This is a genomic window from uncultured Pontibacter sp., from assembly GCF_947502515.1.
Lineage (GTDB): Bacteria > Bacteroidota > Bacteroidia > Cytophagales > Hymenobacteraceae > Pontibacter.
Map to the genome: position 1 here is coordinate 344,224 of NZ_CANNAI010000003.1, position 115,343 is coordinate 459,566.

At 49.9% G+C, this 115,343-nt stretch carries 104 protein-coding genes, 1 other RNA gene and 1 pseudogene (2 of these 106 only partly in view); 51 read left to right on the forward strand and 55 right to left on the reverse strand.

Translation table 11 applies throughout. The features are described 5' to 3' along the window. From Q1A54_RS10600 to Q1A54_RS10735, 28 genes are all read right to left on the reverse strand, one after another. On the reverse strand, positions 1-369 hold the beginning of the coding sequence (locus tag Q1A54_RS10600; RefSeq protein ID WP_299987523.1) for a rod shape-determining protein. Its footprint begins 654 nt before the window's first position; the window shows 369 of its 1,023 coding nt (coding positions 1-369); it begins with the start codon at positions 367-369; its stop codon lies off the left edge, out of view. 49 nt (positions 370-418) lie between these two features. After that, positions 419-823, reverse strand: coding sequence for a nucleoside diphosphate kinase regulator (gene rnk, locus Q1A54_RS10605; RefSeq protein ID WP_196117282.1), 405 nt, complete (start codon positions 821-823; stop codon positions 419-421). Between the two features lie 12 nt (positions 824-835). Next, entirely contained in the window at positions 836-976 is a 141-nt protein-coding gene (locus Q1A54_RS10610) for a hypothetical protein (protein WP_299987528.1), read from the reverse strand. 356 nt (positions 977-1,332) lie between these two features. Continuing rightward, positions 1,333-2,556 carry a porin gene (locus Q1A54_RS10615; protein ID WP_299987531.1) on the reverse strand — a complete coding sequence of 408 codons (1,224 nt, stop codon included), beginning with the start codon at positions 2,554-2,556 and terminating at the stop codon, positions 1,333-1,335. 96 nt (positions 2,557-2,652) lie between these two features. Continuing rightward, positions 2,653-2,784, reverse strand: coding sequence for a hypothetical protein (locus tag Q1A54_RS10620; RefSeq protein WP_299987534.1), 132 nt, complete (start codon positions 2,782-2,784; stop codon positions 2,653-2,655). An 18-nt stretch (positions 2,785-2,802) separates the two neighbouring features. Next, on the reverse strand, positions 2,803-5,235 hold the full coding sequence (locus Q1A54_RS10625; protein ID WP_299987537.1) for a TonB-dependent receptor: 2,433 nt from the start codon (positions 5,233-5,235) through the stop codon (positions 2,803-2,805). 35 nt (positions 5,236-5,270) lie between these two features. Then, positions 5,271-5,825 carry a GNAT family N-acetyltransferase gene (locus tag Q1A54_RS10630; RefSeq protein ID WP_299987539.1) on the reverse strand — a complete coding sequence of 185 codons (555 nt, stop codon included), beginning with the start codon at positions 5,823-5,825 and terminating at the stop codon, positions 5,271-5,273. Further along, on the reverse strand, positions 5,822-6,619 hold the full coding sequence (locus Q1A54_RS10635) for an ABC transporter ATP-binding protein (RefSeq protein WP_299987542.1): 798 nt from the start codon (positions 6,617-6,619) through the stop codon (positions 5,822-5,824). Before Q1A54_RS10635 ends, Q1A54_RS10630 begins: the two co-directional genes overlap by 4 nt. Further along, entirely contained in the window at positions 6,616-7,623 is a 1,008-nt protein-coding gene (locus Q1A54_RS10640; protein ID WP_299987545.1) for an iron ABC transporter permease, read from the reverse strand. The genes Q1A54_RS10635 and Q1A54_RS10640 overlap by 4 nt, the downstream gene beginning before the upstream one ends. After that, complete coding sequence (locus Q1A54_RS10645) at positions 7,620-8,657, reverse strand: ABC transporter substrate-binding protein (RefSeq protein ID WP_299987548.1); 1,038 nt, start codon at positions 8,655-8,657, stop codon at positions 7,620-7,622. The genes Q1A54_RS10640 and Q1A54_RS10645 overlap by 4 nt, the downstream gene beginning before the upstream one ends. 187 nt (positions 8,658-8,844) lie before the next feature. Continuing rightward, a complete protein-coding gene (locus Q1A54_RS10650) occupies positions 8,845-9,330 on the reverse strand; it encodes an urease accessory protein UreE (protein WP_299987551.1) in 486 nt (161 codons plus the stop codon). Positions 9,331-9,336: 6 nt separating this feature from the next. Beyond that, a complete protein-coding gene (gene hypB / locus Q1A54_RS10655) occupies positions 9,337-10,056 on the reverse strand; it encodes a hydrogenase nickel incorporation protein HypB (RefSeq protein WP_196117266.1) in 720 nt (239 codons plus the stop codon). A 5-nt stretch (positions 10,057-10,061) separates the two neighbouring features. Continuing rightward, entirely contained in the window at positions 10,062-10,427 is a 366-nt protein-coding gene (locus tag Q1A54_RS10660) for a hydrogenase maturation nickel metallochaperone HypA (protein WP_299987556.1), read from the reverse strand. Positions 10,428-10,436: 9 nt separating this feature from the next. Further along, entirely contained in the window at positions 10,437-11,426 is a 990-nt protein-coding gene (locus Q1A54_RS10665) for an urease accessory protein UreD (protein ID WP_299987559.1), read from the reverse strand. Next, positions 11,419-12,045, reverse strand: a complete 627-nt coding sequence (ureG, locus tag Q1A54_RS10670) for an urease accessory protein UreG (RefSeq protein WP_196117261.1) — start codon at positions 12,043-12,045, stop codon at positions 11,419-11,421. Before ureG ends, Q1A54_RS10665 begins: the two co-directional genes overlap by 8 nt. A gap of 28 nt (positions 12,046-12,073) precedes the next feature. Beyond that, entirely contained in the window at positions 12,074-12,760 is a 687-nt protein-coding gene (locus Q1A54_RS10675) for an urease accessory protein UreF (protein ID WP_299987563.1), read from the reverse strand. Positions 12,761-12,770: 10 nt separating this feature from the next. Beyond that, complete coding sequence (locus tag Q1A54_RS10680; RefSeq protein ID WP_299987566.1) at positions 12,771-13,250, reverse strand: urease accessory protein UreE; 480 nt, start codon at positions 13,248-13,250, stop codon at positions 12,771-12,773. 60 nt (positions 13,251-13,310) lie between these two features. Continuing rightward, on the reverse strand, positions 13,311-15,146 hold the full coding sequence (ureC, locus tag Q1A54_RS10685; RefSeq protein ID WP_299987569.1) for an urease subunit alpha: 1,836 nt from the start codon (positions 15,144-15,146) through the stop codon (positions 13,311-13,313). Positions 15,147-15,166: 20 nt separating this feature from the next. After that, positions 15,167-15,571: an urease subunit beta gene (gene ureB / locus Q1A54_RS10690; RefSeq protein ID WP_299987571.1), complete on the reverse strand. Its 405-nt coding sequence runs from the start codon at positions 15,569-15,571 to the stop codon at positions 15,167-15,169. Between the two features lie 32 nt (positions 15,572-15,603). After that, positions 15,604-15,909 (reverse strand): urease subunit gamma, encoded by a 306-nt coding sequence (ureA, locus tag Q1A54_RS10695; protein ID WP_299987574.1) that lies wholly within the window; start codon positions 15,907-15,909, stop codon positions 15,604-15,606. A gap of 24 nt (positions 15,910-15,933) precedes the next feature. Further along, positions 15,934-16,248, reverse strand: a complete 315-nt coding sequence (locus Q1A54_RS10700) for a hypothetical protein (protein WP_299987576.1) — start codon at positions 16,246-16,248, stop codon at positions 15,934-15,936. A 356-nt stretch (positions 16,249-16,604) separates the two neighbouring features. Further along, positions 16,605-17,957, reverse strand: coding sequence for a HAMP domain-containing sensor histidine kinase (locus Q1A54_RS10705; protein WP_299987581.1), 1,353 nt, complete (start codon positions 17,955-17,957; stop codon positions 16,605-16,607). A 43-nt stretch (positions 17,958-18,000) separates the two neighbouring features. Beyond that, the gene (locus Q1A54_RS10710) at positions 18,001-18,678 is read right to left on the reverse strand and encodes a response regulator transcription factor (protein ID WP_299987584.1); all 678 of its coding nucleotides are present in this window, start codon (positions 18,676-18,678) and stop codon (positions 18,001-18,003) included. A gap of 438 nt (positions 18,679-19,116) precedes the next feature. Beyond that, positions 19,117-19,486: a transfer-messenger RNA gene (ssrA, locus tag Q1A54_RS10715) on the reverse strand. Positions 19,487-19,628: 142 nt separating this feature from the next. Continuing rightward, entirely contained in the window at positions 19,629-20,765 is a 1,137-nt protein-coding gene (locus Q1A54_RS10720) for a transglutaminase-like domain-containing protein (protein ID WP_299987587.1), read from the reverse strand. Between the two features lie 494 nt (positions 20,766-21,259). Further along, positions 21,260-22,672 carry a DUF4932 domain-containing protein gene (locus Q1A54_RS10725; RefSeq protein ID WP_299987590.1) on the reverse strand — a complete coding sequence of 471 codons (1,413 nt, stop codon included), beginning with the start codon at positions 22,670-22,672 and terminating at the stop codon, positions 21,260-21,262. Positions 22,673-22,697: 25 nt separating this feature from the next. Then, entirely contained in the window at positions 22,698-24,083 is a 1,386-nt protein-coding gene (locus tag Q1A54_RS10730) for a S41 family peptidase (RefSeq protein WP_299987593.1), read from the reverse strand. Positions 24,084-24,124: 41 nt separating this feature from the next. Further along, positions 24,125-26,482 (reverse strand): ABC transporter permease, encoded by a 2,358-nt coding sequence (locus Q1A54_RS10735; RefSeq protein WP_299987595.1) that lies wholly within the window; start codon positions 26,480-26,482, stop codon positions 24,125-24,127. A gap of 288 nt (positions 26,483-26,770) precedes the next feature. On the opposite strand from Q1A54_RS10735, the gene Q1A54_RS10740 reads away from it, so the two are divergent. From Q1A54_RS10740 to cfa, 3 genes are all read left to right on the forward strand, one after another. After that, on the forward strand, positions 26,771-28,147 hold the full coding sequence (locus Q1A54_RS10740) for a sigma-54 dependent transcriptional regulator (RefSeq protein ID WP_299987598.1): 1,377 nt from the start codon (positions 26,771-26,773) through the stop codon (positions 28,145-28,147). Continuing rightward, entirely contained in the window at positions 28,137-29,495 is a 1,359-nt protein-coding gene (locus Q1A54_RS10745; RefSeq protein WP_299987600.1) for an ATP-binding protein, read from the forward strand. Before Q1A54_RS10740 ends, Q1A54_RS10745 begins: the two co-directional genes overlap by 11 nt. A gap of 85 nt (positions 29,496-29,580) precedes the next feature. Next, the gene (gene cfa, locus Q1A54_RS10750) at positions 29,581-30,702 is read left to right on the forward strand and encodes a cyclopropane fatty acyl phospholipid synthase (RefSeq protein ID WP_299987603.1); all 1,122 of its coding nucleotides are present in this window, start codon (positions 29,581-29,583) and stop codon (positions 30,700-30,702) included. 179 nt (positions 30,703-30,881) lie between these two features. On the opposite strand, the gene Q1A54_RS10755 is transcribed toward cfa, so the two are convergent. After that, positions 30,882-34,004 (reverse strand): T9SS-dependent M36 family metallopeptidase, encoded by a 3,123-nt coding sequence (locus Q1A54_RS10755; protein ID WP_299987606.1) that lies wholly within the window; start codon positions 34,002-34,004, stop codon positions 30,882-30,884. 433 nt (positions 34,005-34,437) lie between these two features. Here Q1A54_RS10755 and Q1A54_RS10760 point away from each other — a divergent pair, with 433 nt between their 5' ends. Both Q1A54_RS10760 and Q1A54_RS10765 read left to right on the forward strand, forming a co-directional pair. Then, positions 34,438-36,339, forward strand: a complete 1,902-nt coding sequence (locus Q1A54_RS10760) for a DNA polymerase III subunit gamma/tau (RefSeq protein WP_299987609.1) — start codon at positions 34,438-34,440, stop codon at positions 36,337-36,339. Positions 36,340-36,473: 134 nt separating this feature from the next. Beyond that, complete coding sequence (locus Q1A54_RS10765; RefSeq protein WP_299987612.1) at positions 36,474-39,440, forward strand: M16 family metallopeptidase; 2,967 nt, start codon at positions 36,474-36,476, stop codon at positions 39,438-39,440. Between the two features lie 85 nt (positions 39,441-39,525). Here Q1A54_RS10765 and Q1A54_RS10770 read toward each other — a convergent pair whose 3' ends face one another. The 3 genes from Q1A54_RS10770 to Q1A54_RS10780 all read right to left on the reverse strand — a co-directional run bounded on the left by Q1A54_RS10770 (position 39,526) and on the right by Q1A54_RS10780 (position 45,852). Next, a complete protein-coding gene (locus Q1A54_RS10770; RefSeq protein ID WP_299987648.1) occupies positions 39,526-40,431 on the reverse strand; it encodes an aromatic alcohol reductase in 906 nt (301 codons plus the stop codon). A 131-nt stretch (positions 40,432-40,562) separates the two neighbouring features. Then, a complete protein-coding gene (locus tag Q1A54_RS10775; RefSeq protein ID WP_299987651.1) occupies positions 40,563-43,493 on the reverse strand; it encodes a DEAD/DEAH box helicase in 2,931 nt (976 codons plus the stop codon). Between the two features lie 130 nt (positions 43,494-43,623). After that, complete coding sequence (locus Q1A54_RS10780; protein ID WP_299987654.1) at positions 43,624-45,852, reverse strand: NADP-dependent isocitrate dehydrogenase; 2,229 nt, start codon at positions 45,850-45,852, stop codon at positions 43,624-43,626. 423 nt (positions 45,853-46,275) lie between these two features. Between Q1A54_RS10780 and Q1A54_RS10785 the strand changes: the two genes are divergently transcribed. Then, positions 46,276-47,016 carry an SGNH/GDSL hydrolase family protein gene (locus Q1A54_RS10785; RefSeq protein ID WP_299987657.1) on the forward strand — a complete coding sequence of 247 codons (741 nt, stop codon included), beginning with the start codon at positions 46,276-46,278 and terminating at the stop codon, positions 47,014-47,016. Positions 47,017-47,103: 87 nt separating this feature from the next. Continuing rightward, the gene (locus tag Q1A54_RS10790) at positions 47,104-48,432 is read left to right on the forward strand and encodes an SGNH/GDSL hydrolase family protein (RefSeq protein WP_299987660.1); all 1,329 of its coding nucleotides are present in this window, start codon (positions 47,104-47,106) and stop codon (positions 48,430-48,432) included. A gap of 15 nt (positions 48,433-48,447) precedes the next feature. Here the strand turns inward: Q1A54_RS10790 and Q1A54_RS10795 are convergent, their stop codons facing one another. Together Q1A54_RS10795 and Q1A54_RS10800 are read right to left on the reverse strand one after the other, a co-directional pair. Then, on the reverse strand, positions 48,448-49,077 hold the full coding sequence (locus Q1A54_RS10795; RefSeq protein ID WP_299987663.1) for a phosphoribosyltransferase family protein: 630 nt from the start codon (positions 49,075-49,077) through the stop codon (positions 48,448-48,450). A 167-nt stretch (positions 49,078-49,244) separates the two neighbouring features. Beyond that, positions 49,245-49,919 carry a dienelactone hydrolase family protein gene (locus tag Q1A54_RS10800; RefSeq protein WP_299987666.1) on the reverse strand — a complete coding sequence of 225 codons (675 nt, stop codon included), beginning with the start codon at positions 49,917-49,919 and terminating at the stop codon, positions 49,245-49,247. 143 nt (positions 49,920-50,062) lie between these two features. Between Q1A54_RS10800 and Q1A54_RS10805 the strand changes: the two genes are divergently transcribed. The 6 genes from Q1A54_RS10805 (at position 50,063) to Q1A54_RS10830 (ending at position 56,114) form a co-directional block, all read left to right on the forward strand. Further along, positions 50,063-50,752 carry a hypothetical protein gene (locus tag Q1A54_RS10805; protein WP_299987669.1) on the forward strand — a complete coding sequence of 230 codons (690 nt, stop codon included), beginning with the start codon at positions 50,063-50,065 and terminating at the stop codon, positions 50,750-50,752. A 181-nt stretch (positions 50,753-50,933) separates the two neighbouring features. Next, complete coding sequence (gene nfi, locus Q1A54_RS10810) at positions 50,934-51,611, forward strand: deoxyribonuclease V (RefSeq protein ID WP_299987672.1); 678 nt, start codon at positions 50,934-50,936, stop codon at positions 51,609-51,611. Positions 51,612-51,697: 86 nt separating this feature from the next. Further along, on the forward strand, positions 51,698-52,078 hold the full coding sequence (locus Q1A54_RS10815) for a GxxExxY protein (RefSeq protein WP_299987675.1): 381 nt from the start codon (positions 51,698-51,700) through the stop codon (positions 52,076-52,078). A gap of 456 nt (positions 52,079-52,534) precedes the next feature. Next, positions 52,535-55,150, forward strand: coding sequence for an ATP-dependent chaperone ClpB (gene clpB / locus Q1A54_RS10820; protein WP_299987678.1), 2,616 nt, complete (start codon positions 52,535-52,537; stop codon positions 55,148-55,150). Between the two features lie 126 nt (positions 55,151-55,276). After that, positions 55,277-55,633 (forward strand): hypothetical protein, encoded by a 357-nt coding sequence (locus Q1A54_RS10825; RefSeq protein WP_299987681.1) that lies wholly within the window; start codon positions 55,277-55,279, stop codon positions 55,631-55,633. Positions 55,634-55,676: 43 nt separating this feature from the next. Continuing rightward, a complete protein-coding gene (locus Q1A54_RS10830; protein WP_076422887.1) occupies positions 55,677-56,114 on the forward strand; it encodes a nucleoside deaminase in 438 nt (145 codons plus the stop codon). Here Q1A54_RS10830 and Q1A54_RS10835 read toward each other — a convergent pair. Next, complete coding sequence (locus Q1A54_RS10835) at positions 56,098-56,481, reverse strand: STAS/SEC14 domain-containing protein (protein WP_299987685.1); 384 nt, start codon at positions 56,479-56,481, stop codon at positions 56,098-56,100. The genes Q1A54_RS10830 and Q1A54_RS10835 overlap by 17 nt on opposite strands. A 156-nt stretch (positions 56,482-56,637) precedes the next feature. Here Q1A54_RS10835 and Q1A54_RS10840 point away from each other — a divergent pair, with 156 nt between their 5' ends. From Q1A54_RS10840 to Q1A54_RS10850, 3 genes are all read left to right on the forward strand, one after another. Continuing rightward, complete coding sequence (locus Q1A54_RS10840) at positions 56,638-57,495, forward strand: alpha/beta hydrolase family protein (RefSeq protein WP_299987687.1); 858 nt, start codon at positions 56,638-56,640, stop codon at positions 57,493-57,495. 186 nt (positions 57,496-57,681) lie between these two features. Then, positions 57,682-58,275 (forward strand): HupE/UreJ family protein, encoded by a 594-nt coding sequence (locus Q1A54_RS10845; protein WP_007653545.1) that lies wholly within the window; start codon positions 57,682-57,684, stop codon positions 58,273-58,275. Positions 58,276-58,338: 63 nt separating this feature from the next. Beyond that, a complete protein-coding gene (locus Q1A54_RS10850) occupies positions 58,339-60,678 on the forward strand; it encodes a M1 family metallopeptidase (protein ID WP_299987690.1) in 2,340 nt (779 codons plus the stop codon). Positions 60,679-60,801: 123 nt separating this feature from the next. Here Q1A54_RS10850 and Q1A54_RS10855 read toward each other — a convergent pair whose 3' ends face one another. Then, on the reverse strand, positions 60,802-62,148 hold the full coding sequence (locus Q1A54_RS10855; RefSeq protein WP_299987693.1) for an NAD(P)/FAD-dependent oxidoreductase: 1,347 nt from the start codon (positions 62,146-62,148) through the stop codon (positions 60,802-60,804). Positions 62,149-62,361: 213 nt separating this feature from the next. After that, complete coding sequence (locus Q1A54_RS10860) at positions 62,362-63,036, reverse strand: carboxypeptidase-like regulatory domain-containing protein (RefSeq protein WP_299987696.1); 675 nt, start codon at positions 63,034-63,036, stop codon at positions 62,362-62,364. A 73-nt stretch (positions 63,037-63,109) separates the two neighbouring features. On the opposite strand from Q1A54_RS10860, the gene Q1A54_RS10865 reads away from it, so the two are divergent. The 14 genes and pseudogenes from Q1A54_RS10865 (at position 63,110) to Q1A54_RS10930 (ending at position 75,085) form a co-directional block, all read left to right on the forward strand. After that, positions 63,110-63,496, forward strand: coding sequence for a metalloregulator ArsR/SmtB family transcription factor (locus Q1A54_RS10865; protein WP_299987699.1), 387 nt, complete (start codon positions 63,110-63,112; stop codon positions 63,494-63,496). Between the two features lie 137 nt (positions 63,497-63,633). Beyond that, the gene (locus Q1A54_RS10870) at positions 63,634-64,335 is read left to right on the forward strand and encodes a YjjG family noncanonical pyrimidine nucleotidase (RefSeq protein WP_299987702.1); all 702 of its coding nucleotides are present in this window, start codon (positions 63,634-63,636) and stop codon (positions 64,333-64,335) included. A gap of 118 nt (positions 64,336-64,453) precedes the next feature. Continuing rightward, entirely contained in the window at positions 64,454-66,088 is a 1,635-nt protein-coding gene (gene pruA / locus Q1A54_RS10875; protein WP_299987705.1) for an L-glutamate gamma-semialdehyde dehydrogenase, read from the forward strand. A gap of 158 nt (positions 66,089-66,246) precedes the next feature. Next, the gene (locus tag Q1A54_RS10880; RefSeq protein ID WP_299987709.1) at positions 66,247-66,777 is read left to right on the forward strand and encodes a transposase; all 531 of its coding nucleotides are present in this window, start codon (positions 66,247-66,249) and stop codon (positions 66,775-66,777) included. Positions 66,778-67,087: 310 nt separating this feature from the next. Further along, on the forward strand, positions 67,088-67,462 hold the full coding sequence (locus Q1A54_RS10885) for an NADH-quinone oxidoreductase subunit A (protein ID WP_196117186.1): 375 nt from the start codon (positions 67,088-67,090) through the stop codon (positions 67,460-67,462). 80 nt (positions 67,463-67,542) lie between these two features. Then, on the forward strand, positions 67,543-68,097 hold the full coding sequence (locus Q1A54_RS10890) for an NADH-quinone oxidoreductase subunit B (protein ID WP_007655226.1): 555 nt from the start codon (positions 67,543-67,545) through the stop codon (positions 68,095-68,097). Between the two features lie 5 nt (positions 68,098-68,102). Further along, positions 68,103-68,609, forward strand: coding sequence for an NADH-quinone oxidoreductase subunit C (locus tag Q1A54_RS10895; protein ID WP_299987712.1), 507 nt, complete (start codon positions 68,103-68,105; stop codon positions 68,607-68,609). A 15-nt stretch (positions 68,610-68,624) separates the two neighbouring features. Beyond that, positions 68,625-69,875, forward strand: coding sequence for an NADH dehydrogenase (quinone) subunit D (nuoD, locus tag Q1A54_RS10900; protein WP_007655230.1), 1,251 nt, complete (start codon positions 68,625-68,627; stop codon positions 69,873-69,875). Between the two features lie 55 nt (positions 69,876-69,930). After that, positions 69,931-70,464, forward strand: coding sequence for an NADH-quinone oxidoreductase subunit NuoE (gene nuoE, locus Q1A54_RS10905; RefSeq protein WP_196117180.1), 534 nt, complete (start codon positions 69,931-69,933; stop codon positions 70,462-70,464). A gap of 63 nt (positions 70,465-70,527) precedes the next feature. After that, positions 70,528-71,874, forward strand: coding sequence for an NADH-quinone oxidoreductase subunit NuoF (gene nuoF, locus Q1A54_RS10910; RefSeq protein ID WP_299987718.1), 1,347 nt, complete (start codon positions 70,528-70,530; stop codon positions 71,872-71,874). A gap of 59 nt (positions 71,875-71,933) precedes the next feature. Then, positions 71,934-72,839, forward strand: a pseudogene (locus Q1A54_RS10915) (2Fe-2S iron-sulfur cluster-binding protein); the annotation flags it as partial. Positions 72,840-72,917: 78 nt separating this feature from the next. After that, positions 72,918-73,979 (forward strand): NADH-quinone oxidoreductase subunit NuoH, encoded by a 1,062-nt coding sequence (gene nuoH, locus Q1A54_RS10920; protein WP_196117174.1) that lies wholly within the window; start codon positions 72,918-72,920, stop codon positions 73,977-73,979. A gap of 73 nt (positions 73,980-74,052) precedes the next feature. Beyond that, positions 74,053-74,562: an NADH-quinone oxidoreductase subunit I gene (locus Q1A54_RS10925; RefSeq protein WP_196117172.1), complete on the forward strand. Its 510-nt coding sequence runs from the start codon at positions 74,053-74,055 to the stop codon at positions 74,560-74,562. 4 nt (positions 74,563-74,566) lie between these two features. Further along, on the forward strand, positions 74,567-75,085 hold the full coding sequence (locus Q1A54_RS10930) for an NADH-quinone oxidoreductase subunit J (protein ID WP_299987722.1): 519 nt from the start codon (positions 74,567-74,569) through the stop codon (positions 75,083-75,085). Between the two features lie 53 nt (positions 75,086-75,138). Here Q1A54_RS10930 and Q1A54_RS10935 read toward each other — a convergent pair whose 3' ends face one another. Further along, positions 75,139-76,191, reverse strand: a complete 1,053-nt coding sequence (locus tag Q1A54_RS10935; RefSeq protein WP_299987725.1) for a hypothetical protein — start codon at positions 76,189-76,191, stop codon at positions 75,139-75,141. A 323-nt stretch (positions 76,192-76,514) separates the two neighbouring features. Here Q1A54_RS10935 and nuoK point away from each other — a divergent pair, with 323 nt between their 5' ends. The 4 genes from nuoK to Q1A54_RS10955 are packed head-to-tail and all read left to right on the forward strand — an operon-like array spanning position 76,515 to position 81,745. Further along, entirely contained in the window at positions 76,515-76,844 is a 330-nt protein-coding gene (gene nuoK, locus Q1A54_RS10940; protein ID WP_196117166.1) for an NADH-quinone oxidoreductase subunit NuoK, read from the forward strand. Positions 76,845-76,890: 46 nt separating this feature from the next. Continuing rightward, on the forward strand, positions 76,891-78,852 hold the full coding sequence (nuoL, locus tag Q1A54_RS10945; RefSeq protein WP_299987730.1) for an NADH-quinone oxidoreductase subunit L: 1,962 nt from the start codon (positions 76,891-76,893) through the stop codon (positions 78,850-78,852). 12 nt (positions 78,853-78,864) lie between these two features. Next, positions 78,865-80,325: an NADH-quinone oxidoreductase subunit M gene (locus tag Q1A54_RS10950; protein WP_299987733.1), complete on the forward strand. Its 1,461-nt coding sequence runs from the start codon at positions 78,865-78,867 to the stop codon at positions 80,323-80,325. Positions 80,326-80,353: 28 nt separating this feature from the next. Continuing rightward, entirely contained in the window at positions 80,354-81,745 is a 1,392-nt protein-coding gene (locus Q1A54_RS10955) for an NADH-quinone oxidoreductase subunit N (protein WP_299987736.1), read from the forward strand. Between the two features lie 645 nt (positions 81,746-82,390). Here Q1A54_RS10955 and aspS read toward each other — a convergent pair. The 3 genes from aspS to Q1A54_RS10970 form a co-directional block, all read right to left on the reverse strand. Continuing rightward, the gene (gene aspS / locus Q1A54_RS10960) at positions 82,391-84,148 is read right to left on the reverse strand and encodes an aspartate--tRNA ligase (RefSeq protein WP_299987738.1); all 1,758 of its coding nucleotides are present in this window, start codon (positions 84,146-84,148) and stop codon (positions 82,391-82,393) included. A gap of 87 nt (positions 84,149-84,235) precedes the next feature. Then, a complete protein-coding gene (locus Q1A54_RS10965) occupies positions 84,236-84,409 on the reverse strand; it encodes a hypothetical protein (protein ID WP_299987742.1) in 174 nt (57 codons plus the stop codon). Beyond that, positions 84,402-85,307: a glycerophosphodiester phosphodiesterase family protein gene (locus Q1A54_RS10970; protein ID WP_299987745.1), complete on the reverse strand. Its 906-nt coding sequence runs from the start codon at positions 85,305-85,307 to the stop codon at positions 84,402-84,404. Before Q1A54_RS10970 ends, Q1A54_RS10965 begins: the two co-directional genes overlap by 8 nt. Positions 85,308-85,393: 86 nt before the next feature. Between Q1A54_RS10970 and Q1A54_RS10975 the strand changes: the two genes are divergently transcribed. Further along, positions 85,394-87,016: a glycosyltransferase family 39 protein gene (locus Q1A54_RS10975; protein ID WP_299987748.1), complete on the forward strand. Its 1,623-nt coding sequence runs from the start codon at positions 85,394-85,396 to the stop codon at positions 87,014-87,016. Here the strand turns inward: Q1A54_RS10975 and Q1A54_RS10980 are convergent. Beyond that, on the reverse strand, positions 87,013-87,429 hold the full coding sequence (locus tag Q1A54_RS10980) for a GtrA family protein (protein WP_299987751.1): 417 nt from the start codon (positions 87,427-87,429) through the stop codon (positions 87,013-87,015). The genes Q1A54_RS10975 and Q1A54_RS10980 overlap by 4 nt on opposite strands. A 565-nt stretch (positions 87,430-87,994) precedes the next feature. Further along, entirely contained in the window at positions 87,995-88,426 is a 432-nt protein-coding gene (locus tag Q1A54_RS10985; RefSeq protein ID WP_299987754.1) for a hypothetical protein, read from the reverse strand. 206 nt (positions 88,427-88,632) lie between these two features. Between Q1A54_RS10985 and Q1A54_RS10990 the strand changes: the two genes are divergently transcribed. The 3 genes from Q1A54_RS10990 (at position 88,633) to Q1A54_RS11000 (ending at position 90,436) form a co-directional block, all read left to right on the forward strand. Continuing rightward, positions 88,633-89,190, forward strand: coding sequence for a hypothetical protein (locus Q1A54_RS10990; RefSeq protein ID WP_299987757.1), 558 nt, complete (start codon positions 88,633-88,635; stop codon positions 89,188-89,190). A 98-nt stretch (positions 89,191-89,288) separates the two neighbouring features. Next, entirely contained in the window at positions 89,289-89,738 is a 450-nt protein-coding gene (locus tag Q1A54_RS10995) for a nucleoside deaminase (RefSeq protein ID WP_262502671.1), read from the forward strand. A gap of 89 nt (positions 89,739-89,827) precedes the next feature. Continuing rightward, positions 89,828-90,436 (forward strand): superoxide dismutase, encoded by a 609-nt coding sequence (locus Q1A54_RS11000; RefSeq protein WP_196117152.1) that lies wholly within the window; start codon positions 89,828-89,830, stop codon positions 90,434-90,436. A 153-nt stretch (positions 90,437-90,589) separates the two neighbouring features. On the opposite strand, the gene Q1A54_RS11005 is transcribed toward Q1A54_RS11000, so the two are convergent. After that, on the reverse strand, positions 90,590-92,830 hold the full coding sequence (locus tag Q1A54_RS11005; protein ID WP_299987766.1) for a thioredoxin family protein: 2,241 nt from the start codon (positions 92,828-92,830) through the stop codon (positions 90,590-90,592). Positions 92,831-93,233: 403 nt separating this feature from the next. Between Q1A54_RS11005 and Q1A54_RS11010 the strand changes: the two genes are divergently transcribed. Then, complete coding sequence (locus Q1A54_RS11010) at positions 93,234-93,545, forward strand: hypothetical protein (RefSeq protein ID WP_196117147.1); 312 nt, start codon at positions 93,234-93,236, stop codon at positions 93,543-93,545. A 189-nt stretch (positions 93,546-93,734) separates the two neighbouring features. Continuing rightward, a complete protein-coding gene (locus Q1A54_RS11015; protein ID WP_299987771.1) occupies positions 93,735-95,072 on the forward strand; it encodes a hemolysin family protein in 1,338 nt (445 codons plus the stop codon). 43 nt (positions 95,073-95,115) lie between these two features. Here the strand turns inward: Q1A54_RS11015 and Q1A54_RS11020 are convergent, their stop codons facing one another. Both Q1A54_RS11020 and Q1A54_RS11025 read right to left on the reverse strand, forming a co-directional pair. After that, entirely contained in the window at positions 95,116-95,637 is a 522-nt protein-coding gene (locus tag Q1A54_RS11020; protein ID WP_196117143.1) for a gamma carbonic anhydrase family protein, read from the reverse strand. A 9-nt stretch (positions 95,638-95,646) separates the two neighbouring features. Continuing rightward, positions 95,647-96,630, reverse strand: a complete 984-nt coding sequence (locus Q1A54_RS11025; protein WP_299987776.1) for a radical SAM protein — start codon at positions 96,628-96,630, stop codon at positions 95,647-95,649. Between the two features lie 405 nt (positions 96,631-97,035). Between Q1A54_RS11025 and Q1A54_RS11030 the strand changes: the two genes are divergently transcribed. Continuing rightward, positions 97,036-97,428, forward strand: coding sequence for a RidA family protein (locus tag Q1A54_RS11030; RefSeq protein WP_299987779.1), 393 nt, complete (start codon positions 97,036-97,038; stop codon positions 97,426-97,428). Between the two features lie 209 nt (positions 97,429-97,637). Then, on the forward strand, positions 97,638-98,240 hold the full coding sequence (locus Q1A54_RS11035; RefSeq protein ID WP_076422917.1) for a porin family protein: 603 nt from the start codon (positions 97,638-97,640) through the stop codon (positions 98,238-98,240). Between the two features lie 95 nt (positions 98,241-98,335). On the opposite strand, the gene Q1A54_RS11040 is transcribed toward Q1A54_RS11035, so the two are convergent. After that, positions 98,336-99,868: an AbgT family transporter gene (locus Q1A54_RS11040; RefSeq protein ID WP_196117134.1), complete on the reverse strand. Its 1,533-nt coding sequence runs from the start codon at positions 99,866-99,868 to the stop codon at positions 98,336-98,338. 166 nt (positions 99,869-100,034) lie between these two features. Between Q1A54_RS11040 and Q1A54_RS11045 the strand changes: the two genes are divergently transcribed. From Q1A54_RS11045 to Q1A54_RS11060, 4 genes are all read left to right on the forward strand, one after another. After that, a complete protein-coding gene (locus Q1A54_RS11045) occupies positions 100,035-100,925 on the forward strand; it encodes an LD-carboxypeptidase (RefSeq protein WP_299987782.1) in 891 nt (296 codons plus the stop codon). Positions 100,926-100,937: 12 nt separating this feature from the next. Then, positions 100,938-101,429, forward strand: coding sequence for a hypothetical protein (locus Q1A54_RS11050; protein ID WP_299987785.1), 492 nt, complete (start codon positions 100,938-100,940; stop codon positions 101,427-101,429). Between the two features lie 9 nt (positions 101,430-101,438). After that, positions 101,439-101,693, forward strand: coding sequence for a hypothetical protein (locus Q1A54_RS11055; protein WP_299987787.1), 255 nt, complete (start codon positions 101,439-101,441; stop codon positions 101,691-101,693). A 91-nt stretch (positions 101,694-101,784) separates the two neighbouring features. After that, positions 101,785-102,171, forward strand: a complete 387-nt coding sequence (locus tag Q1A54_RS11060; protein ID WP_299987790.1) for a GNAT family N-acetyltransferase — start codon at positions 101,785-101,787, stop codon at positions 102,169-102,171. Between the two features lie 139 nt (positions 102,172-102,310). Here the strand turns inward: Q1A54_RS11060 and nth are convergent, their stop codons facing one another. Continuing rightward, positions 102,311-103,018, reverse strand: coding sequence for an endonuclease III (gene nth / locus Q1A54_RS11065; RefSeq protein ID WP_299987793.1), 708 nt, complete (start codon positions 103,016-103,018; stop codon positions 102,311-102,313). Between the two features lie 190 nt (positions 103,019-103,208). On the opposite strand from nth, the gene Q1A54_RS11070 reads away from it, so the two are divergent. Together Q1A54_RS11070 and Q1A54_RS11075 are read left to right on the forward strand one after the other, a co-directional pair. Further along, entirely contained in the window at positions 103,209-103,901 is a 693-nt protein-coding gene (locus Q1A54_RS11070; protein ID WP_299987796.1) for an MBL fold metallo-hydrolase, read from the forward strand. An 89-nt stretch (positions 103,902-103,990) separates the two neighbouring features. Further along, positions 103,991-104,653 (forward strand): DUF2238 domain-containing protein, encoded by a 663-nt coding sequence (locus tag Q1A54_RS11075; protein ID WP_299987799.1) that lies wholly within the window; start codon positions 103,991-103,993, stop codon positions 104,651-104,653. Between the two features lie 65 nt (positions 104,654-104,718). Here the strand turns inward: Q1A54_RS11075 and Q1A54_RS11080 are convergent, their stop codons facing one another. The 4 genes from Q1A54_RS11080 to Q1A54_RS11095 form a co-directional block, all read right to left on the reverse strand. Continuing rightward, positions 104,719-105,384, reverse strand: coding sequence for an OmpA family protein (locus Q1A54_RS11080; RefSeq protein ID WP_076422921.1), 666 nt, complete (start codon positions 105,382-105,384; stop codon positions 104,719-104,721). 318 nt (positions 105,385-105,702) lie between these two features. Then, on the reverse strand, positions 105,703-106,464 hold the full coding sequence (locus Q1A54_RS11085; protein ID WP_299987805.1) for an OmpA family protein: 762 nt from the start codon (positions 106,462-106,464) through the stop codon (positions 105,703-105,705). 252 nt (positions 106,465-106,716) lie between these two features. Next, a complete protein-coding gene (accD, locus tag Q1A54_RS11090; protein WP_299987916.1) occupies positions 106,717-107,616 on the reverse strand; it encodes an acetyl-CoA carboxylase, carboxyltransferase subunit beta in 900 nt (299 codons plus the stop codon). 172 nt (positions 107,617-107,788) lie between these two features. Next, a complete protein-coding gene (locus tag Q1A54_RS11095; RefSeq protein WP_299987808.1) occupies positions 107,789-108,847 on the reverse strand; it encodes a class I fructose-bisphosphate aldolase in 1,059 nt (352 codons plus the stop codon). 293 nt (positions 108,848-109,140) lie between these two features. Here Q1A54_RS11095 and Q1A54_RS11100 point away from each other — a divergent pair, with 293 nt between their 5' ends. Next, the gene (locus Q1A54_RS11100) at positions 109,141-109,806 is read left to right on the forward strand and encodes a hypothetical protein (RefSeq protein WP_299987811.1); all 666 of its coding nucleotides are present in this window, start codon (positions 109,141-109,143) and stop codon (positions 109,804-109,806) included. 45 nt (positions 109,807-109,851) lie between these two features. Here Q1A54_RS11100 and Q1A54_RS11105 read toward each other — a convergent pair whose 3' ends face one another. From Q1A54_RS11105 to Q1A54_RS11115, 3 genes are all read right to left on the reverse strand, one after another. Beyond that, positions 109,852-110,865 (reverse strand): M28 family peptidase, encoded by a 1,014-nt coding sequence (locus tag Q1A54_RS11105; RefSeq protein WP_299987814.1) that lies wholly within the window; start codon positions 110,863-110,865, stop codon positions 109,852-109,854. Further along, positions 110,855-112,345 (reverse strand): cysteine--tRNA ligase, encoded by a 1,491-nt coding sequence (gene cysS, locus Q1A54_RS11110; RefSeq protein ID WP_299987816.1) that lies wholly within the window; start codon positions 112,343-112,345, stop codon positions 110,855-110,857. The genes Q1A54_RS11105 and cysS overlap by 11 nt, the downstream gene beginning before the upstream one ends. Positions 112,346-112,460: 115 nt before the next feature. Then, positions 112,461-113,591 (reverse strand): endonuclease/exonuclease/phosphatase family protein, encoded by a 1,131-nt coding sequence (locus Q1A54_RS11115; RefSeq protein WP_299987819.1) that lies wholly within the window; start codon positions 113,589-113,591, stop codon positions 112,461-112,463. Between the two features lie 309 nt (positions 113,592-113,900). Here Q1A54_RS11115 and rimP point away from each other — a divergent pair, with 309 nt between their 5' ends. Together rimP and nusA are read left to right on the forward strand one after the other, a co-directional pair. Continuing rightward, complete coding sequence (gene rimP / locus Q1A54_RS11120) at positions 113,901-114,374, forward strand: ribosome maturation factor RimP (RefSeq protein ID WP_299987822.1); 474 nt, start codon at positions 113,901-113,903, stop codon at positions 114,372-114,374. Positions 114,375-114,381: 7 nt separating this feature from the next. Then, a protein-coding gene (gene nusA, locus Q1A54_RS11125; protein ID WP_076422926.1) for a transcription termination factor NusA crosses the window boundary here: on the forward strand, positions 114,382-115,343 show its 5' portion. 292 nt of this gene lie beyond the right edge of the window; 962 of the gene's 1,254 nt are visible here — the first part of the coding sequence; the start codon lies at positions 114,382-114,384; the stop codon falls past the right edge of the window.

Here is a 115,343-nt window from a genome sequence, read left to right on the forward strand (position 1 = left end):
CGAGTCGCGTATTGCGCGTTTCTCTACCTCGGTTATACCGGAGGGCACACAAACCACCATCCGGAACGAAGCGCCCATTTTCCTTTTCCCTCCGTTAATGAGCTGCAGCATACCCTTCATCATGTGCTCTGCGGCATGAAAGTCAGCGATCACACCATCCTTCATCGGCCGCACAATACGGATGTCCTCGTGCGCCTTTCCCTCCATCTGCATCGCCTTACGGCCAATGGCCAGCACTTTACCTGATGAGCGGCTGTAGGCTACAATGGCAGGCTCGTCCACCACCACCTTGTCGCCCTGCATCACCAGAAAATTGGCTGTGCCCAGATCGATGGCAATATCCTCTCTGAAAAAATCTAAAAAACCCATTCTCTATGGTAAAAATATTCTCCTACAAAAGACCAATCCGGCCAGTAAATTAAAGGGCCAGATCGCCTGCTGCTTCGGGTTGATACAAAATCTCCAGCACCTCGTACACCACCGTGCCTTTAGGTCCCGGCCGCTCCACCTTGTCACCCACTTTGCAGCCCAGAATGGCCGTACCCACTGGTGCCAGTACTGAGATTTTGAAATTCGGCAAGTCAGCGTCCTTGGGGTATACCACAGTCAGCTCCATCTCGGCACCGCTTTTCAGTTCCTTCAGCTTCACCAGCGAGTTCATGGTCACCACATTCTCCGGAATCTCCTCGGAGGCTACCACTTTCGCTCGCTTCAGTTCCCTGCTGAGGGCCTCTACGGAATGGGCACCGCTTACCTGGCGCTGCACCTGTACCAGGTTGTGCAGGCGTTGTAAATCCTTTTCTGTTACATAAATCGGGTTCATATCATTGGTATTTTAAAGCTTTGAAAAATCTTGCAGGTATAGCGCCTTGCCATGCCCCAAAGGCAGGCGCAAAACCTCCAGCGCATGCAGCACGGAGGTTTTAAAAAAAGTAAACACACAAAAACTCCCTTGCTTGCGGCTATTGCGCTGCATAAAGGTGTTTTGCGAAACGGTAAATGCTAGAATATTGAACAGGGATAACCTGTAGCAAGGTATGGTGGCTTGCGCCCGGGGCCGGAGGTTTCCGGCTTACTTAATGAAGGCCTTAGGGGCTGTATAAAAGAAAAGACAATAGCCATTCAGCACATCACTTTGAGATACGTGATGCGATGCCGCAACAAAGCCTGTAAGCGGCTCTGAAAAGAGATGAATTTTTCTGTTAGGTGGCAGCACAGTTCTGATAGTATTCTTTCAAAGTAACGGATAAAGCCCCATAAAAGCAAGGAAACAACCACTTTAACGGCTATACTTGCCCTTACAGCCGCTACAGTTACTGCACAATGCCTTAGCTAAAGGGCATTCACAAAGTAAAGCACACCGACCGAGAACAAGTGTAGCTTCTGATTCGGGTTACTTACCCCTACTACATTATTATACCGTGACGTGTTGTAGTAATAGTAACTAAACAACCGCATTTCCTGGCTGGCAACAGGCTTGTATTCCAGGCCTGCCAAAAGGCCGGTATGCTCTCTGAAATTGTCTCCGATCTCGCTGTCTTTTCGGTGGCTGGCCGTTTCGTAAAAGCCTTTGGCAGTTATAAACCACTTGGGTATAAACTCATAATCTACGCGAAGCACGGCTGTTTTGTAATTGATGTCTTGCAGAAAAACCGGAGTAAATCCCGGAGTAGGAGCCATAAATGTATTGACCGCCGGCGACCCAATGTTAGGATAGTCTACGGACATGTTGGTGCTCTGCAAGTCGAGGTAAGCTTTAAACCTGTCGAGCACAACCTGGTTGCCGATGGATACGGCATGATCTGTCTTACCCCTGGCGAACTGCGAAATATTATAACTGTAGAAAGTCTGCCATTTTTCATCCAATAAATTACCCAGCCACGCTACGTACAAGCCAAAAGGTGTTTTTGACGGCCTTAGTCCGTCTGTGTTGTAGCCTGTCGCATTGTAGACCGTGTTGAAATTATTGTTAGAGGTATTGTGCAGTTGCAACTGGAAGGTATGGTTTTCAGTGACATCATAACCGAGTTTCATGGCGAGTAAAAACAGGTTCAGCTGCCTGTTCACGTATTCGGTATATTGGTATTCAAAAGTGGGGTTCTTGTCAAATTCCCAACTCCCCACACTCGCGGATTGCTTTCCGGCTGTCAAATGCCATTTCTTCGCGGTGCCAAACCGATAGGTGACATTCGCGTGATCTAATGAGCCCGGAGCATTGTCTAAACTGTTCGGAGCAGCGCTTCTGTTAAGCCGATACCGTACGCGAAAACTCAGATCCGGCGTGATATCTCCCCGCAGCTCCATCCGTGCTTCGTTCAAATTAACAGATGCCTGATTGGAAGCACCACTCGGGAAATCGACTGAGCTTCGAAGCAGAAAATTCACATCTATCCTTTCGCTCAAACCCGATAAGCTGTCATCTGAGAGTCCTTGAATTGAAGGCGTTTTATTGGTGCTTGTGCTATCCGTGCTACTCTTCTCGAGGCCAGTATTCTGAGCAAGTACAGTCTGAATTGCAAATAGTTGGGCGATAAAAGAAAGGAAATATTTGTTCATTGATATGATTTTTGATAGACGTTTTTGAAAGCCGTGTTAATGCCCTGTCCCGTAGCAGTAAAGTTGCAGTCCGCCACTATTTCTGAGTAGCGTAACTTAGCTCAGCGGTAGGCCTGTCGGTGTGTTGGCAGTCTGCACTTGCAAACTATCAGGCAGCTTTTGCCGTGCCGGAACCTGTGCCAAAAGCGGCGAGTCAGGTGATGTAATGGTGAGTAAGCTTCTTCTCATGATGCTGGTATATTAGTTTTAAAAGGTATAGCCGACCGAGAGGATAAAGTGGCGGGGAGCGCCAGGGAATGCCCGCTGATAGTCGTAGCCGCCTACGTAGTAGAATTTATCGAGCAGGTTGTTCACGTTCAGGCTCAGCCGAAACTTATTGGCACGGTAAAAGGCCGCTGCGTTCAGTACCGCATACTCAGGCCAGTAGCCCCATACCCAATCCCCTGTCTGGGTGTCCTGCACCTGGCGCTCCATTTTGCGCTCGCCTACATAGTTGCCGCCTACGGCTAACCCAAAGCCCTCCAGACCAGCACCCGAAAAGGTATACTTGGCCCACAAACCTGTCGAGTGCTTTGGTGCGTTTGGCGTCATGGTGCCCCGCTCAGCTTCCATCTCAGTGCTTACTACCTCGGTGTGGTTAAAAGCATAGTTCACACTCAGATTAATGGCTGGGCTGATGCTGCCGTTCGCCTCCAACTCCACTCCTTGCGACTTAATGCGCCCGTTCTGGCGATAAATGGGGTTGCCCGTATCTGTCACCTGACCCGTGTTTATCAGTGTGTTGCGCTTTTCGATGTGGAAGGCCGACACTGAGGCAAACAGGCGCTTATTCAGGAACTCGCCCTTGAGCCCTGACTCTGCCTGAAAGCTGGTTTCGCTGTCGAAAGGCGCGTCGCTGCCGTAGTTCTCGGGGTTTCGCACAAAGGCGGGATCAATGGGTTTGAAGCCCTGGCTGTAGCTGGCAAAGTAGTTCAGGTTGTCGAGCAACCTGTAGGTGAGCCCCGCCCTCGGGAGAAGCACATTCTGATGCACTTTTTCTTCGCCGTTGTCATACACCCGTTGGTCACGAAAGAACTCCTGCCGCAGGCCCAGCAAGAGGCGCAGGCGGTCGGTTACGGTGATCTGGTCTTGCAGGTATAGCCCGGTGGTGCTGTAGCTGGTATTGAGGTAATCAACAAAGAACGGCGACAGCGGCAGACGGATGTACTTGCTCGGGTCACGGAGTTCGTATGTCGGGTTGTTAAGGTCGAACGTGAGGGGAACGACCTGCCCGTCCACTTCCATCTGGCGGGCCTCCCACTGGTGCCCGCGCCTATCGGCCTCGTATTTGATGTAGTCCATACCTGCCATCACATCGTGGCGCAGCCAGCCCGTGTTGCCGCTGAGGGAGAAGTAAGCGGAGAGGTTATCGGTATAGTCGTTTATCTTCTTCTCCAGATAGCGCATGTTCATGATGGTGTTGGCAGGCGCATCAGCAAAGGTATTGAGGGTGCGGTGCTCACTCAGCTCTTCGTGGTACACAAACTTCATGTAGGCGGCGTTAAAGGACAGCCAATCGGTGAGGCGGTGATTGAGTGAGCCGTTGAAGGAGATATCGTTCACGCGGTAATAATCGCTGGGCTGGCTCAGGGTAAAGGGCCTCGGCAGTGCGTACAGGTCGCCGCCTCGTATACCCATGCCGCGGTCGAGGTAGCCATCGAACTGGCTGTACACGAGCTCGGCGTTAACGGTCGTGTTTGCTGTCGGGCGGAAGGTAACGGTGGGCGCAATCATCAGGGAGCTGCGGTCGTTCACATCCCGAAAGGTTTTGGTGTCTTCGTAGCCGATGTTGAGGCGGTAGAGCAAGGACTTGTCTTCGTTGAGCGGCCCCGTCAGGTCGAGGGTGGTGCGCATGGTCTGGAAGCTGCCTACCGAGAAACTTACCGCTTTACGGCTTTCGTCCAGCGGCTTTTTGGTAACCAGATTGACTGTGCCCCCAGGGTTGATGTCGCCGAAAAGGGCGGCACCAGGGCCTTTGAGCACCTCTACGCTTTCGAGGTTCACCGTGAGCGGCACACGGAAGAAACTTGTGCCAAATCCATAGCCCGAGCGTAGCCCGTTCACCAGTCTATACCCTGTATCGAAGCCGTTGCGGAAGCCACGGATGGTCAGGTCGTCGTAGGCCGAGTACTGCGTTACACCCGCCAGGTTCTGCACCACATCTGTCACCAGAAAAGCCTGTTGGTCCTCGATCAGCTCTTTGGTAACCGAGGAAATGGTCTGCGGCACATCTACTACCCTACTCTGCAGTTTGGTGCCCACAAAGCTGTAATCGTTCACGTAGTTGGTTTCTTTTCGGCCCGTTACCAGCACTTCCTGCATCACATGCGTCTGGCGGTTCAGCACCACGTCCAGCCATACGTGCGCCGACTGCTCGGTCAGGGCAAAAGGTACTGTTTTATCAACCATGCCCAGCCCTTTCACCAGCAAGGTATAGCGGCCATAAGGCAGTCCGTCAATTTTAAACGTGCCATCCAGGGCGGTTACATTTCCAACTTCGGCATCTTTTATACCTACCGAAACACCGACCAAGGCCTCTCCTTTCTCGTCCTTCACGCTACCGCCCACACTGCCTGTTGGCTGGGCAAAAGCAGGTATAGCAAACAGGTATAGCAACAATGCGCACAGGACACTTTTCATATAATTCGCAGCCATCCTTCGGGTCAAGTCTAGTATCATACCTGAACAGGCTCCTGTCCTTTGTCAAAAATAATTTTACCGAGACGCTCAAATTTTGGCAACTGCAGTTCCATGTGTATGGTTCTGTAAACAGGCGTTTCATCCTGACAAATCAGTTCGAAACCCTGTTTTGCCCAGAACTCCTGTGCGCCCGCCAGGAAGGGGTGCGTGTGCAGGTATAGCGTTTCGATGCCTTTGTGCGCAGCTTCTTCTTTCAGGGCGCTAAAAAGGCAGGTACCCAAGCCAACTTTTCGGAGGGAGGGCTCCACATACAGCTTCTGTACTTCGGTTGTCAGCCGGCCCTCGTAGTTCAGGTGCTTAAAGCGGTGGTCGTAGGTGCGCATGCCAATGGTGCCAACGATGGTATCTGACAAGTCGGTCGCAATCAGAAAGGCAGCATTTTCATCTTCCACATAAGCGGCTTCGAAGTGCGCCAGGTCGCGGGGCAGCTTGCTGTGATCTATCATCGGGAACAGCTCTTTGCGGAACCCCATCACATAGCGAACCAGCTCTGGAATCCGCTCTCTTACGATTGGTTTGATCTGTATCATCTTGTCGGTTCTATCAGCTTGTCAATTTTTCGTTCAGGTACCACCATGATTTTGTCGTTCACCAGCACAGTTGTAAAAGTCACGTCATACACATATTCCAGAAAGTCACTGGCATGGTAATCAAACTCGCTGGCTGGAGTAACCACGGTGCGGTCTTTCATGAAATAGCAGTGGTCGGCGTACAGAAAAGCCATGTTCGGGTCGTGCATGATGGCGATGACCGTTAGGTCATTTTCAGTCAGTTTTTTGAGTTTCTCCAGCACGTAAGTCTGGTAGTACACATCGAGGTGGTTGGTGGGCTCGTCGAGCAAAATGATGCTCGGGTTTTGCACCAGCACCCGCGCAATCATGACCAGTTGCTGTTCCCCACCAGACAGCTCAGTATAGGGCCTGTCGGCGAGGTGACTGATGCCCAGTTCTTCAATGGCCTGACCCACTTTCTCCATATCACTCTTTTTCGGACTGAAAGCCGAGAAGGCCGCTCTGCCTGTTAAAACCACATCCTTTACCTGAAATGGGAACACTGACTTATGAAACTGCGGCAGGAAACCCAGCACGCGGGCGCAGTCCGAAAAAGACATTTTGCTTCGCTCCTTGCCCATCAGTTTCACGGAGCCATGCTGGTACTTTTGCAGGCCCGCCATGATGTTGAAAAGCGTGGACTTGCCGCTGCCGTTGCGCCCGAGCAGCACCGAAAAATGGTTGGTCGGAAAGGTCACGTTCACGCTCTCCAGTATCGGCGCTTTGCCATACTCGAAACTGAGGTTTTCTACTTCTATCGCCGCGTCTGTCATACCCAGTTGATTTTATTTTTCTTCATTAAAAAGAGAAAGAATGGCGCCCCCAGCAGCATCGTGAAAATGCCGATCGGAATCTCGAAGTCCATTAGCGAGCGCGAGAAATTGTCGATGATGACCAGGAAAGAACCTCCGAAGAAGATATTGGCTGGCATGGCTTTGCGGTTGTCGGGCCCCACCATCATGCGGGTAAGGTGCGGAATAAACAGGCCATACATGCTGATAACACCCGCCGCCGCCACCGAAGTAGAGGTGGTGAGCGTAGCCAGCGCTACCAAGGTGGCTTTGTCGGCAGTCGGGTTTACGCCCACCGCCTTTGCCTCCTGCTCGCCCAGCGCCAACAGGTTAAGCCGCCAGCGCATCAGGTACATGCCCACTATACCTATCCCTACAGGCAAGGCAGCAGTGTTTATTTTGTCCCAGGAGGCATGGTGCAGGTTGCCCATGGTCCACTGCACAATGGCCTGCAGCTTGTAAGGGTCGCTCATGTACTGCACCACCGTAAGCGATGCCGTGAATATACCTGACACAATCATACCCGAAAGAATGACGGCCACGATGGACGACTTGTTGTTGCTGAAAGCAAATGAATAGGTCATGACCACAGAGGCCACTCCCAGCACGAAGGCCATTAAGTTGATGTGCAAAAGCGGAAAAGCAATGGCCAGCGCCGCCCCAAAAGCCGAGCCTGAGGAAATGCCCAGCACATAGGGGTCCACGAGCGGATTGCGGAAAATCCCCTGCAAAGCCCCCCCCGATGCAGCCAGGCCCGCCCCAATAATAAAGGTGAGCAAAACCCGTGGCAGGCGCACATTCTCGATGATGTTGTTGAGCATGTATACCTTGGTCGAGCTCTCGTGAATGTTGCCGCCCAGCACCGCCCCGCCCCATTCCCAATAGTCAGAGAACACCAGTCCCTGCGACGGGCCTACCGTCAGGGAATACAGCAGCAGCGGTATAGGCAGGCCGTAAATAAGGAAGCCAGTCAGTACTTTTCTCATTCAAGTAAGGCAGTGGCTTTGGCACCATACAGATTCGTCATGATGTCCCTTCGGTTCTCGTCGAGGTCGAAGTGCTCGTTTGCGCCATAGGCGACGTTGTGCAGCTCGATGGCGGCATACATAATTTTGAGGGTATGCGGGTCGTAGAAAAAGGGTGGCTCCAGCACATGCACGTTTTTGTTCTTCACTGCCGTGAGCACCGCCAGCTCTTTTTTATCATACAGCACCTTTGGGTCTGTGCTCCAGAGCAAAATCAGGTCGGGGTCCCAGGCAATCAGCGTTTCGGGGTTGATGTTAGGCTGGTCCACTTCAAAAGTGCAGGCATTGTTTACGCCTGCCAGCTCGAAGCACTCGCTCATGCGGCTATTCTGCCCCGAGGTAGAGTAAATCCGCCCGCCCGACCAAGCATAGTACACCGATTTTTTCTGTTCAATATGATCTGTCGATTCCGCAATCTCGTCGAGCTTGTGGCGGGTATAGGCCAGCAGTTCCAAAGCCCGCTCGTGCGTACCTGTCAGCTTGCCAATGCTTTCGATTTCTTCAAACAGTTGCTCATTGTTCTGGGGCGATACGGCGTATACCTGTATACCTAAACTTTCGAGCAGGCGAATGGCATCGGTCTGCCCAGAGGCAATAATGACCAGATCTGGCTTGAGCGCCAGCACGCTTTCGATGTTGGTGGATGTTTCCCAGTTGCCAGGAGCGGGCAGCTCTTTTCTGGCAATGCGCGGATCCAGTTTGCTGAAATACTTAAACGTCTCAGGGTTGGTGTAGATGTTGTTCTGTATACCTACCACGGTATGCTCCGCGTTCAGCATGTACATCCCATCCAACGCTCCCTGGTACAGCACGATCACCCGCTGGGCTGGTTCGCTCAGGCGTACTTCCTTGCCCCGTATATCTTTCACTACAATCGCATCAGCCGCCGCTGCTTTCATTTCGCCGGTCTCGCTCTGGCAGGCGCTCAGCAAGAACAAACCAGCACACACCGCCATCACCAAACGAACGGCCATCCTTTCTCTCCAGTACTTCATGCTTTCTTCACAAAATCGCAGGGTGCTTTTTCTTGAAACCATCTTATTCACCAGTCATTTATGCCTTGATTTTCATATACCAAAAGACAGACTGTTCCGCTCTCTTCGGCTAAAACAGTCTGCTTTTTATTTTATGTTATACCTGTCAGAACTCTCTCAAAGTGCCAGGGTATAGCGCTGTTGCTTATTACTGCTTTCGCTTGTTGCCATAGGCCTTGACCATCTGCGCGGGGTGCAGCACCCGCTCTTCTATCCCGATCACAAAGTCACCGCTGAGCAGCAACTGGTAAAGCGGGGCATCATAGGCCACACACACCTCGTTCTCGTCGGTGATGAAAATCGGCACATGCTTGTTGCCGATCTCGAAACAGATTGTGCCTACTTCCTGCAGACTCCGCGGGTATAGCACCACACAGTCGCAGGGCTTTATCTTCAGCAGGATCGCCCGCTCTTCCGACAGGTATAGCAGGTCCCCGTCTTCCAATGCCTCTCTATTCGATTTTTCAACCAGCACCTCTACCCCGCCCTGCGTCTTCTTTTTCATGCGCGACTTGGAGGTCTCGTACCACTCAATCTCAAAAAAGTCGATGGCGCGGCCGCTCAGGTTGTGCTCTTTTGCAAGCGCCTGCGTCACGACTAGCGGCTCCGTCAGCATAGACAAATCGATCGCCATGCGGTATTAAGCTGTTGCCAGTTTGGCTTTTTTCTTTTCCTCTACTTTTGCCAGCAGCCAGTTGCACCAATCGTCCATACCGTCGCCTTTCAAACTACTGATGCTCATTACCTCGATGGTTGGGTTTACTTCTCTGGCATCCTGCGTAGCAGCCTCTACCGAGAAGGGCACGTAAGGCAACAGGTCTGCTTTGGACACCACCATTAGCTCGCTCGTCAGGAACATGCGTGGGTATTTTTTCGGCTTGTCATCACCTTCGGTAGCGGCCAGCACGGTTACCCGAATGTCCTCGCCCAGGTCAAAGGCAGCAGGGCAAACCAGGTTGCCCACGTTCTCGATGAAGAGGAGGTCCACGCCAGTCAGGTCGATGTGGTCGAGCGCCTGCAGAATCATCTGAGCTTCGATGTGGCACATGCCGCCTGTCACGATTTGCAAGGCGTTAATGCCTACTTCCTTCATGCGTACCGCATCGCGGTCAGTCTCAGGGTCGCCTACCAGCACGGCCATGTTCAGTTTGTCGCTCAGGCGCTTGCCTGTCTCCTGCATCAGGGTGGTTTTGCCGCTGCCTGGCGAGGAACATACGTTAATCACCAGCACATCAGGTAAGCGGTCACGGATGGCTTTCGCCACAAAATCGTTCGCTTTTAACAGGTTGAGGGTGGTGTTGTCGCACTGCACAGAGCCTACTGGCATTCTGTTGCTTTTGGGCATGGATGATGTACTCATATCTATTACGCTTTTATATCTTGTGGTTCGTTCTCTAAAAATTCAATGCGGCTGATCTGCAGCTCCTCTCCCTGCACAATGTTTTTGGAGGGGGTGCCGCAGTCGCAAACAAACTTGTGACGCTTCACTTCAAAGTCTTTGTCGCAGGTAGCACAGTGAGCGATAATGGGCAGCAACAGCACTTCCAGCTCGACCTCAGCCAGCTTCGGTTCTTCCATGATCAGCGCCTCAAAGGCGTTCTGGATCAGGATAGGCTGTATGTTGCTCAAAAGCCCCGCTTCTATCTGCACCTTGGTTATTCGCTCAAACTTGTCAGGATAAGTTTCCTGCAGCGTTTCAAAGACGTTCCGTACGATCGAAATTTCGTGCATGGCTTCTCATTATTTTTCTATCACCGCCTCGGCAAGCACTTCTTCTAACTCAATTTCAGCTGCTGCCTCAGGTATAGCCTTTGCTTTTTTGGCCCTCCCTTTTGCGGTCACTTCTTTCTTCGCTCGCTTGGTCTGTTTTTTGGCAGCAGGCTCCGCTTTTTCGGCTTTCGGTTCAGCTGCTTGTTCCGCTTCCAATTCAGCTTGCTCTTCTTCCTGCTTGTGCACCGTAAACTCCCAGCACAACTGCCCCATGGCGCTTAGCCAGTCATATAGCATCACGCCTTCGTCACCCATTGCCCTGATCATAATGGCATTAGGCCCGCACTGTGTAAAACCGAAAGTGAACTCATCGTACTGGCTCGTCAAGATCTCGTCGAGTTCAGTCTTCAATTCAGCGGCATAAGGCGACACATAGATGAGCGTTGCCTGATGCGTATAGCGCTCATAAAACAGGATAGAGTCGAAAGGTTGGCTACCTGGCTCAAGCAACTGGTTATCAAATAGCACAAGCTTCTTGCCTCTGTATACCTTCGTGATGCTGTGCAGGCGCGTAAATTGGAACGACTCTCCCGAGTGCACTCGCCCCGACGCAATAATGTCGCCCCAGATCAGATTGGCATTTTCATCCAGGTGGATCTCGTTTACCGTTCTGAAGATGGAATTGGCAAAAGGCGTGATCGGGTGTGGGATGAATTTGTAGATGCCGCCTTTCTTTACCTGTACGTTCGTGCGCTGCACAGCCCCTTTTTCCATAGGGTGCAACTTGCTGAACGACTGTGTAAAGAGTTTCAATCGGGCGTGCTCATGCACGTTTACCTCAATGTCAATCTCATCGCCATCCATGATGCCTGGAGAAGAGCTCATCATGATCAGCTCCAGATGCTCATGCAGATGTCGGGAGCCGTAGTGGATCACTTTGTAAGGCGCATTGTGGCAACTCTCTTTCAGTAGCGTTAGCGCCCCTTCCCTCTCCGCGTTAATCTTGATGGTACTAAGCATGCGCCTCCGTTTTTTCTAGTAAAGCATAAGTCTTGATCCAGTTAATCACCTCATCGAGGCCTTCCAGTTTCATCAGGTTTGTGAAGATGAAAGGTCGTTCGCCGCGCATTCTCTTCGAGTCGCGGTCCATCATATCCAGGTCGGCGTGCACGTAGGGGGCAAGGTCCGTTTTGTTGATGATCAGCAAATCGGACTTGGTAATGCCAGGGCCTCCCTTGCGCGGCATTTTATCGCCCTCGGCCACGTCGATCACGAAGATGTTTACATCGGCCAGATCGGGGCTGAAGGTGGCAGACAGATTATCACCGCCGCTCTCTATAAACACGATTTCTGTGTCGGGGTGGCGTTCCACCAGTTCTTCCACAGCCTCAATGTTCATAGAAGCGTCTTCACGTATGGCGGTATGCGGACAGCCGCCCGTTTCCACCCCGATAATTCGGTCGGCGGGGAGTTTCGAGTTCTTTATCATAAAATCAGCATCTTCGCGGGTGTACACGTCGTTTGTCACAACACAGATGCTGTACTCTTCACTCATCTTGCGGGTCAGCCTTTCGATCAAAGCCGTCTTTCCTGATCCTACAGGACCAGCTACCCCTATTCTCACATGTTTTTTTGACATAAAGTATCTGGTTAGGTGATGATTTGCTTTATGATATGTATAGTCTTGAGTATTGTTTTTCGTGCTGCATGCACCGTATTTCCTGTCCGATACAGCATAGCCCGACCATCTCCTCCTCCATGTTTTCCTGCTGGTCCACCAGTTCTTTAATAGTAGCCTGCAAGTCGAAAAGGATCTTCTGCGCATCGCCCTGCCCAATGGGCACCAGTTTGGCGCAGTTGGTCACAATGCCGTTGAGCGTGTTATAGTAAAAAGCCAGCAAGGCGTCTTTTAAGGTAATGCCGCTTGCATGCGCATACATGGCAAAGGCCACGGCATAGTGCCCGTGCAGTTGACCCTCCTGAATTTTGGCCAGGTAGTTACTGCATCTTTTAACGGGGTGCAGCTCCTGCGTCAGCTTCAGAAAACGGATCGCCAGTTTTTTGCTGGCATCACGTATCTCGGCAGGTGCCTTCAGGGCTGTAATCATTTCGTCCAGCTTCTGAAACTCCCGCACCGACTTCTTCGCTTCCAGCAAAGCCCAGGCTTTTTGCAAAAAGGCGGCGTCGTTGTAGTAGATGCTGTGACGCAGCATGTTGTTGGCATATACCTTGGCCGATGGCGTGTCTTTCACAATGCCTTGACTCACATAAGACTCCAAGCCGTAGGAATGCGTGAAGCTTCCGATCGGAAACATGGAGTCGTTGATCTGCAGGAGGGTTAAGAGTGGCTGCATAGCTGTCCCTTTATTTAATGGTTATTTTTCTGGTAAAATTATTCCCATGCCGCCGCACGCGTAGCGCATGTGTTTTCAGGAGCTTGCGCACTTCCCGCCGCGGCTCGTAGCCAGAGAGTTCCAAAAGTCTGTACAGCGGGTTCTCAAACTCCACCAGTACCTCGGCCGCTTCGTTGATAAAAATGGGAATGTGCTTGTTCCCAATCTCGAAGCAAATGGTGCCCATGTCCTTAAAGCTGTCGGGCTTGAACACGATGCACTCGCAGGGAAGTATGTTGATGGCGATGGCCCGCTCCCCGTCCATATGCAGGATGTCACCGTCCTCCAGTGGCGTCGAGTCTTTGCGTATACCTATCTCCTGCCCCGCCCTTGTTCGCTTTCGCAAAGTGGTTTTGCCAGTATCAAACCAATCCAGGTCCAGAAAATCAATCGAAAGGTTACCTGTATTGGTATCTGATAAATTGCCGATTACCTTCTCTACTAACAGCATAGGGTGTTAAGGTGCTGCCGGCAAGGTATAGCCCGACCGGCAGCACGTTTAATTAGAAATCTAGAACAGGAAGTAGCGCTGTGCCATTGGCACAACTTTCAATGGCTCACAAGTGAGCACCTCGCCATTTGCCGTTACCACGTATGTTTCCGGATTAACCTCGATCTTTGGCATGGCATTGTTGTGCACCATGTCTTTCTTCGTGACTTTGCGGCAGCCTCTTACAGGTAGAAATCCTTTGCCCAGCCCCAATTTGTTTATGCTGCCGTTGTCAAGGGAAATCTGCGATACGAAGTTGAATCCGCTCGTCTGGATGGACTTACCGTAGTACCCCCACATTGGCCGGTAGATAACAGGTTGTGGCAATGAAATAGAGCCATTCGGGTCACCCATACGAGCTCCCACAGCAATACCGTTTTTGAAGATAATCTCAGGTTTTACACCGAACATACCTGGGTCCCATAACACCAGGTCGGCGTATTTACCTACCTCTATCGAGCCTACATAGTCAGCCACGCCGTGTGCCTTAGCCGGGTTGATCGTGTATTTAGAGATGTAGCGCTTCACACGCAGGTTATCAGCCCCGGAGGCCTTATCTTCCTGTAATGGACCACGCTGCACTTTCATTTTATGGGCTGTCTGCCAGGTGCGCAGTATTGTTTCACCGATACGTCCCATGGCCTGGCTGTCAGACGACATCATACTGAACACGCCCATGTCCTGCAGAATATCCTCGGCAGCAATGGTAGTTGGCCGGATGCGGGAGTCGGCGAAGGCTACGTCTTCCGGAATGCTCTTATCCAGGTGGTGTACCGACATCAGCATGTCCAGGTGCTCATCCACGGTATTGATGGTATAAGGCTTGGTTGGGTTGGTAGAAGATGGAAGCACGTTAGGGTACATGGCAATCTTGATGATGTCCGGTGCGTGTCCGCCGCCTGCACCCTCTGTGTGGTAAGTATGAATCACTCTCCCGTTGATGGCCCTCACAGAGTCTTCCAGAAAGCCTGCTTCGTTCAACGTATCGGAGTGGATAGCTACCTGCACGTCATATTTGTCTGCCACTTGCAAAGCAATATCGATGGTGGATGGCGTCGTGCCCCAGTCTTCGTGCAGTTTCAGACCCAGTGCACCGGCTTCCACGGGCTGTGCCGCTGTTTTGAAGGTAGAGGTATTGCCCTTGCCCAGGAAACCAAAGTTCATAGGGGTTGATTCTGAAGCTTCGAACATGCGTTCCATCCAGAACTTGCCTGGCGTCACGGTGGTGGCGAGTGTACCGTCAGAAGGACCTGTACCACCACCGATCATGGTCGTGACGCCACTAAAAAGCGCTACCTCGATTTGCTGCGGCGCAATAAAGTGGATGTGGGTATCTATGGCACCTGCCGTTACAATCTTACCAGCACAGGACTGTACCTCCGTTGCTGCCCCGATGATCATACCCTTGGTTACCCCCTGCTGCGTGTCCGGGTTACCGGCCTTCCCTATACCTACTATTTTACCGCCCTTTATGCCGATATCAGCCTTCACGATTCCCCAGTGGTCAATGATAATGGCATTCAGGAGCACCAGGTCGAGCACCTCGTCCTGTCCCGCTGAAGTAGACTGGCCCATGCCGTCGCGCACGGTTTTACCACCCCCGAACTTGTTTTCGTCGCCGTATACGTTAAAGTCTTTTTCTATCTGTATAAAAAGCTCTGTGTCCGCCAGGCGCACTTTGTCACCCGTGGTAGGCCCAAAGAGTGCAGCGTAGCGGTCGCGCGGTATGTATAGTTCGCCGTCTACATATTTTACTGAAGAAGAATCGCTTCCCAATGCATTGAAGCCAAGCATTGAAAGCCCGGCGGTAGACAGCCCTACCACCTTTATCCATTCGCGTCTATTCCAATTTGACATGGTTTCCTGGTTAAATGATGTTATTTTTTATTTCTTCTGTTAGGAGCCGTGGCACCTCCTGCCCCTTTGAATCCTTGCTTCTGCGCTTTCTGGATAGCGGCATCCCGCACGTTCTTCTTCGTTACATCTCCTTCCGTCAGGTTGTTGAAACCACTTATGATTTTGTTGCCGCCAAACTCTACTAAAATGACTGCTTTTTTCTCACCCGGCTCAAAGCGCACGGCAGTACTCGCCGGAATGTTGAGGCGCATACCGAAGGCAGCTGCCCGATCAAAATCAAGCGCCTTGTTGGCCTCGAAAAAATGGTAATGCGAGCCAACCTGAATTGGTCGGTCTCCGGTGTTGGCCACGGTGACACGCACTGTCCTGCGCTTGTCATTCGCCTTTATCTCACCCTTCTGTAGTATATATTCACCCGGTTTCATAGTATAAATGTTTTAATTGTTCTTAGTCTGTTTTAGCGTATAGGGTGGTCGACCGTGATCAGCTTTACACCATCCGGGAATGTTGCCTCGATCTGCACATAGTGCAGCATATCAGGCACACCTTCCATCACTTGGTTTTTATTCAGGAGTTTGGTCCCCTCCTCCATCAGTTGCGCCACCGTCTTTTTCCCGTCACGCGCCTCTTCCATCAAAACGCCACAGATGTAGGCAACGGACTCCGGGTAATTTAGCTTCACGCCTCGCTTAAGCCTTTTGGCAGCAAGTTCGCCTGCAAGGTGAAGCAACAGCTTTTCATGTTCTACTGGATTTAAGTGCATATGACTTATTGTTAATATGAATGATTACAGAAACGTTTGAAACTGAACAATGTACTCATCCCGCCGCCCGCCGATCCTTTCGGTGGCTGTGTAGTTGGGCTTTAGTAAGTACTGGAAACTTATTTTGGCATTGTGCTGCTGCGTAAAGGGGATATTCTCTGTTGCAAGGGCGCTGATTATGGAGCACCGGAGCATGAACCGGGCATAGTAACCTTCCAATTCGCTGCTATTTGGTCTGGGGCCTCCGTCATAACCGGATGCATTTTGTGCATGGAGAGGTGCGACCGCTAAAACGCATGTTGCAATAAAAAAACCGAATGCTCCTAAACGTTTTTGCATTTTTATTATTATATCCACATGTTCCTGCACTGAAATAAGTTTACTTACCTTAGCGCCAAAAGGTTATAAGGGTAATTAGCTTATACTGAGGCACCAAGTTAGGCATGGCCTGTTAAGCTGATTTAAGAGGGAGATTAGAATGAAATTAGAAAGAAGGATTTTGCAGCCCTTTACATGGTGTGGGCGCCTGTTTCATTGTTTACCAGATCGTGCAGGGCGTTGCGATGACCAGACAGATAGACAGGAAATAAAACCAAAATAAAAGCCCTACGCTTGGTAGGGCTTCGGGTAGATGATCCGGAAAAAAATGCAAAAAAATGATTTAACACGCTTTCGACAGGCCGCAGGCAGTCGGGCTATACTTGCATAGAAGCGTGCTGGGCAGCATACGCCGCAGGCAGTACTACCTCCATGATAGTACCTTTCCCAACCTTCGAACTTACCTGAATCGTACCTTTGTGCGTTTCAATGATTTTCATGGCCAGCGGCAGCCCGATGCCAAAACCTTCGTAATTAGCCGTGTTAGAACCCCTGAAGTAAGGATTGAAAATTTTACTCTGATCTGAAGCAGGTATACCAATGCCTGAGTCTGTTATCTGCAAGCTTATCTTCTGCCCTGTTGAGGTTAGCTTCAGGTATACGGCCTGGTTATCGGAGTACTTAAACCCGTTCAGAATGATGTTACAGATGGCTAGAATCAGCAACTGCTCATTACAATTTACACACAGCATCGCCTCGTTTTCCGGAAATTCGCTGTAGTCCATCTTAAGCTTATACCGTTCATCCATCTTGCTTACCACCTCCTGCACCGACTCCAGTATTTCATCCATCCTGCGCACACTCCAGCCCTGGTCCTGCCCATTTCCCTCGGCTTTTGCCAATTCCAGTAAGGTATTGATGATGTGCTTGAGCTTTTCGGTTTCCTGCATAATCATCTGCAGCGAGTAAGTAGCCGGGTGCCCTTGCTCCAGGCGCGAAAGGGCTATCTCAGCTTCCCCGGCTATAACAGTGAGCGGCGTGCGGAGCGAATGTGAGATGTTGCTGACATAGGCTTGTTGTGCTTTAAAAGCTGTTTCTATCCGCTGCAGCATATCATTCAGCGTATCCTGCAGTTCACTGATTTCGTCCAGACTATGCTCTTTCTCAAGCCTGTCGTTCAGGTTGAAGGCATTGATACTGTTCACTTTCTTCATGATCTTGACCATGGGGCCAAACAGCCTTTTAGAGAAGAACACGGTGGTGAGCGTCATCACAAACACAGCCGCCAGAAAGGCGATGGCCAGCGTCGTTTTCAGGCGTTTACGGTAAGCATCGCCCTCCATATCCCGAGCCGAAGACACCACCAGTATGTCCTCTTCTCCGGTTACATTTTCTCTAAACAGCCCGACATAATGCACTCCGTTTTCATAATGCCGGGCTCTTCCGTTACGGATAGTCTCCCAGTAAAATGACTCATCGAGCGGCAGTGAGGCAGGAAAATGAATTTGTTCGCTTTCTTTATTAATACGCAGGATGTATTCCTCTTCATCTGCCAAATGCTGCAGCATACTGTTCTTGACGGCATAGTAATCTTCCGCCTTTTCTTGCTGCAGCACGGCGCTAGCCACAACAGTGGAGCTGTTTTCCAGACTCAGGAAGAAATTATGCTGCCTGTAGCCAGACGACATGGAATACATCACCAGATTTATACCTAGTAATATCAAAGCCATCAGGCCGGTAAATAAAACGATCAGCGAATACTGTAATCTCATACTACTGCGTCCTCATCACATAGCCTACGCCTACCACCGTGTGGATCAGGCGCGGGCTAAAGTCTTTGTCTATCTTCTTGCGGAGGTAGTTGATATACACATCCACCACATTGGTGCCCATATCGAAGTCAGCCCCCCATACATGCTCCAGAATGTCCAGCCGTGGCAGCACCTTGCGTTTGTTCTTGATCAGGTACTCCAGCAGTTTGAACTCCCGCACAGTAAGCGCAATGACCTTATTGCTGCGGGTCACCTCCATTGTGTCGAGGTTAACGCTTAAGTCCGCTATGGTCATCACATTCTGCTGCACCATACTTCTGCCCGATCTTCTCACGAGGCTCTGCATGCGTGCCCGAAGCTCAGCCAGGTTGAAAGGCTTCACCATGTAGTCATCAGCCAAATTGTTAAAGCCAGCCACTATATCCTGTGTAGAACCCAAGGCAGATAAAATGAGAATTGGCGTATCGGGGTCTGCATCCCGGATGCTTTTACAAACCTCCAGTCCGCTCATGCCGGGCACCATTACATCGAGTATGATCAGGTCGTATTGGTTCAGCCCGGCCATCTTTACAGCCGTAAAGCCATCCATCGCCACCGCAAATTCAATTCCCTCACCCTCAAGCCCTCTTTTAACAAGAGAGACTACTTTGGGCTCGTCTTCTAAGAACAATACTTTCATAAATCAAAAACCGGTTAATGCAATTTCCCATTACGCGGAACGCAGATCAGCTCTAATCAAAGCATCCTGTGCCTATACCAATCAGACGAGCCTTCTCTTGTATCGTTTAGGCTAATATCATGGGAGATGGTCATATATTCGTATCATGAACAGCAGCACCAAAATAACAGGTTCCAACGAACATTTGGGGATCTGCTCCATAAAAGACCATGCCAGAAGGTTTATGGGCGTCCAGGGCGTGCTTCTATACCTGCGCTTTAGTTACAAGCGATCCTATCCGGTGCAGTCCCGGTTTACATTGATCCTGAGCAACAACAGAGCTAAAAAGGCATATGCCTATTGGTATAGAAAGACACCTAACAAGGCTGGAGATGCCCTGTACAGAGGAAACAAAAAAAGCCCCGCTGGTTATAAACCAGCGGGGCTTTCTGCTTAGGATTGTGGAGATGCAGGGATTCGAACCCTGGTCCAGACAAGGAAATCGACGGGCCTTCTACATGCTTAGACTTATTCGAATTGTCGGGAGCTTGCAAGTATAAGTCAAACTTATGCGCACTCCTTAGATGCTTTATTTCGCCTGTGCACCGCACCCTTACACAGACTAGTAAATCGAGTCGAAGCCTCGTATGTGCAAGCAGATTCACGAAACCTGCACGAGACTATGGCTAGTGCTTAATACCTAGATTAAGCAGCCATGGCGTAGTTATATTCGCCAGTTATTGTTCGAACGGATTTTTAACAGGTGGTACGTTCATCACCCGACATGCTTACACGCAATCTGCACAAGCTGTCAATTCCAGTCATCCCCATAAGTTAAAGAACGTCGTATTCCTACGATGTATACTTCAAGAAGTATGCCACAAATGTAAGTAATTTGCGGCATACTTCTATCTGTTTTCTGTGTATAGAACACAATTAACTGGTTCTAGGTTTCATGAGTGCGCAGCCTTTTACTTTACTGTCAGCATCTCTTGCTTTGTCATTTTAGGCGCTCCGTACAGGTCAATCAGGGAGTGCGTGTACTTAAGGTATTCCATCGGGTACTTCACCTGGAACACCTTCGGGATGTTAGCACTGGCAGGTACCAGCATCAGTGAAGATTTTCCGTCAATCTTTTCACGCTGCAGGGCTATACCTTCGCGGTTGTCGAACTTCACGTCAAAGTAGTACAGGTAAGGGTATACCCAGCTCACATACTTGCTCTTAGAAGTGCCTGAAAGGCTTCTGATTTCCAGCGCTTCGTAATTGGTGGCAATGGCCTGCTGAAACTCTACTGCGTTAAGTGGCACGTTGTTGAGCACCGGCATTACATCAAACTGCCCGTCGAGCATCACCCATTTTTTCAGGTCCGGCAAGTACACCTCCAGCACCACGTGACCGGCTCCATACTCAATGGTTTCAACTTCCTTCATTTTCAAACCCATGGTGCGGGCTGGCAGGCCAATCGCGTTTAGGGCCGCAGTTGTTACAATACCATATTCCACGCAGCGAAAGTTCTTGCCTTCTTTCACCTCAGCCAGAATGGTCAGGGCGTCCGGGCTGCTTGGTTCGTTCATGCCATCATGCTTCCACTGGCGGTGTACCCAATTCACAATGCGCAGCGCCTTGTCCGTGTCGTTTTTAGCACCAGCTACAATCGCATCCAACTGGTACTGCTTGCGTAGCGTCTGCAGAAACTCGTTATTCTGATTTTGCTCGTACAGGAAGGTATAGCCCGACACCTCCTGCGCCTTGTTGAATTTCAGGGCTTCGTGGCCGTAGCCTTTAAACTCTGTCAGGGCGTAGTCTTTTTCGTTGAGCTGCACATAGAACTGGTACGATTTGCCCGGCTTCACCTGGAAAGAAATAGAGTCCAGATCGGTGCGGAACATCACATAGGTTTTCTTGTTGTGCACCGGCACCAGCAGCACATCAGGCGAAAGCTCCGGCATAATGCTCCAGGTGCCTCTTGTCCACTCCTTGCCAATCTTATAGTCGGCTTTGGCGGTGTTGGCTTTGATTACAGGCAGGCCTTTGTACTTCTGCTGCGCTAGGGCAGGTATGGCCAACACGAACAACAAAAACAGGATTGATGATAACTTTTTCATAGGTTTATTTTGCACTTTATAATGTGTTATAGATGATTTTTTATTTCGCTTTTAATTGATGTTGTTTCTTTCTCTCACCTGCTAGCCTGGTCTCAACTTAATATCTGCCAGCCTGTTGAAAGCGTATAAGAAAGATCAATGCCAAAAAGTTAATTAGCTGAAAATCAATGTATTAAGCAGAACCCATTTTTATACCTGTTCGCTTTCGATACACATGCACCTGATACATCTGTGCGCTTATGAGACAGCCTGTTTCCTGCAAATTCATCGTTTGGACGCTGCTATCAACAGTTGCAATTCACATAAAAAAAGCCCTGCAAGCTGGTTGCTTGCAGGGCTGGTTACTGGCTTTGATCATCGTATACCTAGAAACAAGATGTGATTGGGACTATTACAGTTGCTTTACCGGGAACTACACATGCGGGTATCATTGCCATAGCCTACCATAAAGCAAACAATGGTGTTTTCCATTATGGATGAATCAGTTTACCTCGTTAAAGTTTTGCTTGCACGTCTTTGCTCCAGTCCAGCAGGTTAGTGTATAGTTCGTCTATGCTTATCTGTGGATTTTCCTTGTAGAGCGAGATCAGTTTTTGGTTAAAGTCTCCAAAGCGGATAAAGCCTCTCTTCTGCTCCATCTGGTGTTCCATTATAGGTATAAAAGTGGCGTTGTCTTCAGCAGAGAACTTGTCCAGGCAATAAAGAGAATAGATGCCCCAGGTCATGTACTCATTGAACACGTTATAAGGCGAGCCATAGGCGCTGGTACCATTACTTTCCACTACCCACTTTGCTCTGTCTGCAAAAATCTCGTTTATCTGCTTCGTATACTTATCTGATGTCGGGTTCACGAAGTTGTGGTCTATCTCGGTGAACACTACACGCGTGTTTCGCATCTCGTTTACCTTTTCGTTATACTTCGGATTAAGGTCTGCCCTCTTCACAAACATGACCGTCTGGTTAAAGCCATTATCTTCAAAACCCATAGTGGAATGAGCGCCACCTACCAACGGCGAGAAAGTAACCCGGTAATTGCCATACTTAAACCCAAACATTTTTTCCAGCCACTCCTGCTGCTGCACGATCGGGTTTTGGGTGCGGTACGTTTGCATAAGCTCGTTGTAGTATGGCTGATGCTGTTTGTAAAACTCCCGGAAGTTCGATTTTTTGGCGAAGTCTTCTATCAAAGCCCGGTTAACCAGTATTGGATCATCCTGATTACTAAAGCCCATTTTCTGGATGATCCCTTCATTTTTGATGCTTCCTTTCTTATCGAATACATAGGCGCAGGCGTTCATTTTCATAGCATAGTAGTACCAGTAGCTCTCATTGTCAAACACTTTGGTGATATGCCGGTTCACCACATCCATGATCGGGTGGTTCTTGTAGGGTGCAAAATGCGCCATCACTTCCTTGTGGTAAGGTGTAGTCATATCCACCATGTTGGAGTCCTGCTGCCCTATGCTAGAGATTGCCACCAGGATGTTCGCCAGTTCATGCACTTCCGGCACTTCAACGCTAAACTTGCCCTGGTGCTCACGAATGTACTTCTTCGTAAAGTTCACATTCTTCGGAACACCCACAATCTCGGTCAGCGCTTTTTCCTTTCCTTTTTGCAGCACATAAAACTGTATGGTGTCGCCAACTTTTACATTAAAAGTGATCGAATCCACATCTGTAACGAAGGCTACTTTAGTCACTTTTTGATTGCACTCTACGGACAGTCGATCTGGCTTCTGCTCCGGTGATATTTTCCAGTCAGCGTGCCTTTCGGTACCATTCAGCACATAGGTGATGGTTTCTACATTCGATTTTATACCTGGTAGCTCTTTTACTTGCTGAGCATAACACGCGGATGTACCTGCAGCCAGCATCAGGGCCAGCGCGTACTTTGGTAAGCTTTTCATTAAGTTTTATTTTGGGATTTAGGGTTTACTTAGCGGCTAATTTTTGACTTTTCAGGTGCTTCAGGGCACGCTCCAGCACTGGATCCTTCTTCTGGATGTAATCCTGCAGCGTCCTTTTTACTTCTATGTCGGGTTTTACGCCATAGCCTACAAACTCACGGCCGTCAGGATATGTGTCTTTCTTCGTACAGATCCTGGCACCTCCTCCCCCAGGCAGCTCGAACATAAAAGGTTGGCCTGTGCTTCCAAAGGAGTTCTCACCAATTTTGGTCATGTGCTTCTGGTTATCGGCGTAGATGAGAAAATCTTCGGCGGCAGAGGCTGTATTATGCCCGATGAGTATAGCGGTGGGCACAATTACCTTCTCGCTCTGTTTTACTTTATTCTGGGCCGGACTATAGTCAAACTCATGCATCAACCTGTCCTGGAAAGCGTTCAACGATTTAGCAGCCCAGGCATTATTAACTGTATCTTTTGGAGCTGTAAATGCACCCCATGCCTTAAAGCTGGCCAGGTGCTGGCGTGTGGAGTTTTTCGAACCGAACAGCAGCGTATCGGGGCTCAGGTAATCGAGAATCTCACGGCCTATGGATGTAGAACCACCACCGTTAGAGCGCAGGTCTATTATCAGGGCTTTCGCTTTGCGCAGCTCAGGCAGCTTCTCCAGGAACAGCTCATTTATCTTCGGATCATGGAAGCCATTCAGGGCCAGGTAAGCAGTCTGGTCCGGGTACCACTTCAGGGTCAGCAGTTCCCGCTTTTCAACGGAAGGGAATACTTCCTTCTCGGCAGTTTTGGCATGCGTGAGTGTCAACGCCTTCACCTTCCCTTTCGGGGTTCTGTAGGTGATGTCATACTTTTCCCCTTTCAGGCCTTTCAGCATATTACTAACAGCCCAATCCATTAGCACATAATCCGTAGACGAGGAAATATAAGGCAACACGTGCTGCTTCAGATAATCCGCTGTCGGTTGTCCGTTTACCTCAATTATCTCACTGCCCACCGGCACCTCATCTTTTATGCTGAGGTTGGTCCGCGTCACAATGGCTTTGTTATCGATGTTGCTCAGGAAGATCCTGTACTTGCCAAACATGTCGTTGTATAGCAGGGTATCTACACTTTTCGGGAAATAGATGTTGGTGTGACCGTCGTTGAGCAGAGCACAGAACTTCTGCAACTCACGGTAGTACTCGTAATCGTTACTGGTGTTTTGTACTTTGGTAATCGCTTCGCGGTAGGCATTGTCCCACTTGGTCCGATCTACCTTATCCAGGTATACGAAGTTATAGTTTGCTTCCTGCCAGAACTTCGACAGCCCGTATACTTTATCAGTAGCAGACAGCGTGTTAGGAACCTGAGCTTTCGCGACAAAACTTGTCAGCAACACCAGCAATAGGAGGTACTTTTTCATAGAGTTATTTTATACTTTTGGCTTGATTTTACTTTAATGACCTACTCCGTCCGCAGCGAACCGATCGGGTCGGCCATGGCTGTTTTGATGGCGTGGAAACTGAGTGTGAGCATGGCGATGATGATGGTGGCAGCAAAGGCTGATGCGAAGATCCACCAGCTTAGTTCGGTACGGTGGGCATAATCGCTGAGCCAGGAGTTCATCATGTACCAAGTCAAAGGCAGCGCAATAACATTGGCGATGAGCACCAGTTTCAGGAAGTCTTTGCTAAGCATGAACACGATACCCGACACTGACGCACCCAGCACCTTGCGCACACCGATCTCTTTTTTGCGCTGCTCAGCTGTAAACAGCGCCAGTCCAAAAAGACCGAGGCAGGAAATGACGATGGCTATACCTGCAAAATAATTGGTCAGCTTTGCGATGATGACCTCACTCTTGTATATGCGTTCAAAAACATCATCCAGGAAGTGATATTCAAAAGGGAAAGCCGGATTATACTTTTGCAACACTCCTTCGATGCCGGCAAGCGCACTTGATGTGTTTCCGGGCTCTACCCTGGCATACAGGTAGCTGACGTTATCCGGATCAAGCTTGATGATAAGAGGAGCAGCACCAACCTGCATTCTCCTGGATTGGAAATTCTCGATCACGCCAATAATGCGTCCTTCCACACCCCACAACTTAAGCCACTGGCCCACTGGCTCACTCATCTGCATCAGCCGGACCGCCTCTTCGTTTATGACATAGTTGGCAGTGTCTGCGCCAAAGTCCTTTGAGAAGGTTCTTCCTTCCTTTAGTCTCATACCCATGGCCTCAATTAAGCCGTAGTCCACGTGCATAAAATCTATCAGCACATCTGCTCCGGGCTCCTTCCCCTTCCACTCCACATCGCCCGTGTTAGAGCCCATCCACAGTGGGTTTTGGTCTGATGCCGCTACTGCCGAAACACCATTTATTTTCAGCATGTCTTGTTTTATAATTTCGAGGCGGTCTCTTATCTGTCCTTCTATAGGTATGAGCACCACGTTTTCGCGCTGTAAACCGATGTCTTTGGTGCGAATGAAATGCAGTTGCAGGTATACGACCAGCGTACACACGATCAGCAATGCCGACAGCATGAACTGAAACACCACCAGCCCTTTGCGGAAGAGGGTAACACGATCGTTGAGCTTCACCGTGCCTTTGAGCACCACTACCGGATCGAAGGAGGATAGGAAGAAGGCCGGATAGCTGCCCGACACAATGCCAGTGAACAAAGCAACTCCTATGAGCAGGAGGATAATTTCAGGGTCGGTCAGATCAAAAACTACAGCCTTTCCTGTGATTTCATTAAAAGCCGGCACCAGCATGCCTGTCAGGTTGGCGGCTATAAAGAGTGCCAGAAAAGCGATCAGCACTGATTCGATCATAAACTGCCGCACCAGTGAGCCTTTGCTGGCGCCTATGGCTTTGCGAACGCCTACCTCCTTTGCCCGCTTGGCAGACCGTGCCGTGGCCAGGTTCATAAAATTGATGCAGGCGATCAGCAGCAGGAAAACAGCCACTACCGAAAAGAGCCTGACATACATGATCACCCCGCTCTCTGTTTTCCCTTTCCGAAAGTCGGAGTACAGGCGAATATCTTTTACAGGCTGTGCAAACAAGTCTGTATCACGGGTACCTTTATCGCCCTGTTTTAGGAAGAGCTTGATCTTGTCGTTGAAAGCTTCGACATCAACCCCAGGCTGTAGCTGCACATAGGTCCGTATGGAGTAGTTGCCCCATTCATTGATCCAACTATGTTGCGCTTCGTAATCCACAAAAGGCATGATATAGTCAAACTGAAGGGAAGAGTTTTTCGGCACTGCGTGCATCACGCCCGATACGGTATAGCTTTCGACATTATTCAGCTTCACCATGTTGCCTACCACCTCGGTGGTTCCGAATAATTTTCGGGCCAGGCTATCGCTGATGACTACTGACTTGGGTTGCATGAGTACTTGTGCTGCGTCGCCGTGCAGCAGCGGGAAAGAGAATACCTGAAAGAAGGTGGAGTCGGCATAGTAGCCTTTTCCCTTTATTGCCTTCTCTTCATAGCTGAACAGATTTTCCTGATCCCAGGTCACACGAACGGCATGCTGCACCTCCGGAAGTTCCTGTTGCATGGCCAGCCCCAACCTGCCCGGTCCGGACTCTGTCGTCAGGTCATCGGAGCCAGGGTAATGCTGCCTGCCCATCACCCGGTATAGCTGATCCACATTGGTATGAAAACGGTCAAAACTTAACTCATCCTTCACCCACAGCAGAATCAGGATGCTACAGGTCATACCCAGGGCAAGTCCTGAGACATTGATCAGGGAGAAACCTTTGTGCCGCAGCAGGTTGCGGTAAGCCATTTTGAGATAGTTCTTCAGCATAGTTTTTCCTATTATCTCGTCAAGTTCTTTCTTCAGAATACCAAGCAGCATATATTTCCGTGGAGTATCTCTGAATAAGTAAGAAATAAAAATGCCATAATCACAAACTATTGATTTTAAGCCAAATACACGGAAACATCAGCAACAGGGTGTCCGCTTCTGATACACTTTCCGACGATACACCTGTGCGCTTTCGCAACACATCATGAAGGACACAAAAAATTGATTTTACCTAAGGTAAAATTGCGAAATACTAATTATCTTCGAATTGAAATTTAACTTTTGCATATGGCTGCAGTTAAAAACGGACGGGTATTGGTAGTCGACGATGAGGCAGATGTGCTCTTCGCCATGAAAATGCTTTTGAAGACCGAAGTGAAGGAAGTGGTGACCGAGAAGAACCCGGAGAACCTGGTGAAGCTGCTGGATAAAGAGCGTTTTGACGTCATCTTCCTGGACATGAACTTCAAAAGCGCCTTGCATACCGGTAACGAGGGCATCTACTGGCTGCGCCAGATATTGCAGCAAGACCCGAATGCGACTGTGATTCTGATCACGGCCTATGGCGATGTAGAACTGGCGGTGCGCTCCCTCAAAGAAGGCGCCTATGATTTTATTGTAAAGCCCTGGCATAACGATAAACTGCTCGAGACACTGCACCACGCTCTGGAGTCCAAGCAGTTGAAACAGAAAGGCCAGCCTTCGAAGCGTAAAACAGATAGCACCACCCCTATACTAGGCGAATCGGACGCCATACGGGAGGTACTGTATAAGATCGACAAGATAGCGCCTACAGAAGCCAATGTATTGATACTGGGCGAAAACGGTACCGGCAAAGAGCTGGTAGCACAGGCCCTGCACCAGAAGTCCTTTCGGGCCGACAAGCCTTTTGTGAGTGTAGATGTAGGTGCCCTAACCGATTCACTGTTTGAGAGTGAGCTGTTCGGGTATAAGAAAGGAGCCTTTACCGACGCCAAAGAAGACCGCATTGGTCGCTTTGAAGCGGCCAACGGCGGTACGCTGTTTCTGGATGAGATCGGTAATATTTCGCTGCCCATGCAGGCCAAGCTGCTCACGGTGCTGCAAAACCGGCAGGTAACACCCTTGGGTTCTAACCAGCCTATACCTGTCGATATCCGACTGATCACAGCGACCAATGCGCCCATTTACCAGTTGGCGGCCCAGAACCAGTTTCGCAAAGACTTGATCTACCGCATTAACACGGTCGAGATCCTACTGCCACCACTGCGTGAACGCGGCGCCGATGTGGAACTGCTGGCGCAGCACTTTGCTGCTTACTATGCACCTAAAAATCATAAGGCTATACCTTCGTTTGATCCTGCCACGCTCAAGAAACTACGACAGCACGCCTGGCCAGGCAACATCCGTGAGCTGCAACACGCCGTGGAGCGGGCCATCATCATGGCCGAGGGCAATGTGCTGCAACCGCAGGACTTCAGCTTCTCGGCCATGGAGTTTGATACACCACAAACCATACCTGCCGGTGCACTGGTGTTTGATCAGCAGTTGCCGCTCAGCGAGATCGAGCGGGAAACGATCCGCCGTGTGATCGAGAAGAACAAAGGCAATATCTCTAAATCAGCCAAGGAACTCGGCCTTACCCGCACTGCGCTATACCGCCGCCTGAACAAGCATGAAATTTAAGCGCCTCGAATTTGGCCTCCTGATCCGGTTCACCCTGCTGCTGGGCATGATGCTGCTGACCTCGCTATACCTGGTGCAGTTCACCTGGCTGCAGGTTGGTTCCGGCATTCTGGTGATGCTGGCGCAGGTATGGGAACTAGCCAACTATGTGACCCGAAGCAATTATGAAATGGCTAAGTTTCTGCAGGCAGTCAGGCAGCGGGACTTTACGCAGCAGTTTAACGAGAACCCTTCCAATCACTCGCTACGGCCGCTTCACCAGGCCTTCAATCAGATCAGCCATACCTTTAAGCAGCTGGAAATCGAGAAGGAGGCGCAGTTTCAGTACATGCAGACCATCCTGCAGCTCATCGACACCGGCATCATGGCTTATGATGAAGAGGGCCAGGTGGAGTGGGTGAACGATGCTTTCAAGAACATTCTGGGTATACCCCACCTCAAAAGCCTCGATAACCTGGAGCGTCGCTACCCGCAGCTACTGGAGGCGATCCTGGAGCTGCAGCCCGGCGAGAACAAACTGCTGAAGCAAAAGCTGCCACAGGGCAGCACCCAGCTTCTCCTCTCCGCCACAGCTTTTACCTTGCAAAGGCACCCCCTTACACTCGTCGCGATCAAAAACGTGAGTTCTGCCGTGGACGAAACTGAAACCGAAGCTTGGCAGAAACTGCTTCGTGTGATGACGCACGAGATCATGAACTCGGTGGCGCCCATTGCTTCCCTGGCCGACTCGCTGGGCAAGCACCTGCAGGCGGAGCGCGAAGAGCAGGAAGCACAGGGACAGCTTCTGCCAAACCATGAGCTGCTGCAGGATACGGAAGAAGGCATCTCCATCATCAAGAAGCGAAGCGAAGGCCTGCTACGCTTTGCCCACTTCTACCGCAACCTCAACAAGTCGCAGCAGATCCTGCTGACCACTGTTTATGTGAAGGAGTTGCTCAATAGCATTGATGCGCTTATGCGTCCGCGTCTGGATGAACAAGGTATAGCCCTCAGCTGCCAGGTGTCCTCGCCTGACCTGACCCTGAACGGCGATGTGAATTTGCTGGAGCAGGTGCTGATCAACCTCATCCTGAATGCGGCACGCGCTGTAAAAGAGGTGCCGGAACCACAGGTATGGCTTACTGCCGGTGAGTTGGAAAATGGCAAGGTGTACATCAAAGTGCGGGATAATGGAACAGGTATACCCGAAGAGCTGATGGAAAGCATTTTCATTCCGTTCTTCACGTCTCACAAAGATGGCTCAGGTATAGGCCTCAGCCTGGCCAAGCACATCATGCTGCTGCACAAAGGCTCCATTCAAGTCGAGTCGCAGGAAGGCGCAGGTTCCGTCTTCACCCTTACTTTCTAGCACAGCACACTCATTATTAACCATTTACTTTCTCTTTCGTTCATAGGCAAACGAGTATATACAGCACTCCAAATACTCCTGCCTTATGAAAAGCTCCTCTTTACAGCAGCAGGTGACTGCTATGCTGGCTACAGCCAATATCAAGGTCAATGGTCCTGATCCCTGGGACCTCCAGGTGCATGATGATCGCTTCTACAAACGGGTGCTTAGCCAGGGCTCCCTGGGCCTGGGTGAGGCCTACATGGACAGCTGGTGGGACTGCGCTCGGATAGACGAATTTGTGAACAAAGTAATGCGGGCCGACCTATACAAGAGAGCTCGCTTTGGGTGGAGGACTGTGCTGGAAGTGCTGCTGGCAAAGGCGCTGAACCTGCAGGCCAGAGGAAGAGCGGCACGTAATGCCCAACGCCACTACGACATCGGCAACGGTCTGTACCAGCGCATGCTTGACAAGCGCCTGGTCTACAGCTGTGCTTACTGGAAAGAGGCTGACAATCTGGACCAGGCACAGGAACATAAACTCGACCTCGTCTGCCGCAAACTACGGCTGCAGCCAGGACAGCGGGTGCTTGACATTGGCTGTGGCTGGGGAAGCTTCGCCAGGTATGCGGCTGAACGCTATGGTGTGGAAGTAGTGGGAGTTACCGTGTCGCGGGAGCAAGCTGCGCTGGCACGGGAACTTTGCAAAGGACTGCCCATCGAGATCCGGCTACAGGACTACCGCGATGTGCGGGAGCAGTTTGACCATGTGGTATCCATAGGTATGGCTGAGCATGTGGGCCTCCGTAACCACCGTACCTATATGCAAACGGCTGCCCGTTGCCTTAAGGATGATGGTCTGTTCCTGCTGCATACCATCGGCGTCAACTTTTCCAAGACCTCCCCCGACCCGTTCATCGACAAGTACATTTTCCTGAACTGCCTGATCCCATCGCTGCAGCAGCTCACTAGTGCTATGGAACACATCTTTGTGGTGGAAGACAAACACAACTTCGGCCCTGACTATGACCGAACCCTCATGGCATGGCACCACAACTTCAACCAGCACTGGCCAGAGTTGCAGGGAGAGTATGGCGAACGGTTCTACCGCATGTGGACTTACTACCTGCTCTCTAGCGCAGGCTCTTTTCGTGCACGAAACAACCAGTTGTGGCAGATGGTGCTATCCAAGAAAGGTATACCTGGCGGTTACGAAGCAGTGCGGTAGGTATAGGGATCAGGTATAGCAAGTCAAGATCTGATTTGATAAATCCCTACTAAGATCAAAGGGCGGTTTGAGCCGCTGGAGGAGGTGCTACAGTGGAGCCTCTTACAATCTATACCTAAAAAGCAAAGGCCGGCGAAATGAATCACCGGCCCCGCCTCGTTAGGATAGTTAAACACGCATTATTTTTGCATCACAATTCGGATAAAGGACACACCTTCATCTGTCACCAGTCTGGCGATGTACATACCACCTGCCAGCTTGCCTTTCTCGAACTGGTAAGTTTTATGCTCACCCGCTCTGCCAGTGCTCTGTGCCAGTACTGCTACTACAGCACCTCGCATATCCAGCACTTCCAGCTTATAGCTGCCGTCTTGCGTCAGCGTGAAGCCGATGTCAGTTTTGGCACCGAACGGGTTAGGTACAGCACGCAGGGACATTCTCTCTGCGCTAACTGTTTCACCTGTGATGGCAGCAGTACTTGTAACAGCCATACCGCAATCTCCCAGGTTGTCACCGTGCTGTAGGTGAGCTGCTACAGCAGCATGTGCCACCACAGTGGCTTTACCGTTATGACAAATGATTACCTTCGTATTTCTACTGTTGCCAGGCGTTTCACGTACTTCAATTACGTTGATGGTAACTGAGGCTGTGCGTGTACATCCGTTATCGTTTACAGCAGTAACCGTGAAGGTATAAGTACCTGCCTCTGTTGGAGTGAATACAGGGTTTGCAATGTTCGGATCGCTAAGACCGTCAGCAGGGCTCCAGGTATAGCTGAACGAAAGATCACCGTTTGCCTGCAGCATCACACTCTGTGCACCATAACCCAGGAAGATAGTGTTTGCATCGCCACCTGTGTATACATTGCTAGACTTCTGCACTGTGATAGTCGGTGCATCACATGCGTATACCGGAGGCAGGTCAAAGGCTTCCACTTGGTCAAATCTGTTTGTGTTTAAGCCCTGGCTTGCACTGTAACCCAAACCTCTCTTAGCAAAAGCTCTCCAGATCAGTTCCTGATTGGCACCACTATTGTTTAACTGGTCAGCCAACAGAATCGCATCGCGACCATCTACGAAGCCAGGACGGCAAGGCTGCATTTTCAGACCATCGATCACTAGTTGCATCGCCATGTTGTTACCTCCTGTACCATGGTAGATGTCCTCGTCAAAGCCATACTTGTCGATCAGCGCCCAAGTCATGTCCCAGAGCATTGTTGACCACACAAAGCCTATACCGTGTGGCTGGCTGATGGCCGCATTGTTGGTAGACTCATAGGTATGCGGGTTGATGCCGAAATCTGTGGAATATGGTGCAGGTCGTATACCATTTCCGTCAGTTGCCTGCCCCTGTGCATAGGTACCAATACCACGCTTCTTAGGGCCTGTGTCTCCTGGTCTCATGGTCATCATCAGGCCAAACCAGTCGCTCCAGCCTTCGCCCATTTGTTCTGCATTGTTCAGGCAGTTTGCTACCAAACGTCCACCTGTCAATCGGTTAGAGATACCGTGGCCATACTCGTGTACAATAATGCCGTTGTCAAAGTCACCGTCCAGTTCTGGGCGTCCATCGTCTTTAAGCGTTACCGTTACTTCCTGGTTTGCATCTAAGCGTGCTCTTATGGCTGCACCTGTCACGTCGCTAACCATAACAGAAGGAATGTTGATTGGCTCGGTTGGGTCACCTCCCATAATGATCGGAGCACCCGGTGCGTTGTTGATCACAATAACTGCAATGGCACCGGCAGCCTGCGCGAACTGCACTTTGTTTACAAAACTGCAGGTTCCTCTGTATACCACAGCGATATTACCGGCAATAGCGGCAGCGTTTGTGGCAGGGGCACAACCTTCGGCAGGTATAGCACTGCCATCGTTGTAAAGCACTAGTCTGCCCGTAAGAGGAGTGCTGTTAAGTCTCGGACCAAAGGCAGCTTGTATAGCAGGGTAAGAGCCGGCAATATCGCCAGGTGCTGTTACCCGGAACATATCGGCATCCGGCGGGCTAGACCAAAGGTACATCTGCATGCGTGGGGCAAACCCATCGGCGCCGGTTGCAAAGTTGGCATTGTTACGCGAAGTACCATTACGATTGTCCTGCGCTTCGGCTAACACTGGGTCGCTTTGAGCGCCTCCTCTGCCAAAGTTGTCGTACTGGAAGTTACCACTTTCTTCGTCGAAGCCATACTGGTACCACACATCGTGAATGATGTTGTTCCAATAAAACAGGTTGGTGATGGCGGCATCGCGATAAGTTACAGGAGCCTGGTTAAAATCGATCGGGAAGTCGAAGTTGAGTTCAGGTCCGCCGTCAGGGCTATAGTTTGTAGTGTAGTTGTTGTTGTTATTCGGGTCTTCATAAGCAAACACGTTGTTACCGCGTGTTCTGGTATCTAAACCCGGAGCCACAGGCAGGTAATGCCAGCCATTAGGAGAAGCCACCTGATCAGCTACTGATGTGCTTACAAATTCTCGCGGACCGTGAGAAGGGCTCTCAATTGGCATTGGGAACACATTATAGCCACTAGCTGCTTTTGCTGCCGGTGCAGCCACATAAGGCGACATCAGAGCGTGGCTATGCTCGTCGTGCATAAACTTACCACCCGGGCCATCGTTCTCAAACTGGCAGTGCACCACCATGTTGTCTTTATCTAAGACTTCACCTGTGTTGGCATCCATTCTAATGTTCCACCAGTTTTGAGCATCCAGTTCATAAATCGACACTTCCCAGGCTAGTCTCAGGCTGCCATCTTCCATAGGCTGGTATACTAACTTGGCAGGTATAGACTCTAATGAAATTCCGCCATTTGAAAACAGAACTTCTTTGTTATCCCCCTCCCCTCTTTCGATTACAGTTAACGAACCTCTGAGCGGAGTTTTCAGGTAGCCAGCCGCAGCAGCTACCGCTTGCTCTGCACTCATAGGTGATTGCATCGTTTTGGCTCGCATGGCTTGTTTAGCCAATCCCTTTTTAAAGCCTTTGCCGACTGCTACCACATTTTCATTTTGATCAAGACTAATGGTAGAGATCGCTCCGGATATTTCTATACCCTGGTGCAGCTGTTTTACATAGTAGTGCTTCAAGCCTTTCTTTTTGCTATCCGACACACTGCTTACCTCTAGCTCGGCTATATCAGCGTCTTCCAACTCCAGCTTCTGCTTGTTCTTCTTGATGTGCTCCAACGCAGCTGCTGGCAGTGGTTTCTTTTCAGGTTTTCCTTTGCCCTGCCCGTAGGATAGTGTAGCGCCTAGAAGCATGACCATAATCATGGCGAGCCTCATACTTTTCTGTAAAGTTTTCTTCATAATAGTGTTTCATTAAAGTTTAGAGATAGATTTAGATATGTAAAATACACCTACGAATACTATAACAAATGTTATATATTATTTAATATATTTTATATCAAAATATTAACTTATTAAAAGTAAAGCATTTATACACAATAAAACAGGAATCATTGCCACTTAAAGTAACTATGAATATATTTATATTATATTATACTTAATTTACATTAAACTTTCAAACACTATTATGAGGGCATTCTGAAAAGAATAAAGTAGGAGAAAAGTAAACATATAAAATTTTTTATATTATAAATAAATAAACTAAGTCGCTATATGATATCACATTGTAGAATTGCAGGCGCGCCACCAATACAAACTTTGTGGATAACCCCTTGGAAAACTACTGGATAAAAAGCTCTCCCATCTGAGCTTCAGATTGATTATCTTTGTAGTAATGGAAAATTTTGTAGTATCAGCGCGTAAATACCGTCCGTCCACGTTCGATAGCGTGGTAGGGCAGCACCATATCACTAACACACTCAAGAATGCGATTAGCAGCCATCATCTGGCGCAGGCATTTTTGTTCTGTGGGCCGCGTGGTGTGGGTAAAACAACCTGTGCCCGTATCCTGGCAAAGACCATTAACTGCCAGAACATCACCCCGGAGGTGGAAGCCTGCAACGAGTGCGAATCGTGCCGCAGCTTTAACAGCAACAGTTCGTTCAACATACACGAACTCGATGCTGCCTCTAACAACTCTGTGGAGGACATCCGAAACCTGGTGGAGCAGGTGCGCTACGCTCCTCAAACCGGCAAGTACAAAATCTACATCATAGATGAGGTGCACATGCTCTCGAACCAGGCTTTCAATGCTTTTTTGAAGACGCTGGAGGAGCCGCCTGCCTATGCCATTTTTATACTGGCGACCACGGAACGCCACAAGATCATTCCGACCATTCTGTCGCGCTGCCAGATCTTCGACTTCAACCGGATCCGGATCGAGGACATGGTGCGCCACCTGGGTAATATCGCTCAAAAGGAAAGTATACAGGCAGAACCCGATGCATTGCACCTGATCTCGCAGAAAGCCGACGGTGCACTGCGCGATGCTTTGTCGATCTTCGACCAGATGGTAACCTTCTCGGGCAGCAACGTGACTTACAAGGCAACGGTCGAGAACCTGCACATCCTGGATTACGATTACTACTTCCGACTCACCGACCACCTGCTGGAGCAGAACCTTTCGGGTTCGCTGCTGTTGTTCGATGAGATTCTGAAGAACGGTTTCGACTCGCACAATTTCCTGATCGGTATAGGCGAGCATTTCCGCAGCCTGCTGGTTTGCAAAGACCCGCAGACGGTACAATTGCTGGAGGTGTCGGATAATATCAAAGCGAAATATGCCGAACAATCGCAGAAGTCGTCCGTGTCGTTCCTGCTTTCAGGGCTGAACCTGGTGAGCACCTGCGACACCAATTACAAGAGCAGCAAGAATCAGCGTCTGCATGTGGAGCTGTGCCTGATGAAGATGGCGCATTTGAACGCGGCCTTTAGTTTTGCACAGGAAGGAGCTGAGTTAAAAAAAGCTAAGGTAGCAGCCCCGGCACCAGCCGCTACCAAGCCAGCAGGTGCCCCGGCTATACCTTCGGCGGCGATGCAGCAGCCAGCTACCGGCACGGTGCCATCGGCGGCCATGCAAGGCAGTGGCGGTATACCTTCCGTTGGCTTGCAGCAGCCGCACCAGCAGGGCCACGTGCCTTCGCAGGATTTGCAGCAGCCACCTAAGCCGCAGCAGGTCACACCAGACGCCCACCTGACACCGCCTCAGGCACAGGCAGCTCCGGAGCCAGTCGCAAAGCGTCCGTCTATACCTGTACCACCTCAAAAGAAACTGGGCAAACTGCCTAGCCTGAAGGACCTGCAGAATCCACCTGCAGCAGTGGCCGATGTGGCTGTAGCGGAAGAAGAGGAAGAAGTAGGCTACGGGGTCGCCACACCACTTGATCAAGCCCGGTTGAACACTGTATGGCATGCGATCCTCCGCCGCAAGAAGGCGGAAAACATGATGGAGTATACCTTGCTTAACCGCCAGTTTCACATCGGGGAAGATAACGAGATCGTCCTGCACCTGGAGAATCATGTGATGATGGACCAGTTCACCAGCCTACGCCCGGAGATACTCCGCGAACTGAAAGCACAGACTGGTAACCGCAGCATCAAGCTGAGAGCTGAAGTAATAGAGGTACAGGACGAAAGAAAACTTTACACTTCACAGGACAAATTCAACTACCTGGCCGAGAAATATCCGGTGCTCGTCGATTTGAAGCAGCGCTTCGGTCTTGATACTGACTTCTAATTCAGGAAAAATTTTATATTTGTAAAGTTCTAATTAAAACACAAGGTGGGTCATGAGGTTTTCTTCTTGGAAACTTCGTGACTTAGCCTTTTTTGTGTTACTGTACCCTATAACTGTATCCTAACTGAAAACCCATGAAAAAAGGATTATCGCTGTTTCTGGTTGCGTCGGCGCTCTCGCTCACACAATGCAAGAACGAAACGTATCAAACCCAGTCAGCCGGCGAAACCACAGCTACTGCTGCGAGCAAAGATGCGCTGACAGATTATACCTACGAAACCGTTCCAAACGACCCGCTCAACGCCCGCGTCTATACCTTGCGTAATGGCCTGAAGGTATACCTGACGGATTATGAAGATGCGCCGCGTGTGCAGACTTTTATAGCGGTACGCGCCGGCAGCAAGAACGACCCAGCCGATGCAACCGGCCTGGCCCACTACCTCGAGCACATGGTATTCAAAGGCACCAGCCAGCTTGGCACACAGGATTGGCAAAAAGAAAAAGCAGAACTGGACAAAATCGAGGCGCTGTATGAGCAACATCGCAATACCACCGACCCTGCGCAGCGCAAAAAAATCTACCACCAGATCGACTCCATCTCGGGTGTGGCAGCCACTTACGCCGTGGCCAACGAGTATGACAAGATCCTGGGTGCAATTGGCGCCAAAGGAACCAACGCCTATACCTCAGTAGAGCAGACAGTTTATACCAATGACGTTCCGAGCAACCAGTTGGAGCGCTGGGTGGCTTTAGAAGCACACCGTTTCGGCGAGCTAGTGCCGCGCCTGTTCCACACGGAGTTGGAGGCGGTATACGAAGAGAAGAACCGTACCCTCGACAACGACGGCTGGAAAGTGATGGAGACGCTGAATGCGGCGATGTTCCCAACGCACCAGTACGGCACACAGACTACCATCGGTACAATCGAGCACCTCAAAAACCCTTCGATCACAGAGATCAAGAAATACTTTGATGCCTACTATGTACCGAACAACATGGCCATCGCGCTGAGCGGAGACATTGATTTTGACCAAACGATCCGCATGATCGACGAGCACTTCGGCAAACTGAAGCCTAGCACGGCCCCTACCTTCACGGTAGCACAGGAAAAGCCGATTGCACAGCCAATCATCAAAGAAGTGACTGGTCCGAGCGCAGAGAACATTTCGATCGCTTACCGCTTCCCGGGTATGAGCTCACGCGATGCGCAGGTGCTAAGCATGATCAGCGCCATCCTCTACAACGGACAGGCCGGCCTGATCGACCTCAACCTGAACCAGCAGCAGAAAGTACTGCAGGCCTATGGCTATGATAACCAGATGAAAGACTACTCTGTGTTCCGCTTGGGTGGCTCGCCACGTCAGGGTCAGACACTGGACCAGGTTAAAGATTTGCTTCTGGCACAAGTGGAGCTGGTGAAGCAGGGCAAGTTTGACGACGACCTGATTCCAGCTATTATCAATGACAACAAGATCAGCCTGATGCGTGCCTACGAGCGCAACTCAGACCGTGCCGATGCTTTCGTGACGGCCTTTATATATGACATTCCGTGGGCTGACTACGTGAACCGTCCAGAGCAATTTGCGAAGATCACCAAGCAGGATGTGATGGCAGTAGCCAACAAATACCTCAACAACAACTACGTGCAGGTATACAAGCGCACCGACAAGAACGCCGCTAGCCTTAAAGTAGAAAAGCCAAGCATCACACCGGTACCAGTGAACCGTGAGGCGCAGTCAGCTTACTACAGTGAGTTCATGGCCAAAGGTCCTTCTGAACTTTCGCCGGTGTTTGTAGACTACAAGACAGATATCAAAGAGGCCAAGCTGAAAAATAACATTCCGCTGCTATACACCAAGAACAACGAGAACGGTCTGTTCCAGATGTATTACATCCTGGATATGGGCAGCGACAACGATCCGAAGTTAGGTATGGCTGTGAACTACCTCAAGTTCCTGGGCAACGACAAGTATACAGCAGAAGAGCTGAAGAAGGAGTTCTACAAGTTGGGCACTTCTTTCAACGTGTCTGCTTCAGGCGACCAGGTATACGTGTCGCTCTCTGGCCTTGACGAGAACTTTGAGCCGGCGCTGGCCCTGTTTGAGAGCGTACTGCAGAATCCGAAAGCAGACCAGAAAGCATTGGATGATATGGTACAGGGAATGCTGAAAGCCCGCAATGACGCAAAGCTGAACAAAGGCGTGATTCTGAACCAGGCGCTAGTGAACTACGCCAAGTACGGCCCTAAAAATCCTTTCACATCAGTGCTTTCTGAGAAAGAACTGAAGGCTGTGAAGCCACAGGAACTGGTGAACCTCATCAAGAGTATCCCGACTTATGAGCACCGCGTGCTGTACTATGGCCCACGTGAAACCGACAAACTGGTAGCGACGCTCAATGCCGGCCACATTGTGCCAGCCAAACTGAAGCCGGTGCCGGCTGAGAAGGTATACGCTGAGCTAGACATTAAGCAGCCAATGGTATACTGGGTGGATTACAACATGGTGCAGGCTGAGTTGATGTTCCTGACGAAAGCAGATGCCTTTAACAAAGCCATGGTGCCGACCATCCGCTTGTACAACCAATACTTCGGTGCAGGTATGAGCTCAATCGTGTTCCAGGAACTGCGTGAGTCAAAAGCACTCGCCTACTCAGCTTACTCCAGCTACAGCACTGCTGCAAAGAAAGACCGCTCGAACTACATCATGTCGTACATTGGTACGCAGTCAGATAAGTTGCCAGAGGCGATGGCAGGTATGCAGGAGCTCCTGACAAACATGCCACTAGCCGATCAGAATTTCGAGCTAGCGAAAGCTTCGCTGCGCAACAGCATTTCTTCAGAGCGCATCACCAAGTCTTCTATCCTGTTCGACTACGAACGTGCCAAGCGCCTCGGTCTGGACTATGACATCCGCAAAGACGTGTATGAAAGCGCCAACAGCCTGACCTTCGACCAACTGCAGGCCTTCCAGAAGAAATATGTGAGCGGCCAGCCACAGGCAATTCTGGTAATCGGTTCAAAAGACAGACTGAACTTCAAAGAGCTGGAGAAATACGGCAAAGTGAAGCAACTATCACTAGAGGAAGTATTTGGGTACTAAGCCTTCGTGCTATACCTTGTAAACAAAAGCGGCAGCCTGTATGGGCTGCCGCTTTTGTTTACTTTAAATCCGCATGCAATTGGGCTCATTTCCTTGTAGCCAGCACTTCTGCTACACTGGTCCATTTAATCTCAGGGTAGCGGTCATTATCGAGCGGCTCGAGTTTAGGAAGCCCTGTGAACATGTCACGCATATACTGCATGCCTTGCCAGGCCGGAAAGACCTCCTTGCTAGATGGTGTAAGTGCTTTGGTAACTTTTATGATAGCACTCAGCAAACCCACTCTGCCAACCCGCAGCAAACTGAATTCTTCTCCGGTAGCCCTGGTGGCGGCCTCTCTCAAACCGTTTGCACTCAGCACATCGCCGGCAATACGTAAGTAGCGTGGTGTGGAGGGATCAAGAGCCGCAGCAGCAGTATACTCGGCAGTGTTTTGAATGGTGGTAAAATCCATGAGCTGGTTCGGGTCACCATAATACATGATCCGCTTTATTGGAAAGAGCACAACCGGCGCCTGCCCAGTCAGCAAATCAGTAAACATACCGTTCAGGATAGAAGTAGCAGCTATGGGGGCTTTGTCCAGGTGTTCTTTGAATTCTTTTCGGAGGTCCAGGTTGCGGTTATTACCAGAAGGGAGCTTTGTGAAATCAATGGCAAAATCAGAAGGTATAAAGCGAGGCACACCGGCCGCTACAGCAGCTCTTAGCAGTAAAGTCTGTATACCTACCATGACATAATGCAACCCCGAAAGGGCAGAAACCACACAATTTGCTCCTTCACAGGCTCTGGCCAGTGCAGCAGCATCATGGTAGTCTACCTCACAAATGATAGCACCCAGCCTGCTTAAAGAGTCTACTTTATCCGCATCACTCTTAGGTCGGACCAACGCCCGCACTTGCGCCCCCTTCTCTAACAGGGACCTGGCAATGCGCCCGCCAAGATCGCCTGTTCCACCTGCCAACACTATAACCGGAGTATTGTTATTCGCCATAATTGTTCCTGATTACCTTTGGTGTGTAACAGGCTTAGACAGGAAAGGTTACATGCATGTGAAGCAGGTATAGCACTGCTTTAGGTATGCTATACCTTTAGCGTGCATGCTGGGTACTGAATTAATTCTTATTAGCTACTACTGCTGTTACTACTTAAGTTCAGCCAATCATCCTTGGTAATCGACTTGAAAAAACTGTTGTCGGCCGTAACCAAATCGGTGGCGAGTTTAGACTTGTTCTGCTGCAGTATCTGAATCTTCTCCTCCACGGTGTTGGGGCAAATAAGGCGCACGGCGATCACCTTTTTCTCCTGCCCTATTCTGTAGCTACGGTCTATGGCCTGGTTCTCCACGGCTGGGTTCCACCACGGGTCCACGATAAACACGTAATCAGCTGCAGTCAGATTCAGGCCTGTTCCACCTGCCTTTAGACTCACGAGGAATACACGAATCTCCTCGTCCGTCTGGAACTGGTTTACGACCTCGCCCCTATTGCGGGTGCTGCCGGTGAGGTAAGAGTGCTTAATATTTTCCTTCACCAGCTCCTTTTTGATCAGGTCCAGCATACCCACAAATTGTGAGAACACCAGCACTTTGTGGTGCCGCGCTACATTCTGAATCTGCTGCATGAGCACTTGTATCTTGGCAGATGTATCCGAGAAGAGCTTGGCATCGCCAGTGAGCAGTGGCGAGTTGCAGATTTGGCGCAGTTTGGTGATACCACGCAGCACGTGCATTGGGTGCTTTGTCAGCTCCTCTTCACCGCTAGCAGTAATATAGTCTCTAAATTCCTGCTCGGCAGTGTCGTATACCTTGCGCTGCTCCTCTCCCATTTCGCAATAAAGCACCATCTCAGTTTTGTCGGGGAGCTCCTTGGCCACTTCGGCCTTTGTTCTTCTCAACACAAAAGGGCCGATCTTCTCCTGCAGGGCGTGCGCACTTCGCCTATCCTTAAACTTATCGATGGGCATGGAATAAGTATTCCTGAAGTAGGTCCTGGTGCCCAGCAAACCCGGATTGACAAAGGAAAGCTGCGCGTAAATGTCGAAAGTGTTGTTCTCGAAAGGAGTACCAGTGAGCACCACTCTGTTGCGTGACTGCAGCAGACAGGCCGCCTTGTAGCGTTGTGAGTTCGGGTTCTTGATGTTCTGTGATTCATCAAGGAAGGTATAGCCGAACAGATACTTCTTTAGAAAGACAATATCAGAGAGCAAGGTATTGTAGGTCGTGATGACAACATCATACTCCTGAAAAGCAGCTGTATCTTTTGCTCTGCTCGGGCCATGGTGCGTGAGCTGCCTAAGAGATGGAGCGAACCTATCTAACTCCGCCTGCCAATTAGGTATAAGCGAAGTTGGCACAACCAATAGGTTTGTCTGCCGTTCCCGCTTTTCCCGCAGCAGCAGCATAAGGGCGATGATCTGCACTGTTTTACCCAAGCCCATATCATCCGCAAGGCAGCCGCCAAACTGCAGGTCATCTAGAAAGTTGAGCCAACTGAGCCCCTGCCATTGGTATGGTCTCAAAGTGGTTTGCAGTCCTGCAGGTATAGGAGCTGGGGCTAGTTTCTCCACGTTGTTCAGCTGCTCCTGGTACCACCACAGTTCTTTGTGCACCTGCTCATCGAGCATGTAGTCCTCAAACAACTCCGTGAGCGCCGCAAAGTTTGTCTTAGGAATCTGCAGTTCCTCCTCACTTACCACCGCGCCCGTTTCGAAATAGAGCTGCAATCGCTGGAGCCATTCTTCAGGTATAATGCCCATCGTGCCGTCGTCGAGCAGCACATATTTGCTCTTGTTTACGACTGCCTTCTTTAGCTGCTTCAGCGACGCTTTCTTGCGGCCAAACTTAACCTGAACCGTTACATTGAACCAGTTCAGGCCACTTTCTACGTTGATGGAAACAGTAGCTTTATGCTGGTTGAGCTTATTGCCCTGCAGGTCGTTAAAGCCCAAGATGGTGACCCCATGCGCAGCTAAGTTATCGAAGGCATCCAGGAACCACGCTTCATCCAGGAACCTGTCCTTGTGCAGGTAAAAGTAGTCGAGCATGTTCTCCAGTTGCTCCCAGAAGTGGGGGTGCTGCTGGATCAGCAACTTTGTAAAGGCCGCTTCCGCTTCGGTATTGCGCGCCACAAAGAAAGGTCGCCCCATATTGTCCTGATCATAGATCAGCTTATTCGACAGCAGCGGGATCTCAATTTCGCCGTAGCGCATAAAAGGCTGGAGCAGCACATAGTTCTCCGACTCGATCAGGTATAGCAGCTTTTCGGGTGGCTGGTTAAAACCTTTGCTCCGTAGCTGGGCCTTTGTGGCAGGTTTCAGGTAGGTGTGCTCTACCGGCACATACGACTCCATTTTAGCCAGCACTTCCCGCTGAAATTGCAAAAAGGCATCGTGAGGCAATAGGAGTTCGCCATCGTGCTTTTTGAAATAGGTCACTACAGAAGGCAGGTGCGGATTGGAACACAGGTACCAGGTATCGTCCGTAACCAGAAAATGGTTATACCTGACATTGATGCGGCTAAGGGGGAAATAGTTACCGTTTATAAACAGATCGCTTGTCACGCTGAACATATCGCTATTCAGTCCTACCCGCACTTTAGAGTCTATAACAGGTTGTGTGACCTGCACAGGTCTTAGTGACTTCGCTGTTATTTTCTCGGAAATCTCGATGTCGTGCAGGTAGCAGGGATAGCGAAGCGGGTTGCGCACAAGTGCCTTCAGACTGGCTGTATCCGTAGCTGATTTCTCGTAGAAACTTTGAAAGCGAGCGATGGCACTGTAGAACTTCAACTCCTCCGGCTTATCGGTTCGCCATACCTGTTCGAGTGGGTTCAGTACTGTGAAAGGGGCCTTTAGTTCGCCTGTGTTGCTTAGGCTACAAGAGACTAGCTGGGCGCTGAACAGATTGTAGTAGCGGTGTCTGCCGATAACGATGATCGTTTTTGCATTGGCAGAAGCTTCGGTCAGCTGCGGTTGAGAAGCAAGGTATGCGGCAAAGCTCGCCTCAGTATCGTCTGTACTATCAAAAGGTTCGAACGGTGGGTATTGCTCTTCCATTGTTGCTTCTCAGGCAGCCGCTGTACTTTAAAAACTGGCTATGCCTCAGCTTCAAAGTTAATAGTTTAAAATAAGAAAGGCTGCCCGATCTCCCAGGCAGCCTTTCATACTTATACTTTATACTTATTGACTAGAAGCTAGCCAAAGTCTTATTCAGCGTCTCACTCGGACGCATGGCTTTGCTGGTTTTCTCTTCGTTCGGGTGGTAGTAACCGCCGATGTCAACAGGCTTGCCTTGGGCGGCGATCTGCTCGCCTACGATCTTCTGCTCGTTGTCGGTCAGTTCCTGCGCCAGCTTCGAGAAACGATCTTTCAGCTCCTGGTTCTTGGTCTGCTCAGCTAGTGCCTGCGCCCAGTACATGGCCAGGTAGAAGTGGCTACCGCGGTTGTCGATGCCGCCTACTTTGCGGGCAGGTGACTTGTCTTTCTCCAGGAACTCGGCGTTTGCTTTGTTCAAGGCTTCTGCCAGTACTTCTGCCTTCGCGTTCTTGGTTTTGTAGGCCAAGTCTTCCAGCGACACAGCCAGAGCCAGGAACTCACCCAGTGAATCCCAACGCAGGTAGTTTTCTTCTACAAACTGCTCTACGTGCTTTGGCGCAGAACCGCCCGCACCGGTTTCAAACAGGCCGCCGCCATCCAGCAACGGAACGATCGAAAGCATTTTGGCACTAGTACCTAATTCAATGATTGGGAACAAGTCTGTCAGGTAGTCACGCAGTACGTTGCCAGTTACAGAAATGGTGTCCTTGCCGGCTTTGGCACGCTCGCAGGTATAGCGCATGGCTTCTACCGGCGACATGATCTTGATCTCAAGGCCGTTGGTATCGTGGTCCTGCAGATATTTTTCTACTTTTTGGATCAGATTCGCATCGTGGGCACGCTGTGGGTCCAGCCAGAAAATAGCTGGCGTGTTGGTAATGCGGGCTCTTGTAACCGCCAGCTTTACCCAGTCCTGTATAGGCAGGTCTTTTGTCTGGCAAGCTCTGAAGATATCGCCCTGCTCTACTTTCTGCTCCATCAGCGTGTTGCCGTCCGCGTCAACAATGCGCACCGTACCAGCCGCAGCCATTTCGAACGTCTTGTCGTGCGAGCCATACTCTTCGGCTTTCTGCGCCATCAAACCGATGTTTGGTACAGTGCCCATGGTGGTCGGGTCGAAAGCGCCGTTCTCTTTGTTGAACTGGATCACTTCCTGGTAAATCTGCGCATAAGAGCGGTCTGGAATGATCGCTTTCATGTCGTGCAGTTTGCCGTCCGGTCCCCACATCTGGCCTGACGAACGAATCGCCGCTGGCATAGAGGCGTCGATGATCACGTCGCTTGGTACGTGCAGGTTGGTGATGCCCTTGTCAGAGTTCACCATCGCAAGTTCTGGACGTTTTTCCATCTCTGCTTTCAGATCCGCTTCGATCTCCGCACGCTTCTCGGCTGGCAGGTTCTGAATCTTGCTGTAAACATCACCCAAACCGTTGTTTGCGTCAACGCCTATTTCTTTGAATGTGGCGCCGTGCTTCTCGAAAGTTTCTTTAAAGAAAACGGTTACCGCATGACCGAACATAATAGGGTCAGACACTTTCATCATGGTTGCCTTCAGGTGCAGCGACAGCAGGATGCCTTGCGCTTTTGCCTCAGCAATTTCCTTCTCCAGGAACGAACGTAGTGCGTTGCGGCTCATCACAGAAGAGTCCATCACTTCGCCAGCTTTCAGGGCTACTTTATCTTTCAGCACTTTGGTTTCGCCGTTGGCCCCAACAAACTCGATGCGCACATCAGTAGCTTTGTCTACTACCACAGACTGCTCGCTGCCGTAGAAGTCGCCGCCGGTCATGTGGGCAACGTGTGTTTTAGAGTCAGATGACCACTTGCCCATGGAGTGTGGGTGCTTTTTGGCATACTGCTTTACCGCATCAGCCACACGACGGTCAGAGTTACCTTCGCGCAGTACTGGGTTTACGGCGCTACCCAGGATCTTCGCATAGCGGGCCTTCACGTCTTTCTCCGTGTCGTTCTTCGGATCAGCCGGATAGTCAGGTATGTTATAGCCTTGCGACTGCAATTCTTTGATAGCCGCTGTCAGCTGCGGAATAGACGCGCTGATGTTTGGCAGTTTAATAATATTGGCTTCAGGAGTTTTAGCCAATTCGCCAAGGTACGCCAAGTCGTCCGACTGCTTCTGCTCCTCAGAAAGGTTTTCCGGGAAAGTAGCGATGATACGGCCCGCCAGAGAAATATCTCTTGTTTCTACTTCGATGTCGGCGGCTTTGGTAAAAGCCTGCACAATCGGCAGGAAGGAGCGCGTAGCCAGAGCAGGCGCTTCATCTGTGATGGTATAGATGATTCTGGATGCTTTTGTCGTCATTTAGGTCAGTGTTTTATTAGTTAATTTCGGAGCTCATAGCCTGCAGCCATTTTCTGGCTGGCGAGCCAACAACTCCCCTGCGCTAGTTTAAGAAGCAAATATAAGAGTCTTTTTCGATAAGGCTAAACCTTCGTCCGGTGTTTCATTTGCATCATTCTCCAAGCACTTCTTTTTTGCAAAATTGGACAATTATAAGGTATCACACCTCACTCAAATGCAACCGAATTTTATACTTCTCGTTTTTAGCCAATGTGCTTACCTTATCAGAAATTTGTACCCTTAGATATGTTTTCGAAATTCAAGATTAACTATAGCTATTTATTATTTCTTTCATTTATCCTATTTTCTACCGCTTGTACAGACAATCAGACAGAAGAAGAAATAGAACCTCAACTGGAAGAAGCTCCGCTTCGAATCCTGCCTTTGGGAAATTCCATTACGCAGGGAGGTGACACGCATCCCAGTTACCGATACGAACTCTGGAAGACGCTGGTAGATGCCGGGCTGGATTTCGAATTCGTAGGCTCTATGGATACGAACTGGCGCTTTGATGCGACTAACCCTGAACAGAGTGCAGACGCGGCCTCACCTGTAATCGGACAGGAATATAAGGGAGCCAAATTTTCGAACAAGCATGAAGGTCACTGGGGCTGGACGACCAGCGACATGCTGAATGGTTACGAAAAACCCACCCAGTACAAGCGTGACAAAGGAAAGTTAAGTGATTGGCTTAAAGGCTACACACCTGATGTAGTACTCATGCACCTGGGTACAAACGACATGATATATAGCAAAACAACAAAGGGGACTTTGGAGCGGATAGAACAGATCATCGGTTTGTTGCGTGCAGATAACGAAAACGTCGCTATCATGCTAGCCAAGATCACACCTATACCTTCCACTTACGCCAACGTTGATTCTACACAGCATTTTGTATCCCTTATACCTGAACTGGCTTCACGACTTTCAACTCAGAAATCTCCAATTATAGTCGTGGACATCAATACCGGTTACAATCCTGACACCCATACCTATGATTCGCTGCACCCCAACACTGCCGGCGAGAAATTTATCGCCAAGCGCTGGTATGATGCCATCAAAGCGAATGAAGAGACATTGTACAGTTTAGCTGCACAACGTCATCGCAGAGAGTCAGGAGAGTAGCACCTGAAGCCCATCCACAAGCGCAACTCAATAGGGTTGCGCACGTTTTAAGAGCTACTTAGTACCAACCACTTAGCTTACAGTTCTATGCTCCCCTTTCTCTCACGCTACCGAAAACGTGCTTATACCCTTATCCTGCTCCTGCTCATTAGCTTAGATGTCTATCCTCAGGCCCAGCCAATCAAGATCATGCCTTTGGGCAATTCGATCACGCAGGGGAACATGGATTTTGTTAGCTACAGGTACCCACTGTGGAAAAAGCTGATTGACTCAGACGTAAAGTTTGAGTTCGTGGGTTCTCATACTGAGAATAACGACGGCACTCCTCCTTTTGATGATTATAAGGGACAATCATTCAGCAACAGAAACGAAGGCCACTGGGGTTGGACTACCGATCAGGTATTAAGTGGCAAGGATGGTAAAGGCAACATCGTGCAGTGGGCTGACACTTACAAACCAGATATTGTCTTGATGCACCTGGGTACAAACGACATGTTCTCTGATCAGGATATAGGTGGTACTGTAGAAGAAATAGAAGCCGTCATAAACGCAATTCATGAGAAATCTCCAGGAGTTACAATCATCCTGGCTAAATTAATTCCAGCAGACGGACAGGTAGTTGGACCGGCTAAAGCTCAAAACATCCAGCTATTAAATCAGCAAATCGAAGCAATAGCAAATGGGCAATCCTCTGATGGTCCTCCCATTATATTAGTAGATCAAAACACGGATTTTGATGCAAGAGAAGGGAAAGACACCTATGACGGTATTCATCCGAATGATAGTGGTATGGAAAAAATGGCCCAGGTTTGGTTTGAGGCCATTATGAACGAGATTATCATTCCGCTTCCGGTTGAGCTCCACAGTTTCAAAGGCAAGCCGACCCAAAGCGGTGTACAGTTGGATTGGGAAACGGCATCAGAGCAGGACAACGCTTATTTTGAAGTGGAGCGCAGCCAAACTGCTACCGAGTTTACTGCCATTGGTCGTGTAGAAGGCATAGGCACTACCTCCTTACCTCAGAGCTATACCTTTCAGGACAAAGAAGCTGGCAATGGTGTGAACTACTACCGCCTCCGCCAGGTAGATTTTGATGGCACTGAGAGTTTCTCGCTGGTACTGGCTGTGAGCCTGATGCAGGCTACCACGGAAGAGATGCGCGTATACCCCACCCGCACCAAAAGCAATAGTCCGGTCACAGTACAAATGCTGGCATTGCAGCCTATGGAGAAGTTCAGTATTTCGATCTATACCCTTGAAGGAAAACTTGTAAAGGAGTTTGAAGCGGAAGCTGACAATCGGGGAAATTTCGTACAACTGCTCAACACGGCAGAACTGAGTGACGGTGTGATGTACATGGTGCGGGCTACGCTACCGGGCAGGGCCTTCATTCGCCACCTGCTCGTCGACCGCTAAACTCAGCCGCTATACCTACTGACTATTACCTTGTTGCCTGAGCAGGCGTATCACCTCTTCGTCGCTTACCTGCCCGAATTCCTCATAAAACTGCCCCACCGCCTGAAAGAAAGGGGGCACCAGCAGGCATATCACCTCGTCCACAATAGCCTCGAACTGCGTAATTGCAGCTTGTGGAGCCACAGGCACAGCTACAATAATCTTGCGTGGTTGCTTATGCCGGGCCATGTTCACGGTAGACAGCAGCGTCTTGCCGGTTGCAATACCATCATCCACAATGATCACGATGCGGTCACGCAAGTCAACTGGCTGCCGGTCGCCCATAAATATCTTATACTTTTGGCGCAGGCTTGTTTTTATACGCTCAACCTCAGCCTGTATGTATTCCTCTGGCACATCAGACCGGTTATCCACCTCCACATCCTCCAGACTCACCGCTCCTATTGCAAACTCCGGATTGGCAGGATGACCGATCTTCTTGGATACGATCACATCCAGGGGCATGTCCAGCCGCTTGGCGATAGGCGCTGCCACGGGCACTCCTCCCCGAGGTATAGCCAACACCACTCCTTTCTGCCCCTTGTAGTGCTCCAGCCGATCGGCTAGCATCTCCGCAGCCACCTGTCTGTTTGGTATCGTTTCCATGGTTTTTATTATTGAGTGGTTTAGTAATTGAGTGATTGAGTGATTCTTATTTATCAGGATAAGTTGAGCACCTTAAAAAGATCAATTAAAATTCTTTTCTTGAGGATTTAACTTTTTAAAACTCTTCCTCAATTAATCACTCATCCAATCAATCACTCATTCACTAACTAACTCCTCAAAGGGTGCTGTTTGCCGGGCTCCAGGTATTTCCGGAACCAGTCAGTTGCCAGTTGGGCTGCCATTTCCAGTGCTCCAGGCTCCTCGAACAAGTGGGTGGCGTCCGGTACAATCTCCAGGTCTTTGAGGCAAAGCATCTGGTCTTGCGCCCGTTTGTTCAGTTCCAACACCTCTTCATCCAGTCCTCCTACAATCAGCAGCGTCGGGGTTTGCACATCGGGTAGCACCTCGTTGGCTAGGTCAGGACGGCCGCCGCGACTAACGACGGCACCTATTATATCTGCTCCCAAGGCGGCAGCAGCGCTTATAGCAGAGGCTGCTCCGGTGCTGGCTCCAAATAGTCCGATGCGCAGGTTTTGGGCATGCTCCTGATGTTGCACCCAGTTCACGGCATCGATCAGACGCGTCGTAAGCAGCTGAATGTCGAATCGGTTCTCCTGCCGCTGGTCCTCCTCTTCGGTGAGCAGGTCGAACAGCAGAGTTGCAAACCGGGAGCGCTGCAGATGGTCTGCCACAAAACGGTTGCGCGAACTGAGCCGGCTGCTACCGCTGCCATGCGAGAAAATCACCAGTCCCTTTGCATTTTCCGGCACAGCCAGATCGCCGATGAGCCGTACGCTCCCAGCCTCTATCTGTACGCTATCGTTGAATATGAAATTTGCCATTTAGTTTGTTTTCGTTTGTAAAGCTTCAGTTTGATTTACGTCTTGAAATAGCAATAGTTAAAATACGGTGTTTGTCAAAGTCCTCAGGTATAAGCCGTACGGCTCAAAACAGCGTATAGTAGCTATAACTAGAATCGAGACCTATGCGTAGTACTATCTTTACTTTTATGGCTTGCCTGCTACTGTTGCCAGGTATAACATCCTGTGGGTCCGGCGACTCAGAGCAGAGTATGGCAGAGCAGCGGGCAGACGAGCATCAGCGGCTGGAAGAGGTACAGGAAGAGCACATACGCAGAGGAATTGTGCCAAATCAGGACACCATGGCTTTTCCGCAAGCCTTTTCCGTCTTCCTGACATCCTTGCAGGCATCTGATGCCAACGTTTTGAACCAGTTCATCCATCCAGACCATGGGCTTTGGGTCATCGAACAGCCTGGCGCTATGCCCAAAATGACGCGCATCACAGACATCCGTGATTTCAAGCGGGAGTTTCATGACAGATCCTTCTTTACTGTTGGTGATGAGGTAAAGACCTGTGACCTGCAGGAAGAGATATGGCCATCCTTTGACTGCGCAGACATGAACTACGACAAAGGCCAATCCGGCTACAGTAAGGACGGCTGTTTCGTTTCAGGTCCCTCTAAATTTCAGCAAAGCGGCTACTGGGACTACGCCAGCCTCTCAGATACCGAGATCAAGCAGATCAAGGCTACCCTGCCTCTTGTGCAAAGATCAGTCCTGCACACGGCTACTTCCTTTGAGTTTCATTTTGGCCCTGTAGACGGTCAGTGGCGACTGCTTTTCGCCAAACTGATCCACCCCTGCAGCGCTTGATTTAGTGAGTTAGTGATTGAGTGAATTCTAATTTAGTAGTTGAACGATTGAATGAGAAGGGACTAAATCAATCTTCACTCACACTTATCCTAAGGCGAGAAGCAACGGAAGAAATACAGGAAATTAAACTGCCTGAGCCACCTGACGTAATCTCAATCAAAAAACATTCACTGAATCTCACATGTCCTACTACCGCCGCTTCGATCAACCTGACCCTGCTCTGCTTGCCCGCCTAACCGAGCAGCAACGGGAAATGCAGGAGCAGATTATCATTCAGAAACCCGACTTTGACCTGAAGCTGATCGCCGGCTGTGACTCTTCTTTTGTGGGGGAGGATCATATACTTTCGGTTTTTGTGCTGCTCTCATACCCGGAGTTAGAGGTACTGGAGAAGGTATGGCATTATGGGGAGGTGGAGCTGCCTTATGTTCCTGGTTTTCTCTCTTTCCGCGAAGCACCTAACCTACTCAAGGCCTATGAGAAACTGCAACAGAAGCCCGACCTGATCATGGTAGACGGCCACGGCATCTCACACCCCCGTCGCTTAGGTATAGCCACCCACTTAGGACTGCAACTGAATAAGCCGACGATGGGTGTTGCCAAGAAAGTACTGGTTGGCAAGTATAAGGAACCCGATACTCTAAAAGGCTCTGCTTCGCCACTGGAGCACAAAGGCGAACTGGTTGGGAATGTGTTGCGCACCAAGGATAATGTGAAGCCTGTATTCGTCTCCCCCGGCCACCTGATGGACCTGGAATCGGCAACGAAGATAGCAATGGCCTGTACTACGAAATATAAACTACCAGAACCGACAAGATTGGCAGACCATTATGCGGCGGTGTTTAAAAAGGATGTCTGAATCAGGATTTGTAGGATTAAAAAGGATACACAGGATTGATAATGCTTTCTCAGAATGAAGGCATTTTTTAGAACTACAAATAAGCTATGCAGCAGTTTGATGACATAACATTCAAGATTATAGGTAGTGCCATGAAAGTGCATAATATGATTGGAAGTGGATTTCAGGAAGTAATTTATCAGCGCTGCCTTGCCATGGAGTTACGGAAGGCTGGGTTAAATTTTGAGCGAGAGAAAGACCAGAAAATTTTCTATGATGGAGTTGAAGTAGGCACCAGAAGAGCTGATTTTATTGTGGAGGATTCAGTTGTAGTAGAATTAAAAGCCATCATCAATTTAGAAGATATTCATCTAGCTCAAGCTAAAAACTACACTGTAGCCTACAACTTCCCCGTCGGACTCTTAATCAATTTTGGTGCACTTAGTCTGCAATACAAAAAAGTATTCAACAACAGACCTAAGCAATAATTTAAGTGCCCAGACAAAAGACTACATAACAAATCATAAGAGATATGTTACACGAACTAGCTTTTGTTAAGCAAGTTTACACTATAAGCGGTAGCAGCAACATTCGGTTAAGTATGTCCGCTTACTTACAACTCAAATCCTATACAAAAACATAATCCTAGAGATACATTTATTAGACAGTCTTCAACGATGCTTTCTATAAAATGGTATTATCATTTCGAATAGAGATTCCAACATTACCCTAACTCTCAGTAATCCTAAAATTACCCCCAGCATTATCAATCCTGTCCATCCTTTATAATTCTAAAAATCCTGATTCAGACAAAAAGTCCGTATTTATATTAAACCACCATCCCCACCCTGCCATAATTTCAGTAAAATCACCTTTAAATCCCATTGGTGTATCCTTTGCTGTGATGCTCGTAGAACTAAAACTAAGGGGAAACAAGTAGGGATATGAACTTTAATAACTATACCATCAAAGCCCAGGAAGCCATCCAGAAGGCTACTGAGATAGCAGGCGGATTTCAGCAGCAGGCTATCGAGTCCGGGCATATTTTAAAAGCGATACTGGAGACGGATGAGAACGTCACCAGCTTTCTGCTAAAAAAACTAAACATCAACGGCAACATCCTGCACACCAAGCTGGATGAGACAGTTGCAGCTTACCCGAAAGTGAGCGGTGGCAGTCCATACCTGGCGAACGATGCAGCTGCTGCTTTGCAAAAGGCTACATCATACCTGAAAGAGTTCGGCGACGAGTATGTGGCCATTGAGCACATGCTGCTGGGCCTGCTGGCTGGCCGCGACAAGGTGGCCGGCATCATGAAGGATGTGGGCTTCAACGAAAAAGACCTCAAAAAAGCTATCAAAGAACTGCGTGGCGGTGCCAAGGTAACGGATCAGAACGCCGAGGCGAAGTACAACTCACTCAAGCGCTATGCCCGCGACCTGAACGAAATGGCCCGCAACGGTAAGATCGACCCGGTGATTGGTCGCGACGAAGAGATCCGCCGTGTGCTGCAGATCCTGAGCCGCCGCACCAAGAATAACCCCGTGTTACTGGGTGAGCCTGGTGTGGGTAAAACAGCCATTGTAGAAGGTCTCGCGCAAAGAATCGTGGCCGGCGACGTACCGGAAAACCTGAAGGACAAGACACTGATGAGCCTCGACATGGGCTTGCTTGTGGCAGGTGCCAAGTATAAGGGTGAGTTCGAAGAGCGCCTGAAAGCGGTAATCAAAGAAGTCGTGGACGCCGAGGGAGAGATCGTGCTCTTTATCGACGAGATCCATACCCTGATTGGTGCCGGTGCCGGCGGCGAGAGCGCCATGGACGCAGCCAACCTCCTCAAGCCAGCGCTGGCCCGTGGCGAGCTGCATGCCATCGGTGCTACGACACTCAAAGAGTACCAGAAGTACATCGAGAAGGACAAAGCACTGGAGCGCCGCTTCCAGGCCGTAATGGTAGACGAGCCAAGCGTACAGGACGCCATTTCGATCCTACGTGGTATCAAAGACAAATATGAAGTACACCACGGGGTGCGCATCAAGGACGACGCCATCATTTCGGCTGTGGAGCTGTCGAGCCGTTACATCTCCGACCGCTTCCTGCCAGACAAGGCCATTGACCTGATGGACGAGGCGGCTGCGAAACTGCGTATCGAGATCGATTCGCTGCCGGTGGAACTGGACGAGATTCAGCGTCGCATCATGCAGCTGGAGATTGAGCGGGAAGCGATCCGCCGTGAAAATGACAAAGACAAAGAAGCGGTGCTTTCCAAAGAGATTGCTGACCTGAGTGGTAAGCGCGATGATCTGAAAGCCAAGTGGCAGAACGAAAAGCAGATCATCGAGGGTATTCAGAAGGAGAAGGAGAACATCGAGAACTATAAGCTGGAGGCTGAGCAAGCCGAACGCAGCGGCGACTACGGCCGTGTGGCAGAGCTGCGCTACGGCAAAATTCAGGAAGCGGAGGCGAAACTGAAGGAACTGCAGGAGCAGGTACGCCAGATGCAGGGCGAGAACCCGATGCTGCAGGAGGAAGTTACTTCTGAAGACATCGCCGAAGTGGTAGCCAAATGGACCGGTATACCTGTAAGTAAAATGCTACAGAGTGACCGCGAGAAGCTACTCAACCTTGAGCGCGAACTGGGCCGTAGAGTGGCAGGTCAGGAAGAAGCTATTGGGGCTATATCCGACGCTGTACGCCGCAGCCGTGCCGGCATGCAAGACCCGAAACGCCCGATCGGTTCGTTCATCTTCCTCGGTACGACAGGTGTAGGTAAAACGGAGTTGGCAAAGGCCCTAGCCGATTACCTCTTCAACGACGAGAATGCCATGGTCCGCATCGACATGAGTGAGTACCAGGAGCGCCATGCTGTGAGCCGTATGATCGGAGCACCTCCGGGCTATGTGGGTTACGACGAAGGTGGTCAGTTGACTGAGGCTGTTCGCCGCAAGCCATACTCTGTGGTGCTACTCGACGAGATCGAGAAAGCACACCCGGATGTGTTTAATATTCTGCTGCAGGTGCTCGACGATGGTCGCCTGACCGACAGCAAAGGCCGTGTGGTGAACTTCAAGAACACGATCATCATCATGACTTCGAACATTGGTTCGCACATCATCCAGAGCAACTTTGAGCGTATGGACGAGTTCAACCACGACGAAGTGATTGAGCGTACCAAAGACGAAGTGTTTGAGTTACTGAAGAAATCGGTAAGACCGGAATTCCTGAACCGTATTGACGAGCTGGTAATGTTCCGTCCACTGAGCCGTCAGGACATCCGCAAGATCGTTTCGATTCAGTTTGGCCACATCCAGGATCGTCTGGAGGAGGCAGGTATAAAACTGATCGCGACCGACGAAGTGCTGGATTACCTGGGCGAGCAGGGTTACGATCCGCAGTTCGGTGCCCGTCCGCTCAAGCGTGTGCTGCAGCGCCAGGTCCTCAACGAGCTATCGAAGGAGATATTGGCCGGTACTATAAATAAAGATTCTGTAGTAGAAGCAGTACTAGAAGGCGGCCAGATTCGTTTCAATAACGTGGACATTCAGCTGCCCACCGAATAATGAATTGATTGTGTATTAAGAGTAAAGTTTAGTTGAACAAAAGGCTTTCCCGCATGGGGAGGCCTTTTTGTTTTTTCTATTCATTAAGTTTTTCCTATCTTCAATCAGCTACATTCATAATTGTCTATGCAGAGCATCAACCGCAGTATCCTGATTTATTTATTAAAAAATGATAATGGTGATTATTTAGATGTAAATAATGCATTTAGAAAAAATGTACCTGTAAGACACAGGATTGAAGATTCACTTCATGAGCTTAAAGAATATATAGAAAAGGAAACATCTGATGCTTTTATATGGAATTTAGACGGTCCAATGTTTCAACAGAATGAAAGCCCTTTATCCAGAGTACGAATCAATCAAAAGGGGAGAGATTATCTCAGAGAGATTATAGACAAAGAAACAAATTTAAGGTATACCAAAATTGGTATTGCCATAGCCGCGTTGGGTGCAATTGTTGCGCTATTTTCAGCAATTTTGTAATATCATTTCGTATCTAAATCCCGATTCTATTTAACTTATCTATATGGACGAATTCATGCAACTGGCGATTGACGAAGCCAAAAAAGGCCGCAGCGAAGGCGGTATACCGATCGGTTCGGTACTGGTAAAAGATGGCAAAGTAGTCGCGACAGGGCACAACAAGCGGGTGCAGGAGAACAACCCCATTCTGCACGGCGAGATGGACTGCCTCAACAATGCCGGCCGCATCGGCTCCTACCGCAATACCGTGATCTACTCCACCCTGATGCCTTGCTATATGTGCGCTGGCACGATCGTGCAGTTCAAGATCCCGAAGGTAATTGTGGGCGAGTCCAAGACCTTCAGTGGCGCCCGTGAATTTATGGAGTCGCATGGCGTGGAGGTGGTGGACCTGAACCTGCCGGAATGCATTGAAATGATGGAGGACTTTATTAAAGAGAAGCCGGAGCTGTGGAACGAGGATATTATGGAGTTGGAGTAGAGTCGTCTCCTTCCAACACATATCGCATCGCCTGCTCTTTCTCGGCCAGGTCATAATAGCGGATGCCGTGTTTCTTCACCGTGCTGGCCAGCTTGGCTGACAGCTCCTGCCACTTTTTCTCCCCCACCATAGCCACACGGCCGTAGTCTAGTCCGTGGATGACGTCGAACAGTCCGTTCTCGATCGCCGCCACTGGGTTTATCCAGTCCACATCCACCATTTCATAGTAGATGTGCGTTTCTTCGTTCTTGAGCATCAGGTCACGCACCATGTTGCGGTACTGGTCAAAATCTGGTATGGTCAGCTTGTCGCGCACGCGCACGGCCAATATGTTATCATGGGTTTCAGGTAATATTTCCAGCATCATTGTTCTATTTGGTTCCATCTATACATACGCACATACCTCCCAAACTTTACAGACAGGTATAGCTGACACAAACCGGGCTGCAGGAAAAAAGCGCCGCATTTAAGCATTTTGCATCCAAATGCCTATTTTGCAGGTTCAAGCTTCCTGATCAAAAAGATGACTCTCATTCGCTATACCCTTGCTCTTCTCCTGACACTCGCGTTTTTTACAGCCCAGGCCAAAGTGGACACCTTGGTTATCCAAAGCCCCTCAATGCAGAAGATGCTGAAGGCTGGCGTGGTGACGCCCGACAGCTACAAGAAGAAAAAGAATGGCCCCTACCCGGTGCTATACCTGCTGCATGGCTACAGCGGCAACTTCAGCAACTGGCTCAAGGTTCCGCCTCAGAAAGACCTCCTACAGACCATGGCCGATAAGTACCAGCTCATCATCGTTACACCCGACGGCGGCTTCGGCAGCTGGTACTTTGATAGCCCAGTCGACAAAGCGAGCCAGTATGAAACGTTCATCACGCAGGAGGTCCGTCAGGAGATTGAGAACAGGTACAGGACTATATCAAAGCGCAGCGGCCGTTTTATATCCGGCCTGAGCATGGGCGGACATGGGGCGCTATACCTGTCGGCACGACATCCGGAGCTGTACCTGGCGGCGGGCAGCATGAGTGGCTCCCTCAATGTATCAGGTATAGACCGCAAAAATCTACTCCCCAGCATCGAGGCCGTACTAGGTCCGAAAGCGGAAAAAGAGCAGGTATACAAAGCCAACTCCATTGTGCACATGGTGCCGCAAATCAAGCAGAGCGGTGTACACCTGATTATCGATTGTGGAGTGGATGATTTCCTGATAGAGGACAACCGCGAATTGCACCGCCGCCTGGTATACGAAAAGGTGCCACACGACTACATAGAGCGCCCCGGCGCGCACAGCTGGGCCTACTGGAGCAATGCGTTGGAGTATCACCTGCTGTTCTTTCAGAAAGTGAGCGCGGAGGCTGGGCAGCAGATACTAAAATAGGCTGCCCAGCTTAACCATCTGCAGCAACACGCTATTTTGATGGGTATACTTGGCTATACCTTGGTATACCTATCGGCCCGGGTATTCTTATCAATAGTATTTCTCCCATCCCTGCACGCTTGCAAACTTCCCGGCTAAACATTAATTTGCACCTTAGCCGTAATTCCACCCTTTTATACTTCTATCGTGTCATCGGTTTTCTCTACCTACATTGAACTGGGCTTTCATCATATCTTTGATTTTAAAGCCTACGACCACATGCTCTTTTTACTGGCCCTTTGCGCCATCTATACCTTGAGCGACTGGCGCCAGGTGGTAGCACTTGTAACCAGCTTCACCATTGGGCATTCCATCACATTAGCGCTTTCCACCTTCAACATCATCAAATTCGACACTGCGCTGATTGAGTTTTTGATACCGGTGACGATCCTGTTCACTTGTTTCATCAACTTCTTTAAGCTGAACGGCGCCGCATCAAAACAACACCCGATCTGGTCGTTCCACAATCTGCTGGCGATTACGTTCGGCCTTATTCACGGGATGGGATTTTCAAACTTCCTGAAGTCGATGCTCGGTCGCAACGGTGACACCTGGCAGCAGCTCCTGGCCTTTAACATCGGCATTGAACTGGGGCAGCTTCTGATCGTGAGCATTCTGCTGGTAATTGGTTTCCTGATGATGAACCTGTTCCGAGCCAAAAAGCGCGACTGGATTCTGGTGCTTTCAAGTGCAGCAGCAGGCATTTCGCTGATCCTGATGATCGAGACAAACATTTTCTAGCCAGACATTTCATAAATACAGAACGACCCAAGTCTATACCTTCAAACTCACCTTATACCTTACATGAAAAACCTAATCAGAGGATTGGCATTTTTCGGACTGTTGGCCGGGCCTTTTGCAGCCATGGCGCAGGACACGAAATTTGGTCAACTTGGGCAGGAGCTGCCTACTCCTAACACCTACCGTACTGCCTCCGGAGCTCCCGGTCACCAGTACTGGCAGCAGCGTGCCGACTACACCATCAAGGTAGAGCTCAACGACGAAAACCAGTCCGTAACCGGATCTGAAACCATCACCTATACCAACAACTCACCAGATGTCCTCTCATACCTGTGGGTGCAGCTCGACCAGAACATATTCGAGCCGAAGTCTATGAGCAACATGACCCAGACCGGCAGCCTGCAGGATAGGATGTCGACTGCCGCTGTGGAGCATCTGACGCGCGAAGCCTTTGATGGCGGGTATAAGATACGAGCCGTGAAAGACCGCAATGGCAAGGACCTGAAGTATACTATCAACAACACGATGATGCGTATCGACCTGCCTGCGCCGCTTAAGCCAAAGCAGTCCTATACCTTCAGCATCGACTGGTTTAACTACATCAACGACCAGAAAGCACTCGGCGGCCGTGGCGGCTACGAGTACTTCCCGGGCGACAACAACTACCTGTATGAGATGGCACAGTGGTTCCCGCGCATGGCGGTGTACGATGATGTGAACGGCTGGCAGCACAAGCAGTTCCTGGGAGCCGGTGAGTTTGCCCTGCCTTTTGGTGACTACAAAGTGAGCATTACTGTACCTGCCGACCATATTGTGGCCTCTACAGGAGAGCTGCAAAATGCCAGTCAGGTGCTAACCTCCGCACAGCAGAAGCGCTTCGCCGATGCCGCCAAAGCCGACAAGCCAACCCTGATCGTAACGCAGGAAGAAGCTACGCAGGCTGAGAAGAATAAAGCAAAAGGCAAAAAAACCTGGGTTTACAGTGCCAAAAACGTGCGCGACTTCGCATGGGCCAGCTCCCGCAAGTTCATTTGGGATGCCATGAACGTGAAAGTAGGCAACCAGAACATCCTGGCAATGTCTTACTACCCGAAAGAGGCGAACCCGCTTTGGGGCCAGTACTCCACGGAGTCGGTAGCGCATACGCTCAAGGTATACTCCAAACACACGATTGACTATCCTTACCCGGTAGCTATCTCGGTGCACGGCCCGGTGGGTGGCATGGAGTACCCGATGCTTTCGTTTAATGGCTACCGTCCGGAGGCTGATGGCACTTACTCGGCCAACACCAAGTATGGCCTGATCACGGTGATCATCCACGAAGTAGGCCACAACTTCTTCCCGATGATCATCAATTCGGACGAGCGCCAGTGGACTTGGATGGACGAAGGTTTGAATACCTTTATGCAGTACATCGCTGAGCAGGAATGGGAGAAAGGCTATCCGTCACGCCGTGGTGAGCCGGCTAACATCGTAGACTACATGAAGAGCGCCAAAAACACACAGGTGCCAATCATGACCAACTCTGAGTCGGTACTGCAGTTTGGCAACAACGCCTATGGCAAACCGGCTACTGCCCTGAACGTACTGCGCGAAACGGTAATGGGCCGTGAGCTGTTCGACCATGCTTTCAAAGAGTATGCGAACCGTTGGGCCTTTAAACACCCGATGCCGGCCGACTTTTTCCGCACCATGGAAGACGCTTCGGGGGTAGACCTCGATTGGTTCTGGAGAGGCTGGTTCTACACTACCGACCATACTGACATCGCTATCGAAGGTGTAAAATGGTTTACCATCGACTCACAGAACCCTGACTTCGTGAACGCTCAGAAGCGCGAGCAGCAGAACAAGGCACCACAGACACTTTCGCAGCAGCGCAACCTGCAGGACATTAAGCGGACCCGTTTGGATGAGCGTCCTGAACTGGCTGACTTCTACAACAAGTACGATCCACTGGCTACTACTGCCACTGACAAAGAGCGCTACCAGCGTTTCTATGCTTCACTGTCTGACAGCGAGAAGAAAGTACTAGACTCGGGCCTGAACTTCTATGAAGTAGGATTCAGTAACCTCGGCGGATTAGTAATGCCGCTGATCGTGCGGATGGAATATGAAGATGGCACGGATGAAGTAGTGAACATCCCTGCCGAGATCTGGCGCTATAACAACGAAGAAGTGACCAAGGTATTTGTAACAGAAAAGCCTGTGGTAAGCTTTACGCTGGATCCGTTCCTGCAAACTGCTGACACCGACCTGTCCAACAACAGCTACCCACGCCGTATGGCCCCATCCCGCTTCGACCTGTTCAAGCAGAACCGTCAGCAGCAGCCAAACCCGATGCAGCAGCAGCGTCAGGAGTCAAGCCGTGGCACCGGTAATGGGAATAGCGGATCGAATCGCTGATTTTTGTCTATACAGATTTAACCTGCCTCTCTGAGGAGGTAGGGAATAAAAATGCCCCAGTTTCATACAACTGGGGCATTTTTGTTTTATCGGTACTGCGAACCAACAATTTAACAATTCAACTTACTCCATATTATACTTATCCACAAACTGACGCTTCGCCCGGTCTCCTTTCCGCACAAAAGGTCGGATGATCAGGCGTGTGCCGTTTTCATAGGTAAAGAATCGGTATATCCAGTTGCTTAACACCACCAGTTTGTTACGGAAGCCGATCAGGTACATAATGTGCACAAACAGCCATGTTACCCAGGCAAAGAAACCACCCAAATGGATGTCTTTTGGCAAGTCAGCAACGGCACGGTTTCGCCCGATAATGGCCAATGAGCCCTTATCGAAGTACTCAAATTCTTCCAACTGCTCCCCTTTAATCAGGCGCTTCAGGTTCTTAGCCAGCAATTTTCCTTGCTGTATGGCAGGTTGCGCTACCCCCGGATGCCCTTTAGGCCATTTGTCGGTTTTCATGAGGGCAATATCTCCGATCGCGAAAATGTTATCGTAGCCGAGTACCTGGTTGTAGCGGTTCACCAGTATGCGCCCTCTTTCCACAGCCTCTGCCGGCAGTCCGTCGATCAGGGCACCCTGTACACCGGCAGCCCATACCAGCGTTTGCGTCTGAATCTGCTCTCCCCCTTTGATAGTGGCCACATAGCCGTCATAAGATTCTACCAGCGCATTCAGCTTCACATTGATGCCTAAATCCTGCAGGTATTTCAGCGTCTTCTCGCTCGACTCCGGAGACATCGGTGGCAGCACGCGGTCCATACCTTCTATAAGGTAAATGTTCATCCTGCTGAAGTCCACCCCAGGATAGTCTGTCGGAAGGATATGCTTGCGCATCTCGGCCAGGGCCCCTGCTGTTTCTACACCAGTCGGGCCACCGCCCACAATCACGAAGTTGAGCAGACTTTGCTGCAGATCCGGGTCAGCGGTCATACTAGCCTGTTCGAAACACTGAAACAGCTGGCTGCGCAAGTTCAGGGCATGCGGAATCTGCTTCAACGGAAAGGCATTTTTCTTCACTTCTTCGTTTCCGAAGTAGTTGGTCTTAGTACCTGTCGCTATGATGAGGTAATCATAGGGTAAATCACCCACTATGGTATGAATGGTCTTGGCAATAGGATTCACACCGTTTACTTTCACCAGCCGGAAGTGAAAGTCCTCGAACTCGTCGCTGCCGAACATTTTGCGAAGTGGCTCTGCGATGGAATCAGGCTCCAGACCTGCAGTGGCTACCTGGTAAAGCAGCGGCCAGAAACCGTGATAGTTCTGACGGTCGAGCATCACGACCTGGAAATCCTTGCACTTCAGTTTTTGGGCTACATTAATGCCCCCAAATCCACCGCCAATGATCACGACACGGGGTTTGGTAGTATCAGGTATATTGAGCGATAATTTATCTATATCCAGCATAAGGTGAATTTTTAACTTTTGAAAGCATACATGGCGCAAGTCTATACAGGGCCAATTAGTATACGTTTCTTTCTATATTGGGGACTAACGCAGCCTGATGTTGTTGGTTACTTTTGGTGCAATTATGAGTGCTGCGCAGCTCATCTGAGCCATAAAAAAGCCCGGCTCAGGTATAGCTATACCTGAGCCGGGTTCCTCTAAATTTCAGCGGGTTTACTTCTTGTTGTTGAACTCTCCATTCCGGAGCATATCCAGCAGTTTGATGATCGCAAATGGACTGACGGTCGGGAACATATTGCGTTGCTCCTGCCGCTGCACCTGCTGCATGTTCCAGGCCCTGAAGTTAGCATTTCCATCCATCGGCGTTACACTGAAGAGCTCTTCAAGCCGTTTGGGATCGAGATTCCGCATGGCGATGGCCATTCCGTCATCCGGCAGCTTCACAGCCAGCACAGCCTCCCGGAAATCGCGTTCTGTAGGCCACGGGAACACCTGCACTTCGGGCAGCTGCGTCGGATCCTCCTGCATCTGCATAATAATGGAATAGCTCTGGCTCTGGTAGTTCTTCGGTATTTTTAGGTATTGCTTCTTATACCCGATAGCACTGAACACGACGCTGTCGCCGGTCAGCACAGGCACCGAGAAGAAACCATAGGCGTTGGTCTGTGTGCCGCGGCTGGTCTTGGGCACAAACACGTTCACGCCGGCCACGCCGTAGAGGCTATCGCCGATGGTCACGAAACCGGTCAGCTGCACTACACGCTTATGGCCCTGTGCGGCCGCCTCGTTGGGCGCTCCCATTATCAGGAAAGCAAAAAGGGCCAGAGGCAATAGAAAGCCGAGGGCACGCTTATTTGTAAGTAGTAGTCTTTGTAATTGGGGCATCATGTAGTACAATAATACTTCATATAATTTTATTATAGCAGCTTTTGGCTAATTTTGTTCTGACACGCTTTCAAATATGAGGCTCAAACACTTCAGTCTTTCCTTCGGAGAACAGGTTTTAAAGGCACTGGCAGACGACTCGCGGCTGCGCATGTTACACCTGATCCTGCGCAACAAGGAAATGTGCACTTCCGACCTGGAGCATGTGCTGGACTTCACCCAGACTAAGACTTCACGCCACCTCGCCTACCTGCGTAACGCTGGCCTTGTCACACCCCGCAAGCTCGATCAATGGGTATACTACTCCCTAAAGGAAGAAGCCTCTGATTTCGTTCAACAAATCTTCACCTACCTGGAGCGTGACGCCATGCTGCAGAAAGATCAGGAAACCTACCGTATTCTATACTCCAATCGCGAACTGGCCGTTAACCGCATGCAAACCCGCCGCTGGACAGACAGTTAACACTTATAAGACAAGTTCTCAGCCCATTGGTTTAAACAGTGATATAGACCTTTTAGTATAGTATCGCCTGCTGCTGTTACACATATTTTTAAACATACCGCCCGCCAAGTCGTTTCTCTATAGCTGAGACTCTTATTATGAAGCCATACAAACACATATTCTTTGACCTCGACCACACCCTGTGGGACTTTGAGAAAAACTCCGAGGAGACCCTCTATACCTTATTCCACGAGTTTGGCTTGGCTGAGTTCGGCAAGTTCGACTGCGACTCCTTTTATAAGAAGTACAAGTTTGTGAATTACCTCCTATGGGATCTCTATAATAAAGGAAAGATCGATCAGAAAGAATTGCGCGAGTCACGCTTCGTCAAAACCCTAACCGGACTGGGCCTGGAGCCTCATCAGGTACCGACAGGTATATCCGAAGCATATACCGACCTGTGCCCGCAGAAGACGGCCGTGTTCCCCTATACCTTCGAGGTGCTCGAATATTTGAAACCGAAGTACGGTCTCCACATCATCACCAATGGTTTTAAGGATGTGCAGTACATCAAAATGAACGGCTCTAAGCTAACAGATTACTTCGGTGAGATTGTGACCTCCGAGTGCTGTGGGTATAAAAAACCTGACAAGCGTATTTTTGAACATGCACTCGACCGTATAAAGGTACTTCCTGCGGACTGCCTGATGATTGGCGATAACTTAGAATGTGACATTGACGGCGCCCGCTTGGCAGGTATAGACCAGGTATTTTTCAACCCGGAGAAGAGTAAAAGTAAGCTCTCGCCCAAGCCCACCTACCACATCCACTGCCTGAGCGAACTGCAGGCTATGTTATAGCAAAGCTATACTCCTTACAGGCCGGAAAATAAAATAATTCGCCTTACCTTTGTATAGCAGGCTGCCTCGTGCGGTCTGTCGAATGTCTTAGTCTGAATCTGTAAAATATCAAAAAGAGATGGCAACAGGATTTTTTAGAGTACCCACCCCAATAAACGAACCTGTAAAATCCTATGCACCGGGTTCACCGGAGCGCGAGGAACTGCAGCGAACTTATAAAGAACTTAAGTCGAAAGAGATCGATGTACCGATGTACATCGGCGGCGACAAGGTATATACCGACAACAAGAAGCCGATGCTTCAGCCGCACGACCACCAGCATATACTGGGTCACTTCAGCGAAGGCGATGCGTCCCACGTGGAACAGGCGATCAATGCAGCCCTTGCTGCTCGTGAAGAGTGGGCTGACATGGGTTGGGAGCACCGTTTGAGTATTTTCCTGAAAGCCGCTGAACTGTTGGCAGGCCCTTGGAGAGCCCGCATGAACGCAGCCACTATGCTGGGTCAGTCGAAGAACGCTTATCAGGCTGAGATCGACTCTGCCTGTGAGCTGGTGGACTTCCTGCGCTTCAACGCACAGTATGCCACAGAGATCTACCACATGCAGCCAGAGTCATCGCCGGGCGTGTGGAACCGCATGGAGCACCGTCCGTTGGAGGGCTTCGTGTTCGCTTTGACGCCGTTCAACTTCACGGCCATTGCCGGTAACCTGCCAGCCTCTGTTGCCATGATGGGCAACGTAGTGGTATGGAAGCCAGCCCACACGCAGATCTATGCAGCTCAGATGATCATGGAGCTGTTCCGCGAAGCTGGCCTTCCGGATGGCGTAATCAACCTGGTGTATGTAGACGGTCCAACGACTGGCGAAGTGATCTTCAACCATGCTGATTTCGCTGGTATCCACTTTACAGGCAGCACTGGCGTATTCCAGCACATCTGGAAAACGATCGGCACGAACATCCACAAGTATAAGTCCTACCCACGCATTGTAGGTGAGACAGGTGGTAAGGACTTTATTGTAGCGCACAGCTCGGCAGACACTAAGCAGGTAGCGACCGGTATCGTGCGTGGTGCTTTTGAGTACCAGGGTCAGAAATGTTCTGCCGCATCACGTGCTTACATCCCGAGCAACATTTGGGAAGATGTGAAAAATTACGTGATAGAAGACCTGAAGACCTTCAAAATGGGTCCGCCGGAAGATTTCTCTAACTTCATCAACGCGGTGATCGACGAGAAATCGTTCGATAAGATCGCCAAGTACATCGACAACGCCAAGGAGAGCAATGAGGTGGAGGTGATTGCCGGTGGTAACTACGACAAATCGAAAGGTTATTTCATCGAGCCAACGGTGCTACTGTCGCACAACCCGCAGTATGTGACCATGTGCGAGGAGATCTTCGGGCCGGTGATCACGATTTACGTGTACGACGAAAATAACTTCGAAGAAACGTTGAAGCTGGTAGACTCTACTTCGCCATACGCCCTGACAGGCGCCATCTTCAGCCGCGACCGTTATGCAGCTGAGTTTGCGACGAAGAAACTGCAAAACGCAGCCGGTAACTTCTACATCAACGATAAGCCAACCGGTGCCGTGGTAGGACAGCAGCCATTCGGTGGCGCCCGTGCTTCCGGTACTAACGACAAGGCCGGTTCTATGCTGAACCTGTTGCGCTGGGTATCTGCCCGCTCTATCAAAGAGACGTTCGTAACACCAGTAGACTACCGTTACCCGTTCCTGGGTGAGAATAAATAAGGTATAGCTATACCTGAAACAAAAGCACCACGCTCGTAAAGGGCGTGGTGCTTTTGTTTTTTGGTTACATGACGCGAGCGTCCTCGCTCGTGTCTACTATGGTGGGGCCTCTGGCCCCGTTGTAATTATCTGCGTACTATTTCCCAAACATTAAACCTATGTCTGAGAAATACAAAATCTACAAAGGCGGCCTGTTCTTCATCACTCTCACCGTTGTCGGCTGGATCGACGTTTTTACTAGAAGAGAATATGCCGACGAAGTAGTGCAGAACCTGAACTATTGCAGCAAATATAAAGGACTGCAGGTTTACAGTTACTGTTTAATGCCCAGCCACCTGCACATGATCTGTTCTGTTGAAGATGGCAATCTAAGTGGTGTGCTCAGAGACTTCAAAAGCTACACCGCCAAGCGGATACTTGCACAGATTGAAAACAATCCAACCGAGAGCAGAAAGGAGTGGTTGCTATACCTGTTGTGCTACTTTAAGCAGCACAACACGCACAACAAGGAATTCCAGTTCTGGCAGCAGCATAATCATCCGATCGACCTGACGGGTACGCCCATGCTTCAGCAGAAAATCGACTACATCAAGCAGAACCCCGTTGTAGCAGGTCTGGTAACAGATGCGGCTTACTATACTTTCAGCAGTGCGAACCCAAGGAATGCTGTGATTTTGGCAGAGGTATAAATGCAACGGGGCCAGAGGCCCCACCATAGTAGACACGAGCGAGGACGCTCGCGCCATGAAATGCCATGAACACTACACCCAACCCATGTTCCAACACCCACCCAGCTATACCTGAGTACTATACCTTACAATGCCCTGTGCTCAAGCAACACCAGCTGTACACAATGCAAAAATCACAAGAATTGCATTCATACCGCCCGATTCTACTTTAGAACCATTCTTAACGCGATTTACATTGGATATAGTCTTTTGATTGTTGGCTATTTATACCTAATTTTGCTCCCAAATTTCAATAAAGCATTACAGCAATATGGAAACTACTGGTACTCAGTATCTACCGTCGGACTACCTTCCTATTTTGATACAATTTGCGGCAGCAATCGGCTTCGTTATTTTCGCGCTGGTGGTGACCCATTTACTTGGTCCGAAAAGAAAAAGTGAGGTAAAAGACGCATCATGGGAAAGCGGTGTGGAATCGGTGGGCGATGCGCGCACCCCTATCTCCTACAAGTACTTCATCACGGCCATCCTGTTCGTGCTGTTCGATATTGAAATTATCTTTATGTACCCTTGGGCGGTGAACTTCCGCGAATTCGGTTTGGAAGGCTTCCTGCCGATGATGTTATTCCTTGGTGTGATCCTTGCAGGCTTCTTCTACGAGATCAAAAAAGGCATTCTCAAGTAGTTTAGCACTGTTAAACTTTTATGGGGTAAACGGTGTTTTTGCAGGGGTAAACAGAGATTAAAACTCAGAATTTCAGAAACATGAGCGATACAAATAAAGATATAAACATGGTAGAGGCACCAGAAGGCCATAGCGGCGCTGGTTTCTTTGCTACTTCCTTTGAAAAAGTGATTGGTCTGGCCCGCGCAAACTCGCTTTGGCCATTGCCTTTTGCCACTTCTTGCTGCGGTATCGAGTTTATGGCGACCATGGGCTCTACCTACGATATTTCACGCTTCGGTTCGGAGCGCCCAAGCTTCTCTCCACGTCAGGCTGATATCCTGTTGGTAATGGGCACCATCGCCAAGAAAATGGGGCCTGTTGTGAAGCAGGTATACGAGCAGATGGCAGAGCCACGCTGGGTAGTAGCCGTGGGTGCTTGCGCTACGTCAGGCGGTATTTTCGACTCGTACTCTGTGCTGCAAGGTATAGACCGTGTGGTGCCTGTAGACGTGTACGTACCGGGTTGCCCACCAAGACCAGAGCAGATTCTGGACGGATTGATGCGTGTGCAGGATTTAGCTAAGAACGAATCACTTCGCCGCCGTCACTCACCTGAATATCAGGCACTTTTAGCTTCTTACAACATTAAATAAGCAGCATGGAGCTTACGAACGAAAATGTACTCGGTAAACTGATTGCGCAGTTTGGAGAAGAAAACATACGGGATGCTTACAACCCGGATGGCATCATGACTTTCACGACGAACCGTGAGAACATCATCGCCTTAATCCAATACCTGTATGACGACAAGGACCTGCAAGTGCAGTTCCTGACCACGATGGCAGGCGTTCACTTCCCTGACCACAAGGGTATGGAGATGTGCATGATGTACCAGTTGCATAGCTTGCGTCATAATTTCCGTCTGCGCATTAAGGTGTTTACGCCTGCGGAAGACCCGGTACTGCCAACGCTGACTGGTATTTACGCCACCGCCAACTGGATGGAGCGTGAAGCCTATGACTTTTACGGTTTCATCTTTACCGGTCACCCGAACCTGATCCGCATTCTCAACATCGAGGAGATGGAGTACCACCCGATGCTCAAGCAGTATCCGCTGGAAGACCAGACAAGGGAAGACAAAATAGATACGTATTTCGGACGCTAAGCCAGATAAACCACTATGGCTACTGATAATAAAACAGCTGATACTGATCAGTTACAGGAGTTCCGCGACAATCGCGACCTGAAACTGCAGGACAAAAAGAACGAGAACCTGACGACCCTGAACCTGGGTCCGACGCATCCGGCCACACACGGTATCTTCCAGAACATCCTTCAGATGGACGGTGAGGTAATCATGGACGCCGTGCCGACCATCGGGTACATACACCGTGCTTTCGAAAAGATTGCCGAACGCAGACCGTTCTACCAGATTACACCGCTTACCGACCGCATGAACTACTGTTCGTCCCCTATCAATAACATGGGGTACCACATGACAGTAGAGAAACTGCTAGGTATAGAGATCCCAAAGCGTGCCCAGTACATCCGCGTGATCATGATGGAGTTGGCCCGTATTTCCGACCACCTGATCTGTAACTCGATTCTGGGTGTGGACTCCGGCGCTTTCACCGGCTTCCTGTACGTAATGCAGGAGCGTGAGCACATTTACGATATTTACGAAGAGGTATGCGGTGCCCGTCTGACGACCAACATGGGTCGTATCGGCGGCATGGAGCGCGACCTTTCTCCAAAGGCATTGCACCTGATTGGTGAGTTCCTGAAGCGCTTCCCGAAAGTATGGGCGGAGTTCGAGAAAATGCTGACCCGCAACCGTATCTTCATCGACCGTACGGTGGGTGTGGGTGCCATTTCGGCGGAGCGTGCCTTGAACTACGGCTTCACAGGACCTAACCTGCGTGCCACGGGCGTGGATTACGATGTGCGCGTGATGAACCCATACTCTTCTTACGACGACTTCGAGTTTGAAATCCCGGTTGGCGAGAAAGGTGATACCTACGACCGCTTCCTGGTACGCAACGAAGAAGTATGGCAAAGTTTAAAAATCATTGAGCAGGCTTACAAAAACCTGCCAGAGGGTTCTTACCACGCTGATGCGCCGCATTACTACCTGCCGCCAAAGCAGGAGGTATACACCAGCATGGAAGCGCTTATCTATCACTTCAAGATTGTGATGGGAGAGATTGACGCTCCGAAAGGCGAGGTATACCACAGCGTGGAAGGCGGTAACGGCGAGCTTGGTTTCTACCTGATCAGTGACGGTGGCAGAACACCATACCGTCTGCACTTCAGACGACCTTGCTTCATTTATTATCAGGCTTACACCGAGATGATCAAAGGCGGTCAGCTGGCCGATGCGATTTTAACGCTGTCTAGCTTGAACGTAATCGCCGGCGAACTTGACGCTTAATACTTAATACTATACATCATCTAACACCGACCACTGGCCGGTGACATTTACAAAGATGGCAGAGACTATAAACGCATTTAAGTTTTCTGATAAGGCCCTTGCTGAGATTCAGCGCTATATCAGCCACTACCCGGAAGGACGCCAGAAGTCTGCCCTGTTGCCAGCCCTGCACGTTGCACAGGCGGAGAACAACGGCTGGGTGAGCCCAGAGGCGATGGACGCGATTGCCGAAATCCTGAACATACAGCCAATTGAGGTATATGAGGTAGCTACTTTCTATACCATGTTCAACCTGAAGCCGGTTGGCAAGCACGTGCTCGAGGTATGCCGTACAGGCCCTTGCTGCCTGCGTGGTGCTGACCAGATGATTGAGACATTCAAACAGAAACTCAACATTGAGGAGGGTGAAACTACGGCAGATGGTATGTTTACGCTGAAGCCTGTGGAATGCCTTGCTTCATGTGGTACAGGCCCTATGCTGCAGGTGCGCGAAACCTACTACGAGAACCTGGACAGCGAAGAAGCGGTGGACCAGTTCATCGAGATGATGCGCAATAAAGAGGTGGAAACACCGGAGTGGGCGAAGTAATTCATTGATAAACCTGGCAGCTTGCCATAACACAGCGACTGCCGAGCTATATATCCTGTTACAATGGGAATTAAGATATTAACCGAACATATTAACGTACCGGGTATCGAAACCCTGGAGGTATATCGCAAGCATGGCGGCTACCGTTCGGTAGAGAAAGCCATCAAAACGATGACCCCGGACGAGGTAGTGGAAGAAGTGAAGACATCGGGCCTGCGTGGTCGTGGTGGCGCTGGCTTCCCGGCCGGTATGAAGTGGAGCTTTTTGGCTAAGCCAGAGGGTGTTCCGCGTTACTTAGTTTGCAACGCCGACGAATCGGAGCCGGGCACTTTCAAGGACCGCGTGTTCATGGAGAAAAACCCGCATGCCCTGATCGAAGGTATGATCACATCGAGCTATGCGCTGGGTGCGAACACGTCTTATATCTACATCCGCGGTGAGCTGTTGTTTGTTCTGCGCATTCTGGAGAAAGCAATCGCTGAGGCTTACGCAGCCGGTTTGCTTGGCAAGAACATTCTGGGTTCAGGTTATGATCTGGACCTGCATGTGGCGCCGGGTGGTGGTGCGTATATCTGCGGTGAGGAAACTGCCCTGTTGGAGTCATTGGAAGGCAAGCGTGGTAACCCGCGTAACAAGCCGCCATTCCCGGCGGTGAAAGGTCTGTTCCAGTCGCCAACGGTGGTGAACAACGTGGAAACCATCGCTTCTGTGCCGTGGATTGTGAACAACACGGGTGCGGAGTATGCCAAAATAGGTATAGGACGTAGCACAGGCACTAAGCTGATCTCTGCCAGCGGTAACATCAACCGTCCGGGCGTGTACGAAATCGACTTGGGTGTTCCGGTAGAGGAGTTCATTTACTCTGACGAGTATTGTGGCGGTATCTGGAAAGGCAAGCAACTGAAGGCCGTAGTGCCGGGAGGTTCTTCCGTGCCGATTCTACCAGCTGACCTGATTCTCAAAACAGCCGCCGGCGAGCAACGCCTGATGACCTACGAATCGCTGTCTGATGGTGGTTTTGTGAGCGGCTCTATGCTGGGTTCAGGTGCTTTCATCGTGTTTGACGAAGACCAGTGCATCGTGCGTAACACATGGAACTATGCCCGCTTCTATCACCACGAATCGTGCGGACAGTGCAGCCCTTGCCGTGAAGGTACAGGCTGGATGGAGCGTGTGTTGCACCGCATTGAGCATGGTCACGGTCATCAGCAGGACATCGACCTGTTGGTAAGCGTAGCCAAGCAGATTGAAGGCAACACCATTTGCCCGCTGGGTGACGCAGCCGCATGGCCGGTAGCCAGTGCGATCCGCCACTTCCGTGACGAGTTCGAGTGGCACATCAAGCACCCGCAAGAGGCAACAGCTCCGGGCGCGGTATACAGAGGACAGTTAGCGGCAGCTACTGTTTAATTTCAAATAAATTAACTGCCCGCTATACCTTAGTACACGGGCTTTGGATAAAATAAAAGATGGCTAAAATAACATTTGACGGCATCGAGGTAGAGGTTGAAGATGGAACCACCATCCTGCAGGCCGCCCGTAAAATCGGTGGTGATGTAGTGCCTCCTGCCATGTGTTTTTATACCCCGCTGAAAGGCAGTGGCGGTAAGTGCCGTGTGTGCCTTGTGAAGGTAACGCAGGGTTCTGCCCGCGACCCACGCCCAATGCCGAAACTGGTTGCTTCGTGCATTACACCAGTGCAGGACGGCATGGTGGTGGAAAACACAACCAACGAAGAAGTACTGAACGCCCGCAAGGGTATCGTGGAGATGTTGCTGATCAACCACCCGCTGGACTGCCCTGTGTGCGACCAAGCTGGTGAGTGCGACCTGCAAAACCTGTCCTACGAGCACGGTGTGAGCGCAACCCGCTACGAGGAGCCGCGTCGTACTTTCGACAGAGTAGACTTAGGTCCTTACATTCAGTTGCACATGACGCGTTGCATCCTGTGCTACCGCTGTGTGTATACCGCCGACCAGATTACCGAAAAGCGTGTGCATGGTGTACTGGGCCGTGGCGACGCAGCTGAGATTGGTACTTACATCGAGAACGTGATCGACAACGATTTCTCCGGAAACGTAATTGACGTGTGCCCGGTGGGTGCTTTGACAGATAAGACTTGGCGCTTTAAGAACCGTGTGTGGTTCACGAAGCCGATGAACGCACATCGCGACTGCCCTACCTGCAGCGGCAAAGTAACGCTTTGGGGACGTGGCGACACTGTGCTTCGCGTAACGGCCCGCAAGGACGAATACGCGGAGGTGGAAGAGTTCATCTGCAACACCTGTCGTTTCGACAAGAAGGAGATGAGCGACTGGACCATCGAAGGACCACGCCACATCGACAGAGGTTCTGTTATTTCGGCCAACCACTACGAATTGCCTGTAGTGAACGTGCCGATTGTGCCGAACCTGCCTAAATCTACTGTTAAAAAAATGCCAACGGAATAACGCATGGATTCTGTAGTTCTCATTTACAAGGGTATTTACATTCTGGCCATTTTCGGTATTTCACTACTGATTGCGACCTACTCTACTTACTTTGAGCGTAAGATCGCTGCTTTCATTCAGGACCGTGTAGGCCCGAACAGAGCGGGACCGATGGGTTTGTTGCAGCCACTAGCTGATGCTGGCAAGCTATTCTTCAAAGAAGAATTTATACCTGCCAAAGCCAACAAAACGCTATTTATCCTGGGTCCAGGTATAGCCATGCTCGTGGCAGCTATGTCAAGTGCGGTAATCCCGTTTGGCGACACACTGATCCTGGGCGAAACATCGTTTGACCTGATCGCTATAGACGTAAACATCGGTATCCTCTACATTTTCGGAGTGGTATCGCTGGGCGTTTATGGTCTGATGATTGGTGGTTGGGCTTCGAACAACAAGTTCTCGTTGCTGGGTGCCATCCGTGCCGCGTCACAGAACATCTCGTACGAACTAGCCATGGGTCTGTCCCTGATTGCGGTGCTGATGCTGAGCGGCTCCCTGTCCCTGAAAGTAATTGCAGAGCAGCAGGCGGGCTTTAACTGGAATATCTGGTACCAGCCGCTGGGCTTCCTGATCTTCCTGATCTGTGCCTTTGCTGAGACGAACAGAACACCATTTGACTTACCTGAATCAGAAGCCGAACTGATCGGTGGTTACCACACCGAATATAGCTCTATGAAGCTGGGTATGTACCTATTTGCCGAGTATATCAACATCTTCGTAGTGTCGGCTGTGATGGCTACACTTTACTTCGGTGCTTACAACTTCCCGTTCATGGAGAACCTGCGCAATGCGTTTGATGATCCAGTTTTGGGTAATAACGTGGTAACGATACTGGGTGTAGTTGTGATGTTTGCCAAGATTTTCGCTTTCATTTTCTTCTTCATGTGGGTTCGCTGGACACTGCCACGTTTCCGCTATGACCAGTTAATGAAGCTGGGCTGGAACATCCTGATTCCGCTGGCCATCCTGAATATCCTGCTTACGGGCGGAGGCATTCTACTCTACGAATATTTTACAAAAGGATAACGACATTTGAATGTTGCTATGCCAGGCACTGTTATAGCCGGACAGCATAGACAGCAATCATAATCGAGATACAATGGAACCACTATCAAATAGAAGAAAGGACGTAGCACAAAAGGAAATGACACTCTCTGAGAGAATGTACCTACCTGCTATTGCCCAAGGTCTTGGAATTACACTGAAGCACTTCTTTAAGAAGAAAGCGACGATAAACTACCCGGAAGAAACGCGTTCGCGCAGCGAAATCTGGCGTGGTCTGCACGTACTGAAGCGCGATGAGAACGGTGCCGAGCGTTGCACGGCCTGTGGTCTGTGTGCCGTGGCCTGCCCTGCAGAAGCCATCACGATGACAGCTGGTGAGCGCAAGAAAGGTGAAGAGCACCTGTACCGCGAGGAAAAGTACGCTGTGACCTACGAAATCAACATGCTGCGTTGCATTTTCTGCGGTCTATGCGAAGAGGCTTGCCCGAAAGCAGCCATTTTCCTGCAGGACGACAAACTTGCTCCCGCCCGTTACGAGCGCGACGAATTCATTTACGGCAAAGACCGCCTGGTAGAACCGTTAAAAACCACTGAAACCAAATAAACCGATGACAGAGAGTCTGTTTTTCTTCTTTGCTTCACTGACACTGCTTTGCGCCGTGATGGTTGTTATCTCTAAGAACCCAGTGTACAGTGTAATCTTCCTGATCCTGACATTCTTCACGATATCAGCGCACTACATTCTACTAAATGCCCAGTTTCTGGCAGCGGTAAATATCATTGTTTATGCAGGGGCCATCATGGTACTTTTCCTGTTCGTACTGATGTTCATCAACACAGGTAAAAATGTGGAAGGCACCATGAAAAAGAATGTGCTGGCCAAAATAGCCGGTACAGTAGCCGGTGGTTTGCTGTTCACGGTAGTAGTAGCTGCTTTGAAAGATGTAACACTCGGCCACCCGGATCCAGCCACGTTCAATTCGCAGGTTGGCATGGTAGAGAACTTGGGCAAAGTACTGTTCACCAAGTACATGTTGCCGTTCCAGTTAGTAGCGGTACTGTTCCTGGTATCCATGGTAGGTGCCGTGATGATAGGCAAGCGAGAAGCAGGAGAACAGAACTTCTAATCGAAGCATCCCATAAGAATACAGAAAGCCAGTGCTAAGAAGCGCTGGCTTTTTTATTGCTCCACGCTCAACAACACCTCCAGCAACTCAGACCCACCCAAATCATCATCTGAAACTACTACCAAGCGATACCTGCCATTCCCTTCTCGCTTTTTAACGACCAACGATTCCGCCTTACCTGTATAAGGTTGTCCGTCTACTTGCAGCATTAATGTGGCGGGAATTTCCAGGGTATCCTGTTTTCCTATCGCATTGAAAGGAATATACCCGATGTAACTTCCCAGGACTTCACCATCTCCGTAAGCGTCGTCCGTATCTTCCAGTGAAGCTGTGAAAAAAAGCTTGTCATCATACACATAAGCACCTGAGAAGCCCGCCTGTAGGAGCTCCAGTTCGGGTAACCGGAAATATGCTAGCTCCGGCTTTGGCAACTGGACTGCAGATTCTGACAAGAGATAAGGTATAAATTCAGCTAGGTTATAGGAGATCAACATATTCTGACCGGTCCCGATCGCGCGCTGCATCAGGTAAAGCCGGCCATGCCCGGCAGCTACGCCCTCTATGTTAAGCAGACTTTCTCCTAACTTCATTTGTGCTTCAAGTTCTTTGTAGAGAGGATCAAGATCAATGGCCTTTGCTCCATGTGTGCCTGCTCCTTCTCTACAGATATCATCACCGCAAATGTTGTAAAGATAGGCCTTACGCCGGGCAGGGGCTGAACCAGAACCCATCATAAGCAGATAGGGCTTGCCCTGATGTTGCAAAAGGGTCATACCCTCAAGGTCGGCTTTGTCAGCTTTGGCAATGCGTCCATTTTCGAAGCCGGTTGTATCAAAAATTGCTTCATGGGATACCAACTGGTAGTTTTTGTCCAGCTTGTATAGGTATGGAGAATCGTCGCCAGTCACATAATAATGGTCCCCCAGCATCTCAAGCCCCGAAGCAGATGGTAGATTATCGAAGTGAAGGTGCTTCTCAATAGTCGCTTTCATAGTCAGATCGGCATGATAAGGTGTAGTGGATGATGCGGTAGTTGGCTGTTGACAAGACGAAAACAGTGCAACCAGGCAAAACAGGTATAGCAGAGGTAAGTATTCTAACTTCATACAATTTTAGAGCAACCAGGTTATAGCATCCTGAATGGACAAATCAGCTTCGCTATACCTGATCAGGAGCAGGTATAGCACGTGTGCGACTTGCCATCAAAAATAAGTCTTATACCCTACGCAGCCTGAAAAGGAAAGTATAAGCTATACCTTAACAAGGCGTGTCCGCATCAACTAAAATATAAATCTTCAGGGACATGAAACCTTGTTACAGATCAGGCAAGAAGATTAGAAATATGTTATGGATTTTACAAAAATGGGGATAACTTTGCGACTTGATTTCAGAATTGTAATTTACCAGTAATACGTTCAGCAACCAGACGATGAACCAAATGCCAGAGGTTATCCGAACCATCCCGCTTGAATTCTACCTGTACTTCAGCACGGCCCTTTTCGCCATTGGCGTAATCGGCGTTCTCACCAGACGAAACGCAATTGTTATCTTTATGTGTGTCGAGCTGATGCTCAATGCCGTGAATGTCCTGATGGTCGCTTTGTCGTCTTATCGCTCTGACCCGAATGGACAAATCTTTGTGTTCTTCATCATGGCGGTAGCAGCGGCGGAAGTAACAGTTGGCCTGGCCATCATCGTGATGATTTACCGCAACCTGCGCACGACCGATGTGCAACTGCTGAACTACCTCAAGTGGTAGCCCACACATTACTTAACCTGAATAGCTTAACTAAATCATACGCTAAATGCAAGAAGTAGTAATGCCCATCAACAATCAGGAAATGGCGCTGCTGTGTTTGCTTGTGCCGCTCCTGCCGTTCATAGGCTTTCTTATTAACGGACTTGGCAACCGCAAATTGCCCAAGGCCCTTGTAGGTCTGCTGGGCTCTGGCACGGTGCTGGCCTCTTTTCTGATATCGATATACCTGTTCATCGACTTCACCTCCAATGGCAGCCGCCCGTACATTGTGGACCTCTACAACTGGTTCACGGTAGGAAGCCTAGAGATTGGTTTCTCATTCATGATTGACCAGCTTACACTGCTGATGCTCTTGATGGTAACAGGCATCGGTTTCCTGATCCACGTGTACTCAGCGGGTTACATGAGCCACGACGAGAATTACGGCAAGTTCTTCTCTTTCCTCAACCTGTTCATGTTCTCGATGTTACTGCTCGTGATGGGCTCTAACTACGTGATGATGTTCGTAGGTTGGGAGGGCGTAGGTCTTTGCTCCTACCTGCTAATCGGCTTCTGGAACAAAAACCACAACTATAACAATGCCGCCAAGAAGGCCTTCATCATGAACCGTATCGGTGACTTGGGCTTCCTGTTGGGTATATTCCTGATTTTCATCACCTTCGGAAGCGTTAGCTACCCGGAAGTGTTCTTGTCTGCTTCGCAAATGACGGGCCTAACCGACAGCGGTGTGATGATCGCCATTACCATGCTCCTGTTTGTGGGTGCGATGGGTAAGAGTGCGCAGATTCCGCTTTTCACCTGGCTTCCTGACGCGATGGCGGGTCCTACGCCAGTTTCGGCTCTGATCCACGCCGCGACCATGGTAACAGCTGGTATCTACATGGTGCTTCGCTCGAATGTACTGTATGTGCTGGCCCCGACCACGATGGAGTTTATCGCCATTATCGGTCTGGCTACTGCCCTGCTAGCCGCTACGATTGGTCTGGCGCAGAACGACATCAAGAAAGTACTAGCTTATTCTACCGTTTCGCAGTTGGGCTTTATGTTCCTTGCGCTGGGTGTGATGGCCTTTTCTTCTTCTATTTTCCACGTACTCACACACGCATTCTTTAAGGCGCTCCTTTTCCTGGGTGCTGGTTCTGTGATTCACGCGGTGAGCAACGAGCAGGATATCCGTAATATGGGTGGCCTGCGCAAGTGGTTGCCGATTACGTTCATTACCTTCCTGATCGGTACACTCGCCATTTCAGGTATACCGCCGTTCGCGGGTTTCTTCTCGAAAGATGAGTTGCTGGCGCATGTGTTTGAGCACAACAAGCTGATGTGGGCATTGGGTCTGCTGGCTTCGTTTATGACCTCGTTCTACATGTTCCGTCTGTTGTTCCTGACGTTCTTCGGCAAGTTCCGTGGCACAGAGGCGCAGCGTTCACACCTGCACGAGTCGCCATCTTCCATGACTATTCCGTTGATCGTATTGGCTATCCTCTCCACTGTAGGTGGTTTTATCGGTCTGCCAGCCGTGTTCAGCGATACGCATACCTTGGGCAACTTCCTGTCGCCTATTTATGATCTTGCCCGCCGCGCCAACGGTGCCGCTCTGGAGCCTGCTCACATTGACCATGCGACAGAATACATCCTGATGGCAGTTTCGGTTGTGGTGTCAGTTATCGCGATTATCATTGCTTATGTCATGTATGTGAAGAAAGAAACGGTGCCAGCTCCGGAAGGAACGCGCCTGTCTCCTATCCACAACTTGATCTACAACAAATACTACATCGACGAGATTTACGACACGGTGTTCGTGCGTCCGGTGATGGCCATGTCTACTGCTTTCCACCGCTTTATCGATGTGATTGTGGTGGACGGCATTGTGAATGGCTTCGGCAAACTGGTAATGGCGAGTGGCCGTGTGCTACGTCTCACGCAGAGTGGCGTGATTGGCTTCTATGTATTTGTAATGGTGGCCAGCATTGTCCTGATTCTATTTTTAAACTTCTTTATCGCTTAAGGTTCTAAGAAGATGATTACAGCTCTATTACTTTTCTGGCCTGCCCTAGCTGCACTGCTGGTGCTGCTGATTAAAGGCGAAGGTGCCAAGGAAGTGGCTTTTATAGCAACGCTTGTTGAGTTTGCCATTGCCTTGTTCGCAATCGTAAACTTCGTTCCGGACGCCACCACACAATTCGCCCTCAACATGCCGTGGGTAGAGCGTGCAGGTATAGGTTTTAGCATTGGCATGGACGGCATCAGCCTCCTCATGGTGCTCCTGACAACTTTCCTGGTGCCGCTGATCGTGCTTTCTTCTTTCAAGCACGACTACAAAAACCCACACGTATTCTATGCGCTGGTACTGTTCATGCAGACTGGCCTGATTGGTGTGTTCGTGGCCATGGATGCGTTCCTGTTCTACTTCTTCTGGGAAGTGGCCCTTATTCCGATCTACTTCATCGCGGCTATCTGGGGTGGTGCACGCAGAATACCGGTTACGTTCAAGTTCTTCATCTACACGATCTTCGGTTCGCTTTTCATGCTAGCCGCTTTCGTATACCTGTACTTCCAGACTGCTGGCACCGAACTGGCAGCGCACTCTTCTAACGTAAACGCCTTCTACCAACTGACACTGGACAGCGCGACACAGAGCTGGATTTTCTGGTTCCTGTTCCTTGCCTTCGCCATCAAAATGCCGGTGTTCCCATTCCATACCTGGCAGCCAGACACCTATACCGAGTCTCCTACACAGGCGACGATGTTGCTGGCTGGTATCATGCTGAAAATGGGTATCTACGGTGTGCTGCGTTGGTTGCTGCCAGTTGTGCCAATGGGTGTGAGTCAGTGGGCTGATACCGTGCTGGTACTTTCGATCATCGGCATCATCTACGGTTCTATCATCGCCATCCGCCAGAGCGACGTGAAGCGACTCATTGCTTACTCGTCTATCGCGCACGTTGGCCTGATTGCGGCGGGTATTTTCACCCTGAACGAGCAAGGTTTGCAAGGCGGCGTGATTCAAATGCTGAGCCATGGTATCAACGTAGTAGGCCTGTTCTTCATCATCGACATCATCTTCCGCAGAACCAACACAAGAGAGATTTCTAGCCTGGGTGGTATTACGCAAACCACGCCAGCGCTTTCAATCATGTTCCTGATTCTGTTGATGGGCTCTGTAGCACTTCCGTTGACGAACGGTTTCATCGGCGAGTTCCTGTTGCTGTCGGGCGTGTTCCAGTACAACCACTACTTCGGCGCTGTAGCTGGCCTGACCATCATCTTGGGTGCGGTATACATGCTGCGCATGTTCCAAGGTGTGATGTTCGGCACGAAGTCAGAAGCCACCGAAGGCTTCGCTGACCTGACCTTCCACGAGAAAGCTGTGCTGATTCCGCTAGTGATCATGGTGTTCTGGATTGGTTTGTTCCCGAACACTTTCCTGAGCATTTCAGAGCCTGCGGTTGGACAGCTGCTGAGCATTATCAACCGATAGTCCGCAAAAAGAAACGATACTAAACGACATGATTTCGATTATACTTCTATCTGGATTTGGGATTATCAGCCTCTTCGTAGGCTTCCTGAAATCTAAAAGAATCCTGTTGCCGCTGTCGCTGCTGTTTTTAGCGATTGTGTTCGGCATCAACCTACTCGACTGGAACGATACCCAGAGCTACTTCGAGAACATGATTACCATCGACAATTTCGCGGTGGCCTTCACAGGTATCATGGTTCTTTCTACGCTGCTGATTCTGCCTTTCACGCAGCACTATGTTACCCGCAACTACGAAAATATTGGTGAACTCTACGCCCTGATTCTGTTCTCGCTGGTGGGCGCCATTATGATGGTGAGCTACAACAACATGCTGATGCTGTTCATAGGTATAGAGATTCTCTCGATTGCCATGTACGTACTGGCAGGTAGTGACAAGGGTAGCCTGCGCTCAGCGGAAGCTGCCTTGAAGTACTTCCTGATGGGTTCTTTCTTCACGGGTATCCTGCTTTTCGGTATCGTAATGATCTATGGTGCTACAGGCACGTTCAACATTGCCGAGATTGCCGGTTCAGCTGAGGCTTTGGGTAATGGCGGTGTAAACAATGTCATGTTCCTGCTAGGTGTGCTGATGGTTATTATCGGTATCTCTTTCAAAGTATCTGCTGCCCCTTTCCACTTCTGGACCCCTGACGTGTACGAAGGTACGCCAACGGTATGGACGGCTTATATGTCAACGGTAGTGAAGACAGCAGGTGTAGCTGCTTTCTACAAACTGATGGATGCAGCCTTCGCCGCTTCGTACGGCAGCTGGATGCCAACGCTGGTAGCCATCATCGTACTGACACTCCTGATTGGCAACGTAGGCGCCGTGGTGCAACAAAGCATGAAGCGTATGCTGGCTTACTCCAGTATTTCGCATGCTGGATACTTGCTGATGACTTTACTTGCTTTCAACAATTTGTCTACTTCTGCTATCCTGTTCTACTCGTTTGCATACTCCACTGCTTCTATTGCCGCTTTTGGTGTGCTGCAACTGGTATCGAGACAGCGTCAGAACGAGAACTACGAAGCTTTCAACGGCTTGGGTAAAACAAACCCACTGCTGGCTTTCTCGGTAGCGGTATCGATGCTATCGCTGGCAGGTATACCACTGACAGCTGGTTTCTTCGGTAAGTTCTTCGTGTTCTCTGCCCTGATAGAGAACCCGGATATGATGTGGCTGATTGTGGTAGCGGTGATTCTGGCGGCTGTAGGTGTGTACTACTATTTCCGCGTAATTATCGCGATGTACCTGCACCCTGTTAATGAAGAGCACGCTCCTATCCGCTCAACCAGCTTCATGAATGTTATGCTGATTATCATTACTGTTTTAACGATTCTGCTAGGTATAGCGCCTGCTCTGTTGAGCGATGTGCTGTAATATAGCCAAGTGATATTTGAAAGCGGCTGCTCTGGTGAAGAGCAGCCGTTTTTGTTTTATACCTATACCATGCTGGCGTAGCAACTGCTTTTTAAGGTAAGCAACCTGCCTTGTTTCAATGTTTCGCCTGTGCGGCGGGCGTGGTATGCCCTGGCCGGGCGGGCCTTACTTTTTGTCTTGACACAAAAAGTAAGCAAAAAAGTCAAGACTCCCCAAACTCGCTGAACGCTCAGACAGTGGGTCGTCATTTGGGCGCACCTGGCACTGCTGTTTGTTTTATAGTGAGTGTGCGAGTTAGTCTTGCTATACCTGCCAGTGTTACGTGACAGATGCTAAAAGGCTTATACCTGTAATATGGCAGTAGCAGAAGCTCCCCGCCTGGGGGTAGGGGCCCTCGACAAAGAAGGGGGCAGGGGGATGTGAATCGTGCACCTAAGTTAATCGTGTGCATAAACAGATGCGATGCAGCTAATCCAGAGAAACAGTAATAGCAGATTCCCGCCGAAGCTTAGGAGGGGTTATGTTGGTTGGACCCGGCATCTGAGAGAATCCTGTAAATCCTCAAATCCTGCAAATCCTGATTCAGACAAAATAAAAAAGGCTGCCCTCACGGACAGCCTTTCCTCTCTTCTGTATACCTATACCTTACGAAGGCAGGTTCTTCATTTTGATATGCAGTTCATCCAGCTGCGCATTGGCAATCGGTGACGGGGCGTCTATCATAACATCGCGGCCTGAGTTGTTCTTCGGGAAGGCGATGTAGTCGCGGATGGAGTCGGAGCCGCCGAAGAGTGAGCACAGGCGGTCGAAGCCGAATGCGATACCACCGTGTGGCGGTGCACCGTATTCGAAGGCATCCATCAGGAAGCCGAACTGTGCTTTGGCCTCGTCGTTGCTAAAGCCTAGTAAACGGAACATCTGCTCCTGCAGACGACGGTCGTGAATACGGATAGAGCCACCACCTACTTCTACGCCATTGATCACCATGTCATAGGCATTGGCGCGGATGTCACCCGGGCGGTCGTCGATCAGCTCCAGGTCTTCTGGCTTAGGCGACGTGAACGGGTGGTGCATGGCGTGATAGCGGTTGCTGTCTTCGTCCCACTCCAATAGCGGGAAATCTACTACCCATAATGGCGAGAATACGTTTTTGTCACGCAGTCCCATACGCTCGCCCATCTCCAAACGAAGCTCGTTCAGGGCTTTGCGGGTCTTGTCTCTGCCTCCGGCCAGTACAAGAATCAAGTCACCCGGCTCAGCATTGAAAGCAGTAGCCCAAGCCTGCAGGTCTTCTACAGTATAAAACTTGTCAACCGACGACTTCACCGTGCCGTCTTCCTGCACGCGGGCATATACCAGGCCGGTCGCTCCGATCTGAGGACGCTTCACAAAGTCAGTCAGCTCGTCGAGTTGCTTGCGGGTATAGCTGGCTGCTCCTTTGGCGTTGATACCTACTACAAGTTCGGCATCGTCGAATACTTTGAAGCCTTTGTTTTTCACCAGTGGATTCAGCTCCACAAAACGCATGTCGAAACGGGTATCCGGCTTATCAGAACCGTAGAACTTCATGGCGTCAGCATAGGTCATGCGTGGCAGGTTGGCAATATGTACACCTTTTACTTTCAGGAACAGGTGACGAATCAGTCCTTCGAAGGTGTTCAGAATGTCTTCCTGCGTCACAAAAGAAAGTTCGCAGTCAATCTGGGTGAACTCCGGCTGGCGGTCGGCACGCAGGTCTTCGTCGCGGAAGCACTTTACGATCTGGTAGTACTTGTCGAAACCCGACACCATCAGGAGCTGCTTGAACGTCTGTGGGGACTGTGGCAGGGCGTAGAACTCACCTGGGTTCATGCGGCTTGGCACCACAAAGTCGCGGGCACCTTCCGGTGTAGACTTGATCAGCACCGGAGTTTCTACCTCAATAAAATAATGCTCGTCCAGGTACGCACGTACAGCACGCATCATCTGGTGGCGCAGCTCCAGGTTGCGGCGCACAGGGGTACGGCGCAGGTCCAGGTAGCGGTACTTCATGCGCAGGTCGTCGCCGCCGTCTGTTTCGTCCTCAATCATGAACGGAGGCAGTTTGGCCGCATTGAGTACTTCTATTTTAGACGCGTGAATCTCGATATCGCCGGTTGGGATCTTGTCGTTTTTGGAGTAGCGCTCGATCACTTTGCCGATCACTTTGATCACGTACTCGCGGCCAAGACTACGGGCCTCTTCAAATAAGTGGGCGGGTGTTACACCGTCTTCAAAAGTGAGCTGTGTGATGCCGTAGCGGTCGCGCAGGTCAATCCAAAGCATGCCGCCCTTGTCGCGCAGGCGCTGTACCCAGCCTGTCAGTACAACCTCTTCACCTACATTATCTATTCTTAGTTCACCGCAAGTATGTGTCCGGAGCATAAATGTCGTTTTGTTATGATATAGTGCAAAAGTAATAATTGTTTCACTGCCATGCCTCGAAAACAAGCCTCCAGCATGTATAATCTTCTAACACAAATCCCAGGTATTGCCAAACACGTTATTATACCTGTAACTGGAATTACCTGAAACAAGAGCCTCCACCATGAAACGCAGTTTGTTCACTTTCCGAAACATCGCCTTAGCTATTATACTACTCGCCTTGCTGATGATGCTCGTGGGATAGGCCAGCCTGTTAGTCATCTAAAAGCGAGCGCATACGCTTCACGTTATTCACTTGAATGGCGTCGGGTTCCATCTCCAGCATATTAGCGATGCTCCCTTTCGACTTACCCCCAAACAGCACCACCTGCAAACCCCGCGCTTTCGCCCTGAGTAATTGCTCCCGGCTCACATGTTTTCCATTAGCAGTCACACCATGGAGCTTATTGTCCAGTGCTTCCTGCGCTGAAAGGTCGAAGTCCTCGCCTGCGTCCAGCATCAGCACTGCTTCCGGCTCCAGTTCCTGAACCGTGTGCAGTATGGCAGGCTGATTGAAAATAAATGCCAGTTTTTCAACAGGGTAGTTATATCTACGAAGCAAAGCCAGGATTGACTCGGCATAAAAGGTGTTGCGGTTCGGGTCGTGGTTCCGGATGTCGATATGCAGGTAAGGTAGCTCCGGATACGTCTGGAAGCGCTGCAGCATGGCTTCCATCGTGATGATTTTCTCACTGTGGAAGAGGTCGTACAATACTCCTCCCTTATACCTGGTACCAACCACTTCAGCAGCTGGCAGGTCTGCAATGATACCTACACCTTCACTCATCGTCTCAAGCGTATTGTCATGGTAGAGAATCGGCACGCCGTCCAGGCTCACATGCACATCCACCTCTACTCCGTCAGCACCATCCTCTTCCATGGCTTTCACAATAGAAGCCATGCTGTTGGCGGGCAGCGGATTGTAAGGGTTCAAGGGGGAGAAAAAGCCTGAGCCCGCATGGCCTATCACCAGAATATTGCGGGAGTAAATACCTGATTCGGGTTGCAGGATATTGTACACACTCAATGCTAGCGTGATTATACTTAAAACCAGAATCAAAAGTGTAGTGCTTTTGCGCTCCAAAAAAGGTGTCTTGTTCTTCGGCTCAGTCAAATTCATACACAAACTTAAGTGTATATCTTTTAACTTTGGAACGGATTTTCTTAAAAAATCATAGGTCAATCCATATTACCTAATATTACTGTATGTCATTCTCTCCTCAAACCGCTCCTGAAAAGCTCACGACTGCTGATCAGGTTGGCGTCCATAACAGGCTCATGGTGCCGCTGTCGCTGATTATGCTGATTGCGTTTGTCATCCGCATGGTGGCCGCCTTCTTTTCAAAGGGCTTTGCCTTTCACGACGATCACTTCGACGTGATCACGATTGCGCAGCACTGGCTTTATGGCTTGCCTTCGTGGCTGCACGAGCCCATGCCGCCACGCCACAGCATGTTTTATGCGGGTATACACTACGGTTTGTTTTACCTGATGGAGAGTGTCGGCATTACGAACCCGGATACTAAAATGACCCTTGTAAGGGTGCTGCACGGCCTATACTCGCTGCTGATCGTGTATTATGGTTATAAGATCACAGAGCGGCTTTCGAACCAGGCCAATGCTCGCATTGTGGGCCTGATGCTGGCACTGATGTGGTTTATGCCTTTCATGAGTGTGCGCAACCTGGTGGAGATGGTGTGCATCCCGCCCTACTTGGCTGCCTTCTATTTCATGCTGAAGCAGGATGACCGCAAGAGGAACTGGCATTACCTGTGGGCAGGGGCACTGTTTGCGCTGGCCTTTGTGTTCCGTTATCATGCGGCACTCTTTTTGGGCGGTGCCGGACTGGTATTGCTTTACCGTCGTCAGTGGAAGGATATCATTTGGCTGGCACTAGGCTTTGTACTGATGGCCACGCTGATTCAGGGTACCATTGACCTGATCTTCTTCGACTATCCTTTCCACTCGGTGGTCACCTATTTCTTCTACAACGCCGACAATGCCTACAACTACAGCACGGGGCCAGTATACCGTTTCCTGCTGACCATACTGGGCTTCATTGTCCCTCCCATCAGCGTATACCTGCTGCTGGGCTACAGCCGCACCGCTAAGCTGGCACCTATGCTCTTCTGGGCTGGGTTACTGTTTTTTGTAGTACACTCACTGTTCCCGAACAAGCAGGAGCGCTTCATTCTGCCGCTTTTCCCGCTTATCATGATCCTGGGCGTCATCGGCTGGCAGGACTTTGTGCGTACGGCTAAGTTCTGGCAACACCGCAAAAAGCTGCAAGCCGCCAGCTGGACCTTTTTCTGGGTTCTCAACATAGTGGTAGCCGTGGCGATGTCCTTCACCTATACCAAAAAGAGCCGCATAGCACCACTGGTATACCTGTCTGAAAAGCAGGATATGGACGCGGTACTGCTCGAGTTTGGCAACTCTTCCATGAAGCAGCCGCCACTCTATTACCTGAACCGCCTGGCAGCAGAGTTTCACGAGTACCACTTCAACTCAAAGCGCGACTGGGACGAGTATAAAGCCGGTAAGCCGCTTCCACAGGATTTTGCGATGACCTACAGCCTGAACGGAGAAAAGTCGCTGGACAGCCTGCAAACAGAGCTGAGCCTATACCCTTATCAACCGGACTATGTTGTGGTGGTGGGCCAGAAAGACATGGAAGAGCGTATGCAGCGCATTAATAGCTTATACCCTGCACTGGAGCTGGAAACGACTATCACGCCTTCGCTCTACGACCGGGTGCTGCACTTCCTGAACCCGCGTGTGCACAAAGACGAGCATGTACGCATCTACCGAATCCAAGACAAGAACTAGCGGGTAAAGGTATAGAGGTAATTGAGCAGGAAGTTCCAGATGAAGACGATAACGATCGCAAAGAACTTGGAGACGTAGAAATTGAGCTTCACTTTTTCAGTGAGCAGGTATACGATCAGGTTGTTGATGATCAGCCCGGCCACGGCCACCAGCAGGAACTTGGAAAACTGCCAGCCGATTTCGGGGTCCATACTATGGAAGGTCCAGAGACGGTTGAGGATGTAGTTGTTGATGCTGGCCAGGATGAAGCCCAGGCTGTTGGCCACATACTTGTTCCAGCGCAGTCTTTCCTTTACCAGAAAGGTCACGCCAAAATCAATGACGAGACCGGTAAAGCCTACCAAGCCAAACTTCAGGAATTTTAGAAAGAAAGCGCCTATACCTTCGGACATGCCGGCAGTTGGAGTGTGCAACTGATTTAACCTACGATTTAGCAGGTAAAATTAAGAACTTTAGTACACAGTGACAACTTCAATTAAGCGAAGCATAGGCAGCTTTAGTCGATGAATTACATGTATTTGTATAGTATATTTTGATATATCTGACTAAGCTGCTTACTTAGTGTTGCTTAGGTATAGCCCTGCAAAACCTGGGCTTAGAATTCCACTCCCCTAGTACCTGACATGGTTTTCTGATAGAATTTTTATGCTATATTCGCGCCGCGCTCACAATCGCAGTACGACTGGTGCATATCGGAGCAGCTTGTACTGGAAGTGATTCCCGACTTTTCTTTTTACTACTGTTAAACTTTTTAGGACTTCGCACGGTTAAGAAGTCATCATTGAAAACACGACTCAGTTTTTGATAACTGACTTAAAAATATTGCTTTGGAGCTCCCCGCTCCGGCAATTATAGGCACACTTGTTTAAGGTGAGATGTAAGTAAGTTGCCGACTTGCAACCAAAAAACACAACAACACAACCAAAGAGAAGCCATACCCACTAGGTATGGCTTCTCTTATTTCGGCCCTCCTTTAGCTTATTTAAAAAGCCCTCCGAGCTTATCTCCCATGCCTTTTGGCAGTTTATCGGTCAATCCACCGCCCAGCATGCCCATCAGATCCGACTGGCTGTTGACGTTGCCACCGATCTTGTTCATCAGAAAAGACACAACAAAGGGCCCCACCTGCTTTGCCACAGACTCCGGCATACCTACTTTAGAAGTCAGATCCCCTATATAATTTTGAATGGTACTGTTCATGGCCGGGCTGTCCTGAGGCGCTTTCTGGCCTTTCAGCATATTCATAATCCCCCCGGCGTCTCCCCCCGAAGCCTCTTTCTTCAGGCCCTCCGTCACATGGTCCTTAGCCAGATCCACCGACTGGTTGGCTTGCCCTGAGTCAATATTGAACTTGTCTTGCAGCTCGCCAGTCAGTTGTCCTTTTACGCTGTTGATGATGTTTCCTAACATAGCTTTTACGTTTACATGATATTTAATTGCAGGCAGCTGGAATTATACCGCTAAACCCAGCTGTTTCATTTTTAACGTCATTCACCTACAGAAGATATAAAACCTCAGAGCACACGCTCTGATCAGGCACTGCTGCAGCTTTGGCAAAATAATTGCTACTGTCTATCACAGTCCTTATTATTTGATACCTTTGCCCGAACAACCCTATGAACATGCGCTACTTAGCCTTTTTAGCTATTATCTTGATTGCCGGCGTAGCCCTGGCTGATACTAAACTTAAGAAAACCCAGATCACCAAGGAGGTCAGCATTATGCTGCCCCGCGACTTTACACCGCTCCCTGACGATGGTATTGCCCGCAAGTACCCGGCAGCCAACCGACCGGTGGCCGTTTACTCCAGCCCTAATGGTCAGGTGGATTTTAGCATGACACAGAAGCGTTCGCAGTTTGGCGCTCAGGATTTGAAAATGCTTCGTGATGTGTACAAGGCTAACCTGCTGGAGCGCTTCACGAAGGTGGATTTTATCAGAGACGAAGTGGCTACCATCAATGGTCGTGATTATATTGTTTTTGAGTTTGTATCTGTTATGGCCGGCGAGCGCTCTGGCAGCCATCTGTCGCCGGTGCAAAAGTATAGCATCATGCAGTACACCGTGCAGGGCAATCAGTTGATGGTCTTCTCTATGCACCTGCCGTTTATGATGAAAAACAACTGGCAAAACACAGCCCGTGAAATTATGGGCTCTGTTAAAATAAAAAGTTAAAACAGACTGCTACCTATACCTAACTACTGAGGCCTCTCCTTTCCCGGAGGGGCTTTTTTGTGTATCTTGTGCAAAAGCAAACAAATACACCTATACCTGTGGACTTACTTTCTATACATAGCGACGATCACTTTATGCAGGAGGCTTACCGACAGGCAACTTACGCCTTCGAAGAGGGGGAGATTCCGATTGGAGCCGTGGTCGTGAGCAACAACCGCATCATTGCCAAAGCCTATAACCAGACCGAAAAGCTGAATGACGTAACTGCCCATGCCGAGATGCTGGCCCTTACTGCCGCGGCAGAATACCTAGGTAATAAATACCTGCACGACTGCACCCTGTATGTGACCGTGGAGCCTTGTGTGATGTGCGCTGGCGCCAGCTACTGGGCGCAGCTCAAGCGGGTAGTATTCGGAACACCTGAACCTAAGCGCGGCTACAGACGAGTAGGAAATCTGCTGCACCCCAAAACGGAGATGGTGAGCGGTGTGATGGCGCAGGAGTGCGCCGAACTGATGGCTTCGTTCTTTGCAGCAAAAAGAAAATAACTATCTTTGAAACTCACATTTCAAATGCATACGTACACCTATAAATCTGTACGCATGCTATTTTTTCACACATAAAACCACATAAAACTATGGCTTTCGAATTACCGAAACTACCTTACGCCTATGACGCGCTTGAACCACATATTGATGCGCGCACGATGGAAATCCACCATACGAAACACCACCAGGCCTATACCGACAACCTGAACAAGGCAATTGCGGGCACTGAGATGGAGAACATGAGCATTGAAGAGATCATGCGCAATGTAAAAGAGGATAACAAAGCAGTTCGCAACAATGGCGGTGGCTATTACAACCACAACCTGTTCTGGACGATCCTTTCTCCAAATGGTGGTGGTCAGCCTTCAGGCGAGATAGCTGATGCCATCAACTCTGCTTTTGGTTCTTTTGACCAGATGAAAGAGAAGTTCAATGCGGCTGCAGCTACACGCTTCGGTTCTGGCTGGGCCTGGCTTTGCGTAAAAGACGGCAAGCTGGAGATCTGCTCTACACCAAACCAGGACAACACCCTGATGCCATTCGCTGAAGGATGCGGCGGTCAGCCAATCCTGGGTCTTGACGTATGGGAGCACGCTTACTACCTGAACTATCAGAACCGTCGTCCGGACTACATCAACGCTTTCTGGAACGTAGTGAACTGGGAAGAAGTAACCCGTCGCTACAACGAGGCGAAGTAAGGTATACGAGATACTTCAAACAAGAAAGCCCTACCTCTTGAGGTGGGGCTTTCTTGTTTCTGACCTCACAGTGTTTGTAGTTTCTGTGGGGTCTGTATTTGTACGTATCGGGTAAGACACTCACAGGAGCTACGCACACTGTGAGGTCTACCATTACTTCTTCGCGACCTGCTTCTGCTTGTTATAAGCCTCTACGCCTGCGTCGAGGAACTTCACGAAGTTTTCTACGCTCCGGTCATAAGCCACTGGCTCTACCAGCATGTTTTCGTTCTCGTCCATCAGTACGTAGTAGGGTTGTGCGTTCACATTGAACTTTGTGATCTGGTAGTCGGCGTATTTTTTGCCGATGGTTTTCTTTTCTTTCCCATCGTGTTCGCTCACGTACCACTCACTTTCAGGCAATTCTGTTCTGTCATCTACATACAGGGCCGCTATCACATAGTTTTCCTGCAGGCGCTTCAGCACCTCCGGATCCGACCATACGTTGGCTTCCATCTCGCGGCAGTTCACACAGCCATGGCCCGTGAAGTCAATGAAGATAGGCTTGCCCTGCTCGGCGGCGCAACGCTTAGCCTGTTCCAGGTCAAAATAACCTTGCAAGCCATGTGGCAGGTGCAGGAAATCACCGTATTTAGGTGTCTCACACAGTTGACTGCCAGCCAGTGTTGCTGTGGCTGTGCTTCCTCCCCCACTCTGACGTGCAATGGCATTCAGGTCGAAGTCGTGGGTGGACTGCGGAGGCAGGTAACCTGACAAAGCCTTAAGCGGAGCGCCAAACAAACCAGGTATCAGGTATACCACAAAGCCGAACGTGGCGATTGCCAAAAACAGGCGCGGTACCCCAATATGCTTCAGATCAGAGTCGTGTGAAAACTTCAGCTTGCCCAGCAGGTAGAAGCCCATCAGCGTAAAGATAACCATCCAAAGGGCTAGGTATACCTCGCGATCCAGAATGCCCCAGTGGTATACCTGGTCGGCAATGCTCAAAAACTTAAGCGCCAGCGCCAGTTCAATAAAGCCCAGCACCACTTTCACGGAGTTCAGCCAGCCGCCGGATTTGGGCAAACTATTGAGCCACGAAGGGAAAACAGCGAAGAGTGTGAAAGGCAGCGCAAAAGCCAGTGAAAAGCCCAGCATACCCACTACCGGGCGCACCGTTTCGCCGCCAGCGGATGCCACCAGAATACTGCCCACAATAGGGCCTGTACAGGAGAAAGACACCAGCACCAGCGTGAATGCCATGAAGAACACGCCGATAATCCCCCCTTTATCTGCCTGTGCGTCTACCTTTGTCAGGAAGGAACTAGGCAGTGTGATCTCGAACATGCCAAAGAAGGACATGGCGAAAATGATGAATACGGCGAAGAAAATCAGGTTGGGGAGCCAGTGTGTACTGATGAAGTTGGCACCATCAGCACCAAAAAGCTTCGCCACGATCGTGCCCACCAGGGTATAGATGGCAATAATAGAGAAGCCATAGAGCAGCGCTTTGAAGATAGCCTGCCCCCGGTTGGTGCTTCCACTGGTGAAGAAGCTCACCGTCATCGGAATCATCGGGAATACACATGGAGTCAGCAAGGCGCCAAGACCAAAGACAAAGGCAACCAGCATGAATTTCCACAGGCTTTCTGCATCCTCTGCCTCACCGGTTTCCCCGGTAAGAGCCGGCGTTACCACATCACCCGATCCGGTCGCAGCAGTGTCGCCAAATGCGGCTACTTCAAGAGACTCTGTTTCCATAAAAGCCGTATCCTCTCGCACCGTTTCCGGGAGGGATGTATCGAGTCCATCAGGGGCGGTGGTCTGGGTGATGGCCTCTTTCGGGGACTTCTTCAACGCTGCAGCCGATGTTTCCACCGGTACCGTAGCAGGCGTAGCGGCTCCACTGGCTGCTGTTACTTTTATCTGGGTATTGGTAAAGGTAAAGTCATCATCAAAGGGAATGCACTTGCCGTCAATGTCAGTACATACCTGGTATTCGTAAGAGCCTTTGACTACCAAATCAGGCTGCAGCACCTTGATCTTCTGCCTGAACTGAGCCGTGCCTACAAAATAGGTATACTCCCCTTCCCACAGCTCATCGTATTTCTTCTTCGGATTGACGGGCTTGATCTTGCCCACCAACTGGTAAGAAGGGTGCTTGGAAAACGTAAACTCCGTCACCATCGGGCCCAAGTCCGGGTCAAAGTCAGAAGAGTAGAGGTACCAGTCCTTGTCTATCCTGACATTAAAAATGAGCTCGACTTCATCGCCTACTTTTACTTCCTTTTTGGAAACATCGTAGCTCCAGGAAGCAGGCTTCAGCACCTGTGCCTGCACCATTTGTGCTGCAAAGGTCAACAGGACCACAAACAGCCAGTGAAGGCGAAGCGTCAGCCTCAAATTATTTCTCATAAGGGTATATCTAGTTAATTTATCAAGATCAAGGAAGCCCGAAAGCCTCACTACAAAAGTAGAGATTTTGATCGAAAGCCCCATCTCTCTGGCTGCATCGATCCAACCTAATAGACAGATGACAAGCTATTGCCCTCAAAAGCCGGTCCTAGTGCTATAAATAACAGAAACTAACAGCAGGTAGTTTCTAAACACACTCTCAGACTGTTAGTTCACTTATAAACCCTCGTTCCATTATCGTATGCGCGCATACTAAGACTCTGGTAGCCAATACGATGACTCTTACCCTCTATTCCATGCCGTTCACGGATATAAAGAGCTTCTTTGGCCGGACGGGGAATTTTAAGAGCTACCCAAACGTATATTTTATACTGGATTATTTACAAAACCTACATTCAAAACTATGAATACAGACTTTCAGCCAAAGGAATTCACCACTATCAAAACTGTCTGCGGCAAAGAACTTGATTTTACTTTCAAGGCGATTAAGCTTGCTCGCGACGAGAAGCACAACTTTCATATCGTGTACCGCACTTTCTCAGACGAATTTATTTACTCCTTCTGCAATCCCTTCCTCGATACTTCTTCAGAGCATGTTTATAGAATGATTTCCGAAGCAGAGGCTAAGGCTATCTTCATGCCCCTCCTTTCGCCGGAAAATGCCCGCGAGTTGTTCAGCACCGCCCAGGCACCCGCCATGCAGGTTCAATACTAACCACCTGAAGATGTATCAACAAGAAAAGGTGCCCTGTGGCACCTTTTCTTGTTTTAAGGCAAAGCCCTGCGGGCATAGGCTACTATACCAGCTGCATGTAATCTTGCCAATAGCACATACATATATAGTAAAACCACGTATTTTAGCTTAATTTTACGCAGCCGGAAGCAAACCGCGCCGTAACACGCTATGATTCTAAACATCCTACTCACTATATTTCTGGTATTGCTTAACGGCTTTTTTGTGGCGGCGGAGTTTGCGATCGTGAAAGTGCGTGCCTCACAAATCGAACTCCGGGCACAGGCTGGCAGTTCTATGGCCAGGCTGGCCCAGCACATGCTCACCCACCTCGATGCCTATTTGTCGGCTACACAGCTCGGCATCACCCTGGCATCGCTCGGTCTGGGTTGGATCGGTGAAAGCGTAGTGTCACAGATCGTGATCAATGTCATGAACTTCTTTGGCTTCCAGGGCAGTGAGGCACTGGCCCACAAAATAGCCCTCCCGATCTCTTTCGCCATCATCACGGTGTTGCACATCGTGTTTGGTGAGTTGGCGCCCAAGTCGCTGGCCATTCAGCGGTCTGAAGCCACGACGCTGGCCATTACACTGCCGCTTCGTTTCTTCTACTACCTGTTCCGACCTTTCATCTGGGTTCTTAACGGCTTTGCTAACCTGGTGCTTCGCTCTATGGGTATTCGTCCTGTGCATGGCTCGGAGGTACACTCCCCTGAAGAACTCCGACTGCTCTTTGAACAAAGTGCGGAGGGCGGATTACTGGTTGACTCTCAGCACGAGCTGCTCGAGAATGTGTTTGAATTTAACGAGCGCATGGTGAAGCAGATCATGGTACCCCGCACACGCATGGTGGCCATTGATGTGAACATTCCCGAGCCGGAACTGATGGAGCTTATTTTTGAAGAAGGCTACTCACGTTTACCAGTCTATGACGGCTCCATCGACAATATTGTAGGGGTTCTGTATGTCAAGGATATCCTGAGCCTGATGCGCCTTGGTGAGCCGATCATCATTGAAAAGCTGATGCGCCCGGCCTATTTCGTTCCGGAGACGAAGAAGATCCCACGCCTCCTACAGCAGTTCCAGCGCCGCCACATGCACATGGCCATCGTAACCGATGAGTTTGGCGGTGTGTCGGGTATCGTGACCATAGAAGACATCATTGAGGAGCTGGTAGGCGAAATTCAGGACGAATACGACGAGGAGGTGCCTATTGTGGAGCGCCTAAGTGACTTTGAATACCGCGTCAATGGCGCCGCCCCTGTGTCAGACGCGAACGACTATCTGCCTTTTGCGCTGCCTGAAGGGGAGGACTATGAAACGGTGGGTGGCTTTGTGACCATGATCTACGGCCATATACCAGAAGATGCAAACGAAGTAGCAGAGTTCAATGAGTATGCGATCCGGGTGCTGGAAAAATCTGACCGCCGTGTGGAATGGGTACTCTTTACGATCAGGGATGATTTCCGATCCCAGATAGAACCGCAAACCGAGGAACCAAATTACTAAAAGAGAAGGCTATACCGCATAGGTATAGCCTTCTCTTTTGCTCTTATACCTCCGGATTGGTAAACCAGCCGCTGTACATTACATAGTTATTGGCCACTTTATCCAGGCCATCGATCTGCTCCTGACTCAATTGTTTTACCTTCTTGGCAGGTATACCGGCGTATATGAAGCCAGACTCACACACGGTGTTCTCCAGCACAATAGCACCTGCCGCTACGATGCAGTTCTTCTGCACCAGTGCATTGTCCATCACAATGGATCCCATCCCGATCAGCACATTGTCCTCCACCGTACAGCCATGCACAATGGCGTTGTGCCCGATGGACACGTTGCTACCGATAGTTGTGGCGGCTTTCTGGTAAGTGCAGTGGATCACGGCACCATCCTGAATGTTCGTTTTATCACCGATCCGGATCGCATTCACGTCGCCCCGGATCACGGCATTGAACCATACGGAGCACTCGCGGCCCATCACCACATCGCCCACAATCGTAGCGTTTTCAGCCACAAAGCAATCTTCGCCCATCTGCGGGCTTATACCTTTCACAGGAAGTATAACTGGCATATCTTAAGTTTATGATTTCAAAAGCCGCTTCCACGTCCCTTTGCTCAGGTTGTATTTGAGGGTACTGGGCAAGGCTTTCCAGAAGTACTTGTTTATTTCTACGGCAAAGCTGGGTTGCATGTAGCAGTTGATGGTGCAGCCCTCGCAGGCTGGCAATCGTCCCTCTAACTGCTTCAGTTCCTCCACCTCCTGGCTCAGGTATAGCTCGCCCAGTTTACCCTGAATCGGGAAGCTTTTGGTGCCCAGGTGATAACAGGGCAGTACGAGTTCATTTTCAGGAGAAATGACCAACGTGGTGCTGGCTGCTTTGCAAACCGGATCCGCGACCTTGTTTCCTCCGTCGCGGCGCAGCTGCACAAAGCCCTCGTTCATGTATACGCCCTTGCGCTTTCCAAAAGCTGTCAGGTAGTCCAGTTCTTCCTCTGTGAGCTGTTCCCCCACTGCCACCTCATTGTACTCAAAGGCCGGGTTGATGATCAGCATCAGCTTGTTGGGCTGCGTAATGGTCCGGTATACCTCTTCGAGCTGGTCCAGATTGTGTCGGAATACCGTGAAAAGAATATCCGGTCGCTCGCCCAGCCGTTTTGCCACCTGTATCGATTCCATCACGAAATCATAGCAGGCCACACCACGTCCGGTATCATGCTCCTCTTTATGGGCAGAGTCTAGCGAGAAGTGCAGCATGTCGATCTTACCCTTAAGGCGTTCCGCCAGCTTAGGGTATAGCATACCGTTGGTAGTGAGCGTGGTGATGAAGCCCATGTCGTGTGCCATGCCCAGCATCTGATCGATCTGGCGGTGCAGCAAAGGCTCACCGCCCGTAAAGTCGATCACCTGCACTCCCAGTCGCTTCAGATCACGCAGGTTTTTCTCAACGTCCTCCAACGTAATGTAAGGCGAAGGCTTCTCCCAGATATCACAAAACGAGCACTTTGCGTTACAGCGGTAGGTAACGTAGTAGTTGCAAAGCACAGGTTTCGATCTCAGGCGCATCTGGTAGAGAGTTGTTCACTCAAAATTAAGGATTCTACCGGAGTATCAGGTATAGAAGCGGGTTGGATGCTGAAATTCCTGAAAATACATCGTTTCTGTAAGGGTCGTTGGTTAAATGACTTTTATCTTTAAATTGTTGATTGCCAGGTGTACGATTCGGGCAGGTCGCGACCCAATAGCGTCAACTTAAGGAAGAGCTCTTTCGGATTTATCAATCTGAAAACAGACGGTAGGGGATTCCTAATCCACGTGTGTCGGCATACGTGGGTCTGGAGACCCGCAGCAGTTTAGATTCGGATAAAAATATCCGAATCAGCTTTCCCACATTCCTTAAGCTGACGGCATTGGGTCGCAACCAGTCCCTACGACGGTATACCTTTCTAACTCTTTAACTTTCTATATTTTATGAAAAGACAAAACATTTCTTCCGGCGCTGTGTGGGAAGACAGCATTGGGTATAGCCGTGCTGTGCGTGTTGGCAATATAGTGGAGGTGGCGGGCACCACGGCTACTGAAGGCGATCAGGTGATCGGTATAGGCGATGCTTACGAGCAGACCCGGTATATCCTCCAAAAGATAGAAAAGGCGCTTCAAGAAGCCGGCGCTACAATGCAGCAGGTGGTGCGTACCCGCATCTATGTGACTGACATCAGCCAATGGGAGGCTATCGGTCGTGCTCACGGTGAGTTTTTCAGAGACATCAAGCCAGCCTCAACCATGGTAGAAGTGCGGGCACTGATCAAGCCGGAGCAACTCGTAGAAATAGAGGCTACCGCTATGCTAAGTGTAGAAGGATAACCTGATTAATCCGAAGGTTATACCTGATGGAATGACTGGATCACGAGATCACAGCCCACATTAACAACCAGCAAAACAAAGGAATAATACCATAATTCAATACTGCATACCCTATATTTACACGGTTACGTACTAAAAAGCTATTGATCATTCGTTATACCTGTGCCGATTTGGCTTCGGTATAAAAATTTGAAACTAATCTAATAGCTATGAAAAATTTAGTGCTAACTATATTTGCGCTTGTTGCCCTGAGTACGGCGGCACAGGCACAGTTTTTAACCGGAGGTCTGAAGGCTGGTGTGGGCTCCTCGAGTGTGAGTGTGCATGATGTCACCAGCAACCCCGCTGAGTATGCCAACAAGGAATCTGTAACCAGTTACCATGCCGGTGCTTTTGCCCGCGTCAATATTCTGGGCTTTTTTATACAGCCTGAAGCTATTTTCACGCAAACCGGCGGACGGCTGGAGTCTAATCCCAACACCTCCATTACAAACCGTGTATCCGACATCAAATTTAATCGGCTCGATGTGCCCATTATGGCAGGTATAAGCATTGCCAACCTGGTTCGTATACAGGCAGGTCCGGTCGCCTCCAATCTATTGAGCGCGCGCCAGGAAGGCCAGAGTATCAAGAGTTTTATGTCAGGCTCTGACTGGGGCTACCAGGCAGGTATAGGCCTCGATATACAGCGCCTGACCGTAGATGTGCGTTACGAGCGCATCAATCGCAATTACTCAGATCCGTCTTTACAGAGTAACTATGACCTGGCTAATGAACAGATCTTGCTGAGTTTGGGACTGAAGCTGTTTTAAGGTATAGCCCTTAGTTCAGCAATCAAGCTACTTTAAAACAGAACAGCCGGTGCAGGATATACCCGCACCGGCTGTTCTGTTTTGTCGCATACCTGTTAAGGCTGCGTTATGTACATCTCGGCACCCGGACCAATTGGCAGACCAATCATAATCCAGATAATCAGCAGTACCACCCAGCCGATAAAGAACACGATTGAGTAAGGAAGCATCGTCGAAATTACAGTGCCTATACCTGCATTCTTGTCATAGCGCTGTATAAAGGCCACGATCAGGGCGAAGTAAGACATCATCGGCGAAATAATATTGGTTACACTGTCACCGATGCGGTAAGCCACCTGCGTAAACTCCGGCGAATAACCCAGCAGCATAAACATCGGAATGAATACCGGCGCCATGATCGCCCACTTAGCTGAGGCCGAACCCATGACGAGGTTGATTACAGCTGCCACCAATATGAACATGATCATCAGTGGAATCTCACTCAGGCCCATCGTCTGCAGCACATCAGCCCCGTTAATTGCCAGAATCAGACCCAGGTTGGTCCAGTTAAAGTAGGCTACGAACTGCGCCGCAAAGAACACAAGCACAATGTAAGAACCCAGCGTCTCCATCGACTTGGACATGCCGCGCATCACGTCGCTGTCGTTTTTGATGGTTTTGGCGCCTATACCATAGGCGATACCGCCAATTGCCGAAAGCAGGAAAATGAAGGCCACTATACCTGACATGAATGGCGAGTTAAGTATCTCACCCGTCTCCGGGTTGCGCAGGTAGCCATCCTCCGGTAGCAAACCACCCAATACAAAGGCAATCGAAGCCAGAATAGCCAGGGAGGCGTAAAGAAGACCACGCTTCTCCTGACTGTTCAGGCGGTCGATGCTCTGAGGCTTTTCGTCGCCATTGTACTCGCCCAGCCTCGGGATTACAATTTTTTCGGTCACCCAGGTACCCAAACCAGCCACCAGGAAGGTAGACACAAACATGAAGTAATAGTTGGCAGCAGGGTTCACGGTATAGTCGGCATCAATAATGCGTGCCGCCTCCGTAGACAGACCAGCCAACAGCGGGTCGATGGTACCCAGCAGCAGGTTGGCACTGTAGCCACCTGACACACCGGCAAAAGCAGCCGCCAGACCAGCCAGCGGATTACGGCCGGCCGCCAGGAAGATCACCGCCGCCAGTGGCACCAGCAGCACGTAGCCCACTTCAGAAGCCGTGTTGGAGATCACACCCGCAAACACGATCACGAAGGTGAGCAGTCGCTTTGGCGATGAAAGCACTACCAGACGCAGTACCGCACCAATCAGGCCGGTGCCCTCGGCTATACCTATACCCAGCAAGGAAACAAGTACCGTACCCAGCGGGGCGAAGTCGGTGAAGTTGGTCACCATGCGGGTCAGGATCATGTGCAGGCCTTCGGTAGAGAGCAGGTTAACCGGTGTTATGATTTTGCCTGTACCCGGGTGCGTTACAGCCAGGTCGAACAAACTGGCTACCCACGACAGGATGATCACAAGCAGTGCGAAGCCTGCAAACAGCGTGGCTGGGTGCGGCAGGGCGTTGCCGATGCGCTCCACTATGGATAGGAACTTGTCAATTCCTGACTTTTTTTTCTTGATTTGGGTCATAAAAAGGTTGGTTTAAGGTTCCCGCCCACACAGCGCCTGTTCAGGTACAGGTGCCGGGCAGTCAAGGCCATAGCAAACGGGGTTCCGAAATTGCCCAAAATTTTGCAGCCTCGCAAATTTTAACAAAAAGCCATACCTTCGTTTATCATCAAAAATTGCTTTACCCATGATCACACCACTACAGCCCGGCGACAAAATCGCCATCATCGCTACCGCCCGACTTATCAGCCACGAAGAAATAGCTGCCGCCATCGACATACTCAAAGGCTGGGGACTGAAAGTAGAAGTTGGCCCTACAGTGGGTGCGCAGTACGGTGTGTTTGCCGGCGATGATGCCCTGCGCCTGCAGGACCTGCAGCAGGCCCTCGACCGCCCTGATATCAAGGCGATCATTTGTGCCCGTGGCGGTTACGGCACCACCCGCATTCTCGATCAGGTAGATTTCAGTCATTTTCAGAAGCACCCAAAGTGGGTGGTTGGCTTCAGTGATATCACCTCTCTCCTTTGCCACATCCACAGCCTAGGTATAGAAAGCGTGCACGGGATTATGCCCTTGCTCTTCCCAAAAGGTACAGAAGAGGCGCTGGACAGCCTGCGTCGTGTGCTCTTCGGTGAGGAACTTAGCTATAGCACCGCCCCCCATGCCTTCAACCGCACAGGTATGGCCGAAGGGCAGCTGATCGGTGGTAACCTGGCGCTCTTGCATAACGTCTCCGGCACGAGCTCCGATTTCACGACCAAGGGCAAGATTCTGTTTTTGGAAGACGTGGACGAGTACCTCTACAGCATCGACCGCATGATGGTGCACCTCGACCGCGCTGGTAAGTTAAAAGACTTGGCAGGCCTGATTGTCGGCCACTTCAGCAACATGAAAGATAATGCTATACCTTTTGGCAAAGACGCTTACGAAATCATCGCCGAACACACCGGCATGTATAACTACCCCGTTTGCTACGGCTTCCCAACCGGCCACGAACCGGATAATCTGGCGCTGGTTTGCGGCAGAAGAGCAAGGCTGGAAGTTGAGGAGAATGGGGTAAGGTTGGAGTATTGCTAGAGTAGTAGAGTTATGAGCTTCATTAAAAAGTTAAGGTTGAATGAAGAGTATGTCTTCTCTGGAACTGCTCAGGATCTCGAACAGTTTCTACTGTCCTCTAAAGAGCCTCAAGTTAGGAAGATTGGCAGGCAGTTATACAGCTTAACCCCTTGCTTTTCAATGGGCACTTTGGTGGTAACGGGAATGACGAGACAAGCAACGGGGATAAGCGTGACTGCCTCTGTTGCTGAAATCAATAAGGATTACCAAAAGGTACTGTTTAAAACGACACCGCGTATCGAACATTTCTTTATTGGAATTATATTTTTGATTATCACTGTGATTGTAATAGTTCAGGGCGAATCTCTATGGTTTTACCTGTTTCTACCAGGACTATGGGTTATCGCTCATCTATGGTTCCATGCCATCTACAGGGCACAGGAAGAAGAAGTGGTTGATATGATAGTCCGGCGCTTGAGATTAATAGAGAAAACCCGTTTTCATGCATTAATAACCAAAGTTTGATCGATAAACGTGAACAAGTGGCTTAATCTCCTTATCGCTGCGCTACTTATTGCTTCATTTGTCTTCACATTTGGAGTGGTGAACTCTATGGTAAGCCTCAAATACGAAACTAACTCTCCAGAGGAATGCATATCCACGGTCACCGGAGCTAATCTTTGCGAAGCAATAGAATTTAACAAGACCGCTGCACAAGTGTCGTTCTTCATTGCTCTTGTGGCCCTGATTTATAGAATATACTTTGCCAGGGAGAAAGAGGCTGATTAGGATTAGAGCAAATTACCAGGTCAGTACAAAACAGAGCATCGGCTATGTAAAACTCACTTTCTATACAACACCAGCCCCTTCCCAAACCAGCATGAATAACATCGCTTTAAGAAAAGTTACGCTAGACAACATCCACCAACTGCAAGTAATCAGCAGACAAACATTCTTTGAGACATTCTCAACTGGCAACACAGAAGAGAACATGAACAAGTATCTGGAGGAAGAGCTTTCTGTTGAAAAACTGACTGCTGAACTTCGTGACAGCAACTCTCAATTCTACTTCGCGACAATTAATGATAAAATAGTTGGTTACTTAAAACTAAATACCGGTCAGGCCCAGACAGAGTTGAAAGACGACAGAGCCCTTGAAATTGAGAGGATCTATGCGCTAAAAGAATATCATGGAAAAGGTGTGGGACAAGCACTTTATGAACACGCCATCCAAATGGCAAGGCAGATGAATGCCGACTATGTTTGATTAGGTGTTTGGGAAGAAAACCCAAGAGCGATCAATTTCTACAAGAAAAATGGGTTTGTGGAGTTTGACAAACATGTTTTCAAATTAGGTGATGACGAGCAGACAGACATCATGATGAAACTTCAATTGTAAGTTCCCCTTACGCCGCCTTATCAATTCCCTTGGCTCGTACCTGGCTGTAGTAATTACAAATCCCGTTCAGCACGCATTTCTCACACTTTGGATAGGACCAGGTACATATCTTCTGTCCGTGCCAGAACAGGTGCTTGTGAAAGTTAAACAGTTCGGTAGCATCTTTGGGAAGCATCTCCAACAACACATCATGGGCTTTGTTAGCCGTGACTTTAGCACCAATAAGGCCCACCCGCTGACTCACCCGAAACACGTGCGTATCCACAGGCAGTACTGGTTTCTTAAAGTTGAAAAGCAACAGCAAGGTGGCTGTTTTAGGTCCCACTCCAGGCAAACGTGTCAGCCAGGCCATAGCTTCGTCTATGGGCAGGTCGGCCAGAAAGTCAATGTTTATCTCCCCTCTGTCCTCTTTGATCATGCGTAGCGTATGCTGTATCTGCGGGGCTTTCTGCAAAGGGTAGCGGGTCGTGCTAACCGCATCAGCGAGTTCATCCTCCGGAGCGTTCAATACGCCTTCCCAGTCTCCGAAGCGCTCCAGCATGGTATAGTAGGCCTTCTGCTCATCGGCGTGGTTGGTGCGGTGCGAGAGCATAGTCGAGATCAACTCGTGCATATGACTGCGGCGTGGGTCAAGTTCCAAGCGTTTGTACTCCTGATTCAGCAGTTCGTGCGTTATCACTATTTTTTCTTCGGCCGGTAATTCGTATCCTTCCATTTCTTGCCAGGTTTAGCCCGGTAATAATTAACGGTTTTATACAAATGGCGTTACTGCCGATAATAAGGTTATTATCACCTAAGTACATGTTAGAACATTTATTTAGAAAAATTGTAATATATCAGAACAAATTGTTTCAGTTCCCGCTATACCTGTAGTCTCAGCCCAAAACGGCATTAGCTTTCATTCTATGCAAATTAAATTCTTAGGAACAGGGGGTGCCTTTGACATCGATTATCTGAACTCTGCCGCTTTAGTGACGGTGCGGGAAAAGTGTGTATTGATTGACTGTGGCTTTACAACATACCAGACGCTGGTGCACAAAAACCTGCTGCATCGGGTGGGTTATATTCTGCTTACGCACCTGCACAATGACCATTGCGGCAGTCTGGCCAATCTGCTGCTGCACAAGCATGTGGTAGAAAAAGCTCCAAAGCCAACCATCCTCTACCCAACAGACCAGTTCAAAGCGCAGGTATACGAGTTCCTGAAAATCCAGGTGAAGAACCCTGACAAGTACGCCGAGTTCGTTCCGCTTGACCGCTTTGAAGGTATAGAGGCCGTTGATACCTATGGTCTGCACTCAGAGGGACTTCAGTCATTTGCCTACATTTTTGAAGAGGAAGAAAACCGCATCGTATACTCAGGAGATCTTGGCAAGCCCGATGTGCTTTTTGACAAACTGAGTCGCATGCCTTCGCTGCCTACCTGCGTGTACCACGACATTACCTTCAACCCCGAAAACACGGGCCATACCTTTTACAAAAAGCTGCTCCCCTACATGAACGGCGTAGAGATGTTTGGCTACCACTGTGACCCGACCCAGAATCCGGGGGACAACCCAATCAGGTTGGTGTTTTACCAAAAAGACCTTTTGGCTTAAAGCATTTCGAAAAGCTTGTATCCAATTAGGCAAAACATGTGTATCAATTTTAGGTTAATGCTGCAATACTGCACAAAACCAGTTGGCACATGACGTTCATAATGACTTTTCGCTCTAAGCATAAGCTGCCTTTCATGCGCAGGCCACTGCACATGGTCTACATGGGTATTTTCATGGCTTTCCTAGCGTATACAGGCTTTACCACACCGGATCTGCTCAATTGGCTCCTCGAGAATTCCCTCACACTCTCTGTTGTCATCTTACTGGCTGCCTTTTACAATATTTTCCGCTTCACAGACACCAGCTATACCTTAGTTTTCCTGTTCATGATGCTGCACGTGTACGGCAGCTATTACCAGTATGCCGACAACCCCTTTGGTGAGTGGATGAAAGAGCAGTTTAATTTCCAGCGCAACCACTACGACCGCATCGTGCACTTTGGCTTTGGCTTACTGCTCACATATCCCATTTATGAAATTGCAAGACGTGGGTTTAGCCTGAATGTATTCCTGAGCAGTGTACTCACGCTATCGCTCGTTCTGTCGCTGAGTGCCGTTTATGAAATAGTGGAGTGGATCGTGGCTGACATCGTGTACGATGGAGATGAGCAAGGTATGGCTTATCTGGGTATGCAGGGTGATATCTGGGACGCACAAAAGGACATGGTACTCGCCTTTCTGGGAGCCAGTATTGCCATCGGGTTTGCCATTGTGCTCCGCAAGCGCACAGCCCCGTCAGCTAACAGAAACTAATCGTACAAAAAAAGCCGGCTATACCTGAAGTGGTATAGCCGGCTTTTCTGTAAGTTCTTTATTAATTACAGGTCACCGCGTTCTGCAGCTTTCTTCATTTTCTCGTTTGCAAAGATCGCGATCTCTACGCGACGGTTTGCCTGACGGCCGGATGCTGTAGAGTTGTCGGCTACCGGGTGGTCAAATGCCCAACCCTGCGTTGTGATACGGTTACGGGCAACACCCTGCTGGGTAGCATAACCTGCAACGGACTCAGCACGTCGCTCTGACAGACGCTGGTTCAGCTCACGGCTACCAGTGTTGTCGGTGTGGCCTTCGATGATGATGTTCGTATCTTCGTACTTCTTCAGCGTCGTTGCCAGTTTCTGGATGTCAGCCTGCGCATTTGGGCGAAGCTCAGCAGAGTTTACATCGAAGAGAATACCTGAGTCGAAGGTGATTTTGATACCCTCACCTACACGCTCTACTTTAGCGTTCTCCAGGTCACGACGCAGCTCTTCGGCCTGCTTATCCATACGGCGACCAATCAGGGCACCTGCCGTACCACCCACGGCAGCACCTATAATGGCACCCGCCGCTGTGTTACCAGCAACTTTACCAATCACACCACCTACTACAGCACCGCCACCAGCACCGATGGCACCACCTTTGGCCGTACGACTGGCATTACAAGATGTAAATAAGAAACCGATTACGGCCAAAGCCAGGAAATAAATTCTAATATGTTTCATGTTCTTGTTTTTTAATTTTCAATTATAGTTGTCAGATTAAGCCCTTAATACTCTAAATGAGTTAAAATGTTGTATCCGGATATAGCAGTTGAACAGAACCCCTGTCACAAGTTACTATTAACCAGCACGTTGCCAAAACACCTAAACCGGCTACATTAGACAAACTATATACGTAAACCAACGGGAGAATATTCAAAAGTCGCCTGTAGGTGGCGCTGGCAGCCTGTTTAGCAGGTTTTTAGTTAAAACATACCACATAAAAAAGCGCCTGCCAGGTATACCTGGCAGGCGCTTCAGAACAGGTGCTATACCTGTAGCTTATTTTATCTCACCACTTTCAGCAGCTTTCTTCAGCTCTTCGCTTGCGATGATGATGATCTCTACGCGGCGGTTTTGCGCACGGCCTTCCGCAGTCGTGTTGTCAGCAATCGGCTGGTCAAAGGCGTAGCCTTTAGCCTGCATGCGCGATGCGTCTACACCACGGGTACGGGCATAGTTGGCAACAGCCTGCGCACGACGCTCTGACAGTCCCTGGTTCAGCTCACGGCTACCAGTGTTGTCGGTGTGGCCTTCGATGATGATGTTCGTGCCTTCGTATTTCTGCAGTGTGTTTACCAGGCCATCAATGTCTTTCTTGGCATTGGCGCTCAATTCAGCAGAGTTCACGGCAAACAGGATACCTGAGTCGAAGTTGATACGGATAGCCTCGCCTACACGCTCAATCTTGGCATTTTCCATGCTTTTCTCAAGTTCTTCAGCCTGCTTGTCCATACGGCGACCGATTACGGCACCTGTGGCACCACCCACGGCAGCACCTATAATGGCACCCGCTGCTGTGTTGCCCATGCGGTTACCAATGATACCACCTACTACAGCGCCGGAGCCCGCTCCGATAATGCCGCCTTTGGTGGTTTTATTCATACCTGTCTTCTCTTCGCCGGTAGTGTTTGTTTCAGTTCTGTTACCTGTTGTTGTAGAAGTGTCGCCTGTACCAGAGGTAGTCGGACGCGTAGTCTGGCAGGAAGTGAACAGCATAGTTACAGCCAGCATCGATGTCAACGATAGTTTTACTAGTTTCATAGTCTTGCAATAAATTTGAAAAAATGGTTTTTAGTTGATAGTAGTATTAGTTATTCTTAGTATTTGTGCTTTCGCAATACTAATGCCAAACTTAGGCACAATATTGTGCTTTACCCAAACTATTACTTTCCTAAACTGAAAAAGTTTGTTTGCACCCGTTCAGCTTATATTTTGTCGTGTTTGAGTACCACCAAAAAAGCCTGTCAGCAATACTAACAGGCTTTTCTGCTCTATTAATTTAATCCAATCCGCTTATGCCGATTTGGCGGCTCTCTGCGTTTTGGCTGTTCCGTTTTTTTCTTCTGTGGCAGGCATGATCATGCCCAGCAGGTCTACCAGGCGCTGCTTCAGTTCCTTGCGGTCTACGATGAAGTCCAGGAAGCCATGCTCCAGTACGAACTCCGCACTCTGGAATCCTTTCGGCAGGTCTTTTCCGATCGTTTCTTTTATAACACGCGGACCGGCAAAACCGATCAACGCACCCGGCTCGGCAATGTTGAAGTCGCCCAGCATGGCATAAGATGCCGTTACACCACCTGTGGTAGGATCCGTGAGCATCGAAATATAAGGTAGTTTCTCCTCCGAAAGAAGCGCCAGTTTTGCAGAAGTCTTGGCCATCTGCATCAGCGAGAAGCCAGCCTCCATCATACGGGCACCACCTGACTTGGAGATCATCATGAAAGGCGTGCGCGTTTTGCGGGCATGGTCAATGGCGCGGGCAATCTTCTCACCCACCACTGATCCCATAGAGCCACCAATGTAGGCAAAGTCCATACAGGCGATGGTGATGTCCCTGCCACCTGACTTACCATAGGCAGTGCGCACGGCATCTTTCAAACCAGTCTTGCGCTGCGTCTCAGCGGTGCGCTGCGGGTATGGCTTGGAGTCCACGAAGTTGAGCGGGTCACCCGAGGTCATATCCTCGTCCATCTCCGTAAACTTGTTATCGTCGAACAGGATGGCGAAATACTCCTTTGAACCAACACGGTCGTGGTAGTTGCACTTCACGCATGTCTTCAGGTTTTTGCGGTGCTCAGTCATGCTAGTCACTGTCTTGCAATCCGGGCACTTAAACCACAAGCCGTCCGGAGTTTCCTTTTTCTCCTCTGTCGGTGTGATAATTCCTTTTTCTACTCGTTTAAACCAAGGCATCATAATCGTATCGGTCGTGCGTACCGCACATTAAATGGTTGTACTGCCATACTTCTCTTCACCAACTCTGGGCAGATTTGGGCACAAATATAGCCTGCTTCGGATTACTCACAAAGGAGCGGCTCCAAAGCAGGCTGTAAAATTAGTTAATAATCAGCAGTTCTGCTACAGATTAAGCAAGTGTAATATCATTGGCCAGGTATACGTCCTGTATTGCGTTCAGCAGTTCCACTCCTACTTTCATATCTTTCTGGAATGCCTTACGGCCTGATATTAAGCCCATACCGCCTGCACGCTTGTTGATAACAGCTGTACGCACGGCATCTGCCAGATCCGACTCGCCCTTGGATTCACCACCAGAGTTGATCAGGCCGGCACGACCCATGTAGCAGTTCGCCACCTGGTAACGGGCCAGGTCAATTGGGTTATCAGAAGAAAGCTCTGAGTACATCTTCTCGTGGGTCTTGCCAAAGCCGATCGCCTTAAAGCCACCGTTGTTCTCAGGCAGTTTCTGCTTGATGATGTCCGCCTGGATCGTTACGCCCAAGTGATTGGCCTGTGCCGTCAGGTCAGCTGCTACGTGGTAGTCAGTGCCGTCTTTCTTGAAGGCATTGTTGCGGGTATAGCACCACAGAATTGTGGCCATACCTAATTGGTGTGCTCTTTCGAATGCCTCAGCCACCTCAATGATCTGGCGGGAAGACTCCTCAGAACCGAAGTAAATGGTAGCACCTACGGCAGTCGCACCCAGGTTCCAGGCTTCGTCCACTGAGCCGAACATGATCTGGTCATACTTATTCGGGTAGGTCATCAGCTCGTTGTGGTTGATCTTCACCACAAACGGGATCTTGTGCGCATACTTTCTAGACATCATCGCCAGGTTACCAAAGGTAGTAGCCACGGCGTTGCAGCCACCTTCGATGGCTAGTTTGATGATGTTTTCAGGGTCAAAGTAAATTGGGTTTGGAGCGAAAGAAGCACCTGCGGTGTGCTCGATGCCTTGGTCAACTGGCAGGATGGACAGGTAACCTGTGCCAGCCAGACGGCCGTGGTTGAAAAGCTGCTGCAGGCTGCGCAATACCTGCGGGTTACGGTTTGACTGAGAGAACACACGGTCTACAAAGTCAGGGCCCGGTGCATGGATCAGATCCTTAGAGATTGTTTTGCTTTCATACTGAAGCAGATTTTCTGCTTCAGAACCAAGTAAGGAAACGATGTTATCGTACGACATTTTTTAAATAGTTTTTGATAAAAGGGACGTATTGAATTGCAGGACAAATATATAACGCTTTTTGAATATTTCAGATAATATCATGGTTGCTCTTGCAAGTAGTGCGCTGTTGCCTGCACATACCGTTTCCGTCCTCAAAATGTTGCTCTAATTTCAGTACTGAAACTGCCTGCCCTGCACTTCCGAATTACCACTGCACGGATTACTCCAGGTGTGAGCAGGTGCTTAAACCTAATAAGGGGCGCTACTCGTTATACAATAAACTAGGTATAAGCAGATTAAGTATCAAAAATATGAAACACAACTTTATCAGGAACGCTTGGTTGCCACTCCTGCTCCTGTTGACAGGTATAGCGGCATGCTCCTCCTCTACCCAGATCATGGGATCCTGGAAAAGCCCCGAAATTGAAGCACAGAATTATCAGCGGGTAGTGGTGGCTGCTCTTACTGATAACGTCCTGGCCCGGCAGGAAGTGGAAAACGATCTGCAGGCACAGTTGCAAATGAGAGGTATTCAGGCAACCCGCAGTATTGATTTGTTCCCGCCATCAGCCACCGCTAAAACCGGACCGGATGTAAACCTGCTCATAGAGCGTATCAAGGAAGACGGCCATGACGCCATCCTGACCGCCACGCTGGTCGACGAGCAGACCGAAACCCGCTACGTGCCCGGCAATATGGGGTACCGCCCGATGACGCGCTTTGTATGGTATGGCAGCTTCAGAGGTTACTACAACTACTGGTACCCTACTTTGTACGACCCGGGCTATTACACTGAAGACAAGGTATACTACCTTGAAACAAACCTCTACGATGTCAATTCTGACCGCTTGGTATGGTCAGCTCAGTCTAAGTCACATAGCCCCCGCAGCCTGCGAAAAGCCGCCAGCAGGTTTGCTGAACTCACCGTCCAGAAGATGGCTGAAGACAATGTGCTTCCTTCTGTTACAAGGCAATAAAAAAAGGCGCTCCTCAGAGCGCCTTTTCTGTTCGTAAGGTATAACCTATTCGTTGTAAAGCACGTGCAACACCGTCTGCCCCACTGCCTTCAGGGTGTTCTTGCTGATGATGTCCATCGTGTCGGTATGGCGGTGATGATAAGGCCCGAAGTAATCGTCCTGGTTTGCCATGTTGTACTCGATGATATCGATCATACGGATACCTGCCACTGTGTTCACGTAATAATGGTCGTCGGTAATGGCCGGAGCATTCACATACTTGAAGTAGTCAGAATATCCTAGGCGATTGCCGGCACGCCATACCTTGTCCACGATGTTGCGGGCATACTGCATAGAGGTCCCTTCGCGGGCAAACTTAGCATTCTCGGCTCCTACCATGTCGAGTAGTATTCCATAGTTCGCTTTGTAATTCGGCTTGTGTTTGTTCTTGCTCCAATACTGTGACCCCAGGCACCAGGTATCGCTCTGGTACGGGTAGTCGCTCTCGTCAGGCTGTCCGTAGTCTTCTCCATCGAAGAAGATGATATCAACGCCTATACCTGGCTTCTGCTCCGCCGCCTGTATGGCACGTGCGATCTCGAGCAGTACTCCTACACCGCTGGCCCCGTCATTGGCACCGTCGATGGGCTTGTTCTGATTTTCCTCGTCTTTATCGGCAAATGGTCGTGTGTCCCAGTGCGCAGCAAGCAGTACACGCTTGGTTGCATTGGGATTGATGGTGCCGATAATGTTGCGCAGGTTGAGCATGGTACCGTCAAAAGCACGTGCCTGAAAGGCCTGCACCTGCACCTCGGCGCCATAGCTGCGCAGCGTCTCAATCAGCCACTCCCCTGTTTTGTAATGTGCTGCTGTGTTAGGCACACGCGGCCCGAAAGCCACCTGCTGATCCACAAAGTTGTAAGCAGAATCCGCATCAAATTCAGGTGCCTGCACCACTGCTTCTTCCACCTCTGTAGTTTCCACACGATCACTACTGCTTCCGTTTTCAGAAGAGTCGCAGCTTTTAAGTCCCATGGCGCTCAGCAACAGGATGCCAAGTAGCTTCATATTATTCTTCATAAGCCCAGTCTATTCCGGTTTTCAGGTCCTTAATCACGATGCCCTGTTTCTTCAGCTCGGCGCGGATGGCATCTACTTTATCATAAGCCTTGTTCTCTTTTGCCTCCTTGTAAAAGCCGAGTACCAACTCCAGCATATTTTCCATATCAGCAGTCGGCTCGTCTTTTAACCCAAGCACATCATGCACTAGTTCGGTATAGGTTGTGCGGATGGTATCGAAGGTGTCGCGCGTCAGCGCCCCGATCTGCAACTGCCCCAGGTATAGACTGTTGATTTTCTTGAGCAGGTTGAAGAGTGACGCGATGGTACGGGCCGTGTTCAGGTCATCGTTCATGCCGCGGAAGCAATCCTCCGTCAATTTCAGCAAATCCTCATTCAGCTTTTCGTCCGGTGTGCCGGGCTGTTCCGGGTATACCAGTTTCTCGAGCACACGCATCCCGTTCATCAGCTTCCTATACCCTTTCTGGGCAGCCTGCAGCGCCTCGTTGCTAAAGTCGAGTGTGCTGCGGTAGTGCGCCTGCAGGATAAAGAAGCGGATGGTCATCGGGCTGTAAGCCTGCTCCAGCATTTTATGCTTGCCGCTGAAGAGCTCGCTCAGGTTGATGAAGTTGCCCAGCGACTTACCCATCTTCTGTCCGTTCACAGTGATCATGTTGTTGTGCACCCAATAACGGGCAGCATCACTGTGGCTGTGGCTGGCCTGACTCTGCGCAATCTCGCACTCGTGGTGCGGGAACATCAGGTCAAGTCCGCCACCGTGAATATCAAAAGTCTCGCCCAGGTACTTGCGGCTCATGGCCGAGCACTCAAGGTGCCAGCCCGGGAAACCGTCGCTCCACGGCGAAGGCCAGCGCATGATGTGCTGTGGCGAGGCTTTTTTCCAAAGCGCAAAGTCAAGCGGTGAACGCTTTTCCCCCTGCCCTTCTGTGTCACGGGTGTTGCTCAGCAGGTCTTCGATGATGCGACCCGACAGCTTCCCATAGTTGTTGTTCTTGTGATAGGCCGGTACATCAAAGTACACCGATCCGTTCACCTCATAGGCCATACCATTCTCGAGTATTTCCTGAATCATTTGGATCTGCTCAATGATGTGACCTGAAGCACGCGGTTCTATGTCAGGCGACTTGGTATTGAGTGTCGCCATGTCCTGCTGGTACACATTGGTATAGTGCTGCACGACCTCCATCGGCTCGAGGTGCTCCAGCTTGGCTCTCTTTTGGATCTTGTCTTCGCCTTCGTCGGCATCGTTTTCAAGGTGGCCTACATCGGTGATGTTACGCACATAGCGTACTTTATACCCGAGGTACTTGAGGTAGCGGTACAGCACGTCGAAGGTAACGGCACTGCGGGCATGGCCCAGGTGCGGCTCGCCGTATACTGTCGGTCCGCAGACATACATTCCCACAAAGGGTGCGTGTAACGGTTCGAACAGTTCTTTTTTGCGTGTGAGCGTGTTATACAGGTTCAGTTTGTGTTGCATGGTATCGATATGCACAGCATGCGTACAGGGCATGCTTTCTGTTTATACTTGATTATCCTGGTGAGCCTTGGTGGCCAACCAAAGTTCAAAACTAAAAAATTATACCGTCAGTCCCTTACTCCTCTTTCGGCTTGATGACGTAGGTCGCCGAGATTGGAAAGTGGTCGGAGAGTGGCATTTCGTAATGTGTTTTAAAATCGTAAGCATCCAGCCCTTCGCTGAAGAACTGATTATCAATACGCAGGAATGGTAAAGGTCCGTTGTAAGTGGCCCCTACCCCGTTGCCCGCTTTCTCAAATGAGTTATTCAATTCACCTACCAATTGACTGTAGGTATAGCTGAACGGAATGTCGTTAAAATCGCCTGTCACAATTACCGGATAAGGTGATGTTTTTACATGGTCGAGCAACTGCTGTACCTGCATGGCTCTGGCCCGGAACCCCATGCGCAAACGACGGGCCAGGTTGCGGCTCTCTTTCCGGAAACTCTCTTCATCGCCTATTGCGGAGTAGGTGTTCTCGATGTCCTCTGCCTTAATGCTCATCGACTGCAGGTGCACGGCGTATACCCTGACGGTATCCCCTTTCACATTGATGTCAACCCAGGCGGCCCGGTTGGCGCTGCGTTCCGGTGTGTTCGGAAAGCGTATCGTATTACCCCGCACGATCGGGTATTTTGAGAAAATAGCTATACCTAGATCCGCCTTCACGCGATCGCCCTGATAAGTGGAGGCGAACACATACCGGTTATACCTCTTACCGATCCGGTTGAAGTTATTAAACTCTGTAGAATTGACCCGGCTGTAAAACTCCTGCAAACAGAACACATCGGCAGGGTGTGTGGCGACCCAATCTACCATCTCTTCCGAGACACGCGGCACGCCTTCAACTATCCTTTCGTAGGCGTTAAAAATATGCACATTGAAGCTCAGCACCTCGAGGGTTTTAACACCTTCAGGCAGCTCCTTGTCCCAGGTAATCGATACCAGTCGGCCATAGTGATTCCAGCCAAGGCCAATGACTGCCAGTGGCAGAAAAACATACCACGAGCGCTTAAACAGCCAGTAGATAAAGAACAGGAAGTTAAGCACCAAAGCGCCAGGAAGAGAGAAAGCAACAAAGCCGGCAGGCCAGAATTCGTAGGGTGGTACGCGCATGCTCAGCACTCCCAGCAGTAGCCAAAGCACCACCAGGATATTCAGGATCAGCCAGATTCTCCGGCGTATTTGTTTGAATGTACCTGCCACGGTGGCAAACTTACAAATTATGCTTGTAGGAATATCAAGCTACGCTTCAGAATATATTCACTTGTGGTGGCTATAATGATTTTAATCTGCAGAACTTTTCCAGCACTTGTGCTTGTTACAGAACCGAAGCCCCTCCGGCAGCTGGCACTGGCCACAAAAATGCCGCCCGAAATCTCCAGAAACCATATAATTACAGCGCACTTAAACACATATTGTTGTTTATATAATGTTTTTATAGTAAATTTGTGACATTATTTCCAAGGAGATGAGGGGACGCGAGGTCCCCTTCTTTATTTTCTTTAAATAAATATGGCAATAACGGCACAAAGTATTCGCGCTATGGCGGAAGCCAGCCTTCCGGAAAGTGACCTGTTCATCGTAGATGTGGCAGTGTCTGATTCGGCAGTGCGCCCCAAGATAACCGTGTTGGCTGACGGCGAGCAGGGCATCACCATTGACCAGTGCGCTACCATCAGCCGCCGCGTCAATTCAAAGATCGCGGAGACGTATGGCGAGGAAGTATCTTATGTGCTGGAGGTAAGTTCACCGGGAGTGGATTTTCCACTTACCCAGCCGCAGCAGTTTAAGCGAAACATCGGCCGCAACCTGAAACTGAAAATGCAGGACGGAACCGAGAAAACAGGCAAGCTGGAAGAAGTAACCGAGACAGGTATAAACCTGACAGAAGAAATCAAACAAAAAGGCAAAAAGGCAACGTATGAGCCTGTGCAAATACCTTTCGGGGAGATTGTAAAAGCAAATGTTGTAATATCTTTTAAATGATAAAATAATGAACAGTTCAGTCCTGATCGAGTCGTTCGCTGAATTTGCGAAATTCAAGAACATAGACCGCCCGACGATGATGCGCATCCTGGAGGATGTATTCCGTACCATGATCCGCAAAAAGTGGGGTACCGACGAGAACTTTGACATCATCCTGAACGTGGAGAAGGGTGACCTGGAGATCTGGCGCAACCGCGAAATCGTGGACGACAACTCGGAGGACATCTGGGATCATGACAAGATCGCCCTATCAGAGGCTCAGAAAATAGAGCCTGACTTTGAAGTAGGTGAAGAAGTGTCTGAAGAAATACAGCTGGAAGACTTCGGTCGCCGTGCCGTGTTGACTGCCCGTCAGACGCTGATCCAGCGCATCAAGGACATGGAGAAAGAGTTGCTGTTCCAGAAGTACAAGGACCTTGTTGGCGAGATCATTTCAGGCGAGGTATACCAGGTATGGAACCGCGAAGTACTGTTGCTTGATCAGGAAGAAAACGAACTGCTGATCCCGAAAGGTGAGCAGATCCCGAAAGACCGCTACCGCAAAGGCGACGTAGTGCGTGCTGTCGTACAGCGTGTTGAGATCGTGAACGGTAATCCGAAGATCATTCTTTCCCGTACATCTCCAGCATTCCTGGAGCGTTTGTTTGAGAACGAAGTACCGGAAATATACGATGGCCTGATCGCGATCAAAAAAATTGTGCGTGAGCCCGGCGAGCGTGCTAAAGTAGCCGTAGAATCGTTTGATGACCGTATTGACCCGGTAGGTGCTTGCGTGGGCATGAAAGGTTCCCGTATCCACAGTATCGTACGCGAACTGGAGAACGAGAACATCGACGTGATCAACTACACAGACAACCTGGAGCTATACATTCAGCGTGCCCTTAGCCCGGCTAAGATCACCAGCATGAAGATAGACCATGAAAATGGCAGAGTATCCGTGTTCCTGAAGCCTGACCAGGTATCGCTTGC

Bases quoted from the DNA above. Each gene is read 5' to 3' on its own strand.
- rnk (WP_196117282.1), bottom strand. From the start codon at position 823: ATGAACCCGATTTATGTAACAGAAAAGGATTTACAACGCCTGCACAAC.
- Q1A54_RS10610 (WP_299987528.1), bottom strand. From the start codon at position 976: ATGCAGCGCAATAGCCGCAAGCAAGGGAGTTTTTGTGTGTTTACTTTT.
- Q1A54_RS10615 (WP_299987531.1), bottom strand. From the start codon at position 2,556: ATGAACAAATATTTCCTTTCTTTTATCGCCCAACTATTTGCAATTCAG.
- Q1A54_RS10620 (WP_299987534.1), bottom strand. From the start codon at position 2,784: ATGAGAAGAAGCTTACTCACCATTACATCACCTGACTCGCCGCTTTTG.
- Q1A54_RS10625 (WP_299987537.1), bottom strand. From the start codon at position 5,235: ATGAAAAGTGTCCTGTGCGCATTGTTGCTATACCTGTTTGCTATACCT.
- Q1A54_RS10630 (WP_299987539.1), bottom strand. From the start codon at position 5,825: ATGATACAGATCAAACCAATCGTAAGAGAGCGGATTCCAGAGCTGGTT.
- Q1A54_RS10635 (WP_299987542.1), bottom strand. From the start codon at position 6,619: ATGACAGACGCGGCGATAGAAGTAGAAAACCTCAGTTTCGAGTATGGC.
- Q1A54_RS10640 (WP_299987545.1), bottom strand. From the start codon at position 7,623: ATGAGAAAAGTACTGACTGGCTTCCTTATTTACGGCCTGCCTATACCG.
- Q1A54_RS10645 (WP_299987548.1), bottom strand. From the start codon at position 8,657: ATGAAGTACTGGAGAGAAAGGATGGCCGTTCGTTTGGTGATGGCGGTG.
- Q1A54_RS10650 (WP_299987551.1), bottom strand. From the start codon at position 9,330: ATGGCGATCGATTTGTCTATGCTGACGGAGCCGCTAGTCGTGACGCAG.
- hypB (WP_196117266.1), bottom strand. From the start codon at position 10,056: ATGAGTACATCATCCATGCCCAAAAGCAACAGAATGCCAGTAGGCTCT.
- Q1A54_RS10660 (WP_299987556.1), bottom strand. From the start codon at position 10,427: ATGCACGAAATTTCGATCGTACGGAACGTCTTTGAAACGCTGCAGGAA.
- Q1A54_RS10665 (WP_299987559.1), bottom strand. From the start codon at position 11,426: ATGCTTAGTACCATCAAGATTAACGCGGAGAGGGAAGGGGCGCTAACG.
- ureG (WP_196117261.1), bottom strand. From the start codon at position 12,045: ATGTCAAAAAAACATGTGAGAATAGGGGTAGCTGGTCCTGTAGGATCA.
- Q1A54_RS10675 (WP_299987563.1), bottom strand. From the start codon at position 12,760: ATGCAGCCACTCTTAACCCTCCTGCAGATCAACGACTCCATGTTTCCG.
- Q1A54_RS10680 (WP_299987566.1), bottom strand. From the start codon at position 13,250: ATGCTGTTAGTAGAGAAGGTAATCGGCAATTTATCAGATACCAATACA.
- ureC (WP_299987569.1), bottom strand. From the start codon at position 15,146: ATGTCAAATTGGAATAGACGCGAATGGATAAAGGTGGTAGGGCTGTCT.
- ureB (WP_299987571.1), bottom strand. From the start codon at position 15,571: ATGAAACCGGGTGAATATATACTACAGAAGGGTGAGATAAAGGCGAAT.
- ureA (WP_299987574.1), bottom strand. From the start codon at position 15,909: ATGCACTTAAATCCAGTAGAACATGAAAAGCTGTTGCTTCACCTTGCA.
- Q1A54_RS10700 (WP_299987576.1), bottom strand. From the start codon at position 16,248: ATGCAAAAACGTTTAGGAGCATTCGGTTTTTTTATTGCAACATGCGTT.
- Q1A54_RS10705 (WP_299987581.1), bottom strand. From the start codon at position 17,957: ATGGCTTTGATATTACTAGGTATAAATCTGGTGATGTATTCCATGTCG.
- Q1A54_RS10710 (WP_299987584.1), bottom strand. From the start codon at position 18,678: ATGAAAGTATTGTTCTTAGAAGACGAGCCCAAAGTAGTCTCTCTTGTT.
- Q1A54_RS10720 (WP_299987587.1), bottom strand. From the start codon at position 20,765: ATGAAAAAGTTATCATCAATCCTGTTTTTGTTGTTCGTGTTGGCCATA.
- Q1A54_RS10725 (WP_299987590.1), bottom strand. From the start codon at position 22,672: ATGAAAAGCTTACCAAAGTACGCGCTGGCCCTGATGCTGGCTGCAGGT.
- Q1A54_RS10730 (WP_299987593.1), bottom strand. From the start codon at position 24,083: ATGAAAAAGTACCTCCTATTGCTGGTGTTGCTGACAAGTTTTGTCGCG.
- Q1A54_RS10735 (WP_299987595.1), bottom strand. From the start codon at position 26,482: ATGCTGAAGAACTATCTCAAAATGGCTTACCGCAACCTGCTGCGGCAC.
- Q1A54_RS10740 (WP_299987598.1), top strand. From the start codon at position 26,771: ATGGCTGCAGTTAAAAACGGACGGGTATTGGTAGTCGACGATGAGGCA.
- Q1A54_RS10745 (WP_299987600.1), top strand. From the start codon at position 28,137: ATGAAATTTAAGCGCCTCGAATTTGGCCTCCTGATCCGGTTCACCCTG.
- cfa (WP_299987603.1), top strand. From the start codon at position 29,581: ATGAAAAGCTCCTCTTTACAGCAGCAGGTGACTGCTATGCTGGCTACA.
- Q1A54_RS10755 (WP_299987606.1), bottom strand. From the start codon at position 34,004: ATGAAGAAAACTTTACAGAAAAGTATGAGGCTCGCCATGATTATGGTC.
- Q1A54_RS10760 (WP_299987609.1), top strand. From the start codon at position 34,438: ATGGAAAATTTTGTAGTATCAGCGCGTAAATACCGTCCGTCCACGTTC.
- Q1A54_RS10765 (WP_299987612.1), top strand. From the start codon at position 36,474: ATGAAAAAAGGATTATCGCTGTTTCTGGTTGCGTCGGCGCTCTCGCTC.
- Q1A54_RS10770 (WP_299987648.1), bottom strand. From the start codon at position 40,431: ATGGCGAATAACAATACTCCGGTTATAGTGTTGGCAGGTGGAACAGGC.
- Q1A54_RS10775 (WP_299987651.1), bottom strand. From the start codon at position 43,493: ATGGAAGAGCAATACCCACCGTTCGAACCTTTTGATAGTACAGACGAT.
- Q1A54_RS10780 (WP_299987654.1), bottom strand. From the start codon at position 45,852: ATGACGACAAAAGCATCCAGAATCATCTATACCATCACAGATGAAGCG.
- Q1A54_RS10790 (WP_299987660.1), top strand. From the start codon at position 47,104: ATGCTCCCCTTTCTCTCACGCTACCGAAAACGTGCTTATACCCTTATC.
- Q1A54_RS10795 (WP_299987663.1), bottom strand. From the start codon at position 49,077: ATGGAAACGATACCAAACAGACAGGTGGCTGCGGAGATGCTAGCCGAT.
- Q1A54_RS10800 (WP_299987666.1), bottom strand. From the start codon at position 49,919: ATGGCAAATTTCATATTCAACGATAGCGTACAGATAGAGGCTGGGAGC.
- Q1A54_RS10805 (WP_299987669.1), top strand. From the start codon at position 50,063: ATGCGTAGTACTATCTTTACTTTTATGGCTTGCCTGCTACTGTTGCCA.
- nfi (WP_299987672.1), top strand. From the start codon at position 50,934: ATGTCCTACTACCGCCGCTTCGATCAACCTGACCCTGCTCTGCTTGCC.
- Q1A54_RS10815 (WP_299987675.1), top strand. From the start codon at position 51,698: ATGCAGCAGTTTGATGACATAACATTCAAGATTATAGGTAGTGCCATG.
- clpB (WP_299987678.1), top strand. From the start codon at position 52,535: ATGAACTTTAATAACTATACCATCAAAGCCCAGGAAGCCATCCAGAAG.
- Q1A54_RS10825 (WP_299987681.1), top strand. From the start codon at position 55,277: ATGCAGAGCATCAACCGCAGTATCCTGATTTATTTATTAAAAAATGAT.
- Q1A54_RS10830 (WP_076422887.1), top strand. From the start codon at position 55,677: ATGGACGAATTCATGCAACTGGCGATTGACGAAGCCAAAAAAGGCCGC.
- Q1A54_RS10835 (WP_299987685.1), bottom strand. From the start codon at position 56,481: ATGATGCTGGAAATATTACCTGAAACCCATGATAACATATTGGCCGTG.
- Q1A54_RS10840 (WP_299987687.1), top strand. From the start codon at position 56,638: ATGACTCTCATTCGCTATACCCTTGCTCTTCTCCTGACACTCGCGTTT.
- Q1A54_RS10850 (WP_299987690.1), top strand. From the start codon at position 58,339: ATGAAAAACCTAATCAGAGGATTGGCATTTTTCGGACTGTTGGCCGGG.
- Q1A54_RS10855 (WP_299987693.1), bottom strand. From the start codon at position 62,148: ATGCTGGATATAGATAAATTATCGCTCAATATACCTGATACTACCAAA.
- Q1A54_RS10860 (WP_299987696.1), bottom strand. From the start codon at position 63,036: ATGATGCCCCAATTACAAAGACTACTACTTACAAATAAGCGTGCCCTC.
- Q1A54_RS10865 (WP_299987699.1), top strand. From the start codon at position 63,110: ATGAGGCTCAAACACTTCAGTCTTTCCTTCGGAGAACAGGTTTTAAAG.
- Q1A54_RS10870 (WP_299987702.1), top strand. From the start codon at position 63,634: ATGAAGCCATACAAACACATATTCTTTGACCTCGACCACACCCTGTGG.
- pruA (WP_299987705.1), top strand. From the start codon at position 64,454: ATGGCAACAGGATTTTTTAGAGTACCCACCCCAATAAACGAACCTGTA.
- Q1A54_RS10880 (WP_299987709.1), top strand. From the start codon at position 66,247: ATGTCTGAGAAATACAAAATCTACAAAGGCGGCCTGTTCTTCATCACT.
- Q1A54_RS10885 (WP_196117186.1), top strand. From the start codon at position 67,088: ATGGAAACTACTGGTACTCAGTATCTACCGTCGGACTACCTTCCTATT.
- Q1A54_RS10890 (WP_007655226.1), top strand. From the start codon at position 67,543: ATGAGCGATACAAATAAAGATATAAACATGGTAGAGGCACCAGAAGGC.
- Q1A54_RS10895 (WP_299987712.1), top strand. From the start codon at position 68,103: ATGGAGCTTACGAACGAAAATGTACTCGGTAAACTGATTGCGCAGTTT.
- nuoD (WP_007655230.1), top strand. From the start codon at position 68,625: ATGGCTACTGATAATAAAACAGCTGATACTGATCAGTTACAGGAGTTC.
- nuoE (WP_196117180.1), top strand. From the start codon at position 69,931: ATGGCAGAGACTATAAACGCATTTAAGTTTTCTGATAAGGCCCTTGCT.
- nuoF (WP_299987718.1), top strand. From the start codon at position 70,528: ATGGGAATTAAGATATTAACCGAACATATTAACGTACCGGGTATCGAA.
- nuoH (WP_196117174.1), top strand. From the start codon at position 72,918: ATGGATTCTGTAGTTCTCATTTACAAGGGTATTTACATTCTGGCCATT.
- Q1A54_RS10925 (WP_196117172.1), top strand. From the start codon at position 74,053: ATGGAACCACTATCAAATAGAAGAAAGGACGTAGCACAAAAGGAAATG.
- Q1A54_RS10930 (WP_299987722.1), top strand. From the start codon at position 74,567: ATGACAGAGAGTCTGTTTTTCTTCTTTGCTTCACTGACACTGCTTTGC.
- Q1A54_RS10935 (WP_299987725.1), bottom strand. From the start codon at position 76,191: ATGAAGTTAGAATACTTACCTCTGCTATACCTGTTTTGCCTGGTTGCA.
- nuoK (WP_196117166.1), top strand. From the start codon at position 76,515: ATGAACCAAATGCCAGAGGTTATCCGAACCATCCCGCTTGAATTCTAC.
- nuoL (WP_299987730.1), top strand. From the start codon at position 76,891: ATGCAAGAAGTAGTAATGCCCATCAACAATCAGGAAATGGCGCTGCTG.
- Q1A54_RS10950 (WP_299987733.1), top strand. From the start codon at position 78,865: ATGATTACAGCTCTATTACTTTTCTGGCCTGCCCTAGCTGCACTGCTG.
- Q1A54_RS10955 (WP_299987736.1), top strand. From the start codon at position 80,354: ATGATTTCGATTATACTTCTATCTGGATTTGGGATTATCAGCCTCTTC.
- aspS (WP_299987738.1), bottom strand. From the start codon at position 84,148: ATGCTCCGGACACATACTTGCGGTGAACTAAGAATAGATAATGTAGGT.
- Q1A54_RS10965 (WP_299987742.1), bottom strand. From the start codon at position 84,409: ATGACTAACAGGCTGGCCTATCCCACGAGCATCATCAGCAAGGCGAGT.
- Q1A54_RS10970 (WP_299987745.1), bottom strand. From the start codon at position 85,307: ATGAATTTGACTGAGCCGAAGAACAAGACACCTTTTTTGGAGCGCAAA.
- Q1A54_RS10975 (WP_299987748.1), top strand. From the start codon at position 85,394: ATGTCATTCTCTCCTCAAACCGCTCCTGAAAAGCTCACGACTGCTGAT.
- Q1A54_RS10985 (WP_299987754.1), bottom strand. From the start codon at position 88,426: ATGTTAGGAAACATCATCAACAGCGTAAAAGGACAACTGACTGGCGAG.
- Q1A54_RS10990 (WP_299987757.1), top strand. From the start codon at position 88,633: ATGAACATGCGCTACTTAGCCTTTTTAGCTATTATCTTGATTGCCGGC.
- Q1A54_RS11000 (WP_196117152.1), top strand. From the start codon at position 89,828: ATGGCTTTCGAATTACCGAAACTACCTTACGCCTATGACGCGCTTGAA.
- Q1A54_RS11005 (WP_299987766.1), bottom strand. From the start codon at position 92,830: ATGAGAAATAATTTGAGGCTGACGCTTCGCCTTCACTGGCTGTTTGTG.
- Q1A54_RS11010 (WP_196117147.1), top strand. From the start codon at position 93,234: ATGAATACAGACTTTCAGCCAAAGGAATTCACCACTATCAAAACTGTC.
- Q1A54_RS11015 (WP_299987771.1), top strand. From the start codon at position 93,735: ATGATTCTAAACATCCTACTCACTATATTTCTGGTATTGCTTAACGGC.
- Q1A54_RS11020 (WP_196117143.1), bottom strand. From the start codon at position 95,637: ATGCCAGTTATACTTCCTGTGAAAGGTATAAGCCCGCAGATGGGCGAA.
- Q1A54_RS11025 (WP_299987776.1), bottom strand. From the start codon at position 96,630: ATGCGCCTGAGATCGAAACCTGTGCTTTGCAACTACTACGTTACCTAC.
- Q1A54_RS11030 (WP_299987779.1), top strand. From the start codon at position 97,036: ATGAAAAGACAAAACATTTCTTCCGGCGCTGTGTGGGAAGACAGCATT.
- Q1A54_RS11035 (WP_076422917.1), top strand. From the start codon at position 97,638: ATGAAAAATTTAGTGCTAACTATATTTGCGCTTGTTGCCCTGAGTACG.
- Q1A54_RS11040 (WP_196117134.1), bottom strand. From the start codon at position 99,868: ATGACCCAAATCAAGAAAAAAAAGTCAGGAATTGACAAGTTCCTATCC.
- Q1A54_RS11045 (WP_299987782.1), top strand. From the start codon at position 100,035: ATGATCACACCACTACAGCCCGGCGACAAAATCGCCATCATCGCTACC.
- Q1A54_RS11050 (WP_299987785.1), top strand. From the start codon at position 100,938: ATGAGCTTCATTAAAAAGTTAAGGTTGAATGAAGAGTATGTCTTCTCT.
- Q1A54_RS11060 (WP_299987790.1), top strand. From the start codon at position 101,785: ATGAATAACATCGCTTTAAGAAAAGTTACGCTAGACAACATCCACCAA.
- nth (WP_299987793.1), bottom strand. From the start codon at position 103,018: ATGGAAGGATACGAATTACCGGCCGAAGAAAAAATAGTGATAACGCAC.
- Q1A54_RS11070 (WP_299987796.1), top strand. From the start codon at position 103,209: ATGCAAATTAAATTCTTAGGAACAGGGGGTGCCTTTGACATCGATTAT.
- Q1A54_RS11075 (WP_299987799.1), top strand. From the start codon at position 103,991: ATGACGTTCATAATGACTTTTCGCTCTAAGCATAAGCTGCCTTTCATG.
- Q1A54_RS11080 (WP_076422921.1), bottom strand. From the start codon at position 105,384: ATGAAACATATTAGAATTTATTTCCTGGCTTTGGCCGTAATCGGTTTC.
- Q1A54_RS11085 (WP_299987805.1), bottom strand. From the start codon at position 106,464: ATGAAACTAGTAAAACTATCGTTGACATCGATGCTGGCTGTAACTATG.
- accD (WP_299987916.1), bottom strand. From the start codon at position 107,616: ATGCCTTGGTTTAAACGAGTAGAAAAAGGAATTATCACACCGACAGAG.
- Q1A54_RS11095 (WP_299987808.1), bottom strand. From the start codon at position 108,847: ATGTCGTACGATAACATCGTTTCCTTACTTGGTTCTGAAGCAGAAAAT.
- Q1A54_RS11100 (WP_299987811.1), top strand. From the start codon at position 109,141: ATGAAACACAACTTTATCAGGAACGCTTGGTTGCCACTCCTGCTCCTG.
- Q1A54_RS11105 (WP_299987814.1), bottom strand. From the start codon at position 110,865: ATGAAGAATAATATGAAGCTACTTGGCATCCTGTTGCTGAGCGCCATG.
- cysS (WP_299987816.1), bottom strand. From the start codon at position 112,345: ATGCAACACAAACTGAACCTGTATAACACGCTCACACGCAAAAAAGAA.
- rimP (WP_299987822.1), top strand. From the start codon at position 113,901: ATGGCAATAACGGCACAAAGTATTCGCGCTATGGCGGAAGCCAGCCTT.